Source organism: Streptomyces sp. NPDC042102, assembly GCF_055582305.1.
In genome coordinates this window covers 439,924-553,884 of record NZ_JBVJDL010000003.1, presented here as the reverse complement: position 1 = coordinate 553,884, position 113,961 = coordinate 439,924, and the positions used below count along the sequence as shown (strand labels likewise).

The window sequence follows — 113,961 nt, the reverse complement described above, 5'->3', positions numbered from 1 at the left end:
GTCGCGGAGAAGGCCGGCGGCCGTCCCCTGGCCGAGCAGTTCCAGGACCGGCTGTTCACGCCGTCCGGCCTGGAGGAGACGTCGCTGCCGGGCCCGCACGACCGGTCGCTGCCCACGCCCTTCTCGCACGGTTACATGTACGGCGGGACCTCGTACGCGCTGGTCGACCAGCCCTACCCGGCGTCCCTGACCAAGGCGGCCCGGGCGGGAAAGCTCGAGCCGACCGACTACACCCACCAGAACCCCTCCCACACGTATGCCGCGGGAGCAGGCATCTCCACCGCGGACGACCTCGCCGTATGGGTCAGGTCGCTGGTGAGGGGGAAGATCCTGAACCCCGTGGCGCAGCGGGAGTGGCTGCGCAGTCCGCAGGCGAAGGACCCGGCGGCGCCGGGCGGCCAGGCGTACGGCTACGGCATCGTCCACCAGCGCCTTGCCCCGAACGCCTCTCTCTACTTCCACGACGGTGAACTCCCGGGCTTCAGCTCCTTCATGGGCCACGACCCGGACAACGACGTCACCCTCGTCGTCTGGACGAACCTGACCCTGTCCCCCGAAGGCCGCACCACGGCCATAACGCTCGCGCCCACGGTCCTCAACCAGGTCTACAGCGGCCTGTCCATGCCGACGCCCTGACGCTGCGCCGCTCGCCGACTACCGTGGTGGCAGCGGCAGATCGGCGCGTGCTCACGGCCGGGGGAAGCACATGGCGAGGGCGACGAGGTGGCTGCTCTGCGGGCTGGGCATCGTGGGCGCGGCGGGCTGGGCGCTCGTACAGCTGCTGCTGCGGGGCGGGCAGAACCCGGGCGACGCGTCCTCCATCGTGTCGATGGTGCTCGCGGTCGTGGGTCTCGTCGTCGCGCTGGCCGGCTTGAGGGCGACCCTCAAAACCCTTCCGCAGCCGGAGGACGCGCTGAAGCACGCCCAGAGCGCCGCCGACACGCTGGCGCAGGAGATGCTCATTGCCGAGCGGACGCAGTTGCGCGCCTTGGTGGGCAAGGACGAGGAGCTGCTCGCGCTCACCTTCACCCGGCGCCCGCGTGACGAGCTCGCCGGCACCGGCCCGGAGCGTGGCCGGGTCGCGAGGAGCGGCCCTTCGGCGGGCCCCGGCCTTCCCGGGATCGCCGCGTACTACCGGGCCTGTTCGAAACCCCGCCTCGTCGTCACCGGCGCCCCCGGCGCGGGAAAGACCGTGCTGTCGGTGCGGTTGATCCTCGACCTTCTCGAACAACGCACGCCAAACGACCCGTTGCCCGTACGGGTGTCGCTGGCCGAATGGGACCTGACGGTTCCGTTCAAGGAACTGCTGGTCCAGCAGGTGATCCGGGCCGGTACGTCCGAGGAGCGGGCGCAATGGATCGTGGCGAACGGGCTCGTGCTGCCCGTCCTCGACGGCCTGGACGAGATGGACCCCGGCCTCGCCGACGCGAACGGCGCTCCCGTGTACGGGCCGGACGGGCAGCAGCTGCCGGACCCCGCGGCGCCGCGTGCCCTCGCCGCGCTGGAGGCGCTCAGCGACAACGTGGCGGGGGTCTCCACGTTCCCGCTGGTCCTGCTGTGCCGCACGGCCCACTACGACGCCCTGCCGCGGGCGAAGCGGCTGCGACACGCGGTCGGCGTCGACATCGACCCGCTCGGCCACGAGCACGTGGCGGCGCATCTGATGACCGTGTTCGAGGGCGAGGAGCGCTGGCGGAGGTTCGCCGACGGCCTGCCCGCGTCCGAGGTGCTGCGCCGGACCCTGGTGACGCCGTGGTGGCTCTTCCTCGTCAAGGCCGTCTACCACCGGCGCGGCGACCCTTCCGAACTCTTCACCCACACCACGGCGCAGGCGCTGGGGGACCACCTGCTCTCCCTGTTCATCCCGGCCGTCGTGGACCTCCACCCGCCACGGTACGACGCCGCGCGGGTCCGGGACTGGCTCGTGGTGATCGCCCGCCATCTGCGCGACGGACCCGGTGCCGGGGAACGCCGCGAACGCGTCGAACGCGTCGACATCCACCGGCCGCGGCTGTGGCCGATCGCGGGCGAGGACCTCGTACGCCGTGCGGACGCCGTGGCGGCCGCGCTCGTCTTCCTCGCTCTCACCCTGCCCCTGCTGCTCGTCAGGGACGGTACGGGGGCCTGGCTGTTCGGTGCCGCCGGGCTGGGTGCTGTGGTGGTGGCGTGGGAGGTCTCCCGGCAGGCGGGCGACTTCCCGCCGTGCGTACCGTGGGGGCGGGTGTTCTCGGGGGCGACGCTGACCCTGGCCATCGACACGCTGCCGGCGGGACTCGTACTCGGCGGGCTGGGCGCGCTGGCCGCCCTCCCCGTCGCGTGGCTCCTCGACGCGCTGGGCCTCGACTCGCTCGTCACGTCCCTGCCGGTTCTCGCCGTGTTCTGGTCGGTGCAGCTGGGCACGATGCTCGTGCACGGGGCGGGAATCACCCACACCTTCGGCGGCACGTACCCACCGGACGTCAATTCGGCCGTGCGGTGGCGCTACGTACTGAGGGGCGAGCTCCTCTTCGGGTGCGTCATGCTCCTCGCGGCCGTGCTCTCCATGGCGGCGGCCCGGTGGGTGATGTCCTTCTCGGACGTGCTGGTGCCCTCATCGGTGCCCATCCTGGACCTGCTGACCCTCGGCCTGATGGCCGCGGCCCTGTTCTGGGTGCCGGGATTCGGCGGCGGCCGGAGGTACCTGGTGTTCCTGTTGTGCGTGCGCGGCCGGCTCCCCCGCCGGCTCGGACCGTTCCTGCACTGGTCGCACGAGGCCGGCCTGCTGCGCACGTCCGGTGGCGCGTACCAGTTCCGGCACCGCGCGTTCCAGCAGTGGCTGGCGGCCGGCCGAACGTCGACCGGCTAGCAGGGCGGGCCTACTCGCAGCCGACGCCGTCCCCGTCCCGGTCGAGGTGGCGGCCGTAGCCCGGGTCGCCGCGGCGCACGGGGGCGGCGCCGGCCGCCCGGGCGGCCGTGCAGTTCTTGTAGGAGACGCTGTCGTCCCCACCGCCGCCACCACCGCCGCTCCCGCCGGTCGTGGACAGGGCGTACGAGGTGACCGTCACCGTGACGGTCGGCGCTGGCGCCGTGACGGTCACCGTCGCGGTCGCGGTCGCGGTGACGGTCGCCTTCGGAGCCACCGGCTCGGGAGTCACGGTGGCGGTGGCCGTCACGGTGACCGTGGGCGCGGGCTTGGCGTCCGCCTTCGGCGCGGACGACGAGCCGCAGCCGACGGCGAAGACCAGGAGCGCGGCGGATATGCACCCGTACCCGAGCACGACCGTGCGACGGGTGGGGCGGGACACGGACGGCAGGGCGGAAGGCATGCGGAAGTTCCCTTCGGCGGCGCGGAGATGCCCGGCTCGGGAGTGCGGTGTCACCGAGCGGGGGCGCCATCGTTCCACAGCCCCGCACGCCCCCACACGGGATTCCGCACATCAACCCCCCTGAGCCCCCCTGAACCCCCTCACCCGACGTCGTAGACGGTGACGGCGACCCCCCGCTCGCACAGCGCCCGCTCCACCAGGGGCCCCACCCGCGCCCACGTACCCCCCGCCAGACCGCACCCGATGCGCGGCATGTGGACGGACGCCCCCAGCTCCAGCGCGTGCCCGGCCAGCGCGTCGAGACACCGCTCCAGCGCCTCGTACCGGATCGGCGGCCCGCTGCTGCCGGTGCGTATGCCGTGCTGGCCCACCATGTTGGCCACCCACACGTCCGCCTGGACCCGCACCACTTGTACGGCGCCGAGCGCGAAGTCGTTCCCGCTGCGCCCCCGGTGCCAGGCCCGGTACGCGGCCTCCGGCTCGGACCAGCGCTTCGACAGCGCCAGCACGAAGCCCTTCCCCCACCCCCCGAGGTCGTTGCACACGTGCGCGATGATCTTCGGCCCTTTGGCCTGGGGACTCGTCGCGTCCCCCCGGATGACTCGCATCGGCTCCATATGTCTATCCTCCAACCTCCCACTGACATCCACTCCGAGGCAGAAGGCGGCGACGACCAGCCATGGCAACCGACCACCCCACCGACCGCTCGTTCCGGACGGCCGTCAGCATCGGGGTCAGCCTCGACGGTTACATCGCCCGTCCCGACGGCGACATCGAATGGCTCACCACGCGCGGCGCGCTGGCCGGCGACACGGGCTACCTGGAGTTCCTGGCGGGCATCGACACCGTCGCCCTGGGGCGCAAGGCCTACGAGAAGGTCCTGACCTTCGGTTTCTGGCCGTACGAGGGCAAGCGCGTCGCCGTCCTCAGCACCACCCTCGCCACCGGCGACGAGCGCGTCACGGTCCACCGCACGCTCGCGGACCTGCTGGCCCACCTGGCCGCCTCCGGCGCGGAGAGCGTCTACGTCGACGGTGGCCGGCTGATCCAGACCTTCGTGCGCGAGGGGCTGCTGGACGAACTCACCTTCACCACCGCCCCCGTACTGATCGGTTCCGGCATCCGCCCCTTCGGCGAGCTCGACGCCGATCTCGACCTGCGCCTCACCGCCGCGAAGGTGCTGGACGCCGGGTTCATGCAGACCACATACACCCTCACCGGCCGCTGAGCACACGGACTTTGATCAAGCCGACCCGCCCCGCCTAGCATGTGCACGCCATACGCCAGTTCCTGACGAAAGCGAGCCATGCGCATCCAGCGGATCCAGCGGGCCCTCGCCACCGCCGCCACCCTCACCGCCCTCGTCACGCTCACCGCGTGCGAGGACAAGGAGCCCGACGCCAGGCCGCTCACCACGCCCGCCGCCGCCCCCTCGCAACCGGCCGCGAGCGGCGCGGCCGCGGGGTCGGGCACGGACGGCATCACTTCCCTGGCCGACGCGCAGCGGTACGTCCAGCAGCAGCAGGTCTCGTGCGAGGACCTGAGCACGAACCCGAAGGACTCGCGCCTCCCCCTCACGGACCTCACGACGGTCGGGAAGTGGTCGGTGACCCAGCGCGGGGTGTGCAGCGACCGGGTCGAGCGCGGGGAGCTCATCTTCTACATGGCCTCGGACATGAAGGAGTTCCAGACTCGCTACAAGCAGCACGTCATGGACAAGATCGCGGCCGGCAACGGCACCTACGGCCAGACCAGCCGCGTCTTCGTCGGCAAGAACTTCGCCGTCACGCCGACCTCGACCAAGACGGCCCTGCTGCTGTCCAGGTCGGACCTGCGGATCCTGACCTGCAACCCGATGTCCCGGGTTCCCGAGGGCTACAAGCGGGAAGCCGCGCTGGTGGAGCACTGCGTCCTGAGCGACTTCGTCAACAGCTCGGACGGCTCCGGCAGCCCGAACTTCGAGCACCCGCAGAACCCCGACGCCTCCGAGAAGCCGGGCCAGCCGGCCCAGGGCAGCCTCGGCCTGCCCAAGGCGTCGAGCCTGACCGAGCTGAAGAAGCTCGTGCACCCGCACACCGTGGACTGCACGAACATGTCCACGGCCGCCGACGCGGTCGCGGTCAGCTCGATCGACTACGCCCCGGCCGTCGACGGCGCACCCAGCGCGTGGGGCATCAAGGACCGGGCGATCTGCGGCGACCTGGGCGGGGAGCGGCGCGCGCACAACCTGAACTGGCTGAGCACGGTCTCCGACATGAAGACGCTCCAGCAGAAGGCGAAGGCGGCGCAGCAGGAGGACCTGAAGGACGGCCGCCTGAAGGCCACGGTCAGCAAGCTCATGGTCGGCGAGAACATCGTGGTGGAGACCAACGACAAGTCGGTCCGCCACGGCCTCTACCAGCTCCAGTTCCTCTACCTGAACTGCGAACCGGGCTTCAAGGCCCCCTCGGGCTACCGCCTGGAGAAGTCCCAGGTCGACGGCTGCGTCCTGACGAACTACGAACGCTGACCCCGCAACGGCCCGCCTCCGCCCGCCCCTCACCCCGTACCGTGGACGCGTGACCACCACCGACCCCTGGAACCCCGCCGGTCCCGGCGTGCTGCGGTTGCCGTCCGGGCGGCTTGTGCGGGGGCGGGGGGTGCGGCGGGGGGTGCCCGACGGGCCCGTGCCCGGGTTCGGGCTGGTCCTGCTGGGGAAGGAGCCCGACCTCGGCGCGACGCCCTGGGAGGTGCGGTGGCTGCGCTGGCCGGACTTCCGGGTGCCCAGCGACCACCGGCAGGCGTACGCCGCCCTCCGCGAGGTCTGGGAGCGGGCCTCCGGTGAGCGGGTCGAGGTGGCCTGCGGCGGCGGGCGGGGGCGTACGGGCACCGCGCTGGCCTGCCTCGCCGTGCTCGACGGGGTGGCGCCCGAGCGGGCCGTGGCGTTCGTACGCCGGCACTACCACCCCCGCGCCGTCGAGACCCCCTGGCAGGCGCGGTACGTGCGGCGGTTCGGGGCTCCCGACGCCTCCGCGTGACGAGCGCAACATCCGCGCCGGGGCGCCCGTACGCCGCCCACGCATTCCGCAGGTCCGGGCCCACCTCCGCCCCCGTTTCCAAGGGCGGCCGCCGCCCCCACCCACCCGTCCCGTCAATCTGGACATTTCGGCACGGCCCCGATCGGCCGGAATGCCGAAGCGGGCGGGCCCCCGGCCCCGTAAGCTCCCGTCATGCAGGTGATCCAGTCAACGAAGCTCGCCAATGTCTGCTACGAGATCCGCGGCCCCGTCCTCGAAGAGGCCATGCGGCTCGAAGCGGCAGGTCATCGCATCCTCAAGCTCAACACCGGCAACCCCGCGGCCTTCGGCTTCGAGTGCCCGCCGGAGATCCTTGAGGACATGCTCCGCAACCTGGGCAACGCCCACGGCTACGGGGACGCGAAGGGGCTGCTGTCCGCACGCCGTGCGGTGATGCAGCACTACCAGACCAAGGGCATCGCACTGGACGTCGAGGACATCTACCTCGGCAACGGCGTCTCCGAGCTGATCCAGATGTCCATGCAGGCGCTCCTCGACGACGGCGACGAGGTGCTCGTCCCGGCGCCGGACTACCCGCTGTGGACCGCCTCCGTCTCGCTGGCCGGCGGCACCGCCGTGCACTACCGCTGCGACGAGCAGTCCGACTGGATGCCGGACCTCGCCGACATCGAGCGCAAGATCACCGACCGCACCAAGGCGCTGGTGATCATCAACCCGAACAACCCCACCGGCGCCGTCTACGACGACGACATGCTGCGCGGGCTGACGGACATCGCCCGCCGCCACAACCTGATCGTCTGCTCGGACGAGATCTACGACCGGATCCTGTACGACGGCGCCACGCACACCAACACCGCCGCGATCGCCCCGGACCTGCTGACCCTGACCTTCAACGGGCTGTCCAAGAACTACCGCGTGGCCGGCTACCGCGCGGGCTGGATGGCGGTCTGCGGGCCGAAGAAGAACGCCTCCTCCTACATCGAGGGGCTGACGATCCTGGCCAACATGCGGCTGTGCGCGAACATGCCCTCGCAGCACGCCGTGGCGACCGCGCTGGGCGGGCGGCAGTCGATCGAGGACCTGGTGCTGCCCGGCGGGCGGCTGCTGGAGCAGCGCGACACCGCGTACGACATCCTCACCGGGATCCCCGGCATCACCTGTGTGAAGCCGAAGGGCGCGCTGTACCTCTTCCCGCGCCTGGACCCGGCCGTCTACAAGATCAAGGACGACCGGCAGATGGTCCTGGACCTGCTGCGGGCCGAGAAGATCATGGTGGTGCACGGCACCGGCTTCAACTGGTCCGAGCCCGACCACTTCCGGATCGTGACCCTGCCCGCCGCCTCGGACCTGGCCGATGCCGTCACCCGGATCGGCAACTTCCTGGACGGCTACAGCCAGCCCTGATGCCGGCGCAGGGCCGCTCCAGCCGGGTTCAATCGGATACAGCTCAACTTTAGACCGGATCCAATGTAGGATGGTCTCCTGACGACGCAGGAGGCCATCCTCATGTACGAGCCGATCCGCACGAAGTCGGTCCACCGCATGGGCGGCGGCCGCGCCGACTACCCGCACCGCAGCCGCGGCGAGGAACTGGACATCCAGCTCGCCGGGCACCTCTCCGCCCTGCTCGCCGTGACCGACGAGCTGGGCCTGGAGGAGGCCGGCGGTCAGATCGCCGCCCAGGTGGCGCGGCTGCGCGGCGCGCAGCCCGTACGCCGTACCGTCCCGCAGGGCGCCGAAGCCGCGGCCCTGCACCGGCGCGCGCACGATCTCGCCGCCCGCGCCCTGGTGGTCGCCGCCTCGCGCGCCGACACCGCCGCCGCGATCCTCGCCGCCGAGCGCATGGACGCGCACACCGCCGCCCTCGACCTGGCCGGCGCCCACTGACGGCCCCGGTCCGAGGCCGCGGAGGCCTCGGACCGGGAGCCATCGCCCCCCATATCCACCCCATCCCCTCCTGCGTGAATACCCCTGTGACCCGTGCTCGCACGATGTGCGAACATCGCTCGTCGCACATCACCCTGGGGGGTTCATGCCAACGCCTTCGGCGTCGCCGAGACGTCCGCTTTCCACCGCTCTGACGGGCCTGCTCGCCGTCCTCGCCACCGTCCTCGCCACCCTGCTCCTGCCGGCGGGCACCGCCGCGGCCGCGCCGGTCGCCGAGGACTGCGTCGCCGTCACCGAGGGCCGGTACGCGGGAACGTTCGCCACCGCCGGGCAGACGCACTGCCTGGAGCTGCCGAGCCCGCAGGGCGCGCGGATCGCCGCCCTCACCTCGCGCGGCGGCGCGGGCGTCACCGTCCAGGCCGAGGTGGTCGACAAGAACGGCACCGCCCAGTGCACCGCCCTCCAGCTGCGCCGGGGCGGCTGCGCCCTGACCGGGACGGCTCCGTTCCGCGCCCTGGTGCGCGCCGCGGACGACTCCGCGACCGGCCCGTACGGCGTCCACTTCGTCCGCACGGACACGGCCGGCAACGGCTGCCAGGTGCTGCCCGCCGGAAGCTTCGCCGACGACGCGGCGGCCGTACGCCTGGAGACCGGGGCCGGTGTCTTCTCGCACTGCCTGAGCATCCCGGCCGACGCGCACTCCGGCGCCGAGCTCCTGCGGATCCGCTACGCGCTCCCGGACGACGACGAGCTGTGGCCGGACTACGAGATCAGCCTCGTCGACACCGACGGCAACGGGCCCGACTGCTACAGCCACCCCGCCCCCGGCCAGTCCCTGCGGACGGACGGTCTCACGAGCTGCTCCTTCACCGAGGGCAAGGCCTACACCGTGCTGCTCCAGGGCCAGGACGCCCCGCGCGTCCACACCCTGGACCGCCGCGACGTCACCGCCACGGCCAAGGGCTGCGCCGCCTCCGCCGCGACGGCGGTCGGCGCCCCGGCCGTGTCCGGCGCGTCCGGACAGAACGGCAGCCTGCGCTGCCACCGGATCACCACGGCCGCCGCCTCGGACCGGCTGATCCTCAACCCCCGGGACGCCCACGACACCACGCACCAGCTGGTCATGAGCGACAACGGCGGGATCGTCTGCCACCAGAAGACCCGGGAGTGCCCGGTCACCGGTTCCACCGGCTACCAGGTCGTCACCCAGGTCCCGGAGAACTGGACCCTGCCCGCCTCCTACAAGCTCGACGCCTGGCGGATCTCCACGGCGTCCGGTCCGGGGCCCGAGTGCGCACGGCCGGCCTCGGTCGCGTACGGGTACGGCCCGCTCACCGGCACGCTCTCCGAGGAGCGCACCGGCGTGTGCGCCGTCCTGCCGAGCGTCCGGGGTGACTCGTTCAAGGCCCAGATCACCGCCACGGACGGCGGGACGCACATCCCCGAGCCGGCCCTCTACAACGACACCGGCCGCAACCTCTGCACGGGTCACGCGTCCCCGTACAGCTGCCAGGCCGGCGACGGGGGCGTGTTCGCCCTCGCGCTGCCGGACGGCACGGACCGTACGGCGTACCGCGCCGCGCTCGTCTGCGACTACGCGCCCTGCGGCCCCGAGGACGTGAGCGTCGGGACGGTCACGCCGGCCACCGCGCAGAGCGGCTCGGTCGCCACCCTCACCGTGCAGGGCACGGCGCTGGGCATGAGCACCACCATCCAGCTGACCGGCGGTCCGGTGCCGCTGACCGCCACGACCGTCTCGGTCTCCGACGACGGCCGCACGCTGAAGGCCACCGTCGACCTGCGCACCGCCCCCGCCGGCACGTGGACCGTCGCCGTGTCCGCGCTCGGCCGCTCGTACCCCGGCGGCACGCTGACGGTGACGCCGGCCCCGGTCTCCGGCCTGGGGACGTACAAGCCGATCACGCCCACCCGCCTCATGGACACCCGAGAGGGCCTCGGCGCGCCGAAGGCCAAGGTGGCGGGCGGTACCAACGTCACCCTCCAGGTCACCGGTACGGCGGGCATCCCCGCCACCGGGGTCACGGCGGTCGTCCTCAACGTCACCGCCACCGACCCGACCACCGCCAGCCATGTCTCGGTCTACCCCAACGGCACCCCGCGCAGTACGGCGTCCAACCTCAACTTCACCGCCGGGCAGACCATCCCGAACCTGGTCGTGGTCCCGGTCGTGAACGGGAAGGTCAGCTTCTACAACAACGCGGGCGCGGTCGACCTGATCGCCGACGTCGCCGGCTACTACACCACCGACGGCACCGGTTCCACGTACAAGCCGATCACGCCCACCCGGCTGATGGACACCCGTGAGGGCCTCGGCGCGCCCAAGGCCAAGGTGGCAGGCGGCACCAACGTCACGCTCCAGGTCACGGGGAAGGCCGGGATCCCGGCGACCGGTGTCACGGCCGTGGTCCTGAACGTCACGGCCACCGAGCCGACGACCGCCAGCCACGTGTCGGTGTACCCGAACGGCACGGCCCGCACCACCGCGTCCAACCTCAACTTCACCGCCGGGCAGACGATCCCGAACCTCGTCATCGTCCCCGTCGTGAACGGGAAGGTCAGCTTCTACAACAACGCGGGCGCGGTCGACCTCATCGCGGACGTCGCCGGCTACTACACCACCGACGGCACCGGATCCGGCTACAAGCCGGTCGCCCCGACCCGCCTCATGGACACCCGCGAGGGCCTCGGCGCACCGAAGGCCAAGGTGGCGGGCGGTACCAACGTCACCCTCCAGGTGACCGGTACGGCGGGCATCCCGGCGTCGGGCGTCACGGCGGTCGTCCTCAACGTCACCGCCACCGACCCGACCACTGCCAGCCACGTGTCGGTCTACCCCAACGGCACCCCCCGCACCACCGCGTCCAACCTCAACTTCACCGCCGGGCAGACGATCCCGAACCTCGTCATCGTCCCCGTCGTGAACGGGAAGGTCAGCTTCTACAACAACGCGGGCGCGGTCGACCTCATCGCCGACATCGCCGGCTACTACACGTCGTAGCGCCGGAAGGCCCCCGCGTCCCACCCCTGTGCCCGGCCGGTCATCCGGCCGGGCACAGGGCTTTCAGCGCCCCCGGGACGCCGGGGCGGGGTCCGTCGTCGCGGCCGCGCACCACGGCACCAGGCCCGGCGTCCAGCGGGGCCAGGCGGGGCCGATCGCCTCGGTCTCGGCGACCTCGCCCGCGGGGACGGTCGGCAGTTCGACCAGGGTCTCGGTCACCGGGCCGCTCTCGCCCTGACGGAAGCTCACCCGCACGGCGCGCGCGCCCGGCCCGGTGCCGTCGCAGACCACCTCGACCCGGGCGAGCGCCCGGCGGGTTGCCGGATCGATTCGGCAACCCGTCACCGAGACCGAGGCGGCAGGCCGCGCAGCCTCCCGCGAGCCGCCGCTCGCCCACAAGTAGAGTCCCAGGGGACCGAACACCAGCAGTGCCGCGAGCGCCATCAGCGCCGCTACCCAGCCACGCACTTGCGTCATGCTCCCCATCATCCTCCGGCCTTCGAAGTGGGACGAGCTCGTCACCCGACGTTCACCCAACCCAGCGCGGAATGTGGGTTTCCGCGAGCACGCTGCACCCGTGAGACGCATACTCGGAATTGCCCTCGCGGTGGTGTTGCTCGGTGGTGTTCTCGCCATCCTGGCCATCAACCTGCTGAAGGGCGAAGGCACGGCAACGACGACCGTGCACGGTGTGATCGGGTCGGAGAAGGCAGCGTTCTTCGACGATCCCGAGGTGAAGAAGGCCCTTGCCGACAAGGACTTCACAGTGACGACGGAGACGTCCGGCTCCTGGGCGATGGACCAACTGCCCCTGGGGAAGTACGGCTTCGCGTTCCCCAGCAGCAGCGAACCGGCCGCCGAGATCGAGGCGAAGGTCGACCTGAAGGGCGCGCAGACGGCCAAGCCGTTCTACTCGCCGCTGGTCGTCATCGCCCGCGGCAACGCCGCGAAGGTGCTGGCCGACAACGGCCTGGCGAAGACGAACGGCAAGAACACCGGCACCCTGCTGATGGAGCCCTACCTCAAGGCCGTCTCCGAGGGCCGTACCTGGCAGCAGCTGCCGGGCTCGTCCTCGTACGCGGAGCTGGCCGGCACCGTGTTCATCCGCACCACCGACCCCACCACGTCCAACTCCGGCGCGCTGTTCCTCGCCGCGACCTCCAACGTCCAGAACAACAAGACGATCGTCTCCGACGACGCCGGAATCGAGCGCACCGCCCCGCTGATGCACAAGCTGATCAGCGTGCAGGGGTCGCTCGCGCAGAGCACCGACGACCCGTTCCGGGCGTTCATCAGCGGCGCCGGTGACCCGCTGATCCTGGCGTACGAGTCCCAGGTGGCATCGCTGCTGATGCAGAAGCAGGATCCGGGCGACATGGTGGTGCTCTACCCGGACACCACCGTCAACACGGAGCACACCTTCGTGCCGCTGAGCGAGCCGGCGAAGAAGCTCGGGACGCTGCTCGTCACCGACCCGAAGCTGCGCGAGCTGGCCATCAAGCACGGCTACCGCCCCAAGGACGGGCTGACCGAGTTCACCAAGGCCACCGAGACGCACGCCGGCTTCCTCAACCAGAAGCTCGCCGGCATCCGCCAGGTGAACACGCCCAACGTCAAGATCCTGATGGCACTCGCGCAGCGGGCCAAGGGCTAGGGGGAACGCACCACCATGACGCTGACACCTCCCGAGGACGCCCCGCTCGTCCTCAGCCCCCCGGAGCCCGTGGCTCCCGTCCGCAAGGAGCAGGCCGCCGGCCTGGTCCCGCTGCAGGACGGGGTGCGCGAGGAAATGGCCCGCCGGGCCGGGGAGTACGTGGGTTCGCTCGCCGGACTCGACGCCCGCTCCCCCGAGTTCACCACCCGCCTCGGCGAGATCGCCGGTCTCGGTTCCGCCGACATCCGCAGCGCCGCGCAGGCCTCCAACCGGATGCTGGACCGGGCCGTGCGCTCGCTGGGCTCCGAGGGCGGCGACGCGCAGGCGCGCGTGGCCGGGTCCCTGGTGGAGCTGCGCCGTACGGTCGAGGACCTCGACCCGCGGGAGTCGCCCGCCAAGGGGGCGCGCAAGCTGCTGGCGAAGCTGCCCGGCGGCAACCGGTTCCGCGACCACGTGGCGAAGTACGCCTCCTCGCAGGCCACGCTCAGCCGGATCGTGAGCGCGCTGCGCAGCGGCCAGGACGAGCTGCGCCGCGACAACGCCGCGCTGCACACCGAGCGGGCGCGGCTGTGGGAGACCATGGGCAAGCTCCAGGAGTACGCGGTGCTCACCGAGGCGCTGGACGCGGCCGTCGAGCAGCGCGTCGCGGACGCCGAGTACGCCGATCCGGCGCAGGCCGACGCCCTGCGCGCGGACGTGCTCTTCCCCGTCCGGCAGAAGCACCAGGACCTGCTGACCCAGCTCGCGGTGTGCGCGCAGGGATATCTGGCGATGGACGTCGTACGGCGCAACAACGACGAGCTGATCAAGGGCGTCGACCGGGCCGCGACCACGACCGTCTCGGCGCTGCGCATCGCGGTGATGCTGGCGTCGGCGCTGGACAACCAGCGCAAGGTGGTCGAGCAGGTCAACGCGCTGCGCGGGACGACCGAGGACCTGATCCGGGGCAACGCGGAGATGCTGTCCACGCAGAGCGGGGAGATCCAGCGGATCGCCGCCGACCCGGCGGTGGGCACCGAGACCCTGCGGACGGCGTTCGGGCAGATCTACAAGACGCTGGACGCGATCGACACGTACAAGGTGCAGGCGACGGAGTCGATGGCCGCCACCGTGGAGTCGCTGACCGGCGAACTCCGGGCGGCCTCGGCGTACCTGGCCCGCACGCGCACCTCCACGAGCCTGGAAGGCGGCACCCCGTGAGCCCTCGTTCCGCGCGTGTGCGCCGCCGGCTGGCGGCGGCCGTCGCGCTCGCCGCCACCCTGATGGGCGCGGCCGCCTGTACGTCGCCGTCCCCCGACGGGGACAAGCCCGAGGCGTCGAAGAGCGCGCCGTACAAGGAGGGCACCCTGCGGGTGCTGGCCTCCAGTGAGCTCGCCGACATGGACCAGGTGCTCGCCGACGCCAAGAAGGCCACCGGGGTGTCGGTGAACCTGACCTGGACGGGCACGCTGGACGCGGTCGAGCAGGTCGCCTCGGGCAAGGCCGACGGCAAGTACGACGCGATCTGGCTGTCGTCCAACGACTACCTGCGGCTGCGGCCGGAGGCGGCCGGGAAGCTGAGTTCGGAGACGCCGGTGATGTCCTCGCCGGTGGCGCTGGGCATCAAGCCCGAGGCACTGGCCCGGCTGGGCTGGAAGCCGGAGGAGGTCACCTGGTCGGCGGTGCACCAGGCCGTCGCCGGCGGGAAGCTGACGTACGGGATGACCGACCCGGTGCGCTCCAACTCCGGCTTCTCGGCGCTGGTCTCGGTGGCGTCGGGGCTGTCCGGCGCGCAGTCGGCGCTCACGGACGCGGACGTGAAGGCGGCGGGCCCGCGGCTGAAGGAGTTCTTCACCGGGCAGAAGCTGACCTCGGGTTCGTCGGGCTGGCTGGCGACCGCGTACACGCGGCGCGGTGACGTCGACGCGCTCGTCAACTACGAGTCCGTGCTGCTGTCGATGAACCGGGACGCGAAGACGAACCTGACGGTGGTCCGGCCGACGGACGGGGTGGTCACCGCGCACTACCCGCTGACGCTGCTGACCTCCGCGCCGCAGGGGGCCCGCGAGTCGGGCCGGGCGCTGACGGAGTACCTGCGCGGGGCCGGACCGCAGCAGGCGATCACCGACCGGACGTTCCGCCGCCCGGTGGTCCCCGGGGTGACCCCGGCGGCGGGGCTGGCCGCCGACAAGCGGCGCGAGCTGCCGTTCCCGGGCAGCCGTTCGGTCGCCGACGGGCTGCTGGCGTCGTACGAGAACGAGCTGCGCCGGCCCTCGCGCACGGTGTACGTCCTGGACACCTCGGGCTCGATGTCCGAGGAGGACCGGATCGGCCGGCTGAAGACGGCGCTGACGGACCTGACGGGTACGGGGAGTTCGGGCACCGGCGAGCGGTTCCGCGACCGCGAGGAGGTGACGCTGCTGCCGTTCGGTGACAAGGTGAAGAAGGTCCTCACGCACGTCGTCGAGCCGGGCAATCCGGGTCCGGCGCTGGACGCGATCCGCCGCGACGTGAAGTCCCTGGAGCCGGAAGGGGGCACGGCCGTGTACGGCAGCCTGAAGGCGGCGTACCAGCACCTGGGCAAGGGCGGCGCGGACGCGTTCACCTCGATCGTGCTGATGACGGACGGCAAGAGCGGCGACGACGCCAAGGAGTTCGACCGCTTCTACGCCGGCCTGCCCGACGAGCAGAAGAAGACCCCGGTGTTCGCGGTGCTGTTCGGGGACTCGGACCGCAAGGAACTCACCAAGATCACCGAACTGACCGGTGGCCGGCTCTTCGACGCCACCTCCGGCAACGGTTCGCTGGACGGGGCCTTCGAGGAGATCCGTGGCTACCAGTGACAGAGGCGGCGGTGGCGCGGTCCTGCGCTACCTGGAGTCGAAGAAGAACCTGGCCGGCTGCGCCGGCGGGGTCGCGGGCCTCGGCCTGACCGTGGCCGGGGTGGCGGGCCCGTTCTGGTGGCTGGTGGTGGCGGGGCTGTACGGCGCGGGCGCGCTGCTCGCCCCGCCGGACGTGCCCGTCCTGCCCGAGCCGGGCGTGGAGGAGCAACTGGGCGCGCTCCGTGACGACCTGGGCCGGTTCCAGGAGTACCTGGAGGCGGTGGAGTCGCTGCCGGCGGCGGCGTCGCAGAAGCTGGACCCCCTGATGGGCCTGTACGGCGCGCTGCTCGACCCCGGCTGGGCGCCGGAGGTGGTGGCCGCCGACCCGGAGGCGCTGCACGCGCTGTCGCGGGCGATCCGCCAGGACCTGCCCGAGTGCGTGGACACCTACCTGCGGACACGCTGGTGGAACCGGCTGCCGGGCGGCGGGGAGTCACCGGAGCAGCATCTGGAGCGGCAGCTGGCGGTCCTGCTGGAGGAGGCGGAGCGGCTGGCGGCGACCCTGCGCGAGGCGGAGGCCCGGCGGCAGGAGACTCACACCACCTACCTGGAGGACCGCGGCCGCTCCTGAGGAGCGGCGCCGCCCCGTACGTGAAAAGGCACCCGGCCCGTCCGGCCGTGAGCGGATGCTCGTGGCCGGACGGACCGGGTGTTGTGCGGTGGGCGCCGCTTGGTCGGGGGCTCCCACAGCGGTGGGCGCCGCTTGGTCGGGGGCTCCCACGTTCATCGGCCCTTGTTCAGGGCGTGCCCTTCCTCAGGGCGTGCCCTTCTTCAGGGCGTGTTCCGGCTCAGCCGAGGCGCTCGACGAGCGCGTGGTACTGGTCCCACAGCTCCTTGGGAGTGTGGTCGCCGTAGGTGTTCAGGTGCTCGGGGACCAGGGCGGCCTCCTCGCGCCAGACCTCCTTGTCGACGGTGAGCAGGAAGTCGAGGTCCTCGGCGGGGAGGTCCAGGCCGTCGAGGTCGAGGGAGTCCTTGGTCGGCAGGATGCCGATCGGGGTCTCGACGCCCTCGGCGGTGCCGTCGAGGCGGCCGACGATCCACTTGAGCACGCGGCTGTTCTCGCCGAAGCCGGGCCACACGAACTTGCCCGCGTCGTTCTTGCGGAACCAGTTCACGTAGTAGATCTTCGGAAGCTTGCTCTGGTCCTTGTCGGCGGCGACCTTGACCCAGTGGGCCATGTAGTCGCCCATGTTGTAGCCGCAGAACGGCAGCATGGCGAACGGGTCGCGGCGCAGCTCGCCGACCTTGCCCTCGGCGGCGGCGGTCTTCTCGGAGGCGATGTTCGAGCCGATGAAGACGCCGTGGTTCCAGTCGAAGGACTCGGTGACCAGCGGGACGGCGGAGGCGCGGCGGCCGCCGAAGAGGATCGCGGAGATCGGGACGCCCTTGGGGTCCTCCCACTCGGGGGCGATCGTCGGGCACTGGGCGGCCGGGACGGCGAAGCGGGCGTTGGGGTGGGCCGCCGGGGTCCCGCTCTGCGGGGTCCAGTCGTTGCCCTTCCAGTCGGTGAGGTGGGCGGGAGTCTCCTCCGTCATGCCCTCCCACCACACGTCGCCGTCGTCGGTGAGCGCGACGTTGGTGAAGACCGTGTTGGCGTACATCGTCTTCATGGCGTTGGCGTTGGTGTGCTCGCCGGTGCCGGGGGCGACGCCGAAGAAGCCGGCCTCGGGGTTGATCGCGTAGAGGCGGCCGTCCTCGCCGAAGCGCATCCAGGCGATGTCGTCGCCGATGGTCTCGACCGTCCAGCCGGAGATCGTGGGCTCCAGCATGGCGAGGTTGGTCTTGCCGCAGGCGGACGGGAAGGCGGCGGCGACGTAGCGGGGCGCGCCCTGCGGCGGGGTGAGCTTGAGGATCAGCATGTGCTCGGCCAGCCAGCCCTCGTCGCGGGCCATGACGGACGCGATGCGCAGGGCGTAGCACTTCTTGCCGAGCAGGGCGTTGCCGCCGTAGCCGGAGCCGAAGGACCAGATCTCGCGGGTCTCGGGGAAGTGCGAGATGTACTTGGTGGTGTTGCACGGCCACGGGACGTCGGCCTCGCCCTCGGCGAGCGGCGCGCCGAGGGTGTGGACGGCCTTGACGAAGAACCCGTCGGTGCCGAGCTCGTCCAGGACCGGCGCTCCCATGCGGGTCATGGTGCGCATCGCGACGGCGACGTACGCGGAGTCGGTGATCTCGACGCCGATCGCGGAGAGGTCGGAGCCGAGGGGGCCCATGCAGAAGGGGACGACGTACATCGTCCGGCCCTTCATGGAGCCGCGGAAGATGCCCTTCTCCCCCGCGAAGATCTCCTTCATCTCGGAAGGAGCCTTCCAGTGGTTGGTCGGGCCCGCGTCCTCTTCCTTCTCGGAGCAGATGAAGGTCCGGTCCTCGACGCGCGCGACGTCGGTCGGGTCGGAGGCGGCGTAGTACGAGTTCGGGCGCTTGACCGGGTCCAGCTTCGTGAAGGTGCCCTTGGCGACGAGCTCCTCGCACAGGCGCTCGTACTCGGCCTCGGAACCGTCGCACCAGACTATGGCGTCCGGCTCGGTCAGGGCAGCGATCTCCTCCACCCAGGCGATCAGGCCCGGGTGATTCGTCGGGACGGAAGTGGGAGCCGCGTTGTCGCGCGCCACGATTGCTCCTTGTTGAGGGGTTTGTTTGGTGTATGCCCCGTGGGGGCTGCGACCCGGACGCTACGCGCTCCGCTCATCCGGTGCCGACCGCACTCATCTGATCATCCGGTGCGTGTGCGCATATGTCCAGAGGGCCTCTCACGTGAGCATCGCCACTCGCGTCAATCTTCGGCAAAGCGAACAATCGGTAAATGTGCCCTCGGCGCGCTCCCGGAAACCTACGCGCGCGTAGGTAGCATGAGCGCCATGACTTCCGAAGCCGTTGACGCCCCGGCCGCCACGGTCGTCGGCAAGCCATTGATGCGCGGGTGGCTGCACGCCGGGATGTTCCCCGCCGTGCTCGTCGCGGGCCTGGCCCTGATGACCTTCACCGACTCGACGCGGGCGCGGGTCGCGTGCGCGGTGTACATCCTCACCGCGTGCCTGCTCTTCGGTATCAGCGCGATCTACCACCGGGGCACGTGGGGACCGCGCGGGGAGGCGGTGCTGCGCCGCCTCGACCACGCCAACATCTTCCTGATCATCGCGGGCACCTACACCCCGCTGACGGTCCTGCTCCTGCCCGATTCCACGGGCCGTACGCTCCTGTGGGCGGTCTGGCTCGCGGCCGCCGCCGGGATCGCGTTCCGGGTGTTCTGGGTCGGGGCGCCGCGCTGGCTGTACACGCCCTGCTACATCGCGATGGGCTGGGCGGCCGTCTTCTTCCTGCCCGACTTCATGCGCACCGGCGGGATCGCCGTCCTCGTCCTGGTGATCGTCGGCGGGCTGCTGTACAGCGCGGGAGGGGTCATCTACGGCATGAAGCGGCCCAACCCCTCACCGCGCTTCTTCGGTTTCCACGAGGTCTTCCACTCGCTGACCCTGGTCGCCTTCATCACCCACTTCGTGGGCATCTCGCTGGCGGCGTACCAGCACGCGTAACCGGCGGTCCCGGGCCCCGTCGTCAGCCGGCCCGGCCGCCGGGCTTCACCCGGCCGACCTTGTTCCCGATGAGCTCGGTGAACCACAGGGTGCCGTCGGGGCCCGGGGCGATGTGGAAGGGGCTGCGCCCCTCGGCGGAGCCCGGCAGCGGGTACTCGGTGATCACGCCGCGCGGGGTGATCCGCCCGATCCGGTCCAGGTTGGACTCCGCGAACCACAGGTTCCCGTCCCGGCCGGCCGTGATCCCGATGGGGCCGGCGTTGCGGGTGGGCAGCGGGAACCGGGTGACCGTTCCGTACCGCGTCATCCGTACGATCTCGTGGTCGAGCCCGCCGCCGTCGGTGAACCAGAGGTTCCCGTCCGGACCGGCCGTGATGTTGAACGGCGCGCCCTGGAGGTTCGGCAGCGCGAACTCGGTCACCCTCCCCTTCGGGGTGATCCGCCCGATCTTGTTCACGAAGGGCATCGTGAACCACAGGTTGCCGTCCGGGCCCGCCGTGATCCGGTACGGGAGGCTGTCGGGCGTCGGCAGCCGGAACTCGGTGACCTTGCCGCGCGGGGTGATCCGCCCGATGCTGTTGGACCCGTTCTCGGTGAACCACACGTTGCCGTCCGGCCCGCGCGTGATGCCGAACGGGAAGGCGTCCACGGTGGGCAGCCGGAACTCGGTGACCTTGCCCCGCGGGGTGATCCGCCCGATCCGGTTCAGGGAGGGCTCGCTGAACCACAGGTTGCCGTCGGCGCCCGCGGTGATGTCGTCGGGGAAGGCGTCCGGGGTCGGCAGCCGGAACTCGGTGACCTTACCGCGCGGGGTGATCCGGGCGACGCGGTTGACGCCGTTCTCGGTGAACCAGACGTTGCCGTCGGGCCCGGCGGCGATACCGAGCGGACCACTGCCGGCGGTGGGCGGGGTGAACTCGGTGATGCGTACGACGTCGCTCACGCCCGGCGTGGGGGCGGCGGGCGCGGGAACGGCCGGCGCGGGGACGGCCGGCGCGGGGACGCCCGGCGCGGGCGCGGCGGCGAGGACCGCCGAGCACAGCAGACCGCCGGCGAACAGCGCGGCCAGGCGGCGGCAACGGGGCAGGACACGGCGGCGCGCGGCGGCCGGGGCGGCGGTCTCGGGCATGGGCCCAGCGTAGGAGCGGGGCCACCCGGCACCCCGGCATGACGGGCCGTCAAACGGGTTCTCTTGACCCCGCCCCGCGGATGCCCCCCTGGGGTTCCCCGAGCCGGTCCCGGCGGCGGCTCCGATCGACACGGCCACCGGCCCGGAGCAGCATGGGAAGGAGCGGGGGCGGGGCGGGGGCGGGGGCCCGGCGCGCGGGAGATCCGGAAAGGGGGCACCCGAAGGGACATCCGATGGCGTCCATCGCGAAACGGACGAGAAGAATCCTCCGGCTCTGCGCAGGGGCCGGAATGGCCTGCGGTCTCGCGGCCGGCCTGACCGTGCCGGCGGCCGCCGTCGACAAACCCCCGGCTCCCACGATCGTACGGGTCTGGACGCAGGGGACGACCGCCTACGTCATGTTCAGGGACAACACCTCCGACGAGGAGGGCTTCTGGGTCGCCGTCTTCGAGAAGGACAATCCGAACAACGAGGCCGGCAAGGTGCGCAAGCTCTACCCGGGCACGCCCGGCGTGGGGCGGCAGGTCATCCGGACGCTGCCCGGCGTCAAGCCCGGCGTGGCGTACTGCGGGGCCGCGCAGGCGATCGTCCCCACGACGGACACCGCGTCGGGTCTGCCGACGCGCGCGTTCAGCAACTGGAGCCAGAACAGGTGCAGCACCGCCACCGACCCGGCCAATCCCGCCGGTGCGCCCACGAACGCCTCGCTGGGCACGTTCAACGGCGAGTTCGCTCCCCCGGTCAACACCAACCGGACCTACTGGGTGCCGTACTTCAGCTCCGGCGGGGACGCCAAGAACGCGGTGGTCGACGTCACCACCGAGGGATCGCTGTCGATCAGGAAGGCGCCGGAGAACACCACGTTCAGCGGCTTCCAGTGCACGCTGGGGGCACCCGGGGCCGACGGCAAGGTCAGGAGCTACCGCTGCACGGGCGGCACCCTCAAGGCCGCCGAGAGGAAGGAGCTCCCGGTCTTCGCCCACGTCGACACGGCGGGCCGGGGCATCATCCGCGCCACGCTGCGCGTGCCGGGCGACACGAACCCGACCGACAACAGCAGCCTCTACACCGTGATGGCCCCGTGAGGACCGGCCCGGGACGCCGCCGACGCGACGCCCCGGGCCGGTACGACTGGGCCTACTTGTCGCAGGCCACGCCGTTGCCGTCCGGGTCCAGGCGCAGCGGGTCGCTGCCGTTGACCTTCATCCGGGCCGGGTACTTGTGGGTGGCCAGCCAGTCGCAGCGGGCCTTGGTGGTCTTCTTGACCTCCGCCGGGAAGACCGTCGGCACGCACACGTTGGCCGTGCCGTAGTGCCGGTCGCAGCCCGCGACGCTCGGCGCCACGGGTACGGAGTCCCGCTTGCCGGGGTTGGCCTTGGGCGCCGGCAGCTTGTCCGCGAACTCGTGGACGTGGGCGGCCGGGGTCCGGGCGTCGGTGTTGGCCACGCTCAGCGCCGCCGCCGACGGCCCGCCCAGGTGCACCCACTGCGCGATCGAGGGGATGCCGTTCGCGTCGACCGCGAAGAGCATGTACCAGCCGGGCGGCGCCAGGTTGGGGTTGCTGGTGACGTTGAGGTCGACGGTGGTGTCGTCGACCACGGTCAGCGGCAGGTCCACGAACCGCTGGTTGGGGTCGGAGGAGTGGGTGACCGCCGCCGGACGGATCAGCTCCGCCTTGGCGACCGGCCGGTTCACGGTGATCCGCTGGGTGTCGCCGTACACCCACTGCGTGTCGATCACCGAGGTGATCTGCGGCCGCGGCCCCTTGAAGAGGTACGGCGGGGTGTAGATCGACACGGCGTGGTTGTACGTGCCGTTGCCCGGGTTGTCGCCGACCGACATGACGCGTCCGTCGGGCATCAGGAACGACGCCGAGTGGTAGGTGCGCGGGATCGGGTCGGTGGCCATGCCGGCCTGGTAGGTGTTGGTCACCGGGTCGAAGAGCGAGGCCTCGAAGACCGGGTCCGCCCGGTCGTGCAGCCCGCCGCCGGTCTCCAGCACCTTGCCGTCGGGCAGCAGCACCGCCGAGACGTACATCTTGCCCTCGGCGCCGGTCTGCGGCCGCTTGCCGGCGCCCTGGTCCACCAGGCCCAGCGGGATGTCGGGGCCGGCGACGTACGCGGGGCTCGGCTTCTTCAGGTCGATGATGTCGGTGAGGCGGTTCGCGGCCGGGTTGGTCTCGTTGTTGCCGCCGCCGATCGTCAGCACCCGCTGGTCCTGGGCGGGGGGCAGCAGCACGCTCGCCGACTCGTCGCGCTGGTCCTTGTTCCGCAGGCCCGGCACGTCGGTGATGGTGTTGGCGTCGTAGTCGTAGACGGAGGCGCCGGTGCCCGGGGTGCCGTTGCCGAAGGTGTGGCTGCCCGAGTAGAACAGCCGGCCGTCCTGCATCAGGATCATCGACGGGTACAGGCCCCAGTACGACCAGGTCTGGTTGACCTGGTTCATCGGCAGCCACTTGTGCTGCGCCGCCGAGAACTTCTCGGCGGTCACGTTGCCCGTGGAGTCCTCCTTCAGACCGCCGAAGGAGATCACGTCACCGTTGCCGAGGATGGTCGCCGACGGGTACCAGTGGCCGCCGTTCATGTCGTTCGTCTTCGTGTACGTCTCGGTCGCCGGGTCGAAGGTGTACGAGTCCTTCAGCCCCTGGTAGCCGATCGTGCCGTCGGCGGACGGGTAGCCCTTGTTGCCGCTCATCACCAGCACCCGGCCGTCGGAGAGCTGCACGTGGCCCGCGCAGAACATGTCGACGGGGGTGGGGATGGTCTTGAAGGAGCCGTTCGCCGGGTCGTAGACGGCGGAGGTGAAGGTGCCCGCGTTGAACTGGGCGATGTCGTTGCCCGAGCCGGCGATCAGCAGCACCTTCCCGTTCTTGAGGACCACCGCGTGCATGGAGCGCACCGGGTTCGCGGCCGGGATCACCTCCCACTTGCCCTTGGCGCACTCCTGCGGGGTGCCCGTGCAGGTGGGCGTCGGCGGGGCCGCGCCGACCTCCTCCATCGCGTAGTCGTCGGTGGTCAGGGTGCCCACGCCGTACACGGACAGGCCCCAGGCGATCTTGTCGGTGCCGGGCGGGACCGCCGGCGTACGCACCTCCGTACGCGCCCACGCCGCGCTGACCGGCGGGTTCTGCAGGTCGGTCCAGTAGGTCCAGGTGCCCGTGGCGGCCTCGCGGCGGAAGACGGTCACGGACACGTCGGGGGTGTCGGAGGTGTACCAGGCCGACAGGTCGTACTGCTTGCCCGGGGTGACCGTCGGCGCGCAGGCCGCGTTCTCGGTGACCAGCGCCTTGCGGTCGCCGTCCACGCGCCGGGTGAGCGAGACGCGCATCGCCTTGGTGCCCGAGTGGGCGCCGGCGACGGTCGCGAAGGTGAAGTCGTTGTCGCCCCAGCCGGACTTGGACCAGCAGGAGGGCATGTCGGAGCCGGGTGCGCCGGCGGTCTCGAAGCCGGGGTTGGTGAGCAGGTTGGGCGGTCCGGCACTGGCCTGCTGCGGTGCGGTGAGCAGCAGGCCCCCGGTCATCGCCCCGACGGCGAGCAGGGCGGCCCGCCGCCCTCCCCGGCGCCGGAGGGTACGTCGCATGGGATCTTCCTCTCTGTGCGGCTCGGCTGTACGGCGGCGTAACGGCTGGGCGGTACGGCTCGCTGGGCGGCTCAGCTTCTGGCGGCGGTGCGGCCCGGCGCCCGCGTCCCGGCCGTACGGGCGCCCTTGCGGGGCAGGTAGACCAGCGCCTCGGTGGCCGCGAACCGCAGGACGAAGGTGGTGACCAGCGCGAGCGCGGTCGCGGGCAGCACCGCCATGCCGAACCGGTCGACGAACACGGCGATCAGCGGGATCCGCAGCAGCAGGTCGGCGTTGGCGAGCAGGGCGAACCGCCCCAGCCGGTCCGCCCAGTGGCGGTGGCGGCGCCGGTCGCGGAAGAGCAGCGCCTCGATGAGGACGAAGTTCCACAGGACCCCGGCCTGGTTGGCGAGGATCTCGGCCGGCAGGTAGTGCATCCCGGCGCCCGTGAGCAGCCACAGCGCGGCCAGGTTCGGTACGAAGCCGGAGAGCCCGATCAGCCCGAAGCCGATCATCCGGGCCGGCCCGGTCGCGGTCCGCAGGGCCGCCAGGTGCGACAGGAACCGCAGGCCCTCCTTGGCCGTGGACTTCGACTCCCCGGCGAAGCGGTCCTGGAAGACGAACGGCACCTCGGCGACCTTGGCGGGGCGGCAGCGCACCGCGAGCTCCAGCAGGATCTTGTAGCCGAGCGGGCGCAGCGCCTCGGGGGTGATCACGGAGCGGCGCAGCGCGAAGAAGCCGCTCATCGGGTCGCTGATACCGCGCAGGGCGCGCGGGAAGAGCCCCTTGGTGAGCCAGGTGGCGCCGCGCGAGACGGCGATGCGGTAGCTGCCCGCCAGGCCGGCCCGGCTGCCGCCGCTGATGTAGCGGGAGGCGACGACGAGTTCGGCGCCGGTGCGCTCGCCCTCGCCGACGAGCTCGGGGACCAGCTGCGGCGGGTGCTGGAGGTCGGCGTCCATGACGACGACCCAGTCGGACGCGGCCCGCTTCACGCCTTCGACGACGGCTCCGCCGAGGCCGCCGACGGCCCGTTCACGGTGCAGGACCGCCACGGGGAAGGGACAGTCGGCGGCCGCCTTCTCGATGACCTCCGGGGTGTCGTCGGTGGAGTCGTCGACGAAGAGGACCTCGCAGGGCAGGTGGGCGGGGATGCTCGAGCGGAGCCGGTGCAGCAGCTCGCGGATGTTCCCGGACTCGTTGAAGGTGGGGATGATCAGCGTGATGCTGCCGTGCGCCGGGGGCTCGACGGCCTCCACGGCGGCCGCGACGCCGGCCTCGTCGAGGGCGGGGTCGGTCCGCAGGTCTTCGCTCATGGTCAGCTCCCGCTGTCGGGGTCGGTCCGGCGGATCTCGATGCGGTCCTCGCCGGTGCCGAAGACGGCGACCGGGGTCGAGTGCTCCAGAGCGGCCTTGACGGTGGGCAGGTCGGCGGCGTCCCGTCGCACGGTCGGCGAGGAGACGACGTAGTCGATGTCGCGCCAGCCGCGCGGCAGCGTCGCGGTGACGGCCGGGTCGAGGTCGGCCTTGTAGAACCAGATGGCGCCGGGGCCGGGCTCGAAGCCGTGGTGGACGGCGTCGAGCCACAGCGCGTCGTCGAGGAGCACGCGGGTGCTCGCGGGGTCGGCGACCTGGCTGCCGAGCCAGTCGGCGGCCTGCCGGTACGGGCCGTTGGCGTCGGCCGTCAGCGCGGTGCGGTTGCCCTCGTACCAGCGCGGCAGGACGTAGCCGGCGGCGGCCGTGGCGAGGACCGCGACCAGCACGTACCGGGTCCACACCAGGGCCCGGCCCTCGGTGCGGCCACGGCGCCGGCGCAGCACGGCGTGCGTGATGCTGGCGGCGCCGCCGGCGAGGACCAGGGCGAGGAAGGGCATCGCCTGGATGACGTACATCGCCGGGAGGTAGCCGGAGGGGCGCAGCGCGACCACGGCCAGGATGACGGCGGCGAGCGCGGGTCCGGCCAGCGCGCGGGCGGTGACCGACCAGCGGAAGGTGACCAGCAGCAGCGCGGCGCCGGCCAGGCCGCCCAGCGGCAGCACGGTGTCGTAGTAGAGCCAGGACTGGAAGACGCCGTGGGAGCCGGAGCCGGGGTCGAGGATGAAACCGGAACCGGGCCGGCCCATCTGGTACGTGATGCCGTCGATCAGGGAGACGTGGCCGGGGCCGGGGAACAGCTCACCGTTGAGGAGGGCGTACAGCGGGTAGGCGAACCCGATGAGCGCGCAGGCGGTGATGGCGCCCGTGACGGCGAACTTGCGGGTGTCGCGGTGGCTGTGCCGCCACATCGTCACCAGCAGCGCCGGCAGCACCACCAGCATCGTCTCCTTGGTCAGGACGGCGGTGGCGGCCGCCAGTCCCGCCGCGAAGTGGTGCCACAGGTGCCGGCGGGGCGAGGCGGCCAGGCAGAACGCCAGCAGCATCCACATCACGGCGAGGTTGTCGAGGAAGATCTCGCGCTGGAGGACGACGGACAGCGGCGACAGCCCGAACAGGCCGGTCGCCAGCCCGGCGGCCCAGCGCGGCAGCCACAGCCGGCGCGCCAGGACGTACAGCAGGACGGCGCTGGCGGCCGAGACCGCGAGCATCGAGAACCGCATCGGGGCGACCGTCATGGACTCGGGCACCAGCAGCGACGGCAGCCAGGTCAGGGCCGCGACCTGGATCCAGCCCAGCGGCGGGTGGTCGTACCAGTAGGTGTAGTGGGCCAGGCCCTCGCCCTGCTGGACCGCCCAGGCCTGCGCGAGGTAGGTGCCCTCGTCGTCGGAGAGGGCGGGGAAGCGGGTGATGTTCCAGCCCTGGACGAGCAGGATGGCGACGACCAGGACGGCGCACAGGATCAGGTCGGGCCGTGAGCTGCGGAACCGCACCAGGGCTCTGGCGGAGGCCGGTGCCGGGCCGGCGGAGCCGTGGCCGGGCAGCCGCCGGGCCGGGAGGTGCGCGGTCGCGGCGGATCCGGGCGCCTCGGTGGTCCCGGTGAGGGCTGACGGGGACTGGGACGGGGACGGGGACTGGGGATCAGTGGCCGTGGGCAGGGTGGCGGTCACTGGTGGATGTCCTCTCGGGTCTGCGGAGCCTCGGTGAGGTGTGCGCCGACGTGACTGGTCAGCTCCCATTCGTTACGGCCGCGCTGCTCGCGCCAGACGGCGCGGATCGCGGCGCCGGCGAGCATCACCTGGTAGAAGGGGCCGCCGATGATCAGCTTGAGGTAGTGCACGAAGCGGATGCGCAGGCCGTACTGGCGCCCGAAGTCGTGCAGGCCGACGATCTCGAAGACGAACGTCACCATCGCCGTGATCAGGGGGAGGAAGGTGATGATCGCGATACCGACGGGCACGTCGAGGAAGAGCGCGACGGCCACGTTCAGCGGGATGATCACCCCGCAGGCGGCCTGCATGAACGGGGTCATCAGCGTGTAGCGGGCCAGCCAGCGCTGGCCGCGGCCGGGCAGCTGCTTCCAGTCCTTCTTGCGGTAGACCTGGAGGAAGCCCTGGTTCCAGCGGGTGCGCTGCTTGAGCAGGCTGACCAGCGAGCCCGGGGTCTCCTCGCGGGTGACCATGTCCGAGTCGTAGGCGACGACGACCTTCTTGCCGACGGAGGAGAGCCGGACCCCGAGGTCGCAGTCCTCGGCCAGGCAGTTCTGGTCCCAGCCGCCGGCCTCGCGCAGCACCTCGGTGCGGACGAAGACGGTGTTGCCGCCGAGCGGGATGAACCCTTTCTCCGCGTGCAGGTGCAGCCGGGAGCGGAACCAGAAGAAGTACTCCAGGCAGTTGCGCAGGCTGTACCAGCTGGAGTGGAAGTTGATCAGCTGGACCCCGCCCTGGACGACGTCGGCGCCGGTGGCGCGGAAGGCGTGGTCGACGTGGGCGAGCAGCTCGGGATGGACCTGGTCCTCGGCGTCGAAGACCCCGACGATGTCGCCCCGGCAGTGCGGGAGCGCGGTGTTGAGCGCCTTCGGCTTGTTCTTGGTCTCGTGGTGGTCGACGACGACCCGTACCCGCTCGGGCGCGCGGGCGGCGGCGCGCTCGGCGACGGCGGCCGTCTCGGGGTCGTCGTGGCCGACGATCACGATGATCTCGTAGTCGCGGTGGCTGGATTCCAGCAGCCGCTCGATGGTGTGCTCCAGGACGGCCTGCTCGTGGCGGGCCGGCAGCAACAGCGAGAACGCCAGCCGGCCGCCGCCGTCGGGGCGGTCGAAGCGGGTCGAGGCCAGGGTCTCCGGCGTGCGCCAGGCATGCATCTGCCACCACAGCGTGAAGGCGGCCATCCAGAAGAGCGCCAGCGAAACGGCAGCGACGAACACAGAGATGTACAACAAGTCCCCCACAGGCATGCCGCGGCCCGGCACGGAGCGCGGCGACGTCTGAAACCCCCCGGAGACGCGCTGCGGGCCCCCCGGCCCGGCGCCTGCCTCCCCAGCACGCGCACCCCCCAGTGCGCGCGTTCTCGGTACGCGAAATCTTCCCGAACCCCGAGATTAGGCAGAGAACGTGAACCTCAGTCACCCGTCAGATAAAAAACGTGTTCCCCAACCGACCTTATCGCAACCGGAATTGACGCTACTCCTGGCCTTTCAGGCCTGAACCGTACCCAACTGCCCGGCCAACTCGACCAGATCTGTCGTAGGGCGCGCGCAGACGAAATGCCGGCACACATACGCCGTGGGCAGGTCGCGTACGAGCGTGCGCTCATGCAGCAGGGGGAACTCCGGTGCGCCCGCGTCTGCGGACGGAGCCCTTCCGACCGCCACCACGGCACCAGGAGCCGTCCCCAGCAACGCCGTCCGGTGCAGCGCGGCCGTCGCCGGGTCCTCCGGATGCCCCACGACCGCCACCTCGCGCGGCCCGTCGATCAGCGCCTCGGCGACGGCCAGCCCGTGCCCGATGAAGCGCGGGGCGCGCGGCCCCAGCGCGTGCACCACCCCGAGCGCCCGCTCGGCCGCGGTGCGGTGCGCCTGCGAGCCGGTGTGCGCGGCGTACGACAGCAGCGCGCCGGCGGCCGCCGTCCAGCCGGAGGGGGCGGCGCTGTCGGTGGGGTCCTGCGGCCGGCGGATCAGCTGCTCGGCGTCGTGCGCGGTGTCGTACAGCGTGCCGTCCGGCGCGGTGAACCGGTCGAGGATCAGATCGGTGAGGAGACCGGCGAACTCCAGCCACACCCCCTCGCCCGTGACCGCGGCCAGCGCCAGGAACCCCTCCGCCACGTCGCCGTAGTCCTCCAGCACCCCCGCGTTCGCGCCGGACCGGCCGTCCTTGCTGGTCCGGGCCAGCCGGGCGCGCCCGGCGGCGGCGTCGAAGTGGACGCGCACCAGCAGATCGGCGGCCTCGGTGGCCCGCTCGATCAGGTCGGGCCGCTCGAAGTACGCCCCGCACTCGGCGAGCGCGGCGATGGCCAGCCCGTTCCATGCCGCGACCACCTTGTCGTCGCGGCCCGGGGCGGGCCGCGAGGCGCGGGCCCGCAGCAGCCGCTCGCGGATGCCCGCGATCCGCGCGCCGTCGACGACCGGCCCCTCCTGGGGCAGCTGGAGCACGGACGCGCCGTGCTCGAAGGTGCCGTCCTCGGTCACCCCGAAGTACGCGGCGGCCAGCGCACCGTCCGCCTCGCCGAGGACCTCCCGCAGCTGCGCGGGCGTCCAGACGTAGTACGCGCCCTCGGCGTGCTCCCCGGTGGCCGGGTCCGCGGAGTCGGCGTCGAGCGCGGAGGCGAAGCCACCCTCACCGGTCCGCAGCTCACGCACCATGAAGTCGGCGGTCTCCAGCGCCACACGCCGCGCCAGATCGGACCCGGTGACCCGCCACAGGTGCGCGTACACCCGGCACAGCAGGGCGTTGTCGTAGAGCATCTTCTCGAAGTGCGGCACCACCCACTCCCGGTCCACGGCGTAGCGCGCGAAGCCGCCGCCCAGCTGGTCGTAGATGCCGCCGCGCGCCATCGCCTCGCAGGTGTCGGCCGCCATCTGCAGCGCGCCCTCGGACCCGGTGCGGGCGTGGTGGCGCAGCAGGAACTCGATCGCCATGGACGGCGGGAACTTCGGCGCCCCGCCGAAGCCGCCGTGGCGCTCGTCGTAGTCCCGGGTCAGGCCGAGCAGCGCCCCGGCCATGTCCTCCTCGCCGGGGGTCTGCGCCTTGCCGTAGTCCAGCTGCCGCCCGGACAGGTCCCGCACGATGCGCCCGGCGACCTCGGCCACCTCCTCGGGGCGGCCCGCCCAGGCGGTGTGCACCCCCTCGAGGACCTGCGCGAAGGACGGCATGCCGTGGCGCGGCTCGGGCGGGAAGTAGGTCCCGAAGTAGAACGGCTCCTGGTCCGGCGTCATGAACACGGACATGGGCCAGCCGCCCTGCCCCGTGGCGGCCTGGACGGCCTCCATGTAGACGGCGTCCACGTCGGGCCGCTCCTCGCGGTCCACCTTGACGGACACGAAGTGCTCGTTGAGGTAGGCGGCGGTCCCGGCGTCCTCGAAGGACTCGTGGGCCATGACGTGGCACCAGTGACAGGCGCTGTAGCCGACGCTCAGGAACACCGGCACACCGCGCCGGCGGGCCTCTTCGAACGCACCGGCCTCCCACGGCCACCAGTCGACCGGGTTGTCGGCGTGCTGAAGGAGGTACGGGGACGTGGCCTGCGCGAGTCGGTTGGACATGTTCCCATCCTTGCGCACCCGACTCCGCCCCGCCCATGCGCCACGGGAGCGGCGCACGATCGGGGCGGACGGTGAGCGCGTCGTCCGCGGAAGTGACCGACAGGACCTGGTCGTCCGCCGCTCTGCACCTGCCCGGCAGCTGTCCCGCGGCTGCCCGGGAGCGCGATCGGTGCGTCAACTACCTCTGATCCAGCTCAGATTCCTCGCGCTCGGGCGTGCCCCGGCGCACACTTGGGGACCCCGATCGGAGGAGGTTGCTGGTGCGGGACAGCCATCGGAGCGAGGCCGAGCAGGTGCTGGTGCGGGCCGTGGAGGAGGAGGCGCGGCGGCCCGGCGGGGGGATCGACAAGGCGGCGCTGCTGGCGCGCGGCCGGGAGGCGCTGGACGCGCTCGCCGCGAACGCCGCCGAGGAGTACGAGGCGTACGTGCGGGCGCTGGACGAGGCGGCGGCCGGGGAGCGGTCGCTGGGTGAATCGTTCCGGCGGGCGAACACCTCGACGGCTCTGCTCGTGACGGGTGTCGCGGCGGCTGCCGCCTTCGGGGCGGACCTCGCGCTGGGCGTCGCCTCGGGTACGGCGCTGGCGGCGGGCGCCGTGGTGGGCGTGGCCGGGGCGGCGGCCACGGTGGCGAAGGTGACCGCGGCACACGTACCGGCGGCGCACCGCAGGGCCGGGGCGCTGGGCCAGCCGGGCGGTCCGCAGCAGCTGCGGCTCCAGTGGCTGTCGGCGCTGGAGGTACGGGGGGTGCGGCCGTTCCTGGAGCAGCAGCGCCTTGTGGCGGCGGCGCGCACCGCGCGGCCGCCCGCTTCGGCGGGGGCGGCGGGGCCGCGGCTGCGCGGGTCGGACCGCAGCGCGCAGGCGCGCCGGCGGCACGCGCTGGAGCAGTCCTTCGGGCAGCTGCCGGAGCCCGACGGGCCGTTCGTGGGCCGCCGCGAGGAGCTGACGCGGATCGCGCAGTGGGTACGGGCGGCGCGCGCCAGCACGCGGACCCGGCCGGTGGTGGTGGTCCTGCACGGCGAGCCGGGGTCGGGCCGCACGGCGCTGGCGGTGCGCGCGGCGCACCAGGTGCGCGACCAGTTCCGCGGGGCGTGCGTGGTGGACCTGCGGGGCGGGTCGCCGGGCGGGCTCTCGCCACTGCCGACGCGCGAGGCGCTGCTGCACCTGCTGAACCGGCTGGGCGCACCGCGCGAGCAGCTGCTGTTCCGGGAGCGGTCGTCGCAGGAGCAGCAGGTGCGGCACCTGGGCGAGCTGTACCACCAGCATCTGCACGGGCTGCCGGTGACGGTGGTCCTGGACGACGCCTCGGACGCGGACCAGGTCCGGGCGCTGGTTCCGGAGCACTCGGACAGCCTGGTGCTGGTCACGGCGCGGGAGCCGCTGGAACTGCCGGCGGATCTGGCGGCGTGGGTGCACCACCTGCCGGTGGAGCGGCTGGGGGCGGCGGACGCGGCGGAGCTGGTACGGGCGGCGGCGGCCGGCGAACAGGGTGCGCAGGGATACCGGGATGGGGAGGGGGAAGGGACCGGGGTTCTGGTGACGGCGGGTGGCGGGCTGCCGCTGGCCCTGCGGATCCTGGCACCGCTGGGCGCGGGCACGGGGGACGACGGGGCCGGGGCCGCCGGGCCGCGGGCGCCGGAGCGGACCCTCGATCAGGCGCTGGGCCGGGCGTACGCGCGGCTGCCGGAGGAGCGGCGGCTGCTGCTGCGTCGGCTGCCGCTGGCCGGGCGGGCCTCGCTCGGCGTCGCGGCGGCGGCCGCGCTGGCCGACGTACCGCAGGCGGCGGCGCGGCGCGGGCTCGACGAGCTGTGCCGGGCCGGGCTGATCGACCGGGTGCGCGGGGAGCGGTACCGGATGCACGACGCGGTCCGCCGTTACGCGGCGGAGCGGCTGGCGGCCGACGAGGACCGGGCGGGGGCGGCGGCCGCGCACGAGCGGCTGATCCGTACGTACGCGCAGCTCGCGGACGCCGTGATCCGGATGGTCGACGGGAAGATGTCGACCCGCGCGCACCGGTTCGGCGGGCACGGCTTCAGCTCGCTCGACGCGGCGCTGCGCTGGCTGGAGGAGGAGTCGAGCTTCATCACGGCGGCGCTGCGGCACACCGAGGGCGTGGACCGGCGGGTGGTGCTGGACCTGCTGGGCGCGCTGTGCGACTTCTGTCTGCTGCGCGGCGACCTCTACCGGCTCGGTGAGATCGACGAGCTGGCGCGGGCCGTGGAGGGGGCGTCGGCAGAGTCCGGAACCGGGGCCGGGGGCGAGACCGGAAACGGCGCCGGGAACGGGGCCGGGGACGAAGGGGTGCTGGTGCGGTCGGTGCAGTGGCGTACGGGCATCGCGGCGCGCCAGCTGGGCGACCTGGACACGGCGCACACGACGCTGACGTCGGTGGTGGACCAGTACTTCGAGGCGCACCACGAGGCGGGGGCGGCGCGGGCCCTGGTGTCGCTGGGCATCACGCTGCACCACCAGGGGCAGCTGACGGAGGCGGCGGGGCGGATCCGGGAGGCGATCGCCCTCCAGGCGCCGCCGGAGCTGGCGGGTGACCGGGCGTGGGCGCTGCACGCGCTGGGCGCGGTGGAGCGGGACCTGTCACGGCTGTCGGAGGCGGCGGGCCTGCTGGAGCGGTCGCTGGTACTGCACCGCGAGAACGAGAGCGTGCACGGCGAGGCGTGGGCGCACTTCCAGCTGGGCCAGGTGTTCCTGCGGTCGGGCGACGTGGCGCGGGCGGAGGCGGAGCTGGGGCTGGCGCTGGAGCTGTACGGGCGGACGCGCGACGGCCGCGGCCAGGCGTGGGCGCTGACCCAGCTGGGGCGGGCGCGGGTGGTCGCCGGGGACGCGGCGCGGGGCCTGGAGCGGCTGCGCGAGGCGCTGGCGAGGCACCGGGAGGCGGAGGACGCGCGGGGCGAGGCGTGGACGCTGTACCACCTGGGCCAGGCGCTGGAGGAGTCCGGCGACCGGGATCCGGCGGTGCGGGAGCTGGAGCGGGCGCGGACGATGTTCTCGCGGATGCGGGACGGGTACGGGCTGGCGTGCGCCCGCCACCACTCGGGGCGGGTCACCCGGGACCAGCGGGCGGCGCTGACCGGGAACCTGCGCAACTCCGGCTTCGCGCGGCAGCTGCTGGTGGACGCGCGGGCGGACTTCCGGCGGATCGGGCTGGCGCACGGGGAGGGCTGGACCTGCCTGGAACTGGCGGTGATCGACGCGGGCAACGGGCGGGTGCCGGCGGCGGTGGCGCTGTGCGAGGAGGCGGGCCGGCTGTTCGCGTCGTACGACGACCGGCGGGGCGGCGACTGGGCCCGCTTCCTGCGCTGCACGCTGCTGCCGTACGCCGGGACGGCGGCGTCCGGGGCGGAGGTGTCCGAGGCGGCCGCCGCCGAGCTGGCGGCGCTGCGGACGGACCCCCACCCGTCGCGGGACCGCCGCCTGTCGGAATGCCTGGACGCGTTCGGCGTGCTCCTGTCACGGGGCACCGCCCCGGGCGAGGACTGGCCGGGCTGGCGCCTGTCCCTGATCCCGGACCGCCACTCCCGCGAAATCCTGGGCGTCCCGCCCCTGCCCGCGTAGCCCGCTCCGCAGGGGCCGCCCGCTCAGGGTCACCGGGGCCGGTGGCCCTGAGGGGGCGGCCGGAGCCGTCAGGCTCCGGCGGCGTCCGACGGCTTCGGGGACCCCGAGCCCGCGGCCGCGGCAGCCGGCTCGGGGGTCTCGTCGAAGTTCACGCGCCCCATGTGCCGGTTCATCGACTTCATCAGGGCCCACACCCCCACGGCCAGGGCCGCGAAGACGAGGAAGCCGAGGATGCCGGGCGTCACCTTGTTCTTGTCGAAGGTGTCGGCGGCCAGCGGAACGAGCTGGGTGATTGCTGCCTGCGTAGCGCTCATGCTTCCGTATTCTCCCGGATGCCCGCGAAGAGGTCGGACTCGGGGAGGGAAGTGTCGACGAGCGACTTCGCCAGCTCGTACTCCTCCGTCGGCCAGACCTCCTTCTGGATCTCCATCGGCACCCGGAACCAGCCCCCGTCGGGGTCGATCTGCGTGGCGTGCGCGATCAGCGCCTTGTCACGGATCTCGAAGAAGTCCGCGCAGGGCACGTGCGTGGTCAGCGTCCGCTCGGTGCGCTCGAACTCCTTCCAGCGCTCCAGCCACTCCCCGTACGGCGACTCCATGCCCCGGTCCAGCAGCGCCTCGTGCAGCGCGATCGTGCGCGGCTTGTTGAAGCCCTGGTTGTAGTAGAGCTTCTGCGGCTGGTACGCCGGTCCGAACTCCGCCTCCGGGTACTTCTCGGTGTCCGTCGCCCCGTCGAACGCCACCATCGTGATCTTGTGGGTCATGATGTGGTCGGGGTGCGGGTAGCCGCCGTTCTCGTCGTACGTCGTGATGACCTGCGGACGGAACGCGCGGATCTTCTTCACGAGCCGGCCGGCCGCCTCGTCGACGTCCTCCAGCGCGAAGCAGCCCTCGGGCAGCGGCGGCAGCGGGTCGCCCTCGGGCAGGCCGGAGTCGATGTACCCCAGCCATTCCTGCTCGACGCCGAGGATCTCGCGCGCCTCGTCCATCTCCTTGGCGCGGACCTCGTGGATGTGCTCCTCGATGTACTTGTCGCCCTGGAGCTTGGGATTGAGGATCGAGCCGCGCTCGCCGCCGGTGCAGGTCACCACCAGCACGGGCACCCCCTCGGACACGTACTTGGCCATGGTGGCCGCGCCCTTGCTCGACTCGTCGTCGGGGTGGGCGTGAACGGCCATCAGTCGAAGCTGCTCGGTCAAGACAGGATCCTCTGTGATTCGGCGCGATGGTCGGCTTCTATAGTGACCGAATCGGGGGGCGGAAAAATTCCGGGGTGGCACCAGCCCGGCCCCCAGACTCGAGGAGCGATCGATGAGCGCCGTACGCGAGGGACTGCCCGAGGGCCGTTACGGCCGGTCGGCGGACGAGCGCGCGGACCGCAAGCTCAAGATCGTCGGTTCGGTGCTGGGCGTCGCGCTGCTCGGCCTGGTCGGCTGGATCGGCTGGGACTACGTCGGCGGCCGGACGGTGAGCGCCGAGGTGATCAAGTTCGAGGTGGTCTCCGACTCCGAGGTGCAGGTCCACCTGGAGGTCCGCAAGGAGGCCGGCGTCACCGGGGTGTGCACGCTGAGCTCGCAGGACCGCTCGCACGACGAGGTCGGCCGCGCCGACTACACCTTCGACCAGAAGTCCCGGCGCGTGGACGAGCTGGTGGTCCTGAAGACCAAGGCCCGCGCGACGATGATCGAGCTGGTCGGCTGCCAGCCGGCTGGTGCGGCCCGCTGAGGGTGACTCCCGCGCAGCCTGCGGATCCCCCGGATCTCCCGGATCCCGCGCGGCTGATCGACGCCACCGACTGGGCGTCGCTGGACAGCGGCCACGGGCCCGACCCCGCGCTCCCCGGCGTGCTGCGCCGCCTCGCGGCGGGCGATCCCACCGCCCTGCCCGTCCTGGGAGGCCACCAGAACAGCGTCTACGAGACGACGGCGCCGCTGGCACTGTTCGTCGCCGCCCTGCTCTCCGCCCCCAGAGCAGCCGAGGCACTCCCCGGGGCCGGCGGCCCGCGCCTGGACCCGGCCCTGCGCCGCGCCCTGCTGGACGAGATCGCCGGGCTGGCGCGGGACGTGCTGGACCACGACGCCGAGGACCTGGCCACTCATCCCCCGGCCCGCGCCGCGCTGGCCGCCTTCCCCGCGCTGTACGCGGCGGTGCTGCCCCACCTGGACCACCCCGACCCGGCGGTCCGCGCGGCCGCGCTCGAGGCCCTGGTCCCGCTGCTGCGGGCGCCCGCCCTCGCCGACCGGGTGGTACCCACCGCCGCCCACGTCCTGGACCGCGCCCGGGGCCGCGCGCAGCGCTGCGCCGCCGCCCGCGCGCTCGGCGCCTGGGGCCAGGACCCCGGGGCCCTGCTGCACGACCCCGACCCGGCGGTCCGGGCGTACGCGGCGCTCGCGCCGGGCCGCGCCGGCGACCGGGCCGCCGTACGGATCCTGCTGGCCGCGCTGGCCGACCCGGACGCCGCCGAGGCGTGGCTGGGCGACCCGTGGTTCCCGCTGACCCTGCTGGAGGCGGCGCTGGCGGGCGCGGCGGACCTCGCGGAGGTCCTCCCCGCGGTGCTCGCGGTCCTGCCCCGGCTGCTGCCGCCCGCCGACGGCTTCTTCGCCCCGTGGTCCGGAACCCGCGGCCGGATCTCCCGCGCCCTGGGCGCCCGCGCCTTCCCCGACGGGATCCCGGCGGCCGGCGCGGGCGGCCTCACCCCGGCCCAGCGGACCCTGCTGCGCGCCGGGCTGGACCGGCTCGAAGACGCGGACACCGTCGCCGCCTGGCTGATGGGCGGGACCTCCTGGAGCGGCGCGCCCGGGGTCTGGAGCGGGCCGCCCGCGCAGGCCGCGCTGGCGGAGCTCGTGCATACGCATCTCTGACACAGTTCACACGTCTGGTCTCCTCCCCCTTTTCGGCCCGAATTGTTAGGCTCGTGGTTTCGCCCACTGACGGCGACCACGTAGTCCCCTGTACCGACGAGGAGCACCTGTGACCCAGACGAGCGAGAGCGTCACCTGGCTGACCCAGGAGGCGTACGACCAGCTCAAGGCCGAGCTGGAGTACCTGTCTGGTCCCGCACGCACGGAGATCGCCGCGAAGATCGCTGCCGCCCGTGAAGAAGGTGACCTGCGGGAGAACGGCGGTTACCACGCCGCCAAGGAGGAGCAGGGCAAGCAGGAGCTCCGCGTGCGCCAGCTGACGCAGCTCCTGGAGAACGCCAAGGTCGGCACCGCGCCCGCGTCCGACGGCGTCGTCGCGCCCGGCACCGTCGTGACCATCGCCTTCGACGGCGACCTGGACGACACCATGGAGTTCCTGCTGGCCTCGCGCGAGTACGCGTCCTCGGCCTTCGAGACCTACTCCCCCCAGTCCCCGCTGGGCACCGGAGTGATGGGCAAGCGGACGGGCGAGGACGCCGAGTACGAGCTGCCGAACGGCAAGAAGGCCTCGGTCAAGATCCTGGACGTCAAGCCCTTCACCGGCTGACCAGGCCCCGCAACCGACGCCAGAGCCCCCGCCGGACCGGTCCGGCGGGGGCTCCGCGCATGCCGGCGCCGTCCCGGCCGGGGAAATCCCGGTGCGGGCGGGGGCCCGCCCCTGGTTATCCTGCCTCGTCCTGATCACGCCAGGGAGGTCCCCCACCATGAGCAGCAGCACCAATTCGCCCTTCCCCGACCGGATCGAGCTCACGGGAGAGGGGCTGGTCCTGCGCGACTGGACGGAAGCGGACGTGGCCGCGATGCCGGACCTGTTCGACCACCCCGACATCGCGTACTGGACGCCGATCGTCTCCCCCTTCGACGACGCCGCGGCCCACACCCGCCTGGAGCGGGCCCGCACGGTGCGGGCGGAGGGCACGGCCATCCTGCTCGCCATCACCGTCGACGGCGGCGCCCCGCTGGGCGAGGCGATGCTCAGGCGCGCCCCCGAGGGCACGGAGATCGGCTACGCGGTCGGCCCGGCGCACCGCGGTCAGGGGCTGGCCGCGCGGGCGGTACGGCTGATGGCCGCGTACGCCTTCGAGGAGCTGGGCGCCGAGCAGGTGATCCTGGAGCTGGAGGCCGAGAACGCCGCCAGCGTCGCGGTGGCCACCAAGGCGGGCTTCCGGCTGCTCGACGTACCGCTGATCAAGGGGGAGGAGAAGGGCCGGCCCTTCGCCCTGCAGACGTGGGGCCTGGACCGCCCCTGACGACCGCCTCCTGACCGTCGCACCCCCGGCCCGCCGGACCCGTCACAAGGCGGGCCGGGCGGGCGCGGGGGCCGGGGTCAGGCGGTCGCCGAGCGGTACTTGCGGACCGCGAGAGTCCGGAAGACCACCACGATCAGGACCGACCACAGGACCGACGCCACCACCGGGTGCTGCATCGGCCAGGCGTCCGGGACCGGGTAGCCCGGCGGCAGGTTGCCGAAGAGCTCGCGGGCGGCCTGCACGGTGGCGCTGAAGGGGTTCCACTCCGCGATGGTCCGCAGGAACGTCGGCATGTTCTCGGCGGGGACGAAGGCGTTCGAGATGAACGTCAGCGGGAACAGCCAGATCAGCCCGCCCGAGGTCGCCGCCTCGGGCGTGCGCACCGACAGGCCGATCAGGGCGCCGATCCACGAGAACGCGTACCCCAGCAGGAGCAGCAGGGCGAACCCCGCCAGCACCTCGCCGGCGCTGGTGTGGGTGCGCCAGCCGACGATCAGGGCGACGACGGCGAGGACGACGAGGGTGAGCGTCGTCTGGACCAGGTCGGCCAGGGTCCGGCCGGTCAGGACCGCGCCGCGGGCCATCGGCAGCGAGCGGAACCGGTCGATCAGGCCCTTGTGCATGTCGTCCGCGATGCCCGCGCCGGCGCCGGCCGTGGCGAAGGTGACCGTCTGGGCGAAGATGCCGGCCATCAGGAACTCGCGGTAGGCGGCGGGCGAGGTGTTCCCGTCGAGGCTGATCGAGCCGCCGAAGACGTAGCTGAACAGCACGACGAACATCACCGGCTGGATCACACCGAAGATGATCATCTCGGGGATCCGGGACATCCGGATCAGGTTCCGATTGGCGATGACCAGGGAGTCGTTGACCGACCGCAGGATGCCGCCGCGCGGGAGCGGGGCCGCCGGGCCGGGCCCTGCCGGGGAGGCGGGAGGGGTGGCGGAGGTGGTGGTCACTTCCCGGCCTCCTTCTTCGGCGTCGCGCTTTTCGGCGTCGCGTTCCTCGGCGTCGCCCCGGTCCCGCCGGGATCCCCGTCCGCGTCCCCGTCCGGGTCCGCCAGGGCCGCCGCGTGCCCGGTCAGGGAGATGAACACGTCGTCCAGGGTGGGGCGGCGCAGGGCGATGTCGTCGATCTCGATGCCCCGGCCGTCCAGCTCCCGGATCACCTCGGCGAGCAGCTTGGCGCCGCCGGTCACCGGCACCGTCAGCTTGCGGGTGTGCTCCTCGACGGTGGTGCCGCCCTTGCCGAACGCCGCGAGCACCTCGCGCGCCGTCGTGATGTGCGCGCGCTCGTGCACGACGACCTCGACGCGCTCGCCGCCCGTCTGCGCCTTGAGCTGGTCCGACGTACCGCGCGCGATGACGCGGCCGTGGTCGACCACGCAGATGTCGTGCGCGAGGTGGTCGGCCTCCTCCAGGTACTGGGTGGTCAGCAGCAGCGTGGTGCCGCCGGCGACCAGCTCCTGGATGACGTCCCACAGCTGCTGCCGGTTGCGCGGGTCGAGACCGGTGGTCGGCTCGTCCATGAACATCACCGGCGGGCGCACGACCAGCGCGGCCGCGAGGTCGAGGCGGCGGCGCATGCCGCCGGAGTACGTCTTGGCGGTGCGGTCGGCGGCGTCGGCGAGGTTGAAGCGCTCCAGCAGTTCGACGGCGCGTGCCTTCGCCGCCCTGGCACTCATCTGGTAGAGCTGCCCGACCATCTGGAGGTTCTCACGGCCGGTCAGGTACTCGTCGACGGCCGCGAACTGGCCCGACAGACCTATCGAGCGGCGGACTTCGTCGGGATGCTCGAGGACGTCGATCCCGGCGACGACCGCACGGCCGCTGTCGGGCTGGAGGAGGGTGGTCAGGACGCGCACGGCCGTGGTCTTCCCGGCCCCGTTCGGACCCAGCAGGCCCAGGACGGTGCCTTCGGGAACGTCGAGGTCCACGCCGTCCAGTGCCCGTACATCGCCGAAGGTCTTCACCAGGCCTTCGGCATAAATGGCGCCTGGCATAGGGATTCTCCCAGTGTGATACGGGTGTTTCCTGCCCAAATCCTATGGTCGGCGCCCCGCCCGTGCTCGGCCGAACGGGGGAATCCGCACAAAGGGTCCCGCCCGGCCCGCCGTTGACCCCGCGGCCCGGCCGCGAGCGGTCAGTCCATGACCCGGTACCCCGCGCTGTGCAGCGCCCGCGCGACCTCGGTGCAGTGCTCCGGCCCCTTGGTCTCCAGATGCAGCTCCACCTCCACCTCCGTGAGCCCCAGCCGTGGATCGGTCCGTACGTGGCTCACGTCCAGCACGTTCGCGTCCACGACCGACAACACCCCCAGCAGCCCGGCCAGCGCCCCCGGCCGGTCGGCCACCCGCAGCCGCATCGACAGGAACCGCCCGGCCGCCGCCATGCCGTGCCGCAGCACGCGCTGGAGCAGCAGCGGGTCCACGTTGCCGCCGGACAGCACCGCCACCACCGGGCCCGCCCCGTACAGCTCCGGCTCGCTCAGCAGGGCCGCGACCGGGCTGCAGCCTGCCGGCTCGACGACGAGCTTGGCCCGCTCCAGGCACAGCAGCAGAGCGCTGGAGAGCGCGTCCTCGGAGACCGTACGGACGTCGTCGACGAGATCGGCGATGATGGCGAACGGGACGTCGCCGGGCCGCCCGACCTTGATGCCGTCCGCCATGGTCGCCGGCTCGTCGATGGCCACCGGGTGGCCCACCAGCAGCGAGGGCGGGTACGCCGCGGCGCCCGCCGCCTGTACGCCGATGATCCGTACGTCCGGGCGCAGCGCCTTGACCGCGACCGCGATCCCGGCGGCCAGCCCGCCGCCGCCGATGCCGACGACGATCGTGCGCACCTCTGGGCACTGCTCCAGGATCTCCAGGCCCACCGTGCCCTGGCCGGCGATGATGTCGCGGTGGTCGAAGGGGTGGATGAAGACCGCGCCGGTCTTCTCGGCGTACTCCTGCGCGGCGGCCAGCGTCTCGTCGACGACCTGACCGTGCAGCCTCACCTCGGCGCCGTACTCCTGGGTGGCGGAGACCTTCGGCAGCGGGGCGCCCACCGGCATGAAAACGGTGGAACGGACCCCCAGGAGCGAGGAGGCCAGCGCCACGCCCTGCGCGTGGTTGCCGGCGCTGGCGGCGACCACGCCGGCGGCGCGCTGCTCGGGCCGCAGGCCGGCGATCCGCACGTACGCGCCGCGCAGCTTGAAGGAACCGGTGCGCTGGAGGTTCTCGCACTTGAGGTGCACCGGCGCGCCGACCTGCGCGGACAGGTGCCGGCTGCCCTCCATCGGGGTCACCCGCGAGACGCCCGAGAGCATCTTCTGGGCGCCCCGCACGTCGTCGAGGATCACCTGGGGGACGGGGCGCGGCACACGGTAGGTCATGCCGCAAGTCTCGCAGCCGACGGGGGCGAGTTCTCGCCATACGGAATCGGTACGAGGAGGGCCGGACGCCGGCCGTACCAGTTGGCGCACGAGGCGTACGAGCCGCAGCGCAGCGGCGTACTCTGTCCCCCAACCCTGTCGGACCCACCCGAAGAGAGCCCACGGCCATGCCCTCCAACCCGGCCAATTCCGACCTCCTGCTCGACGCGCTCCAGCATCAGGTGGCGGTGTTCGCCCGCCGGGCCGAGCAGACGCGCCTGGGCGGAGTCGGCCAGGCCCGCAACTCGATGGACCGCGCCGCCTACCTGCTCCTGAACCGGCTGGATCTGGAAGGTCCGATGGGCGTCAAGGCGCTCGCGGGCGGTATGGGGATCGACTCCTCCACCGTCACCCGCCAGGTCGCGCCGCTGGTCGACACCGGCCTGGTCAAGCGCACCTCGCACCCCGAGGACGGGCGGGCGGTCGTGCTGGCGCTCTCGCCGCGGGGCCTGGCGAGGCTGGAGGAGGTGCGCTCGTCGCGGCGCGAGCTGATGGCGCGCGTGACCGAGGGCTGGACGGAGCAGGAGCGCGAATCCTTCACGGCGCTGCTGACCCGCTTCAACCTGTCGCTGTCGGACCTGATGGGCGCGGTCGCGGAGGCCGGTCCCAGCTCGTGAGCGGGGTGGCTCCCACCTCTTGACCCGGGTGGTGCGCAAGCCCGCAGTATGAGGCTGTGGACCAGCTCTACGGGGAGTTCGAGGCCTTCGTCGCGGGAGCGGCGGGGCGGCTGCTGCATGTCGCGACCCTGCTGACGGCGGAGCCGGAGGAGGACGGGAGTGCCGCCCGGCGGCTGCTGTCGGGCGCGCTGGCGCGCACGTACGCCGACTGGCGGCGGCTGCGCGGCGACGACCCGTACGCCGCCACGCGCGCGGAGCTGTGCGCGGCCTTCGCCCGGACGGCGTGGCGTCACCACCGCGGCCGTGGCGGGGTGTTGGCGGCGCTGGCGCCGCCGGAGCGGCTGGTGCTGGTGCTGCGCGTCTACGAGGGCGTGGCGGAGGAACAGACGGCGGCCCTGCTCGGGGTCCCGCCGGAGCGGGTCCGGGTGCTGCTCAACCGCGCGATGGCCGGCGTACGTCCGTCCGGGGCGGCGGCGTGAGCGGGGGCCCGGACGAGGGGACGAACGGCGCGGGCGCCGGTCGGGGGACGGGCCGCGGGCGCGGGACGGACCGGGAGGCCGAGGTACGGCGGCTGCTGGACGGCCGGCACCCGGCGGTCCCGGCGGGACTGGCGGCCGGCGCCGCCGCGCGCGGCACCCGGCTGCTGCGCCGCCGCCGAATCCTGCGCCGGCTGGCGTGGACCCTGCTGTTCGCGGCGGTCGTGGCGTTCGCGGTGTGGGCGGCGCTGGTCCAGCCCTGGGAGGTGCCGCCGAGCCGGATCGCCCCGCCGCTGGAGGGCTGGTAGCCGCCGGAGGGCGGGGGCGCCGGGCCCCGCCGGCGGCCACCGGCAGGGCCCGGCCGGCGGCCGGGCGCGCTACTGGCCGAGCGCCTGCGCCAGGTCCGCGATCAGGTCGTCCGCGGCCTCGATGCCCACCGACAGGCGGACCAGGTCGCCCGGGACCTCCAGCGCGGAACCGGCGACCGACGCGTGCGTCATCCGGCCCGGGTGCTCGATCAGGGACTCGACGCCGCCCAGGGACTCGCCGAGCGTGAAGAGCTTCGCGCGGTTGCAGACCTCGACCGCCGCCTCCTCGCCGCCCTGGACCTGGAAGGAGATCATGCCGCCGAAGTGCTTCATCTGCTTGGCGGCGATCTCGTGGCCCGGGTGCTCGGGCAGGCCCGGGTAGAGGACCTTGGTGACCTTCGGGTGCCGGGTCAGCATCTCCGCGACGCGGGTCGCGTTCTCGCTGTGCCGGTCCATGCGCACGGCCAGCGTCTTGATGCCGCGCAGCACGATCCAGGAGTCGAAGGGACCGGCGACCGCGCCCATCGCGTTCTGGTGGTACGCCAGTTCCTCGCCGAGCGCCGCGTCGGCCGTCACCAGCGCGCCGCCGACGACGTCGGAGTGGCCGCCCATGTACTTCGTCAGCGAGTGCACGACGACGTCCGCGCCGAGGGCGAGGGGCTGCTGGAGGTAGGGGGAGGCGAAGGTGTTGTCGACGACCAGCTTCACGCCCGCCGAGCGGGCGATCTCGGCGACGGCCGTGATGTCGGTGATGCCGAGCAGCGGGTTGGAGGGGGTCTCGACCCAGATCAGCTTGGTGTTGGGCTTCAGGGCCGCCCGCACCGAGGCCAGGTCGGAGGTGTCGGCGACGTCGAAGGAGACGCCCCAGCGCTGCACGACCTTGGCGAACAGGCGGAACGTGCCGCCGTACGCGTCGTTCGGGATCACCACGTGGTCGCCCGGGGCGAGCAGCGTGCGCAGCAGGCAGTCCTCGGCGGCGAGCCCGGACGCGAAGGCGAGGCCGCGCCGGCCGCCCTCCAGCGCCGCGAGGTTCTCCTCCAGGGCGGTGCGGGTCGGGTTGGCGCTGCGGCTGTACTCGTACCCGCCGCGCAGGCCGCCGACCCCGTCCTGCTTGTACGTCGAAACCTGGTAGATCGGGGGCACGACCGCGCCGGTCAGGGGGTCCGCCGTATTGCCCGCGTGGATCGCGCGGGTCTCGAAGCTCTGGTGCTCGTGGCTGTCGTCGCTCATGGGGCAGAGCCTAATCGCCGGGGAGGTAACGGGCCCCCTGTTGGCTCAGCGGCCCCTTCGTCTGGTTCGCTGGTCACATGGAGATTTTGTGGTTCCTGATCGCGATGGGCCTGCTGCTGGCCGCCCTCGCCCCGGTGATACGCCGTAGGCGCGGGGCCGTCCGCCTGGTCCCGGCCGGCAGCCCGGACGCCGCCGACCCCGAGAACTACGGTTTCGTGCGGCAGGAGCAGCTCGACATCCGGGTCCCCGGGCGGGACCAGGACCTGATGGACGCCCTCGGCAACGTACAGCGCAGCGGGCAGTGGCAGGCGGCCTCGCAGCTGCTGGCGGGCACCCCGCGCGAGGGCGAGCTGCGCTGGCAGCGCGTCCAGGCGTTCGCGGGCGCGGCCGCGCTGGAACTGGTGCAGTCGCCGGGCGTGGGCGCGCCCTGGCTGAAGGCGTGGCGCATGGACGCGCCCAAGGACGCGGGGGCCGCGCAGGTGTACGCCGAGCTGCTGGTGCAGCAGGCGTGGCGCAGCCCCTCCGGCGCGGCCTCGGCGGACTTCCGGATCATCCTGGAGGAGGCGCGCACGGCGAGCGGCGAGGCCGCGCTGCTGGCGCCGGGCGACCCGATCCCGTACATCACGCAGCTCGCGATCGCGCGCGGGCTGGCGTACCCGGAGGCGGAGTTCGACGCGCTGTGGGCCAAGGTCATCGACCGGGCGCCGGAGCACATGGGCGCGCACCTGGCGGCGCTGCACTACTGGTGCGAGAAGTGGCACGGCTCGCGCGACAAGGCGGACGCCTTCGCGCACGCGGCGGCGGCGCGCGCCCCGCAGGGCTCGCTGCTGGCGGCGCTGCCGCTGTTCGCGGTGTTCGAGCACCTGCCGGAGATCACCACCGTGCAGAGCTTCTTCCGCAGCGCGGTCATCACGCGCGCGGTCGAGGGCGCCCTGTACGCCGTCCACACGGCGCGCCAGGACGACCCGATGCTCGCCCACGTCCGGCACCTGCTGATCTTCTTCCTGGTCCAGAGCGAGCGCTGGGCGGAGGCGATGGAGCAGCTTCGGCACGTGGACGGTTACGTCGGCGCCCTGCCCTGGACCCACCAGCCGGACCCGGCGGAGGCGTACGCGGTCTTCCGCGCCCTGGCGGTCGCGGGCTACGAGGCGAACGGCGGCACGCCGGCCACGCTGCACGGGTAACCGGCGGGGCGTGGCGGACGCGGCGGGCGTGACGGAGCCTTACGGGCTGCCGGGGCCTACGGGGGCGCAGGCGACGTCCTGCGGCCGGGACGAACGGCGTCACGCCCGCCGCACCCCCACCCTTGGCCAATAAAGTTGCTGTAAGCGACATCCAGGCCGCATGATTCCGGCCGTGATCGTCACTCTCGTCATCGTCCTCGCCCTCCTGTGCGCCGCCCTGGCCTGGGCCTTCCGCAAGCGACCCGCCGACCTCGCCGCGGAGCGGTGGATACGGACGCGGTTCGACCCCGCCGCCCACGGACTCGTCCCCCGGGACCAGCTCGACCCCCGCCGGGCCGGGCCCGAGCCCGACGGGGCGCGCGAGGCCGAGTCGCGCAAGGCGGTCGACGCCGCCGGCGACGGGGACTGGCCGGCGGTCGCCGCGTACGTCGACGCGGCCGGGACCGACTGGGACGAGCGCTGGTCGCGGATCGAACTGCTCACGCAGATCGCCTGCCGTGACGACCGGTGGCTGACCGACTGGCGCACCGCCCGGCCCGAGGACGGCGACGCCGGCACCGTGTACGCGCTCATGCTGATCCATGAGGCCTGGGCCGTCCGCGGCTCCGCGTACGCGCACCAGGTGCCCGACGCGGACATGCGCCAGTTCCGCGCGATGCTGCCCGCCGCGATGGCCGCCGCCCAGCAGGCCGCCGACCGCGCCCCGCACGACCCGGGCCCCTGGGTCGCCATGATCATGGCCTCGCGCGCGATGTCGTACTCGCACAGCCAGTTCCGCGACCTGTGGCAGAACCTGACCGCCCGCGCCCCGCACCACGTCGCCGCCCACTGGCAGGCCCTGCAGTACTGGTGCGCCAAGTGGCACGGCTCCGACGAGCTGATGTTCGACTTCGCCGTGCGCGCCGTCACCCAGGCCCCGTCCGGCAGCCTGCTGCCGGGCGTCTACCTGGACGCCCTCTGCGAGGCCGGCAAGCGTGCCGGCCGCACCGGCGTGTCCGGCGCCCAGGCCCGGGCACGGCTGGAGGACGTCGCGCGCCGCCTGGACTCCGTGCCGCAGGACCACGAGGACCTGCCGCGCCTGCGCCACCTGCTCGCGCACCACCTCGTGCAGGCGGGCGCGCACGCGGCGGCGCTGGAGCAGTTCCGGCACCTGGGGCCGTACTGCGGCGCGGCGCCGTGGCGGGACGACGACGCGGGCCCCGTGGCCGCCTTCGACCGCGCCCGCGCCCTGGCGGCCCGCGGCAGCACCCGCGGCTAGAGGTCTCCGGCGGATCGGGAACGGATCAAGGACGGATCAGGGGCGGATCAGGGGCGGATCAGGGGCGGACCGGGGAATCCCGGTCCCCCCTCCGCCGTTGTCAGGTACCGAGGAGGCCAACCATGTTCACGTACCGCCGTACGCCCGAGCTCCCCACCCGCGAGCAGGCCCTGAAGGGCCGTCCGACCCCGATGTTCGAGGTGCCGTCGCGGCACACCGTCCTCGGCAACCCCCTGACCGGGCCCTACCCGGAGCACCTGGAGGTCGCGGACTTCGCCCTCGGCTGCTTCTGGGGTGCCGAGCGGAAGTTCTGGCAGGTCCCGGGCGTGTGGACGACCCTGGTGGGCTACCAGGGCGGTTTCACCGAGAACCCCACGTACGAGGAGGTGTGCTCCGGCATGACCGGGCACACGGAGGTCGTGCGGGTGGTCTTCGACCCCGCGCAGGTCTCGTACGACACGCTGCTGAAGCTGTTCTGGGAGTCCCACGACCCCACCCAGGGCTTCCGCCAGGGCAACGACGTGGGCACCCAGTACCGCTCGGCCGTCTACACCCACTCCCCGGCCCACCAGGCGGCCGCCGAGGCCTCGCGTGAGGCCTACCAGCAGGTCCTGACCGGCTCCGGCTACGGCCAGATCACCACGGCGATCCTCCCGGCCGACGCCACGGAGCGCCCCTTCTGGCCGGCCGAGGCGTACCACCAGCAGTACCTCGACAAGAACCCGGCCGGCTACTGCGGCATAGGCGGCACGGGCGTCTCCTGCCCGATCGGCGTCGCCCCGGCGCGCGGGGAGTGAGCGTCAGCGGCCCGGCTCACCGTCTTCCAGGTAGCCGGGCCGCCGTCCCGCCAGGACGTGAAGAGCCTGAGCGGCCCGGCGCCGGGTACGGGGCGGGAGCCGGATCAGTGCGTCTTCCGGGGTGAGGAACGCGCACTCCGACAGTTCGTGGTCCCCGGGGTGCAGGTCGGCACTCCGGTGCCGGTCGAGCGTGCCGCCGTCCCAGCGGAAGGGTGGTGGGGTCGTGAGCACCTGACTGATACGCGGCTGTCCGGACAAAGGCACGTTCGGGCACTTGGTCAGGGACGGGACCACGGCCCACCCGGGTGCCCGCGGTGCGCTGCGGGCGCTGGTCTTCTGAGGGCTCCAGGCGGTCGCCCTGGTGTGGATCGTGGACCTGCTCCTGTCCCACCGGGACCGCCCGCACCGCCCGCACCGCCCGCTCCTGCACGACCGGGCGGGCGGCACACGAGTGGTACGGGCACGGAGCAGCACTGCCTGGTGCGCCGAGTGCCGTGACCGGAAAGGTTCGCCGGCGCCTCGCTTTGACAGTCGTATGCGGCTGGAGAAGAGTGGAAATGAGGTGCGGGGGCGGGGGTGTACCCGGATCGGAGGTCAGCGATGACCGCTGCCGACCGTGGCCACGCTCTGGATCATGTGGTCGTGGTGATGTTCGAGAACCGGTCGTTCGACAACCTGCTCGGGCGGTTGTACGAGCCGGGCGAGGTCGCCGCCTTCGAGGGGGTCCTCGGGAAGGAGCTGTCGAATCCGATCCCGGACTGGGTGGAGGACCGCAACGGCCGGTGGACCGTCCCGTACGGGGTCGCGGAGACGATGGACACGCCGAACCCGGACCCGGGCGAGGAGTACCAACACGTCAACACCCAGCTCTTCGGCGTGATCGACCCCGAGAGCAACCGGGGGGTGCTGGCGGAGAACATGGCCGCCCCGTTCAACACGCCGCCGCCCGGGCGGGCGCCGACGATGGACGGGTTCGTCACCGACTACGTCAGCGCGTTCACCGCCGAGACGGGCCGTCGGCCGAAGTACCACGAGTACGCGCAGATCATGGCCGGCTACACGCCGGAGCAGATGCCGGTGCTGTCCGCTCTGGCCCGGGGTTTCGGCGCGTTCGACCACTGGTTCGCCGAGGTGCCCTCGCAGACCTTCACCAACCGCTCGTTCTTCCACGCCGCGAGCGCCTCGGGTTTCGTCGTCAACGCCCCGTACGCCACCTTCCCGCTGCAGAACACGGCCGAGACGGTCTTCGAGCGGCTGGAGGCCGCCGGTCTGACCTGGCGGGTGTACGTGGACGCGCCGAGCCCGCTGCCGTTCACCGGGCTGATCCACGCACCACGGCTGCGCGAGCGCTTCGCCACCCACTTCGTCACCACGGACCGCTTCCTGGAGGACGCCGCCGCCGGCAGCCTGCCCACCTACGCATTCGTCGAGCCCAACCTGTGGCACGGCCACAACGACATGCACCCGCCGGAATCCGCCCTGCTCCAGGGCATCCCCTTCGACATGCCGTCCTCCCTGCTGGGCGGCGAGGCGCTCCTGGCCAGGATCTACGACGCCGTCCGTACGTCGCGCTCACCGGAGGGTTCGAACGCGCTCAACACGCTGCTGATGGTCGTCTTCGACGAGCACGGCGGCACCTACGACCACGTCCCCCCGCCCGCCGCCGTCCCCCCGCAGCCCGGTGCGCCGCCCGGGCAGATGGGCTTCGCCTTCGACCGGCTCGGCGTCCGCCTGCCCGCCATCGCCGTCTCCGCCTGGCTTCCCGCCCGCACCGTCATCAACGGCGTGCACCATCACACCTCGGTCATCCGCACCCTCCGCGAACGCTGGAACCTCGGCCCGCCCCTGACCGCCCGCGACGCCGACGCACCCGACCTCGCCCCCGTCCTGAGCCTGGAGCGCCCACGCGACCCGCAGGACTGGCCGGAGGTCACCGCCCGGCCCGTCCCCGCCTTCGACCAGGACCTGGTCCCCCCGGACGCACCGCTCAACCCGCTGGCCACCGCCCTCTTCCACGGCTACCTCGCCCTCGCCGGGCGGCTGGGCGCCGCCGTCCCCGTGATCGACGAAAACGCGCCCTTGAAGGGCCGGGAGGCCATGGCGATCGTCCATGAGAGCGCACACACGCTCTTCCCCGGCCTGCGCCCGCCGGCCGGCTGATCACCGCTCGTGCGGAGACTCCCGACTCGGCGCCCTAGAACTTCAGCTGGTAGTACGTGGTCCCGCGTTCGCGTACGTAGCCCAGTGACTCGTTGACCGCGCGCATCGGGCCGTTCTCGTCGGCGACGGTGGTGGCGATCTCGCGCAGTGCGGGGTGCGAGCCGCGGACCCCGGCCAGCATGCGCGCCTTGACGGCGCGGCCCAGGCCCCGGCCCCGGTGGGCGGGGACGACCACGGTGTCGTACTGCAGGGCGCGGTGCGCGCCGGGGTGGGGGAGCATCAGCTCGGTGTACGCCGCCAGCTCGCCGTCGGGCGCGACGGCGGCGACGGTGAGCAGTTCGCCGCCGCGGTCGACGACGAGCTGCTGGACGGCGCGCAGACGCTCGACGTTCCAGGTGGGGACGATCTCCTCCATGTCGCCGGAGGGGGCGTCGTCCATGGCGTTGTGCGCGGCGGCGGACGCCTCGGCGTGGGCGTCGGGGACGGGGCCGGACCAGGTGGTGCAGGTGTAGCCGGCGGGAGCGGCCCAGCCTGCGTCGTCGGGCCCGGCCGGGCCCTTCGGCACCTCCTGGACGTACCAGCCCATCGGCAGGACGGGGGCGAAGCCCTGGGCGCGGGCGAAGGCCTCGCCGGGCCCGTCGTCGATCATCGCGCTGACGGTGGTACGGCCCTGGGCGAGGAGCTCGGCGCGGACCTCCTCCCACAGGGCGGTGGCCACACCGCGCCGCCGGGCGTGCGGGACGACGGTGAGGACGTCGATGAAGGCGGAGTGCCGGTTCTCCTCGTCGGTGAACAGCAGCAGCGCCGCGATCCCCTCGTCCCCGGCGGCCCACTGCACGGACCGGCCGCGGACGGAGGGCACACGCAAACGGCCGGCCACCTCCACCCGGGAGGGGGCCGGCCACAGCGGACGGTCGGCGGCCCGGCCGGCGTCCAGCACCGCCAGCCAGGCGTCGACCTCGGGGTCGGTGGGGGGTACGGAGAGCAGTGTGATGGTCATGCTCCGGACCCTACGGCCCGCGCCGGGCATCGGCGCGGGCCTTTTTCGGGGGCGTCAGACCGCCGAACCGGCCTTCCATTCGGCCCAGTTCATGTTCCAGCCGTTCAGGCCGTTGTCCGGCTTGATGGTCTTGTCCGGCGAGTTCGTCACCGTCACCACGTCACCGAGCAGCGAGTTGTCGTAGAACCACGCGGCCGGCTGGTTGGGGTCGCCGGCGCCCTTGACGTCGTTCAGGCCGACGCAGCCGTGGCTGGTGTTGGCCGATCCGAAGATCGAATCGGCGCCCCAGTAGTTGCCGTGGATGAAGGTGCCCGAGGTCGACAGCCGCATCGCGTGCGGGACGTCCTTGATGTCGTACTCGCCCTTGCCGTCGTTGTCCGTGAAGCCGACGGTGGCGCCGTTCATCCGGGTCTCCTTGAACTTCTCGGAGATCACCATCTGGCCGTTGTACGTCGGGTTCTCGGGCGAGCCCGCGGAGATCGGGATCGTCTTGATGACCTGGCCGTCGCGCGTGACGGTCATCTTCTTCGTCTTGGCGTCGACGGTGGAGACCTGCGAGCGGCCGATCTTGAAGGTGGCGGTGCGGTTCTGCACGCCCTGGACGCCGGGGGCGCCCTGGACGCCGTCCAGCTTCATGTTCAGCGTGACGGTGGAGTTCGCCGTCCAGTAGTTCTCGGGGCGGAAGTCCAGGCGCTGCTCGTTGAACCAGTGGCCGACGATCTCCTGGCCGCTGGTGGAGGTGACGGTGATCGCCGACTGGACGGCCTTCTTGTCCTTGATCGGCTTGCTGAAGTTGATCGACACCGGCATGCCCACGCCGACCGTGGAGCCGTCCTCGGGGGTGAAGGAGCCGATGAAGCTGTTCTCGGGCGAGATGGTGGTGAAGGAGGAGTTCTCGTGCGCCTCGCGGCCCGACTCGTCCTTGGCGGTGGCCGCCAGCGCGTACTTCGTGGAGCGCTTGAGCGCGGCGTCCGGCTTCCAGCTCTTGCCGTCGGCGGCTATCTTGCCGGCGACCGCGGCACCCTCGGAGGTCTTGAGCTCGACCTTGGTGAGCGTGCCGTCGCTGACCGCGACGGTGGCCGAGTCGTTGATGCCGACGTTGGTGGCGCCGTCCTTGGGCGTGACGGTGATACGGGCCTTGGAGGCGTCCTTGGCCGCGGCCGCGTCGACGTCCGCCTGGGACTTGCTGGCCTCGCCGCCCTTGGGCTTCTCCTCGTCGCCTCCCCCGCACGCCGAGAGCACCAGTACGCCGCCGAGCACGGCGGACACGGCCGTGAGGGCCCTCCTCCGCCGCCTGCTGTCCGTCCTCACACGCCACTCCATCGTTGCCGGAACCCCGAAACTCATCCCCGGGCAGGGGGCACCGCCCCCTGCCTGGTCCTGACAACGCGGAAACACCCCGGTTCGGTTCCACACCCGCTGCGGATGTGTGCCAGCCCACGGTCAGGCGCTGTCACTCTCTTCCTCGAACACCCCATCTTCCTCGTCCATGTCCCACTCCAGGGACTCGGGGTCGTATTCGACCGGTTCTGTACTCCACGACGCCTGCGCGAGTTCGACTCCGGGCACGTCGACGACCAGGTCGGTGGGGTCGATGAGGTAGGCGAGGGCCTCCGACTCGTCCTTGCGGACGGCCGCTTCGGCGTGGGCGCGCTCCTCGTCCGGCATGAACTCGTCGGCCTGGATGTGGTCGAGGGCGGCTCCGGTGAGTGCATCCGGATCCGGTACCTCCAGAACCAAATCCACCCGAAGCCGCACATAACGTGATGTCTCAGCTGTGTCCATACGACGGAGAGTAAGCCTGAAGGAACCCCTGACTTTCCCGCGACCCGCCCCTTTCATTAGCATCGGCCCACACGGCCAATTCGCTGCTGCCACAAGGGGGATCGAACCGTGTCCGCACGTCGACCACTGCTCACCGCCCTCGGGGCGACCACCCTGCTCGGCGCCCTCTGGTTCGTCCCCTCCGCCAATGCCACGGCGCCCGGTGACACACCGGGCGGCTCGGCGGCGCCCGTGAGCGCCAACGCGCCCGCGGGGACGGCGGACCCGGGGGCGGCCACCACCACGGCCACCACCACGTCCACCACGGACGAGACGCAGCTCACACTCGCCGCCACCGGTGGCGTGGACACCACGCCCTACGTCCTGGGCGGCACGATGTGCCTGGGGATCGGGGCCGCCTTCGTGGCGTTCTCCGCGCGCCGGGCCCGGGCCCTGTAGCGCTTTTCGGCCAACCTCGGGAGGCCGCGCGGACGAACGGCGGAGGGCCGCACCCGTGACCGGGTGCGGCCCTCCGCCGTGCGCCGCGCGTTTGCGCTGCCGTTTGCGTCCGTCAGGCGAGCGGCCCGGTGACCGGTTCCACGGCGGCGACGAGAGCACCCGTACGGATGAACGCGTCGGCGGCGGCCAGGTCAGGCGCGAGGAAACGATCCGGCCCGGGGCCCTCGACGCCGGCCGTGCGGGCGGCGTCGATGGCGGCCTGGCTGGCGGGCGCCGGGACCAGGCCGGTCCGCAGCTCGATCGCGCGGGTGGCGGCGTACAGCTCGATGGCGACGATCCGCGTCAGGTTGTCGATCGCGGTCCGCAGCTTGCGGGCCGCCGACCAGCCCATGGAGACGTGGTCCTCCTGCATGGCGGAGGACGGGATGGAGTCGGCGGAGGCCGGGACGGCGAGCCGCTTCATCTCGCTGACCAGGGCGGCCTGCGTGTACTGGGCGATCATCAGACCGGAGTCGACGCCGGCGTCGTCCGCGAGGAACGGCGGCAGGCCGTGGCTGCGGTTCTTGTCGAGCAGCCGGTCGGTGCGGCGCTCGGCGATGGAGCCGAGGTCGGCGGCGGCGATGGCCAGGAAGTCCAGGACGTACGCGACGGGCGCGCCGTGGAAGTTGCCGTTGGACTCCACCCGGCCGTCGGGCAGGACGACGGGGTTGTCGACGGCGGAGGCCAGCTCGCGCGAGGCGACGAGGGCGGCGTGCGCGAGGGTGTCGCGGCCGGCGCCGGCGACCTGCGGGGCGCAGCGCACGGAGTAGGCGTCCTGGACGCGCGGGGAGTCGTCCTGGTGGTGACCGGTGAGCCCCGAGCCCTTGAGGACGGCGGCCATGTTCGCGGCGGAGGCGCCCTGGCCGGGGTGCGGGCGGATGGCGTGCAGCTCGGGGGCGAGCACCTTCTCCGTACCGAGCAGCGCCTCCAGGGAGAGGGCGGCGGTGATGTCGGCGGAGGTGTAGAGCTTCTGGAGGTCGGCGATGGCCATGACCAGCATGCCGAGCATGCCGTCGGTGCCGTTGAGGAGGGCCAGGCCCTCCTTCTCGCGCAGCTCGACGGGGGCGATGCCGGCCTCGGCGAGCAGCTCGCCCGCGGGGCGGACGGTGCCGTCGGGACCCTCGGCGTCGCCTTCGCCCATCAGGGCGAGGGCGCAGTGCGAGAGCGGGGCGAGGTCGCCGGAGCAGCCCAGGGAGCCGTACTCGTGGACGACCGGGGTGATGCCCGCGTTCAGGACGTCCGCCATGGTCTGGGCGACCTCGGGGCGCACGCCCGTGTGGCCGGAGGCGACCGTCTTCAGCCGCAGGAACATCAGGGCCCGTACGACCTCCCGCTCGACGCGCGGGCCCATGCCGGCGGCGTGCGAGCGGACGATGTTGCGCTGGAGCTGGGCGCGCAGCTCGGGCGAGATGTGCCGGGTGGCCAGCGCGCCGAAGCCGGTGGACACCCCGTAGACGGGCTCGGGCTTGGCCGCGAGCGCCTCGACGATCTCACGGGCGCGGGCGAGCGCCGCCAGCGCCTCGGCGGACAACTCGACCCGTGCGTTGCCACGGGCCACGGCGATGACGTCCTCGGCGGTGGTACCGGACGTCCCCACCACGACAGTGTGCATATCCATATTCAGCACCCTACGGACTGAATCCCTTCATGTCACTAGGTGGCCGCGTGCCCGGTCCGTCACTCGGTCCATCACTCGGTCCGTCACTCGGTCCGTCACTCGGGCCGCCACCCAGTCCCTCACCCGGCCCGTCGCCCGGGCCGCCGCGGCCGCGGAAGCGGCGGCGCTCGCCGGTACCGGGCTGCGGGGCGTCGGCGAGCCGCATCACGGCGGTGTCCCGGCCCGCCACGACCGGCTTGCCCGAGCGCGCCGCCTTGGCCTTGTACTGGGCGGCGTCGGCCAGCCGGAACAGCCGCCGGGAGGACTTCACGGGCCCGATCGGGTCCCCGGTGGACGCGACGCCGCAGGCCACGCCCTCCCCCAGCTCCAGCTCGGCGGCCCGTACGCACAGCTCCTCGGTGACGCGCACCACCTCGTCGGCGGACGGGCCCACGCTGAGCAGGCAGAACTCGTCGCCGCCGAGCCGGGCGACGAGCGTGCCGGGCAGCATGGCCCCGCACAGGCTCAGCACGGAGCCGAACCGCTCCAGCAGCCGGTCGCCCATGGCGTGGCCCAGGGTGTCGTTGACGGCCTTGAGGCCGTTCAGGTCGCAGACGACGAGGCTCACGACGGCCTGCTCGCGCCGGTGCTCCTCCAGGGCCTCGTCCAGGCGTACGTCGACGGCGCGGCGGTTGGCGAGCCCGGTCAGCGGATCGGTGAACGCCAGCCGCCGGGCCTCCTCCAGGCGCTCGTTCTGCGCGAGGCCGGCGGCGACGACGGCGGCGAGGACGCCCGCGAACTCGGCGTCGTCCTCGTCGAAGTCCGGCAGCCCCTCGTCGCGGGCGACGTACAGCTCGCCCCAGGCCCGGCCGCTGAGCACGAGGGGCGCGACGACGCACGTACCGCGGCCGCGGCGGCGCAGGGTCTCGCCGCGGCGGCCGGGCCGGTCGTCGACGACGCTCTCCACCCAGGCGTGCGGCCCGCCGCCGCCGGCCCAGCGCTCGTGCAGGAACTCGGTGATCTCGGGGAAGTCGTGGACCGGGTACGACTCGTCGGCGGGGAACTCCGCCTCGCCCTCGCGCCGCTCGCCCTCGTTGACGAGCACCCGCAGCCGGCCGTGTTCCCGCTCCCAGGCGGAGATCGCGGCGAAGGACCCGTCCATGGCCAGCCGCGCCCCGCGCGCGGCGGCCCGCACACTGTCCCGCGGCGCCCGCGCCGCGGCCATGGCCTGCGCGAGCCCGACGACGGCCCGCAGCCGCCCATCCACTCCCATCACCCAAGGCTAGGCAGTTTTGTCCGATTCGGCGCCGCTGAACGCGGCATCCGACACCACCGGCCGCCCGCGGGCCCGGCAACCCGGCCGGCGGGCGGTGGGCGGCCCACCCGGCGGGGCCCGCCCGCCGGGGGTCCGGCCGGGCGGGTTACTCGCCCGGCCAGTTCGGGCGGCGCTTTTCGTTGAACGCCGCCACGCCCTCCGCGCGGTCGCCCGAGAACGCCACCGTGCGCCACGCCGCGTCCTCGATCTCCAGGCCCGCCGCCAGGTCCATGCCGTGACCCAGCCGCAGCGCCCGCTTCGCGGCCCGCAGGCCCACCGGGGAGTTGGCCGCCATCCGGGTGGCCAGCGCCAGTGCCTCCGTACGGTCGGTGCCCGCCGGGACCACCGAGTCGACCAGCCCCAGGGCCAGCGCCTCCGCGGCCTCCACCCGCCGCGCCGTGAAGATCAGCTCGGCCGCCCGGGCCGCGCCCACGCGCCGCGGCAGCAGCTGCGTACCGCCGCCGCCCGGGATCACGCCCACCGAGACCTCCGGCAGCCCCACGACCGCGCTCTCGTCCGCCACGATCACGTCGCACGCCAGCGCCAGCTCGAAGCCGCCGCCCAGGGCGAAGCCGTGCACCGCCGCGATCGTCGGCATCGGCAGCTCCAGCACGCCCCCGTACGCGCCCCGCGTGGTCGGCCGCTGCCGCACCAGCTCCGCGTCCGACATCGCGTTGCGCTCCTTGAGGTCGGCGCCCACGCAGAACGCCCGCTCGTGCGTCGAGGTCACCACCACGACCCGCGCCGAGGCGTCCGCCGACAGCGCCGCGCACGCCGCCCCGATCGACCGCGCCATCTGCGTGGAGACCGCATTCATCGCCTTCGGACGGTCCAGCGCGAGCTCCACGACCCCGTCGGCGAACCGCCGTACGGCGACGAACTCCCCGAAGCGCTCCTCCGGCCGCTCCGGCTCCGCGAACTGCACCGGCTGCTGCGGCTGCTGCGGCTGCTCCGACATGGCGACGAACCTCCCCGGTTAACGAACGTTACCCGGGGATCTTAGGCTCCCGCCGCGTCAGCAACCAGGGCTCCACGACCCCCAGCCCGCGCACCGGCCGCTGCCACATCGGCTGCAGCGCGAAACGGTGCGGCGCCGCGCCCTCCTCGGCCGCCTCCTCCTCCGCCTGCTTCTCCGACCGCGGCGCGTCCCCCGTGCGCACCAGCTCCTCCGCCAGTGCCCCGTCCACCAGCACCGCGTCCTTCGGCGCTATGGAGGTCAGCCGGCTCGCCAGGTTCACGGTCGTCCCGAAGACGTCGCCCATCCGGGTCGTCACCGTCCCGAACGCCATGCCCACCCGCAGCTCCGGCATGGTCGGATCCGCTTCCATCGTCTCGATCAGCCGCAGCGCGATCTCCGCCGCCGTCCGGGCGTCGTCCGCCGCGTACAGCACCTCGTCGCCCAGGGTCTTGATCAGCCGGCCGCCGTGCGCGGCCACCAGGTCCGCCGCCGTCGTCTCGAAGGCCTCGACCAGCTCGCCGAGCTCCTCCTCCTCCAGCCGCCTGGTCAGCCGGGTGAAACCCACCAGGTCCGCGAAGCCGACCGCGAGCCGCCGGTCGACCATCTCCTCGTCGTCGGCCGCCTGCACCACCCGGCCCGTCGCGGCCGCCAGCTGCCGCCGCCAGACGTAGACCAGGAACTCCTCCAGCTCCGGCAGCAGCAGCTCCACCAGCGGGTACGTGACCTCCGTGCGGGTCATCCCCGGCTCCGGCGGCTCCGTCAGCCCCTCCAGGAAGGAGTCGATCTGCCACTCCGCCAGCCGCGCCGTGGTCTGCCCCGTCGACCGGGCCACCTGCACGGCCATCGGCTCGCTCAGCAGCCCCGCCTCCACCAGACCCGCCAGCCGCCGCAGCGCCAGCACGTCCGCCTCCGTCAGCGCCCGGGCCTGGCCGATGTCGGCGAAGCCCATCGCCCGCCAGAAACGGGACGCCAGCTCCATCGAGACGCCGGCGCTGCGGGCCGCCTGGAACGGGGTGTAGCGGCGCTCGGCGCCCAGGATCAGCTGCTCCAGCCGGATGGCGAGCGGATCCGCCGTCGGGTGGGCCGTGTGGTCGACCTCGTGCAGGGGCGTGTGCTGGTCCCGCCCGATGGGCGTGCTCGGCCCTGAGGAGCCGGAGCCCCGGCCGTGAGCAGCCCCGGGGGACGTGTCGTCGACGGTCAAGGGCCGCCTCCTGTCCATTCCGTACGCACTGCCCTGCCGAACCGGGTGATCACCGGGATCATCCGCCGATCGCCTAAACCATACGGCAGGTGTGCCGTAGCTCACTCCCTGGTCCCCGGGCCGGGCCCGCGCCCCGGACCCGCGTCCGGGGCCGGACCCGCCCGCACACCCCTTCGGCCGCCTACCGCACCGGCCTCAGGTGGACGACGTCACCGGCCCCCACGGCCTCCCGCTCGCCCTCGGCCGTACGGACGACCAGACGCCCGTCGGAGTCCACGGCCTCCGCCGTGCCGGTCAGCTCGCGGCCGCCCGGCAGCTCGGCGCGGACGTGGCGGCCCAGGGTCGAGCAGCCGGCGGCGTACGTCTCCTGCAGCCCGCTGGAGGCCGGGTCGCCGCCGGCCTCCCGCCAGTCGGCGTACCACTGCTCCAGGGACCGCAGGACGGCCTTGAGCAGCGGCTCGCGGTCGGTGACCTTCGCCTGCGCCAGCAGCAGCGAGCCGGCCCCCGGGACCGGCAGCTCGTCCTCCGTGAGCGTGACGTTGAGTCCGATGCCGATGATCACCCCGTCCCCGGTGCGCTCCGCGAGGATCCCGCCGGCCTTGCGCTCCTCGCCGTCCACGGTGACCAGCAGGTCGTTGGGCCACTTGAGTGCGGTGTCGACGCCGGCCGCCCGGGAGAGCGCGCCGGCGGTGGCCACCCCGGCGAGCAGGGTCAGCCAGCCCCAGCGCTCCTGCGGCACGTCGGGACCGGGCCTGAGCAGCACGGAGAAGAACAGCCCCGACCGCGCCGGCGCCACCCAGCTGCGGTCCAGCCGCCCCCGCCCGGCGCTCTGCTCCTCGGCGACGAGCACGGCCCCCTCGGGCAGCTCCGCGGCCCGCGCGGTGAGGTCGGAATTGGTGGACCCGGTCGCCGCGACGACCTCGACCGAGGTCCACAGGCTGTCCGGGGTGACGAGTGCCCGCTGCAGGGCGGCGGCGTTCAGGGGCGGCCGGTCGAGACTCGACCAGCGCGCGGCGGAAGGTCCGGCTGAGGCATCTGATGGCATCGAATTTCCCTTGCGTGGAGACCCTGGCCGGCGGCCGGGAAGGCAGCGCACCATCGGACCGGAGCCCGCGGTGCGCGCCCCCCGCGTAACACGTCGTCCCGGTTTGTGTTCGGATCGTGACTGCCCCTAGCTTCCCCCACTGTGGGAAGTTCTTCGGTCAAGCGTGCGTTCAAGTTCCGCTTCTACCCGACCGATGCCCAGGTGGCGGAGCTGTCAGGGACGTTCGGCTGCGTGCGAAAGGTCTACAACCTGGCACTCGCCGCCCGCTCGGAGGCCCGGTCCCGCCAGCTGACACTGGCGAAGCTGGGTGCCCCGCTGAACGTCGTATGGTCCCGTCCACTGCCTCCGGACGCCATGCCTTCGACGGTCGTCGTCTCCCGTGACGCGGCCGGCCGCTGGTTCGTCTCGCTCTTGTGCGAGGACGTCCCCACCCCCCTGCCCGCGGCGACGGCGGCCGTGGGAATCGACCTGGGTCTGACGACGCTCGCGACCCTGTCGACGGGCGAGAAGGTGCCCAACCCGACGCCGGAACGCAAGGACCGGGTGCGCCTGGCCCGAGCTCAGCGATCACTGTCACGAAAGGAGAAGGGCAGCAGGAACCGAGCCAAGGCCCGGGCACGCGTCGCCCGAATCCACGCCCGGATCTCTGACCGGCGCAACGATCACCTGCACAAACTGACGACTCGACTCGTGCGCGAAAACCAAACGCTCGTGATCGAGGACCTGTACGTCCGCGGGCTGGTCAAGAACCGCGCTCTGGCTCGGGCCATCTCCGATGCCGCGTGGAGCGAATTCCGTCGCATGCTTGCCTACAAAGCTGCCTGGTACAGACGCGAGCTGATCATCGTCGACCGGTTCTTTCCCAGCACCCGGCTGTGCTCGGCCTGCGGGGCGCCCGCCGGAGCCATGCCCCTCAAGGTCCGGGAGTGGACCTGCGGGAGCTGCGGAACCCTGCATGACCGCGACGGCAACGCAGCGATCAATCTTCTGGCCGCCGGGTCGGCGGTCTCAGCCTGTGGAGCGGGTAGAGGACCCCGACGGGCGCGGCTGGGCCGCATGCCCGTCGGGGCGGCGCGCGGCGAAACAGGAAGGCCCGCCCGCGAGGGCGGGAACCCGCTCCCTAAGGGTGCCGGGCAGGCCAAGCAAGCCACAGTAGGTGTGTCAAACGCCGCACTGCCGAGCGACGTGGCCGCCGATACGCTACGCACCAGTAGCCAGCAGTAGTCAATCAATTGACCAGGCAGTTGACACCACGCAGGGAGCCGGGACCCCGATGTCACAACCCTCCGAGCCGATCGACATCCACACCACCGCGGGGAAGATCGCGGATCTGCAGCGACGCATCGACGAGGCCACGCACGCCGGGTCCGCACGCGCGGTGGAGAAGCAGCACGCCAAGGGCAAGCTGACGGCCCGTGAGCGGATCGCGCTGCTGCTGGACGAGGGCTCGTTCGTCGAGCTGGACGAGTTCGCCCGGCACCGTTCGACCAACTTCGGGCTGGAGAAGACCCGCCCCTACGGTGACGGCGTCGTCACCGGGTACGGGACCGTCGACGGGCGTCCGGTGGCCGTCTTCTCGCAGGACTTCACCGTCTTCGGCGGGGCCCTCGGCGAGGTCTACGGGCAGAAGATCATGAAGGTCATGGACTTCGCCCTGAAGACCGGCTGCCCCCTCATCGGCATCAACGACTCCGGCGGCGCCCGGATCCAGGAAGGGGTCAGCGCGCTGGGGATGTACGGCGAGATCTTCCGCCGCAACGTCCACGCCTCCGGCGTGATCCCGCAGATCAGCCTGGTCGTCGGCCCCTGTGCGGGCGGTGCGGTGTACTCCCCCGCCATCACCGACTTCACGGTCATGGTCGACCAGACCTCGCACATGTTCATCACCGGTCCGGACGTCATCAAGACCGTCACCGGCGAGGACGTCGGCTTCGAGGAGCTGGGCGGCGCCCGCACCCACAACAGCACCTCCGGGGTCGCCCACCACATGGCGGGCGACGAGAAGGACGCCATCGAGTACGTCAAGTCGCTCCTGTCGTACCTGCCCTCGAACAACCTCTCGGAGCCGCCCGCCTTCCCCGAGGAGGCGGACACCGAGGTCAGCGACGCCGACCGCGAGCTCGACGTGCTGATCCCGGACAGCGCCAACCAGCCGTACGACATGCACGCCGTGATCGAGCACGTGCTGGACGAGGGCGAGTTCCTGGAGACCCAGTCGCTGTTCGCGCCGAACATCGTCACCGGCTTCGGCCGGGTCGAGGGCCACCCGGTCGGCATCGTCGCCAACCAGCCCATGCAGTTCGCCGGCTGCCTGGACATCAACGCCTCCGAGAAGGCCGCCCGGTTCGTCCGTACGTGCGACGCTTTCAACATCCCGGTGCTGACGTTCGTCGACGTGCCGGGCTTCCTGCCGGGCACCGACCAGGAGTACAACGGAATCATCCGGCGCGGCGCCAAGCTGATCTACGCGTACGCCGAGGCCACCGTCCCCCTGATCACCGTCATCACCCGCAAGGCCTTCGGCGGCGCGTACGACGTCATGGGCTCCAAGCACCTGGGCGCGGACCTCAACCTCGCCTGGCCGACCGCGCAGATCGCCGTCATGGGCGCGCAGGGCGCGGTGAACATCCTGCACCGGCGCGTGCTGGCCGAGGCGGAGGCCGCCGGGGACGCCGAGGCGACCCGCGCGCGGCTGATCACCGAGTACGAGGACACGCTGCTCAACCCGTACACCGCGGCCGAGCGCGGCTACATCGACGCGGTGAGCATGCCGTCGGAGACCCGGGCGCACATCGTCAAGGGCCTGCGGCAGCTGCGAACCAAGCGGGAGGCGCTGCCGCCGAAGAAGCACGGCAACATCCCCCTCTAGTCCCTGTCAGGAGGACGCTGTGGTGATCAAGGTCGTCAAGGGCAACCCGACCCCGGAGGAGCTGGCCGCCGCACTGGCGGTGGTCCAGGCGCGCGCGGCGGCGCTGGCGTCGGCGCCGTCGGGCGCGGCTCGGGTGGCGGACGCGTGGGCGGATCCGGCCCAGGTGGCGCGGCGCCGGCTGCCGCACCCGGGGCCGGCGGCGTGGGGCCGTACGTACTGGCCGGCGTAAGTCGACGCGGGACCGGGACCCGTCCGGGACGAGGACCGGGTGGCGCCTGAGTACCCGTACTCAGGCGCCACCGGCGTCTTCGGGGCCAGGATCGGAGCATGCTCTGGTCCGACCCGAAGAACGAGCCGCCGAAGGACATGCGCGACGCGCAGTCCATGTTCCGGCGGATGATCGTCGTGCTCGCGCTCGCGATGCTCGTCGTGGTGTACGTCCTGGGCGTGGGCGGCATCAGATAGGGCTTCCGGCGGCCCCTACGATGGCGGGCATGACTGCCGAACCGCGTGCCCTGGTCCTCGCCTCCGCCTCCCCCGCCCGGCTGAACCTGCTGCGCCAGGCCGGGCTGTCGCCGCACGTGATCGTCAGCGGCTTCGACGAGGACGCGCTGAGCGCGGACACCCCGTCCGAGCTGGCGCTCGCGCTGGCGGAGGCCAAGGCGGGCGTGGTGGCGGGCCTGCCGGAGGCCGCCGGGGCGCTGGTGATCGGCTGCGACTCGGTGCTGGAGCTGGACGGCGAGGCGCTGGGCAAGCCGGCCGACGCCGAGGAGGCCACGGCCCGCTGGAAGTCGATGCGCGGGCGGGCCGGCGTCCTGCGGACCGGGCACTGCGTGATCGACACCGCGAACGGGCGTCAGGTCTCGGCGACGGCGTCCACGACGGTGCGGTTCGGCGAGGTGACGGACGCGGAGATCGCCGCGTACGTGGCGAGCGGCGAGCCGCTGCACGTGGCGGGCGCGTTCACGCTGGACGGCCTGTCGGCGCCGTTCATCGACGGGATCGACGGGTGCGCGGGCAACGTCATCGGGCTGTCGATGCCGCTGCTGCGCTCGCTGCTGGGCGAACTGGACGTGCCGGTCACGGACTTGTGGGCGTGACCGAGGCCCCCGGCAGGGGGCCGGGCGCCGGCCCAGCCGCCGGCCCCGGGCCCGGCTGCAGCCCCGGCCCCGGCTCGCGCTTCGGGTAGAGCGTCAGGACGAGCACCAGCAGGCACAGGATCACCATCAGGGCGGCGAACGCGCCCCAGCCGACCAGGGCGGCCACCACGGCCCCCAGGAAGCCGTGGGTGACCGCCGCGGCGATCAGGACGACGCGGGCGAGGCGGGCGGGCGCGCGGTCGCGGACGGCGGCGACGACGAGCAGGACGGCGCACAGCGTCAGGAAGCCGCCCATGCCGGCACCCAGGACATAGGTCGCCGTGGACATGACATCCGGATCGCTGCCCGCGATCGACATCGACTGGTTCGCGGTCGTCGCGCCCAGCACGACGTGGACGACCACGAGCACCGCCGCCTCGGCGACGAGCACGGCCGCGGCCACCCCGGCCACGATTCTGCGCAGCACGACAGCCCCACCCCTCCACACAAGCGTGTTCGACGTGACGCCACGGAGGCTACTAACGGGTAATCCAGGGGACAAGGGGTGCGACACGGGGCTCCGCAGCGGTTCTGGGGTCGCCGCCCGGGGACGGTAGGGCAAAGAATGGATGGACCGTTCGTAGGGACTCCACAAAGATTCGGCGCGGCCCGATGTTCCGGCAGACAGAGACCTTGGCCACACGACGGGGTTACTGTGCAGTCGGGGAACCCCCTGACCTGGGGCGCCACAAGGGTTTTCGAGGCTTGAACGAGCCTCGAATCACGCTCTGTGTGGGCAAGCTCACCTCTGGAGACGGGTCGAAAGGCCGTGTCGGCTGTCCCTAAACTCAGCTTGTTTCAAGGAGGGAGCCATCGTGCGCAAGGTGCTCATCGCCAACCGTGGCGAAATCGCTGTCCGCGTTGCCCGGGCCTGCCGGGACGCAGGGATCGCGAGCGTCGCCGTCTACGCCGATCCGGACCGGGACGCTCTTCATGTCCGCGCGGCAGACGAAGCTTTCGCGTTGGGCGGTGACACCCCGGCAGCCAGCTACCTCGACATCGCGAAGGTCCTTCAGGCCGCCGCCGATTCCGGCGCCGACGCCATCCACCCCGGATACGGCTTCCTCTCGGAGAACGCCGACTTCGCGCAGGCCGTCCTCGACGCGGGCCTGACCTGGATCGGCCCGCCGCCGCAGGCCATCCGTGACCTCGGTGACAAGGTCGCCGCCCGGCACATCGCCCAGCGCGCCGGTGCGCCGCTGGTCGCCGGCACCCCGGACCCGGTCTCGGGCGCCGACGAGGTCGTCGCGTTCGCCCAGGAGCACGGTCTGCCGATCGCGATCAAGGCCGCCTTCGGCGGCGGCGGCCGCGGCCTGAAGGTCGCCCGCACCCTGGAGGAGGTCCCGGAGCTGTACGAGTCGGCGGTCCGCGAGGCCGTCGCCGCGTTCGGCCGCGGCGAGTGCTTCGTCGAGCGCTACCTCGACAAGCCCCGCCACGTGGAGACCCAGTGCCTGGCCGACTCCCACGGCAACGTGGTCGTCGTCTCCACCCGTGACTGCTCCCTCCAGCGCCGGCACCAGAAGCTGGTCGAGGAGGCCCCGGCGCCGTTCCTCTCCGCCGAGCAGAACAAGCAGCTGTACGCCGCCTCGAAGGCCATCCTGAAGGAGGCCGGCTACGTCGGCGCCGGCACGGTGGAGTTCCTCGTCGGCATGGACGGCACCATCTCCTTCCTCGAGGTCAACACCCGCCTCCAGGTCGAGCACCCGGTCACCGAGGAGGTCACCGGCATCGACCTCGTACGGGAGATGTTCCGCATCGCCGACGGCGAGGCCCTCGGCTACGGCGACCCGGAGCTGCGCGGGCACTCCTTCGAGTTCCGCATCAACGGTGAGGACCCGGGCCGGGGCTTCCTGCCCGCCCCCGGCACCGTGACCGTCTTCAACCCGCCCACCGGTCCGGGCGTGCGCCTGGACGCGGGCGTGGAGTCCGGCTCCGTGATCGGCCCCGCCTGGGACTCGCTCCTGGCCAAGCTGATCGTCACCGGCGCCACCCGCCAGCAGGCCCTGCAGCGCGCCGCCCGCGCGCTGGCCGAGTTCAACGTCGAGGGCATGGCCACCGCCATCCCCTTCCACCGCGCGGTCGTCGCCGACCACGCGTTCGCCCCCGCCGACGGCAACCCGTTCACGGTCCACACCCGCTGGATCGAGACCGAGTTCGTCAACGAGATCCCGGCGTTCGCGGCCCCCGCGGCCGAGGAGACCGAGGACGAGCCGGGCCGCGAGACGGTCGTCGTCGAGGTCGGCGGCAAGCGCCTCGAGGTCTCCCTGCCGTCCTCGCTGGGCATGACGCTGGCCCGGACCGCCGCCGCGGGCGGGGCCAAGCCCAAGCGCCGCGTCGCCAAGAAGTCCGGCCCGGCCGCCTCCGGCGACACCCTCGCCTCGCCGATGCAGGGCACCATCGTCAAGGTCGCGGTGGAGGAGGGCCAGGAGGTCGCCGAGGGCGACCTGGTCGTCGTCCTGGAGGCCATGAAGATGGAGCAGCCCCTCAACGCCCACCGCTCGGGCACCGTCGTGGGCCTGACCGCCCAGGTCGGCGGCTCGGTGACGTCGGGCGCGACGATCTGCGAGATCAAGGACTGACCTCGCACCGCACGGCATGAGGAAGCCCCCGCCCGGGATCGGGCGGGGGCTTCGTCGTACATCACTCAGCTGCGGCTCGTGGCACTACCAGGTGCCGGGTGCCGCCTCCCAGCTCGGCTTCGGAGGCAGGAAGCCGCCGTCGGGCCGGGACAGGAAGGTGTTGGTCGTGCTCCGGCCGTCGCCGTGGTCGTACATGATGGCGATGTCGTCGCGGCCGTCCTTGTCGGCGTCACCGGAGACCGGCAGCCCGGCCAGGGACGAGTTCCAGACCCCTTCCGGAGTGCTCCAGCTCTGGAAGTCCTCGTTCAGCCCGCCGTCCGCCTTGCCGGTCAGCGTGAACAGGGCCGCGCGGTCGTTGTCGTAACGGAACATGACCGCCAGGTCGGCGCGGCCGTCGGCGTTGTAGTCGCCTGCGGTGATCTTGCTGCGCCCGAAGTCCCAGTTGCCCGGCGAACGGGTCCAGGAGGCCACCGGGGCGGCGAAACCGCCGTCGGGCTTGCCGAGCAGCGTGTACGCGGTCACCGTGCCGTAGCCGAAGCCGTACATCGCGATGATGTCGTCGCGGCCGTCGCCGTTGACGTCGCCGGACACCTGCTTGGACTCGTTCCAGTACCAGCCGCCCTGGGTGGACCGCCAGCTCGGGGACGAGTAGTTGAAGGTGCCGTCCGGCTTCGACAGGAAGGTGTGGGCACCGGTCGAGCCGCCGTGGTCGTAGAAGAACGCCACGTCGTCACGGCGGTCACCGTTGAAGTCACCGGCGACGAGCTTGGCCTTCTTCGCGTCCCACCAGCCGGCACCGGTGTGGGCGCTGCGCGGAAGGGGCGTGAACGTGCCGTCGGCGTTGCCCAGGAAGGTGAACATGCCGTTGGAACCGTCGTCGTAGCCGTACAGCGCGGCGAGGTCGGCACGGCCGTCGCCGTTGAAGTCGCCCGCCACCCACTGGGAGTGGGCGTAGGAGAAGTTCCAGGCGCCGCTGTTGTGGGCGAGGGCCGGGGCCGCGTACCCGCCGTCGGCCTTGGCGGTCTGGACGTAGAGCGCGGTGTCGTGGCTGCCGTGGTCGTAGACGGTGGCCAGGTCGGAACGGCCGTCGCCGTTGAAGTCACCCGCGAGCTCGGTGCGCTGGTCGGCGGTCCGGTCGGTGAAGTTGTGCTCGACGCTCACACCGGTCCAGCGGTTGTGCCGGATGTACCCCTTCTGGAAGTCCTCGCGGGGGCCGCCGTAGACGTCGTACTCGTCGGACTTCGGGTAGCCCAGCCAGCTCTTCTCGGCGCCGAGCTCGAGCCACTTCTTGCGGATCGTGCCCCGGACCGACCAGGCGCCGCCGTTCTTGGGGATCCAGTGGATGGACGCGGTGTCGGAGGTCTCCTTGGAGCGGCGGAAGGTGTTGTAGCGGCCCACACCGTCGGAGTGCCCGGTCTCGTCGGAGGTCGGGTAGCCGAGCAGGCCGCCCGGCCCGCCGGTCTCCAGGTACTTCTTGTAGATGCCGCCGTACGTCGACCAGGCGCCGAACTCGGGCGACCAGTAGATGGCGCCGTTGCCGGTCGAACCGGCGAACGTGGAGAACCGGCCCGCCTCGTCGAAGGTCTTGTCCTCGTCGGAGGTCGGGTAGCCCAGGACGCCCTTCTCGGCGCCCAGGCTCATCCACTTGTCGCGGATGCCGTTGATGAGCATCCAGGCACCGGTGCTCGGGTGCCAGTAGATGGACGCGTTGTCGGCGCCGAGGCCATTGCCCCGCAGGTGCACGAAGCGGCCGCCGTCGGCGGTGTCCGTGACGTTGCCCGAGGGCTTGCCGAAGTCCGCGACCCCGCCCTTGGCCTTGAACTTGGCCAGGATGGGCCCGCACAGCTTGTGCTTGGCCGTCGCCGAGACCGCCGAGGGGATCTCCTCGCAGGTGGTCCACGGGGTGCCGCTGACGGCGATCTGACGGGCGGGACCGAAGACCGAGCCGCTGGTCAGCGGGCGGCCCTGGAACTCGTGGATCACACCGTTGTTGTCACGCGACCACAGGTCGGGGAAGCCGTCCTGCTCGAAGTCGCCCACGCTGGTCAGGTGCGGCCAGGCGGTGCCGGTGAAGCCGGAGCCGATGTCGGTCTTGCGGACGCCTGCGTCCGCGTAGACGGTCAGGTCGATGGCCAGCGGCGCCGCGGTGTCGGTGGTCTTGCGGCTGGCGTACTGGTGGATCTTGCCGGTGGTCTTGGCGCGGGCCCAGATCTCGGGGAAGCCGTCGCCGTTGAGGTCGCCGGGGGCGGCCAGGGTCATGTCCTGCCAGTCGGCGTTGCCGAGCAGGTACGGGCCTCCGTTCACGTTGAGCTCGCCGGTCGTGCTACCGGTGTAGAGCCAGAGCTCGCCGCCCGCCTTGACGAGCAGGTCGGGGGCGTCGTTCTCGTCGACCTTGCCGTTGGCGTCGTCGTCGTCGATGCTGCTGATCGCCAGGACCTGGTCGGCCTGGTCCCACTTGCGCTGCGCGTCGTCATAGACCTGCAGCTCCAGGCGGGTGGAGTCGGCGGGCAGCAGGTCGCCGTCGCCGGCGCCGGAGTAGACGTAGATGTTCTTCTTGTTGGGCTCCCCGGGCACCGGGCGCAGGACGAGGAGGTCCTCGTAGAAGTCGCTGTCCCAGCTGCCCCACTGGGTCAGCGAGATGGCGTTGGCGAAGTTGTCCTTGTCGGGCTTGCCGACCTTGCGGGGCTCGCCGAAGGCGCCGTTGCCGCGGCCGGGGACCGTCCACAGCTGGCTGTCGCCCGGGCCCACGCTCCAGATGTCGGTCGCACCGTCACCGTTGGTGTCGCCGTGCTTGTCGCGCGTGGGCTGGCGCTTGGCGGTGTAGCGGTAGGCCTTCGCGTTGGACCGGTTGCCCGCCGCGTCCATGCTCCAGACGATGAGGCCGTGCGGGCCCGCCGCCAACGGGGTGTACTTGATCGTCGCGGTACGGCCGGGGCCGGTCGCGTCCACGGTACGGACGGTCGGGTCGGTCAGCGTGTGCCACTGGTACCGGGTGATGTCGGTGTCCGCGCCGGGGTCGAAAGTGAAGGTGCCCTCGGTGCGCGCGAGGCCGGGGGTCGCCCCGGGCTTGTCGTCCGGGGGGAACTGGGCCGACTGCACTCCGGGCACCGAGCCGGGACGGGAGCGGTCGATGTCGAACACGCACTGGCCCGCCCAGGGGCCCGTGCCGCCGGCGTCGTCGACGCCGCGCACGTCCCACCGGTAGGAGCTTCCGGTGAGCTCGGAGGCCGGGATCCGCAGCATGGCGGCGTTGCCGCTGACGACCGGGACCTTCGGGGCCTTCAGCGTGCCGTAGTCGTCGGCCTTCCAGTAGTGGAACTCGGCCTTGAGGCCGTTGTTCTCGGCGTCGCCGACCCAGGCGCGCAGCACGACCTCGTCGGCCGTGCCCATGTAGCCGCCCTCGCACTTGACGTACGGCTCCGACCAGCGGTCGTTGATGGGGTACGGCGGGGTGTTGTACTCGGTGGAGATGCGGACGCTGTCCGGGTTCATCCTGCGCCAGGACACGTCGACGGTGTCATTGACGGACTTCAGGCCCATGGTCCAGGCGGGCCAGCCCCAGCGGGCGGCGTCCGCGACCGCGGAGGTCACGTTCAGCTCGACGAGGTCACCGTCGTTCGAACAGTTGCGGCCGCCGTAGGACTGGCTGGAGGAGTCGACCATCCGCTTCCAGGCCGGCTGATTGTTCCAGCTGGTCCTGTCGTTGATGCCGTCCGTGTCCCAGACCTGGATCTCGCCGGACTTGCAGATGTGGGAGCCCGCGTACCGCTGCTGGATGCGCAGCGTGGCGCCGATGATCTGCTTGCCCCTCAGTTCCCCCATACCGACCTGGAAGAACGTCTTGGCGCAGACGACGGCGTTGCCGTAGTCCCGGTCCTTGGCGCAGCCGACCCGGGCGTCCTTGCTGAGGGTGCCGCCGTTCCAGTACGGCGTGCTCGCGGAGCCCGGGATGCCGTTGTGCTTGTAGGCGACCGCCCAGGCCGACTTCCAGTCGTCGCGCGTCCACGCGGGGTCGATGACCACCGGGAACGCGGTGTCGGCCGCGGTGAGCAGCTTGCGGTCCGGGGTGAGGGTCAGCTTGTCGTTCTTCAGTTCCACGCCGAGGTCGGCCTGGCGGGTACCGAGCGCGATGCCGTCGACGGCGGGTACCGGGTCGGTCCCCGGGGTGGTAGCGGCCGGGGCCGCCTCCGTGGCGCCCGCGGACTTCGCCGCCGGCGCGCCCGCGGACTTCGCCCCGGTGGCCGGAGCGGCGGGAGCCGCCTGTGCTGCGGGGGCCTGCTGCTCGGCGCCCGAGTCCCACATCTGCGGCCGGGCCGAGCTGAACAGCGTCTGGCCTGCCGGGTCCACGGCGCGCAGTTCGCCGTTCGCCTCCTTGCGGACGGTGAGGCCGTTGCCCGTGAGGCCGAACGTGAGGGACGAGAGCGCCGGGTCGGCCGCGGCCTCGCGGTTCTTGACCACGAGCTGGTGCGAGAACCCGATGGCGTCCGCCGTGACCCGCAGGTCCACGCCCTTGATGACCTCGGCGTAGGTGGCGGTGTTCCCGTCCAGGGCCGGGGCGGGCAGCGGCTTGGGCCAGGTCAGGACGACGTCGCGGCCGTCCTTGCGCATGGTGACCAGCGGAGCGTTGCCGCCGCCGGAGAAGGTGAGGTCGACGCCGGCCGCCTTGGGGGCCACCCGGCCGTCCTTGAGCTTGGTCAGGCCCGTGTCGAGCGGGACCAGCTTGCCGTCGCGGCGGACACGCGTCGGCAACAGCGATTTCTCGGAGGTGAAGGTCCCGTTCGGGTTGGCCCAGATCTCCTCGTTCTCACTGCGCTGCGCGGTGACCTCGACGCGCTTGCCGGTGCGCTTGGCGTCGGCGGACGCCGTGGCCGCCGCGTCCGCCTTGGCGGCCGTGGGCGCGGGCTTGGCGGACTTCGCGGCGGAGCCGGCGGGGTCCGCCGCAGCGGCGGCGGGTATCGCGCCGACCAGGGTGGCGACCAGCGCGGTCGCCAGGATGAGTACGGGTGCCCTGCGGGAGGGCCGCCCCGCGACGCGGGGTCGCGTCGGGAAGGGTCTCACTGACTGAGTCCTCGGTGTCGGTTCCGGCGGCACCCCCGGGGGGACCGGCCGGAAAGCATCGGTCGAACGGCGCGTCGATGGCCGGTTTTCAGCCACGCGACAAAAATCACCACCGTTCGATTGATTTGTAGCAGCCGAACGGACTCGCGACCGAACTTAACCCCCTCCTTCAGGCGCCCGAACGGGGATCGCGCGAGCCCCTTTATCACACCCCAAACCGGAATACATAATTCCGAATTATCCCTTCCGGTTAGCCCCCTCACCTGCACAAACGGAGGGAGGAGCTACCGCGACGAAACCACCCCCTTCTTTCCTGATTTCCCGATCACGGCTGTAAGTTCGGCGGGATTGCCCATTACCGCGGAAACCTGTGAACCGCGGAACAGGAACGGGAGTGTTCGATTTTGATACGACCCCGGGCGCACGCCATGCGTGCGCCTTTGAGACGTGTCTGGCGGTGGCCCGTACCGGTGCTCGCCGTCGTCATGATGACCACGGGGCTGACCGCGATCGACGCGGCAGCGGCCTCCGGGCCCGCACTGCCCGGCAAGCAGAAGCTGACCAAGGTCAGCGGCGCGAACGTCAAGGGCAAGCCCGCACCGGGCCCCGCCGAGTCGCAGAAGAAGGCGTGGAAGGGCGCCCCGGCCATCGCATGGCCCACGCCGGGATCGGCTGAAGTCAGCCTCCCGAACGCCCCGGCGGCACCGGCCGCCCGGCTGAAATCGGCTGACGGCCAGGCCGCCGCCGCGCCCGCCGCCCGGGACGCCGGCTCCGCCCCCGCCGGCCGGCCGGTCAAGGCCGGCAGCCTCCCGGTGTCGGTCACCGCGGTCGCCCCGCCGGCCCCCCCTGCCCCCGCGGCCGCGAAGCGGTCCGCGGACGGCTCGGCCCCGGCCGCGGCCCCGGCCGCGGACGCCGCGCCGCCGGCCGCCCCCGCCGACGTCAAGCTGAACGTCGCCCTGCACGACCGGGCCGTCGCCCAGCGCGCGGGTCTCGCCAACAGCGTGCTCGTGTCCGTGGACCGGACGGACACGGCCCCCGCGGCCGCTCCCGTCTCGGTGGAGCTGGACTACAACGCCTTCAAGAACGCGTACGGCGGCAGCTGGGGCTCCCGTCTGACCTTCTCGGCGATCCCCACCTGTGCGCTGACCACCCCGGAGCGCCCCGAGTGCCAGGGCAGCACCCCGGTCAGCACCCGCAACGACGCGAAGACCGGCAAGCTGGTCGCCACCTTCGACGCGCCGGCGAAGGCCGCGCCCGTCAAGCCGGTGGGCAAGTCGTTCCTGAGCGCCCCGGCGGCAGCCGGCCTCGCCGCCCCGGCCTCGGCCGGGATGACGCTGGCCGCCTCCCCCGGAGCGAGCGGCGCGAACGGCACGTACAAGGCCACCTCGCTCAGCGCCTCGGGCTCCTGGCAGGCCGGCGGCTCCGCGGGTGACTTCTCGTGGTCCTACCCGCTGGACATCCCCGCCTCCCTGGGCGGTCCGAGCCCGTCGCTGTCGCTGGGCTACTCCAGCGCGCAGATCGACGGCCGTACGAACGCCTCCCAGCAGCAGACCTCCTGGGTCGGCGACGGCTGGGACCTGGCCTCGAACTTCATCGAGCGGGGCTACGTCCCGTGCAGCCAGGACAAGCGCAAGGACTCCGGGTACAACAACCCGAAGGACGACACCGGCGACCTGTGCCACGGCGCGCCCATGGTCACCATGTCCCTCAACGGCGGCTCCACCCAGCTCGTCCTGGACGACACGACCAAGAAGTGGCGTCCGGCCAAGGACGACGGTTCCCGCGTCGAGCTGCTCCAGGGCGCCGACAACGGGGACAAGGAGGGCGACCACTGGCGGTTCACCAACCCGCAGGGCATCCAGTTCTACTTCGGTCTGAACAAGGTCCCGGGCTGGACGGACGGCAAGCCGCTCACCAACTCGGCCTGGAACGTCCCGGTCTACGCCAACCACCCCGGTGAGCCCTGCTACAAGTCGACGTTCGCCGACGCGGTCTGCAACCAGACCTACCGGTGGAACCTCGACTACGTCGTGGACCCGCGCGGCAACGCGATGACCTACTGGTACCAGAAGGAGGTCAACCACTACGGGTCGAACTACAAGATCGCCGGCGGTTCGACCGCCCGGTCGTACGACCGGTCCGGCTGGCTGGACCACGTCTCCTACGGTCTGCGCAGCGACAACCTGTTCGCCCCGGCCCCGGCCCAGGTGAACTTCACCGTCGCCGAGCGCTGCCTGACGTCCAAGGACTTCGACTGCGACCCGGCGAAGCTCAAGCCGGAGGTGGACTGGAACATCGCCAAGATGTGGCCGGACACCCCGGGCGACCAGCTGTGCGCCGCGGGCGAGGAGTGCAAGGGCCGGTTCACCCCGACCTTCTTCTCCCGCAAGCGTCTGACCGAGGTCAGCACCTTCGTCTGGAACGGCTCGGCGCACAAGCCGGTCGACACCTGGAAGCTGGTCCAGGACTTCCCGATGACCGGTGACGGCACGGACTACCCGCTGTGGCTGTCCGAGATCCGGCACGTCGGCAAGAACGGCACGCAGATCGAGCTCCCGCCGGTGAAGTTCCGCGGCACGCAGCTCGACAACCGCGTCGACGGCCTGGGTGACGGCAAGCCGCCGTACAAGCGCTACCGCGTCAACGTCATCGACACCGAGACCGGTTCGACGATCCACGCGAACTACGCGCCCACCGAGTGCCGGGCCGCCGATCCGCGCGTGATCCCGGCCTCGCCGGAGAACAACACCCTGCGCTGCTACCCGGTCATCTCCGAACTCCCGGACCCGAACGACCCCAAGCGCGAGAACAAGATCTACTCCACCGACTGGTTCCACAAGCACATCGTGGACTGGGTCCGGGAGGAGGACCGCAACGGCAACTCGCCGCCGCGGGTCAGCACGTACGAGTTCGTCGGCAAGCCCGCCTGGGCCTACGACGACGAGACCGAGATGATGCGCCCCAAGACCCGCACGTGGTCGCAGTGGCGCGGCTACGAGCGGGTCAAGACGTACATCGGTGAGGCCCCCGACAAGCGCTCCATGACGGAGACGCTCTTCTTCCGCGGCCTGGACGGCGACCGTGCCGGCCCGTCCGGCGGCAGGAAGTCGGTCAAGGTCAAGGACTCCGAGGGCATCGAGCTCGACGACCACCGTCTCTTCGCGGGCCAGACCCGCGAGGTCCTGGCCTACAACGGCGAGGGCGGAGCGCTCGAGGCGGCCACGACGTACACCCCGTGGCTGCACGGCCCGACGGCGACGCGCCTGCGCAAGGGCGAGACGGCCGAGGAGGACATCGAGCCGCAGCAGGCCTTCGTCCAGCAGACGACGAACGTCGGCTCCCGCATCCTGCTCTCCGACAACCGCGGCTGGCGCCGTACGGCGATGGAGACCAAGTACGACAACCGCGGCTTCGCGCAGTGGGTGTCGAACAAGGGCGACGTCGCGGACCCGTCCGACGACAGCTGCACCCGTTACGAGTACGACTCGGACGAGACGCGCTGGATCATCGCCCGCCAGAAGCGGGTGGAGACGGTCGCCAAGGCGTGTGACGCCACCGTGGCGCGCCCGGCGGACGTGACGTCGGACATCAAGATGTCCTACGACGCGGCCGGCAACGTCAAGCAGACCGAGTCCCTCACGGGCTACAACGGCAGCACGCCGCAGTACCAGGTCGACGGCAGCGCAACGTTCGACGCGTACGGCCGCCCGAAGACCACGACCGACGTCTTCGGCAAGGTCACCAAGCTGGACTACACCCCCGCGGCGGGCCAGATCACCACCAAGGTGGTCACGACCAACCACGCGGGTCACACCCAGACCACGGAGACCGACCAGGGCCGCGGCTCGATCCTGGCGAAGCAGGACACCAACGGCCGCCGCCAGGTGATGGAGTACGACGCCCTCGGGCGCCTGTCGAAGGTCTGGTCCCCGGACCGCGACCCGAACAGCAAGTCGCCGGACGGCATCTTCAGCTACGACGTCCGCACCGACGGGCCGGTGGTCATCACCAACAAGGCCCTGCTGGACGACGGCACGTACCGCACCAGCTACGACATCTACGACAGCAGCCTGCGGATCCGCCAGACCCAGATGGAGGCCCTCGGCGAGGGCCGTGTCATCACGGACACCTTCTACAACAGCCTGGGCCGGCTCTGGAAGACCAACGGCGCGTACTACGCGGCCGGCGCGGCCTCGGGCACGCAGTTCGCCCCGAAGGACAACCAGGTCCCGTCCTCGACGGTGACCGAGTACGACGGCTCGGGCCGTTCGGTCGCGCAGATCTCGCGGAAGCTGGGCGAGGAGACCTCCCGGACGACCACGTCGTACGGCGGCGACAACATCACCGTCGACCCGCCGAAGGGCGAGACCCCGACCCGGGCCTTCCTGGACGGCGTGGGCCGCAAGACGGAGCTCCGCTTCTTCAAGTCGGACTCCCCGACGGGTGCGTACGACACCACGCGCTACACCTACAACCAGAGCGGATTGCTGGAGTCGGTCGTCAACCAGGCGGGCGACAAGTGGGCGTTCGAGTACGACATCCGGGGCCGCGTGACCAAGCAGTCGGACCCTGACAAGGGATCGGCCAAGACCGTCTACGGTAAGGGCGACCGGGTCGAGTCGGTCACGGACGCCCGTGGCAAGGTCGTGGCTCCCGAGTACGACGCACTCGGCCGTGTGATCGCCACGCACGAGGGTTCGGTCACGGGTCCGAAGCTGACGTCGACCACGTACGACACCCTGCCGGGTGCCATCGGCCTGCCGGTGGCGATGACGCGTTACGTGGACGGCAAGGCGTACACCCAGGAGGTCACCGGGTACGACACCGAGTACCGTCCGACCGGGACCAAGGTGACGATCCCGTCGTCGGAAGGTGCCCTCGGAGGGACGTACTCCTTCAGCAGCGGGTACCGGCCGAACACCGGCCTCACCAACTGGAACCAGCAGCCGGCCGTGGCCGGTCTGCCCGCCGAGCGCACCACGATCCAGTACAACCACTTCGAGCTGCCCACGGTCATGGGCATCCAGGGCAAGACGTTCGTCGGCAAGGTCGACTACTCGCCCATGGGCGACGTCCTGCGCACCGAGTCGGGCCCGGCCCTCTCCCAGGTCTACACGACGAACTTCTTCGACGAGCAGACGCGCCGTCTGACCAGGACGGTCAACAGCCAGGAGCGGTCGCCGGTCACGATCAACGACACGTCGTACGAGTACGACGCCGTCGGCAACATCCTCAAGGTCAGCGACAAGGAGTCGGCGACCGCGGTTCCGGACGTGCAGTGCTTCGCGTACGACTACATGCGCCGGATGAACGAGGCCTGGACCGCGACGGACGACTGCGCGGCCCAGCCGAACGCGTCCGGCCCCGGCTCCAAGCCGCAGGTCGGCGGGGTGAACCCGTACTGGAGCTCGTACAGCTTCGACGCGGCGGGCAACCGCACCAAGGAGGTCCAGCACTCTCCCACCGGTGACTTCACCAAGGACGTCACCCGTACCTACACCTACGGCACTCCCGGCCAGGCCGGAGCCAACGGGCTGAAGAAGGTCGACACCACCGGTCCGGGCGGTTCGCGCACCGAGTCGTACACCTACGACGCGGCGGGCAACACCAGGACCCGGACCATTCAGGGCGACACCCAGACCCTGGACTGGAACGAGTCCGGTCAGCTGGAAAAGGTCACCAAGGGCACGGACACCACGTCCTTCGTGTACGACGCCGGCGGCAACCGCCTGATCAAGCGGGACGCGACCGGCACCACGCTGTACCTGCCCGGCACCGAGGTGAAGCTGACCGCTGCGGGCAAGCTGGAGGGCACGCGTTACTACGCCCACCCGGCCGGCCCGGTGATGGTCAAGACCGTCAAGGACGGCGTGACCTCCACGTCGTACCTGATGACCGACAAGAACGGCACGGCGACCACCTCGGTGGAGGCCTCGACCGGGGCTGTCACCCGCCGGAAGTTCACGCCGTACGGCGAAGTGCGCGGCGCGACCCCGTCGGTGTGGCCGGGCAAGAAGGGCTTCGTCGGTGGAGACATCGACGAGTCCATCGGTACCGTCCACCTGGGCGCCCGCGAGTACGACCCGGCGACCGGCCGGTTCCTCTCGGTCGACCCGATCATCGACTACAACGAGCCCAAGCAGCAGAACCCGTACGCCTACGCGAACAACTCGCCGGTGACGTTCAGCGACCCCAGTGGTCTGTCGATCGCACCCCCCGTGATGCCGATCAAGGACTTCACGGACGCGGAAGCAGCTTGGGCCCGCATGATCCAGGGCAAGAGCGCCTTGGACATCGCGCTCGAAGTCGCGGTCGGCATCCTGAAGGACGTCTCGGGCTACAACGACATCCGTGACTGCCTGAGCGGTTCATGGGGTGCTTGTGCGGGCTTGGCCCTCGACGCGGCGCTTCCCTTCGCGGGCCGCGCGAAGCGGATCCTGAAGGCCCTGGACCGGGCTTGGGAAGCCTTCAACAGTTGGTCACAAAAGCTGGCGCTGGCACGGGACATCCTGGCTCGCGTCCAACGCTACGAGCAGGCCATGGCGAAGTACGCCGAGGACCTCGCCGAGTGGAAGCGCCAGATGGAGGAGGCGGCCGAGCGCGCGAGAAAACTGGAGGAGGAAGCCGCAGCGGCGCGCAAGGCCGCCCAGGAGGCAGCAGCCGCAGCCGCCAAGAGGGCCGACGAGGCCAAGGCGACGGCGGCCAGGCAGGGCAAGGCCTCGGCGCAGAAGGCCAAGAAGGCCGACGGTGACGGCAAGTCGTCCAAGTCCGCCGAGACGAGGAAGGCTGACAGTCCCCGCAAGGGTGGCAACACGACGAAGCCGTCCGCCTGCGAGAACAGCTTCATACCGGGTACTCGCGTCCTGATGGCCGACGGCTCGACGAAGCCGATCGAAGAGGTCGAGATCGGCGACGAAGTCGTGTCCACGGATGCGGAAGCCGGTGCGACCGAAGCGCAGCCGGTGGTCGGGCACCTCGTCAGTGGCGGCCAGAAGGATCTGGCTGAGATCACGATCGACACCGACGGCCTCGCCGGCAACGCCACCGAGAAGATCACGGCCACCGGAAACCACCCGTTCTGGTCGGCAGCGCTGGACCAGTGGATGGACGCCACCGATCTGAAGGCGGGCGACTGGCTCCGCACCTCGTCGGGCACCTGGGTCCAGGTCGTCGAGGTCAGGCGCTGGAGCCAGCAGAAGACGGTGTTCAACCTGACCGTCGCGGGCCTCCACACCTACTACGTGGTGGCCGGACAGCAGGGCGCACTCGTCCACAACTGCCCCGCAGGCGGAGACAGTCCGAGCCCGAAGGTCCCGAGCGTCGCGCAGCTGACCGAGCAGGCCCGGAACGCGGCCGTCGCCGTGGCGGAGAAGCACGGCACCACGCTCACCGAGCTGGGGCGCGGACCGCGCCACAAGACCGGCGAGCACGAGGGCTCCAACCTGTGGGACAACGGGCCGGACAGCCTTCTGTTCGCGACTCCCAAGTACCTGAAGAAGGTGAACGATTCCACGTTCACCCGGGACGACATCAAGGTGTTCTACGAGTACTTCGATGCGATCGTCCAGGCGAACGACTACCGTGCTGCACGCGGCGCGGGCAGACCGAACCCCAGCGCCGCGCATCGGCGAGACCTTCTCGGTTTCTACCTGGAGAACATGAAGTAGAAATGATCAGATTCGATGTAGTCGCTGAAGGACCGGAGCCTTTGGTGATCCAGTTCGAGCCGGCCGCGAATGAGGTCGTGCTGGCCCCGGGAGACCGCATCACCATCGAGTGGCCGAACTGGAACGGCCGGACGCCCGGCACGTTCCTCCACCGTCCGGACCGGTTGATCATCGGAGAGCCGGGCATGACGTCCGGCTGGACCAGGGTGTGGAACTCGGCAGGAGAGGAAATCACCTACTAGCGCGCCCTTCAGGACGGCCCGCCGGACTCCCGGCGGGCCGTTCTGGCTTTGCTGCTGCCGCCGCATGTCCGCCGCCCGAGCCACGCCGAGCCGGCGATCGTGATCACATGACATGATCGGCGGATGGACGATGGATTGTCCGATCCGCGTGCACTCGCCGCCGAAGTCGACTGGTCCCGCCTGTCGCACGCCTTCGGGCCGGCCGCGCCCGAGACGCCGGGCAAGCTGGCCGGTCTCGTGTCCGGGGATGCCCGCGCGGTGACGGCCGCCCTTGGCCACCTCTGGGACGATCTGCTTCACCAAGGGTCCCTCTGCTCCGCAACACCGGCCGCCGCGCTGTGCGTTGCCACGGTTCTCGGAGATCCTCGCGGCAGGCACTCCCTGACCCGCTCCCATCGCAGCCGCCTGCTGGCATGGCTGGCGGAGGTGGCTTTCGTCGTCACTGTCCGATGGGAGCGGCAGCTCCAGGAATGGGCCGGTTCTTCCGCGACGGGGGCCCGACATCCGCTCGTCGGCGACGTACGGGCGATTCGCCCCGCCCTCTTCCGGGGCGTGCTTCCCTGGGTTTCCGATCCCGACCCGGCCGTGACGGAGGCCGCGCTGCTCGCCGCCGTGCACCTTCTGGACGCGCCGGAGCTCACGTCCTACCGCGACGCACTGGCCCCGCAGGTGCGGAACGTGCTGGCCGCGAGCTCCGTCCACGGCCACCGGGCTGCGGCCATTGCGGCGCTCGAGGCCTGGGGCGAGGAGGTGGGGTCGCTGAGAGACCCGGACGCGCCGGCCGAAGACACCGGCGACGCCGCAGACGCGTTCTGGAGCGCCGACAGGGGTCCGCTCGACGAGCCGCCCTTCTAGGGGGCGGCGCGGCCGGGCCCGAGGGCCCGGCCTGCGGCGTCTGCCGATCGGCTACCGCCGCCGCATGTCCGCCACCCTCGCCCGTTCCCGGTCGCCCGGGTCGACCAGCGCCGACGCGCTGCGGAGTTGGGCCGTCGGGCCGCCGCGGCGCTGGACCGGGAGGGGGGAGTCGCGGCGGGGGCGGCGCGGGGGGATGCCGTCCACCGAGCCGCCCGGGACCGCAGAGCCCGCCACCGTGATCTGGACCCCCTGGTCCGCCAGGGCCTGGAGCTCCGTGGCGGCCCGGTCGTCGTGGGCCGGGGGCTCGTCCGTCACCAGGCGGGTGATCACGTCCGTGGGCACCGTCTGGAACATGGTGTCCGTCCCCAGCTTGGTGTGGTCCGCCAGGACCACCACCTCCGCCGCCGCCTGGACCAGCGCCCGGTCCACACTCGCGCTCAGCATGTTGGACGTGGACAGGCCCCGCTCCGCCGTCAGGCCGCTGCCCGACAGGAAGGCGCGGGAGACCCGCAGGCCCTGGAGGGACTGTTCCGCGCCACTGCCGACCAGGGCGTAGTTCGAGCCGCGCAGGGTGCCGCCGGTCATGACGACCTCCACCCGGTTGGCGTGGGCGAGGGCCTGGGCGACCAGGAGGGAGTTGGTCACGACGGTCAGGCCGGGCACCCGGGCGAGCCGGCGGGCCAGCTCCTGGGTCGTGGTGCCCGCGCCGACGACGACGGCCTCGCCCTCTTCGACCAGGCCGGCCGCGACATCGGCGATGGCGGTCTTCTCCGCCGTCGCGAGGTGGGACTTTTGCGGGAAGCCGGATTCACGGGTGAACCCGCCCGGCAGCACCGCACCGCCGTGCCGGCGGTCGAGGAGTCCTTCTGCCTCCAGCGCCCGCACGTCCCGCCGTACGGTCACTTCGGAGGTCTGGACGACGCGGGCGAGCTCACGGAGCGACACGGCCCCGTTGGCGCGCACCATTTCGAGAATCAACTGGCGACGTTCTGCAGCGAACACGAAACAGACGGTAACGCAAGCAGTCCATTCCTTTCAGGCCCTTGCCTCAAAAGGAAGAAGTTGGACGCACCGCATGTCCGTGTGTGGTATGGGTCACGACACCACCGCCACCACGGCAACACCTCGTGACGGAACTTCAAACTCCGGTTGCACAGGCCGAGTTCAAGTGCCTACCCTCATTGCGCAAGCGCAACACCAGGCTCCACAACCTCGTTCGCACAACCGTTGGTCCGATGCGTCCGACCCCGCGGGTCCACCCACGCGTCCACCAACGGTCCACCTCTCGAAGCACTGTTCGTCAGGAGCTCGCGCTCCTGGTCCGAAGGCGAGCGGGGTTTCCCGGGGGCGTCCGCCGGCTGTCGAGCCGACCCACTGGATCGCCCGAGCGCCGCCACGGCCCTCTGGCGCAGACGTGCAGGCAGTCCGGCCCTCTTTCCAGCTCCACCGGCCTCCTGCGTCGAGCCCTCACCGGCTCCGAGGAGGTAGGTCGTGACGTTCCGTGCGTTCTGTGACGAGTCGATGCGCGCCCGTGCGGGCACCCCGGGCAACCCGGCCGGCCCGGGCATCTTCATGATGGCCGCCGTGGTCCTGCCCGGTGCCGGGGCGGAGGCGCTGCACACCGCGATGGCCGCCTTACGCCTGCCCGGCCAGCGCAAGGTCCACTGGCGCGACGAGAGCCGCAGGCGGCGCCGGCAGCTGGTCGACGGCCTGGTCCGCAGCCGCGCGCAGGTCGTGAAGGCCGCGGAGGCCGCGGAGGTCGCAGCGGTTCCGGCGAGCGCGGTGGGATCGGCGGGCGTCCCGACGGGCATCCCGGCAGGCGTCCCGCCGGACGCGGAGATCGTCGTCGCCACCTGCTGCGGCATGGACCCCGCCCGCCAGGAACGCGCGCGCCGCCACGCCCTTCAGCGGCTGCTGCCCGAACTGGCCGCCCGTGACGTGACCCTGGCCGTCTTCGAGTCCCGGGGGCCCCAGCGGGACGGCGCCGACATCGCGAGTCTCCACGGGCTGCGCCGCGCCGGTGTGCTGCCGTCCGGCCTGCGCATCGCGTACGAGAAGGGAGACGCCGAGCACGCGCTCGGCGCGGCGGACATCGCCGTCGGTGCCTTCGGAGCGGCCGCGGACGGCGACGGATCGCACTGGACCACGCTCGCCCAGCAGACGAAGACCACCGTCCTCGGCTGCGCCGGCTGCGACGCCTCGCACGGCCCCGCGAACCCCCTCTGAACAGCGCGAAGGCCAGGTGTCCGTCGTCCGGCGGATGACCTGGCCCCACTTCCGGGCCCTCCTGGGCCCGGCCCCTCCACTCTGCATTCCCCCAGGTACCCGGTCAAGCGGAAGGCATAGCCCAGATGGATGAGAAGGACACGGGCCGCGAGGTCGACGAGCAGGAGTACCGCGACCGCCTCCAGGTCGCCGGTGAGCGCATCGCGGGCCTGTCGGTCAGGGACCGCAGGTCGGTGGAGGCCGCCGCCGCCCGGCTGGTGGACGAGTCCCCGTACGCGGACGGCGACATAGTCCACTCGCTCGAATCGGCGGCGGACCTGCTGTCCGCCGTGGTCGATCCCCGCGGTGTCCGCCCCACCCAGATCAGGAAGCAGCGGGTCCGGGGCAGCCGGCTGCTGTATCTGCTGCGCGCCACCGTCTGGACCCCCCTGCTGCTCGTCGACGCGACCAACGGCCGTTTCGTCGTCGGCCAGACCTACCTCTCGGACCCGCTGGCGGGGAAGAAGGGTCTGGCCAAACTCGCCCTGCCCGCCCCCGAGTCGGCCACCGACACACCCTCGCTGATCTACCGGGGCGCCCGCCAGACGGTGGCGACCGCGCTGGACGCGAACGCGGATTACGTACGCAAGAACAACAACTGGGTCGACGACATCGCCGCCAACGGCGTGATCATGCCGCTGCTGGCGGGGCACGTGGAGTACCGGTTCACCGACGGCACCCCCCGGCCCGCCGTCGGCGTCGTCGACGGGACCTCGCGGACCGCCTCGGCACACCAGCTGCTGGACCTGAGCGAGTCCGCGATCCTCGCGACGGACCCCGCCGAGCAGCGCCGCTGGATCACCCGGACGCTCTCCCGGCTCGGCCGCGAGACCGCCGGCCTGCAGCAGGACCCGGCCGTCCGGCCCGACGCGCTCGTCCGGATCGAGGCCGAGCTGAACGCCCTGACGGCGGAGGCCGACCTGATCGTCGGCTGGGGCTGGGACACGGGCGCCACCCCGCAACAGCGCGCGCACCGGGCGAGCTACTCCAGCACCCTGAACCTCGCCCTCGGGGCGCAGAACATCGAACCGAAGGCGTTCTCCGACGAGGCGCAGAAGACCCTGCTCGCCGAGCGCACCGTGAACACCCTGGCCGACCTGGGGCTGATCGACGGTGACGAGCTCGTCTTCGCCCTCGGCCGGGAGGACCTGACCCAGGTGGCCGGCAAGCTCGGCCTCAGCCACCACCGCGACGAACGGTGCGCCTGGCTGATCCGGCTGATGACCAGTGACGATCCGAAGCTGCGCCGGGCCGTCAACGAGGTGCTCGGGTTCCGGTCGTTCTCGGCGAAGAGCCGTTCGCCGTACGCCATCGAGCTGGCCCTGCGGTCCTTCTCCGGGCACGACCCGCAGTTGCTGGACCGGGCCCGCAACGCCGCGGTCAACGCGCTGTGGTCCAAGTCGGGCGGGTCGTGGACGGTCACGCCGCGGCCGGACGCGGCGGCCCTGGACGAGCTGGAGGCCGAGGCGCTGGCCGAGGTGCGGGACGGCGGTCCCGGGCGGCGCTGCCACGAGGTCGCGGCGCGCGCCGTGGTGCCCGTGCTCGCCCTGGGCGGTCTGGGCGTGGACCGGGGCTCCGCCTCCTACCGCGGCCACGTCTCGGCGGTCCTCGACAAGATGATCACCAACGAGTGGGGCATCCGGCAGCTGATGGCGGCCGTGCGGGCCTCCAGGGACGACCTGCCCTTCCCCCGGCTGGACGAGCACGGCCGCGAGATCCCGACGGACGTGCTGCTCAACACGCCCTCGCACAACAACGAGTGGCTGCGCGAGCGCGTGCTCATGAAGTCCGTCGACACGCCGGTGAGCCAGGCCGAGGGGCCGGAGCAGCGGCTGTTCCGGGCCCTGCGGGACGCCCGCGCCGCGCTCGACGCGTACTGCGAGCTGATGGATCCGCCGTACCAGTCCCTGGACGGCGCCGACTGGCGCGAGGGCCTCGCCCACGCCGGCGCGCTCGCCAAGAAGCTGGGGCTGTACGTCGTCACCGAGGAGTGAGTGGGCAGGCCGCCGCCCGGGTGGTCCGGCCGGCCCGCCCGGCCGGTCGGGCCGCCCCCCGTTACGCCTCGCCCGCCGCCTTGCGGGTGTGGAGCTGGCGGGCCACCTCGGCGATCGAGCCCGACAGGGACGGGTACACCGTGAAGGCGTTGGCGATCTGCTCGACCGTCAGGTTGTTGTCGACCGCGATCGAGATCGGGTGGATCAGTTCGCTCGCGCGCGGCGAGACGACCACGCCACCGACGACGATGCCCGTGCCCGGGCGGCAGAACAGCTTCACGAAGCCGTCCCGGATGCCCTGCATCTTGGCGCGCGGGTTGCGCAGCAGCGGCAGCTTGACGACGCGGGCGTCGATCTTGCCGGCGTCGACGTCGGCCTGGGTGTAGCCGACGGTCGCGATCTCGGGGTCGGTGAAGACGTTCGAGGAGACCGTCTTGAGGTTGAGCGGGGTCACCGCGTCACCGAGGAAGTGGTACATCGCGATCCGGCCCTGCATGGCCGCGACGGAGGCCAGCGCGAAGATGCCGGTGACGTCGCCGGCGGCGTACACGCCGGGTGCGGAGGTGCGCGAGACCTTGTCCGTCCAGATGTGGCCGGACTCCTTCAGGCGGACTCCGGACTCCTCCAGGTTCATGTTCTTGGTGTTCGGGATCGCGCCGACCGCCATCAGGCAGTGCGTGCCGGTGATGACCCGGCCGTCGGAGAGGGTGACCTCGACCCGGTCGCCGACCCGCTTGGCGGACTCGGCGCGCGAGCGGCCGATGACGTTCATGCCGCGGCGGCGGAAGACGTCCTCCAGGACGGCGGCGGCGTCCGGGTCCTCGCCGGGCAGCACGCGGTCGCGGGAGGAGACGAGGGTGACGCGCGAGCCGAGGGCCTGGTACGCGCCGGCGAACTCGGCGCCGGTGACGCCGGAACCCACCACGATCAGCTCCTCGGGGAGCTCGTCGAGGTCGTAGACCTGGGTCCAGTTCAGGATCCGCTCGCCGTCGGGCTGGGCGTCGGGGATCTCGCGGGGGGTGCCGCCGGTCGCGATCAGGACGGCGTCGGCGGTGAGGATCGTCTCCGTGCCGTCGGCGGCGGTGACGATCACGTCGCGGGTGCCGTCGATCCCCTGCGGGCCGCCGAGCTTGCCGCGGCCGCGCAGGACGCGGGCGCCGGCGCGGGTGACGGAGGCGGTGATGTCGTGGCTCTGGGCCAGCGCGAGCCGCTTGACACGCCGGTTGACCTTGCCGAGGTCGACGCCGACGACGCGGGCGGCCTGCTCCAGGTGCGGGGTGTCGTCGGCGACGATGATGCCGAGCTCTTCGTACGACGAATCGAAGTTCGTCATCACCTCGGCGGTCGCGATGAGGGTCTTGGACGGTACGCAGTCGGTCAGGACCGAGGCCCCGCCCAGACCGTCGCAGTCGACGACGGTCACCTCCGCGCCGAGCTGGGCCCCTACGAGCGCCGCCTCATACCCGCCGGGTCCGCCGCCGATGATCACGATCCGGGTCACGAAAACTCCGCCTCACGTCTACCCGGCCGGCTGCCGCCCCGGCCGGGGATTGCCGGGGGGTCTCCCCGGGGGATGCATTCCGTGCCCCATTGTCCCGCACGCTTCAAGGTGCTTCTCCCCCGGTCCGCCAACCGGGGCGGTGCCCGGCCGCCGCCGGGTCCGCCGTCCCCGCCGGGCCCGGCCCCACGGCCGCCCCACCGCCGTCCCGCGACCGCCCGGTATCCGCCGCGGCATCGGCCGCTACATCGGCCCGACAGCCCTGCGACATGCGTGCGACGGCCCGTCCGGCGGCCGGGCACACCTCCACCCGTGCCCCTCCCGTACCCTCGACCTCATGTCGCTCTACGCCGCGTACGCCGGCAACCTCGACCCGCGGCTGATGACGCGCCGCGCCCCGCATTCCCCGCTGCGCGGCACGGGGTGGCTCCAGGACTGGCGGCTGACGTTCGGCGGGGAACAGATGGGCTGGGAGGGCGCGCTCGCCACGATCGTGGAAGCGCCGCGCCACCAGGTCTTCGTCGCGCTGTACGACATCGCGCCGCTGGACGAGGACTCGATGGACCGCTGGGAAGGCGTCGGGCTCGACATCTACCGCCGCATGCGGGTCCGCGTGCAGACCCTCGACGGCGAGGAGGCGGCGTGGGTGTACGTCCTGAACGGCTACGAGGGCGGCCTGCCCTCGGCCCGCTACCTGGGTGAGATCGCCGACGCGGCCGAATCGGCGGGGGCGCCGCACGACTACGTGATGGAACTGCGCAAACGACCCTGCTGACCTCCGGCGGCGCGGCTACCCGGGAGCCGCTGCCCCACGGCCGGGACGGACCGGCACGCTGCCGGCCACCCGTCCGCGGGGCCTCCGGCGGCGCCTCAAACGCCGGCGAGGCTACTCGGGAGCCACTGCTTGACGGCCAGAGGGGAACGGCACTCTGCCGCCCGCGCCTCCGTGGGGCCCCACCGGCGCACAGCCGGCCCCCTGCCGTGAGCACCCCGGCCGCAAGGCCACCCCGGCGCCCGGGCCACGGCCGGTCGAGGTCCGGGGCCCAGGGGCCGTACCGGCCCCGGGGTCGAGGACCGGCCGAGGACCGGCCGAGGCCCAGTACGGGGCCCGCCCAGGCCCGGTCGGATCCTGGCCGGCGCCCGGCTCGACACCCACCCGGAGCCGGGTCGAGCCCCGGGCGGGGGCTCGGGCAGAGAGCCCACCCGGGGCCGGGGACATCCCGCCCAGGCCCGGGTACGAGGTCCACCCAAGGCCCGGCCCGGCACGGCAACCGCCCGGAGCCCGGCACGAAGCCGCACCTGAGAGCCGGGACGGAACCCCAGGCCCGGCACGGAACCCGCCCGAGACCCGGCACGGAACCCACCCGGGGCCCGGTACGAAGCCGCGCCCGGGGCCCGGAGCAGGACCCGCCCGGGGCCCGGCGCAGGGGCCCACCCCAGGCCCGGCACGGGGTCCGCCCGAGACACGGCACAGGGCCCGCCCACCCGGGGGCCCGGCACGCGGCCCGCCCGAGGCCCGGACGCGGCCCCGCCCGAGACCCGGCACGGAGCCAACCCGAGACCCGGCACGGGATCCACCCGAAACCGGCACCGAGCCCACCCGGCCCGGCACGGGATCCATCCCGAGACCCGGCACGGGCCCTCCGAGGCCCAGCACGAGGCCACTCGAGACCCGGCACGGGCCCCCCGGGGTCCAGCACGAGGCCGCCCGAGGCCCGGTTACGAAGCCGCGCCCGGGGCCCGGGCACAGGGCCCGCCCGGGGCCCGGCGCAGGGGCCCGCCCGGGGCCCGGCGCAGGGGCCCGCCCCGGGCACGGCACGGGGCCCGCACGGGCCCCGTCCCCGGTCCCCGCCCCGCCGGGAGGCCGCAAATCGTCGGAAACGACAAGGCAACGATCCGAACACCGTGAGCTGTGCCATCTACGCGCGTAGGCCAGAACGAGCTACCCTCGTCCGCGTGAACGCATCTGTTACCGACCCCCACGCCGCCGCCGACGCCGCGGCCGCGCGTCTGCGTGAGCTCACCGGCGCCGAGACCCACGATGTCGCCCTCGTCATGGGCTCCGGCTGGGCGCCCGCCGCCGAGGCGCTCGGCACGCCCGAGGCCGAGTTCTCCGTCACCGAGCTGCCCGGATTCCCCCCGCCCGCCGTCGAGGGCCACGGCGGCAAGATCCGCTCGTACAAGATCGGCGACAAGCGCGCGCTGCTCTTCCTCGGCCGGACCCACTACTACGAGGGCCGCGGCGTCGCCGCCGTCGCCCACGGTGTGCGCACCGCCGTCGCCGCCGGCTGCAAGACCATCGTCCTGACCAACGGCTGCGGTGGTCTGCGCGAGGGCATGCGCCCCGGCCAGCCGGTCCTGATCAGCGACCACCTCAACCTCACCGCTGCCTCGCCGATCATCGGCGCGAACTTCGTGGACCTGACCGACCTGTACTCGCCGCGCCTGCGCGCGATGTGCAAGGAGATCGACCCCACCCTCGAAGAGGGCGTCTACGTCCAGTTCCCCGGCCCGCACTACGAGACCCCGGCCGAGATCAACATGATCCGCGTCATGGGCGCCGACCTGGTCGGCATGTCCACCGTGCTGGAGGCCATCGCCGCCCGTGAGGCCGGCGCCGAGGTGCTGGGCATCTCCCTCGTGACCAACCTGGCCGCCGGCATCTCCGGCGAGCCGCTCAACCACGAGGAAGTGCTGCAGGCCGGCCGCGACTCGGCCGCCCGCATGGGCGAGCTGCTCACCCAGGTCCTCGCCCGGATCTGAGCCGGACGAGGCGAAGCCCCGCAGCACGCGGCCCCGCGGGGCCGGGCCGGACGGGGCTCAGCCGCACGGAGCGAAGTCGCGACGACGTACGAGGAAGAGGCGGAAGAAGTTGCAGGAGCAGGACGACCTGATCGGCCGGGCGCAGGCCTGGCTGGCGGAGGACCCGGACCCGGAGACGGCCGGTGAGCTGGCACGGCTCATCGAGTCGGGCGACACGGCGGAGCTCGCGGACCGGTTCTCCGGCACGCTGCAGTTCGGCACCGCCGGACTGCGCGGCGAGCTCGGCGCGGGCCCGATGCGGATGAACCGCGCCGTGGTCATCCGCGCCGCGGCGGGCCTGGCGGCCTACCTCAAGGCGCAGGGCCACGCGGGCGGGCTCGTGGTCATCGGCTACGACGCGCGCTACAAGTCGGCGGACTTCGCCCGGGACACCGCGGCCGTGATGACCGGCGCGGGCCTGCGCGCCGCCGTCCTGCCCCGACCGCTTCCGACGCCGGTCCTCGCGTACGCGATAAGGCACCTGGGTGCCGTCGCCGGCGTCGAGGTGACCGCGAGCCACAACCCGCCCCGGGACAACGGCTACAAGGTCTACCTCGGCGACGGCTCCCAGATCGTCTCCCCGGCGGACACCGAGATCGCGGCGCAGATCGCGCGGATCGGTGCGCTGGCGGAGGTGCCCCGGCCCTCGGAGGGCTGGGAGGCCCTCGGTGACGAGGTGCTGGAGGCCTACCTGGCGCGTACGGACGCGGTCCTGACCCCCGGGTCCCCGCGCGGTGTGCGGACCGTCTACACGGCCATGCACGGCGTCGGCAAGGACGTCGTCCTGGCGGCCTTCGCCCGGCACGGCTTCCCGGAGCCGGTGCTCGTGGCCGAGCAGGCGGAGCCGGACCCGGCGTTCCCGACGGTGGCCTTCCCCAACCCGGAGGAGCCGGGCGCGATGGACCTGGCCTTCGCGAAGGCCGCCGAGGCCGGCCCCGACATCGTGATCGCCAACGACCCGGACGCCGACCGCTGCGCGGTGGCCGTCCCCACCGCCGACGGCTGGCGGATGCTGCGCGGCGACGAGGTCGGCGCGCTGCTCGCCGCCCACCTGGTGCGCAAGGGCGCCCGGGGCGTCTTCGCGGAGTCGATCGTCTCGTCCTCGCTGCTGGGCCGGATCGCGGAGGCGGCCGGTGTGGGCTACGAGGAGACCCTCACGGGCTTCAAGTGGATCGCCCGGGTCGAGGGCCTGCGGTACGGCTACGAGGAGGCGCTGGGCTACTGCGTCGACCCCGAAGGCGTCCGCGACAAGGACGGCGTCACGGCCGCCCTGCTGGTGGCCGAGCTGGCCTCGGAGCTGAAGGAGCAGGGCCGTACGCTGACGGACCTGCTGGACGACCTGGCGCTGGAGCACGGCCTGCACGCCACCGACCAGCTGTCGGTGCGCGTCTCGGACCTGTCGGTGATCGCCTCGGCGATGGCCGCGCTGCGCGCCGAGCCGCCGGCGTCGCTGGCCGGCCTGCGGGTGGTGTCCGCCGAGGACCTGACGCGGGGCACGGAGGCGCTCCCGCCGACGGACGGCCTGCGCTACTACCTCGACGGCGCCTACAAGGCCCGCGTGATCGTCCGCCCCTCGGGCACCGAGCCCAAGCTCAAGTGCTACCTGGAGGTCGTGGTCCCGGTCGGCGGCGCCGCCGACCTGGCCCCGGCCCGCACCCGCGGCCAGGAAGTCCTGGACGCGATCAAGAAGGACCTCGCGGCGGCCGCGGGCATCTAGCCCCGCCACGCACCGCCACGCCCGACGGGCCCCGGACCTCAACGGTCCGGGGCCCGTCGCCGTCTGCGTGTCCCCTGCCCCCGTGGCCCCGCCTACCCCACAGGGTGTACGGCCCCCACCACTCTCGTGGTAGGTCGAGTTCAACCCGTGGTGGGGCGAGCGGAGGCGGGCGCGGGGCATAGCTTTCCCTTCGACCGAACTACCTGACCAGGGGGAAAGCCATGGCTTTCGGAAAGTTGGGCAAGAAGTCGGCCGTCACGGCCGCCGTCGCGGGCGCGATGGTCCTCGCACTGCCGTCCGTCGCCCACGCCGCGTGGGAGGGCGGCCGGCACTCCGGCTCGCTGCGGGACGGGTGCGGGAGCGCCACCGGCACCTACCACTGGGAGTACGTCGGCGAGGCCCAGGGCCGCCCGCTGTTCAACACCCGGTGGGACATCACCCCGTACGACTCCTGCGGCAACGACGGCCGCGCCGTCGGGATCTACGCCAAGTACTGGAAGTGGGACGGCTCGAAGTGGGTCGACAGGACCCGGACCTACAACGCCCAGCTGAAGAACACCGACAAGGGCTACAACGTGCGTGACGTCCAGCTCTTCGTCTGCAAGGTCGGCGACGGCAACTCCTGCGTGCCGCTGCATCGCTAGGCCGTGTGTCTTGCGGATCAGGCCGGGCCTGATCCGCAGGACACAGCCTGGGCCGTCGCCCGGAGGGCCGCGGACAGGGCGGGGACGGAGTCAGCCGAGGCGTACACCGTCCTGGCGTCCACCACCCCTGCCGCACCCAGGTCGAGGCGGACGGGCGGATCGAGCCGGATGGCCAGGTTCAGCGAGTCGCTCACGGAGCAGGCCACCGCGTCCGGTTCCCCCGGCACGGCCCGCGGGCCCTTGCCGTCGACGGTCCGGATGACCGGAGCGACGGACCGGACCGCCGAGCGCGGCAGCTCCACGTCCCCGAGGAAGGCGGTACGCAGGACCAGCCGGTCCGCGTCCACCTCGTGGGGGTGCCGCAGCAGCGCGGCCACCAGGGCGAGCCCGCCCAGGATCAACAGGGCCTCGAGCGTCACGTGCACCGGCCGGACGGCCGGCGGCAGCATCGAGGACAGCAGGAACCCTGTCACGACCTCCATGCCGACCAGGGGCAGCACCAGCTGCCGCAGCCCGGCCGAGTGCCGCAGCCCCGGCACCGCCGGCCGCCGCAGCACCACCGCCGCCAGCGACCGGGCCAGCACCCCCACAACGCCGGTTCTGGTCGGCTTCGCCGTCACCGTTCCCGTCACGTGTCCCACCTCGGTCACGGCACCGCCCCCGTCCACAGATTCGCTGGTCAACTCCTCCCAGGATCAGACAGGTTCAAGCCGGAGCAAAGTGACAAATGTCAGCGTTCCGGCAGCGCGCCGGCGGCCTCGGCCGCGGCTCCGGCCCCGGCCGGCACCCATGAGCGGCCCGGGACGTCCCCGACCCCCCGACGTCCCGGGCACCGGCCCGCTCACCGGGCCGTCGTCGGGCCGGTCTCGTGGACCACGCGGTAGGTCGGGGCGCCCGTCATACGGGGTTCCGCGGTGCCCGACAGGCCCGCCAGCGCGGCCTCGATGGCCGCCAGGCGGCCCGCGGTGTCGGAGGTGTCGACGAAGTTGCGGTAGGCCGCCTCGTTCTCCCACGTCACCACGTTGTACACGCGGGTGCCGTCCGTACTGGTGTGGAAGCGGGCCGAGACGAAGCCGGGGTAGAAGCTCACCCAGCGCTCCTGGAGCGGCGCGAAGGCCGCCACGAGCTCGGCCTGGGTGCCCGGACCGTCGACTGTGTAGTCGATGATTGAGACGAACTCCGTCTCCGTGCCGCCGCCCGCATTCGTGCTCGTGTTCGTGTTCGTTTCCATGCCGGGATCATGAATCCTCGACCTCGCTTGAGGTCAAGGGGACTTCGTGGCCCCGGGGCTCGGGCTCGGGGCCGCGCTCGTGCGGACGATCTCGCCCAGCGTCGACGCCGACTCCGGGCGGGAGCGCACCGCCTCCGTGCACTCGAACGCCCGCGGCGGGTCCGGGTCCGGGCCGCCCAGGACCACCGGGCCCGCGCCCGCCGAGACCGCCTCGCTCTCCGCCAGCGTGCAGACGATCTGCGCCAGCGCGACCGGCGGCAGGTCCTCGGGCCGGCGGCTCAGCCGCAGGGTGCCCACCGGGTCACCGGCGCGCGGCGGGGCCACGGTCAGGGCCGGCACGCCCGTACTGAAGCCCGCGTCCCGCTCGTCGCCCGACGGCGCCTTCTCCAGGGCCTCCAGCAGCGCCTGCGCGACCAGTACCACCGGTTCCTTCGACGCCCGCTTCTCCGGTACGGGAACCACCCGGTCCACGCCCACCAGCTGCGAGCCGCAGATCAGCTCCACCGTCGCCCGGAATCCCTGCACCCCGGCCGGCGACGCCTGCGCCGGGGTGTCGCAGGAGACCCGCGACGGGGCCGCGCCCACGTCCACCGGCACCGTCGTCGCCCGGATCCCGCACCCGGACAGCACCAGCATCGCCAGCAGCCCCGCCGGCGCCAGGGCGCTACGCGTCCACGCCGTCACCGGCGATCACCTTCCCCACGTCCACCGGCAGCCGCAGCGTGAACAGCGCGCCGCCGCCCTCCGGACCCGGCGCGTTCTCGGCGGTGATGTCGCCCCCGTGAATGTGCGCGTTCTCCATCGCGATCGAGAGCCCCAGTCCGCTGCCGTCCGAACGCGGCCGCGAGGCGCTCGCCTTGTAGAAGCGGTCGAAGACGTGCGGCAGCACATCGGCCGGGATGCCGGGGCCGTTGTCCTTGACCGCGATGACCAGCCAGTCGTCCGCCACCCGCACCGACACCCGCACCGGCGAGCCGCCGTGCTTGAGGGCGTTGCCGATGAGGTTGGCCAGGATCACGTCGAGCCGGCGCGGGTCCAGGCGCGCCACGATGCCGCGGTCCGCGTCCAGTTCCACCGCGTCCAGCCAGGCCCGGGCGTCGATGCAGGCGGTGACCTGGTCGGCCACGTCGACGTCGTCGAGCACCAGACGGGCCGTGCCCGCGTCGAAGCGGGTGACCTCCATCAGGTTCTCCACCAGGTTGTTCAGCCTCCGCGTCTCGCTGACCACGAGCTCCACCGCCGGTGCGATCATCGGATCGAGGCCGTCGACCTCCTCCTCCAGCACTTCGGTCACGGCTGTCAGCGCGGTCAGCGGCGTGCGCAGTTCGTGCGACATGTCCGCGACGAAGCGCCGGCTGGACTCCTCGCGCGCGCTCATGTCGGCGACCTTCTTCTCCAGCGCCTCCGCCGTCTTGTTGAAGGTGTGCGAGAGGTCGGCCAGTTCGTCCGTACCGGAGACGTCGAGCCGGGTGTCCAGCTCGCCCTCCCCCAGCCGCCGGGCCGCGTCGCCGAGCCGCTGGATGGGCTTGAGGACCGTACGGGCGGCGGCCTGCGCGAGCAGCGCCGAGCCGAGCAGGGCCAGCAGGGTGGCGATGAACAGCGACCAGCCCAGCGCGTTGAGGTCGTCGCGCTCCTGCGCGAGCGACTTGTACATGTAGCCGGTCGGCCCGCCGCCCACGATCCGGGTCCCGCCCACCAGGTACGGGTTGCCCTTGGGCGTCGTGCGCTGCCAGTACATGTGGTACTCGGAGCTGCTGGCCGACGTCGCCTTCGGCTTGTCGTTGACCGCGTGCTGGAGCGTCCCGGGGACGTCGCCCAGCGAGAAGGTGTCGGGGCCGGCGGTCCCGAACACCTTGCGGCCGTCCTTGCGCTCGTGCACGAGCAGCACGCTGTAGCCGGGCGCGCTGCCGGCCATCAGCTCGGCGGTGCGCTGGAGTTCCTCCGGGGTCGGCTCGGCCGGCAGGGCGGCCGCACGGTTCTGCATCTCCTGGCGGAAGTCGCCGAGGGCCGCGTCCTGGGTACGGGTGAGCACGGCCTCCCGGTTGAGCCAGTAGGCGATACCGGAGGCCGATACGGCGGCCGTGAGCGCGACCAGCCCGAACACGACGATGAGCCGCAGCCGCAGGCTGGTCCAGCGCCGGCCCGCGAGCAGCGCGCGGATCACTGCGGGGAGTCCAGGCGATAGCCGACGCCGCGCACGGTCCGGATCAGGGTGGGCGAGGACGGCACGTCCTCGACCTTGGCGCGCAGCCGCTGCACGCAGGCGTCCACCAGGCGGGAGTCGCCGAGGTAGTCGTGCTCCCACACCAGCCGCAGCAACTGCTGGCGCGAGAGGGCCTGGCCGGGCCGGCGGCTCAGTTCGAGCAGCAGCCGCAGCTCGGTCGGCGTGAGCTGGAGGTCCTCGCCGTTCTTGGTGACCGTCATGGCGGCGCGGTCGATGACCAGGGACCCGAACATGGCGGAGTCGCTGGCCTCGCGCTCGCCGCGGCGCAGCACGGCCCGGATACGGGCGTCCAGCACCCGGCCCTGGACGGGCTTGACGACGTAGTCGTCGGCGCCGGACTCCAGGCCGACGACGACATCGATGTCGTCGTTGCGGGCGGTCAGCAGGATGATCGGCAGCTGGTCGGTGCGCCGGATCCGCCGGCACACCTCGAAGCCGTCGATCCCGGGCAGCATGACGTCGAGCACGATCAGATCCGGCCGCTGCTCGCGCAGCAGTTTCAGGCCGTCCTCGCCCGTCGCCGCGGTGGCCACACGGTGACCCTGGCGGGACAGGGAGAGTTCGAGGGCCGTGCGGATGGCGTCGTCGTCCTCGATCAGCAACAGGAAAGGCACCCGCTCATTCTGTCCCATCGGCCGATCGGAGTTCGACCGCCGGGAGCCAACCGTTTTCCGGCCGTCCCACGGCCGCTGTGACAGGGCTGTGACAGTCGGCGGACACCCCGGTTAAGTCGGCCGGGCAATCTTTTGAGCAACGGACCGAAGCTTCACTCCACGACGGGGGGCGCGAGATGAACACGCTGCACAGCACCACCACCAGCGCGGTTGTCACGCGGCTGCACGATGTGAACCGCCGGGCAGGTGTCCGTAACGCACCGGTCGCCCGTCCGCGGCCGGCACATGTCGTAGCCATTGACGCCAAGACGTACGAGACGGTTCCGCAGCCGCGGGACCAGAAGCCGACGTCGGCGTCGGAGGCGGAGTTCACGGCGTACGTGCAGGAGCGCCGCGCCGCGCTCTACGCGACCGCCTTCCACCTCACCGGTGACCGGCACGAGGCCGAGGACCTGCTGCAGAGCGCGCTGTTCTCGACGTACCGCGCCTGGGACCGGATCAGCGACAAGGCGGCCGTCGGCGGCTACCTGCGTCGCACCATGACCAACCTGCACATCAGCGCGTGGCGCCGCCGCAAGCTGAACGAGTACCCGACCGAGGAGCTGCCGGAGACGGTGGGCGAGTCGGACGAGATGCGCGGCACGGAGCTGCGCGCGGTGCTGTGGCAGGCGCTGGCCCGGCTGCCCGAGCCGCAGCGCACGATGCTGGTCCTGCGCTACTACGAGGGCCGTACGGACCCGGAGATCGCGGACATCCTCGGCATCAGCGTCGGCACGGTGAAGTCGAGCATCTGGCGCTCGCTGCGCCGGCTGCGCGACGACGACGCGCTGAGCTTCGGTCGTGACGAGACGGAGTCCTTCGAGGAGCTCGTCGCCTAGGAGACCACTGGCCAGGGGGGCCGTCCTGCGGGGGTGGGGCGGCGGCCATGGGGGGAGGAAGCGGGATCGGTCGGCCGGGGGTCCGACTGGTCCCGCTTCTTCACGTCCGCCCCTGGAGCCGGCGCGCCCGGCTCCAGGGGCGTGCCGTGTTCCAGGGGCGTGCTGCGTTCCGGGGCCTGTCCGGCGGATCGGGGTCGCGGATCAGGATCGGACGGGCCGGCCGGACGCTACGCGGCCTGCGGGGCGCGGTGCCGGCCGGCGGCAGCGGCGGCGAGGCGGCCGAGGGCTTCGTCGCGGCCGCAAGGGTGCGCGCCGAGGGCGACGTGCCGTGCGACGATGCCGCGTTCGGCGCGCATCAGGCGCCAGCCCCGTCGCAGCAGGAAGCCGACGGACTTGCGTCCCTCGCGCAGGTCCCGCGCCAGCCGGCGGCGGAAGGTGGTGGCCGGCCGGCCGCGCAGGCAGATGGCGTCGGCGAGCAGGCCCAGTTCCTGGCAGCGGGCCGCGATGTCGGCCGCGAAGATGCCCTCGGCGATGAACAGCGGCGTCCGCGAGATGTCGAGGGTCTCCGCACCGGCGCGGGAACTCGTGGAGATGTCGTACACCGGCACCTGGGTACGGCCCGAGGCGCACAGTTCGGCGACCGCCGCGACGGCGGTGTCCGCGTCCCAGGACAGCGGCGAGTCCCAGTCGATGTCCGAGCTGCCGTCGACCAGCGGGAGGGTCGGGTCGTCGCCCTCCTTGTAGAAGTCGTCGAGGCGCAGCACGGGCAGGCCCGACCGGGCGGCCAGCGAGGATTTTCCGGAGCCCGACGGACCGGTCAGCAGGACGACGCGGGTCGGCAGAGGGGAGGAACAGCTCACGGGACACCAGTGTGAACCATTCCCCCGCGCAGGGGATCCTCCTGATGGCCAGTTGGCATCGATTGGTATCAGGATCACACCCTCCACTACGCTGCGTGCGCACGCGACTACGACCTCAGGTGGATCCCATGGCACGTCACGCAGCACAGCCCTCCGCGCAATCCCCCGCCCAGCCGGCCCCGTCGGCGTCCGTCCTGCGCCGCGCGGCGGGTGTCGTCACCGTGGCCGGAGCGGCCCTGGCCGTGGCGGCCGGAGTCGCGCAGGCGGGCGAGATCTCGGTGCCGCACGCCCTGGCCGGGGTCACCGGCCCGATCGCGAACCTCCAGGTGAACCCGCTGGCCAACACCGGGGTGGACCCGCTGGACAACGGAGTGGGCACCCAGGTCGCCGACTTCCCGCGGGTCGGCACGGACATGCTCACCGGCAGCGTCACGAGCGGCTCGAAGGTGGGCGAACTGCCCGCCAACGCCGTGGGCTCGCTGCTCGCGCCGCTGAGCTCCCGGCAGTAGGCCGGAAATCGACCGCCAGGGCCCCGGGGCCCGCGGGTACGCGAAGGCCCCGGCAGCGCGGGGGTACCTCCCAAGCGTGGCTGGGAGATCGCTGCCGGGGCCGGTCTCGTGGGGATTCCCCTCGTACCGGGACCGCTAGTACGAGGATCCGCCCGAGCCCAGCGAACCCGTGGGGTGCCAGACCGTCTTGGTCTCCAGGAACGCCGTCATGCGGTGCGTGCCCGGGTCGGCGCTCCAGTCGTCCACAGGCTGTGGACGCAGGACGCGCTTGAGGTTGTCGGCCGCCGCGATCTCCAGCTCCTTGGCCAGGGCCACGTCGGCACCCGCCAGGTCGATCGCGTTGACGTCCTGGTGGGACGCCAGGTGCGGGCCCATCTCCGCGGCCTTGCCGGAGAGGATGTTGACCACGCCGCCGGGCAGGTCGGAGGTGGCCAGCACCTCGCCCAGGGAGAGGGCGGGGAGCGGGGACTTCTCGCTGGCGATCACGACGGCCGTGTTGCCGGTCGCGATGACCGGGGCGATCACCGAGACCAGGCCCAGGAACGAGGAGTCCTGCGGGGCGACGACGGTGACGACACCGGTCGGCTCCGGGGTGGAGAGGTTGAAGTACGGGCCCGCGACCGGGTTGGCCCCGCCCACGATCTGGCCGATCTTGTCGGTCCAGCCCGCGTACCAGACCCAGCGGTCGATGGCCGCGTCCACGACCGCCGCCGCCTTCGACTTCGACAGGCCCTCGGCCTCGCCGACCTCGCGGACGAACTGCTCCCGGCGGCCCTCCAGCATCTCGGCGATGCGGTAGAGGATCTGCCCGCGGTTGTAGGCGGTCGCGCCCGACCAGCCGCCGAACGCCTTGCGCGCCGCGACGACCGCGTCACGGGCGTCCTTGCGGGAGGACAGCGGGACGTTCGCCAGCCACTTGCCCTTCGAGTCGCTCACCTCGTACACCCGGCCGCTCTCGGAGCGGGGGAACTTGCCCCCGACGTACAGCTTGTAGGTCTTGAAGACGCTCAGACGAGTCGACTCAGACATCGAGGTAGCCCTCCAGGCCGTGACGGCCGCCTTCGCGGCCGAAGCCCGACTCCTTGTAACCGCCGAACGGCGAGCTCGGGTCGAACTTGTTGAACGTGTTGGCCCACACCACACCGGCGCGGAGCTTGTTCGCGACCGCGAGGATGCGCGAACCCTTCTCCGTCCAGATGCCGGCGGACAGGCCGTACTGGCTGTTGTTGGCCTTGGCGACGGCCTCGTCGGGCGTACGGAAGGTCAGCACCGACAGGACCGGGCCGAAGATCTCGTCGCGGGCGACGGTGTGCGCCTGGGTGACGTTCGTGAAGAGCGTCGGGGCGAACCAGTAGCCGGCCGACGGCAGCTCGCAGACCGGGGACCAGCGCTCGGCGCCCTCGGCCTCGCCGGTCGCCGCGAGGGCGGTGATCCGGGCGAGCTGCTCGGCGGAGTTGATCGCGCCGATGTCGGTGTTCTTGTCCAGCGGGTCGCCCAGGCGCAGCGTGGACAGGCGGCGCTTGAGGGAGTCCAGCAGCTCGTCGTGGATCGACTCCTGGACCAGCAGGCGCGAACCCGCGCAGCAGACCTGGCCCTGGTTGAAGAAGATACCGCCCACGATGCCCTCGACGGCCTGGTCGATGGGGGCGTCGTCGAAGACGATGTTGGCGCCCTTGCCGCCCAGCTCCAGGGTGACCTTCTTGTCCGTACCGGCGACCTGGCGGGCGATGGCCTTGCCGACCGCGGTCGAGCCGGTGAAGGCGACCTTGTTGACGTCCGGGTGCTCGACGAGGGCCGCGCCCGCGTCGCCGTACCCGGGGAGGATGTTCACGACGCCCTTGGGCAGGCCCGCCTGGCGGCAGATGTCCGCGAAGAACAGGGCGGAGAGCGGGGTCGTCTCGGCCGGCTTCAGCACGACGGTGTTGCCGGTCGCCAGCGCCGGGGCGATCTTCCACGCCAGCATCAGCAGCGGGAAGTTCCACGGGATGACCTGGCCGGCCACGCCGAGGGGGCGGGGGTTCGCGCCGTAACCCGCGTGGTCGAGCTTGTCGGCCCAGCCCGCGTAGTAGAAGAAGTGCGCGGCGACGAGCGGGAGGTCCGCGTCGCGGGTCTCCTTGATCGGCTTGCCGTTGTCCAGGGTCTCCAGGACGGCCAGCTCGCGGCTGCGCTCCTGGATGATCCGGGCGATGCGGAAGAGGTACTTGGCGCGCTCGGAACCGGGCAGCGCGGACCACTTCTCGAAGGCCCTGCGGGCGGCCTTGACGGCACGGTCGACGTCGGCCGCGCCCGCCTGGGCGATCTCGGAGAGGACCTCCTCGGAGGACGGCGAGACGGTCTTGAAGACCTTGCCGTCGGCGGCCTCGGTGAACTCACCGTCGATGAAGAGGCCGTAGGAGGGGGCGATGTCGACGACCGAGCGGGACTCGGGAGCCGGTGCGTACTCGAAAAGGGATGCCATGGAGATCAGTCCACCGTCACGTAGTCGGGACCGGAGTAACGCCCGGTGCTCAGCTTCTGGCGCTGCATGAGCAGGTCGTTCAGCAGGCTGGAGGCGCCGAACCGGAACCACTCGTTGGTCAGCCAGTCCTCGCCCACGGTCTCGTTCACCAGGACCAGGAACTTGATCGCGTCCTTGGTCGTGCGGATGCCGCCGGCCGGCTTCACACCGATCTGGATTCCAGTCTGCGCCTTGAAGTCGCGGACGGCCTCGAGCATGAGCAGGGTGTTCGCGGGGGTGGCGTTGACCCCGACCTTGCCGGTGGAGGTCTTGATGAAGTCGGCGCCCGCGAGCATGCCGATCCAGGAGGCGCGGCGGATGTTGTCGTAGGTCGACAGCTCGCCGGTCTCGAAGATGACCTTGAGGCGGGCGGCCGTGCCGTCCTCGCGGACGCAGGCCTCCTTGATCGCCTTGATCAGCTCGTAGGTCTCCAGGTAGCGGCCCGCGAGGAAGGCGCCGCGGTCGATGACCATGTCGATCTCGTCGGCCCCCGCGGCGACGGCGTCGCGGGTGTCGGCCAGCTTGACCGGCAGGGCGGCGCGGCCCGCCGGGAAGGCGGTGGCGACGGAGGCGATCTTGACGTCGGCGCCGTTCAGGGCGGCCTTCGCGGTGGCCACCATGTCGGGGTAGACGCAGACCGCGGCGGTCATCGGGGTGGTGCGGTCGGTCGGGTCGGGATGGACGGCCTTGGCGGCGAGCGCCCGGACCTTGCCCGGGGTGTCCGCGCCTTCCAGCGTCGTCAGGTCGATCATCGAGATGGCCAGGTCGATGGCGTACGCCTTGGCCGTCGTCTTGATCGAACGGGTGCCGAGGGCGGCCGCGCGGGCCTCCAGGCCGACGGCGTCTACGCCCGGCAGCCCGTGCAGGAACCGGCGCAGCGCGCTGTCGGACGTCGTCACGTCAGCGAATGCGGTGAGGGTGGTGGGCATGGTCACCAGATGAGCATATCTACGCGCGTAGCGACCTGTCACCCCCCTCACCGGATCCCGTGCCCTTCGCGACCTTGATCCCTTGCGCGGGGCGGGCCCGGGCCGTGCGCGAGGCGGTCTTGATCGCCGGGCGACCGGGGCCTGGGCGCGTGCGCGCGGCGGGCTCGGTCACGGGGCGGCCACGGCTCGGAACCGGTGCCGCGCGGCGGGCTCGATCACCGGGCGGCCGGGGCCCGGGCGCGTGCGCGCGGCGGGCTCGGTCACCCGGCGACCGGGACCCGGAGCCGGTGCCCATCGCGTCGCCGGGACGGCGTGAGGCAGAATCGGCCGCATGACGAGCCAGCCCCCGCAGCCCTCCGACGAACCGGTCTACGCCGACCGGGTCTACCGCTCCCCCATGGGCATCCTCAGCGGTGTGATGCTGCTGGCGCTCATCGTGTGGGTGTGCGGGGACGCGGTGCTCCGCGGCGACGGCAACGCGCCCTGGTACGGGGTGGCGGCGACGCTGTTCCTGGTGCCGCTGGTGGTGGCCTTCACCCTGCGGCCCGCGGTGTTCTCCAACGACCACCGGCTGCGCATCCGCAACCCCTTCCGCACCATCGAGCTGCCCTGGGGCACCGTCGACGCGGTGCGCGCCGGGTACACCTCCGAGGTCCTGGCCGGTGGCGCGAAGTACCAGATGTGGTCGATCCCGGTCAGCCTGCGCGACCGCAAGCGGGCCAACAAGAAGACGCTGCGCGAGAAGGGCGGCGCGGGCGAGGTCGTGCGCTCCGGCACCGACCAGATCGTCAACGACCTCCAGGAGCTGGCCGAGCGCAGCGCGTCGCTGCCGGCCGCGCAGGGCAGCATCAGCGTGCGCTGGTCGTACGAGATCATCGCCCCGGCCGTCGCCGGTGCGATCCTGCTCCTGGTACTCCTCGTCACACGCTGACGACAGGCGGAACCGCTGCCACCGGGCGCGGCGTCCTCGCAGGTGTGCAGCGTCATGAGGGCGGCGACCGTGCCGCCATACACCTCCGGCTCCGGCTCCTGGGCACCGTCCTGCTCCTCGCCCACCTCGCGCTCGTCGGCTGGGTGACCCTGCGGCCCCTGGACGTGCCGTGGGCGGCCGCCGCCAATCTGGTGCCGCTGGAGGGGATCAGGGCGGATCTCGCGTACGGGCCGCTGGAGGCCGCCCGGCGGCTCGGCGGGTCCCTGGTGCTGCTGGCCCCGGTCGGCGTTCTGCTGCCGCTGGCGGGCGGGCGGCTCGCGCCCACGCCGCTGGCGGCCTGGGCCTCCCTGGTCCGGACGACCACGGCCGGGGCGCTGATCGCGCTCGTGATCGAGATGCTGCAGACCGCCGTGCCCGGGCAGGTCGTCGACGTGGACCACGTCCTGCTCAACACGGTCGGCGTGGCCCTGGCGCACCTGGCCGTCGTACCGGCCCTGCGGGCGCGCGTACGCCGTACCCGGGCCGAGGCCGCCGAGGCCGGCGTGCGCGAAAAGGCCGCCGCGCAGGCCCGGCGGCAGGGGTCCCGGGAAGGGACTCAGGGTCCGACCCCGAGAATTGCCAGGGTCGGGCTCGGCCTGCGGACCGACGTTCTTTCCGCTATCCACCGGGAGTATTGAGGCATAGGGAAAAGTCGGAGCGACGAAGCGTCGCGATCTGCGAAGGAGAAACCATGAGTGCCATGGTGCGCCCCCGTGACGGACGGATGATCGGCGGAGTGTGCGCCGGCCTCGCACGGCGATTCGGAATGGCCCCGTGGACGATGCGGGCCATATTCCTGGCGTCCTGCCTGCTGCCCGGTCCGCAGTTCCTCATCTACATAGCGCTGTGGGTGCTGCTGCCGAACGAGCGCGCGGACTACAGCGCCAAGACCGCCTGGTAACCCACCCGGTCAGCCGGACACGGTCACTCGGTCCTCCGGTCCCGGTCTCCCGGTCACGGCCACCTTGGCCACCCCGGTCATGCCGCCCGGCCCTCCGGCCGCCCGGCGGGGATACCCGGCGGGCGCCCGTCTCAGCCGGTTCCGGCCGCCGCCCCGCGTACCTTCTCCAGCTGCTTGTCCGCCACCTCGTGCGGGACTTCGGCCTTCGCCGGACCGCCCGCCACGTTGAGCGCCATCAGCCGGACGACCGTGGCCCCCTGGCGTACGACGACCAGGTGGACCAGGGCCGAGACGCCCTCGGCGGAGGCGGTCGTGGTCCAGCTGACGCTCTCGTCGCCGTTCGTGGGGTAGGCGACCGCCTTGACGTCGCGGTAGGCGCCGGTGTGCTTCTCGACGGTGGCGGTGAAGCCCGCACCGCAGGCGGCGACGGCTTGCCCCAGGCGGGAGAGCAGCCGCTTGGCGTCGGCCTCGCTGTAGGAGCTGACGGACGCGGAGACGGCGAGGCCGACCTGCTTCTGGGAGCCCACGCCCCGGTTGACGGTCTCGCGCGCGGCCGGGTCGGGCTTGTCGCCCATGGCGTCGGCCAGCGGCTGGCAGGCCTTCTTGTCGGCCTGCGGCTGACCGTTCGGTGCGCTCGGGTTCTTGCCCTGGGCGGAGATCTGGTAGCCGGCGAGATCGCCCTGTTCCAGGGCGGCCTTCTCCAGCGCGCTGCCGCTGCGGGGTGCGGCGGAGGCCGCGGGGGCACCCGGGGCCGCGACAGCGGACCCCTTGGGGTCGGGGCTCGTGGCGGGGGCCGCGCCGCCGCTCGTGCCGCCCGAGCCGCAGCCGGTGGCCGCCAGCAGCAGGGCGGGCAGGAGCGCGGCGGTCGACACCCGTGTACGGGTGGACCGTGTGCGGGCGGAGCGAGGTGCCGCGGCCGTGGCCACCGCGGCGCGCGTCCCCGTGCCCGGCGTGTTCTCGCGCGTTGCCGCGCGTGCCTTCATCCGCATGGCTGCGACCTCGTACCCCGTGCGTCGGCGGGCGGGTGGTGGTGTGCGTGGCGCGGCGTACGACGCGGCGCACACCCGGTCGTCAGGGTGTGCGCCACGAGCGCGCCCGTACGTCTGCGCTGTGGGGCGGTGGTTCAGCCACCGACCGGCAGGTTGCTGAGCGGCAGGCCGCCGAGCAGGCCGGTGGCCTGGCCGACCACCTGACCCGGGTCGCTCGCCGAGGTCGAGTGCCCCTCCGCGCCGGCGGCCTGCTCCTGGCCGGTGAGCGACTTGGTGACGTCCTGCAGCGGGAGGCCCTGGGCGGCGCCGGTCACGGTGCCGAGCGCCTCGGCGGGGCCGATCTCCGGGACGGCGGCCGAGGCGGTGCCGGCGGCGGCCGCAGCGAGGGCGGCACCGACGACGGCGACACCGAGGGACTTGGCAGCTGACTGCTTCATGAAGAGTCCTTGCGACGGGGAATGGAGCGGCTCCGCAAATTAGCCACTCGAAACACCGGCCCGCAAACGTCATCCGATACGAGAAAGCGCCCGGGGGGACGGATCCCCGGGCGCCTTCTTTTGTCATGCCTCGGCTCAGGCCGAGACAGATCCGCTGGTCGAAGCGGTCTGCCGGAACAGCCACTCCGACTTCAGTTCCGCGTAGCCCGGCTTGATCACGTCGTTGATCATGGCGAGTCGTTCATCGAAAGGAATGAACGCGGACTTCATCGCATTGACGGTGAACCACTGCATGTCGTCGAGCGAATAGCCGAACGTGTCGACCAGGTGCTCGAACTCGCGGGTCATGCTGGTGCCGCTCATCAGCCTGTTGTCCGTGTTGACGGTGAGGCGGAAGTGCAGCTTGCGCAGCAGACCGATGGGGTGCTCGGCGTACGAGGCGGCGGCGCCCGTCTGCAGGTTCGAGGTCGGGCACATCTCCAGCGGGATGCGCTTGTCCCGCACGTAGCTCGCCAGGCGGCCCAGCGTGACGCTGCCGTCCTCGGCGACCTCGATGTCGTCGATGATCTTCACACCGTGGCCGAGCCGGTCGGCGCCGCACCACTGCAGGGCCTGCCAGATCGACGGCAGGCCGAAGGCCTCGCCCGCGTGGATGGTGAAGTGGTTGTTCTCGCGCTTGAGGTACTCGAAGGCGTCGAGGTGGCGGGTGGGAGGGAACCCGGCCTCGGCGCCGGCGATGTCGAAGCCGACCACGCCGTTGTCGCGGTAGCGGTTGGCCAGCTCGGCGATCTCCAGCGCGCGGGCGGCGTGGCGCATCGCGGTCAGCAGGGCGCCGACGCGGATGCGGTGGCCGCCCGCCTTCGCGCGGCGCTCGCCCTCGCGGAAGCCGTCGTTGACGGCCTCGACGACCTCTTCGAGGGTCAGGCCCGCCTCGAGGTGCTGCTCGGGGGCGTAGCGGATCTCGGCGTAGACGACACCGTCCTCGGCGAGGTCCTCGGCGCACTCGGCGGCGACCCGGAAGAGGGCCTCCTTGGTCTGCATGACGGCGCAGGTGTGCGCGAACGTCTCCAGGTAGCGCGGGAGGGAACCGGAGTCGGCGGCGTCGCGGAACCAGATGCCGAGCTTGTCGGCGTCGGTCTCGGGAAGCCTGTCGTAACCGACCGCGTCGGCCAGTTCGATGATGGTCCCGGGACGCAGTCCGCCGTCGAGGTGGTCGTGCAGCAGCACCTTCGGGGAACGGCGGATCTGTTCCGGGGTGGGCAGGTTGGGGGTCTCGCTCGTCATCCGGGCACTCTACTCCTACGCGCGTAGAGCGACAGGCCGCCGACAGGGGTCGATACGTAACAGTGACCGTGCGGACGGGTGGCGTACACCTCGGCGTCTGAGACTGTTCCGCCATGGCTACGCATGCGCCGCCGGCGCGCGGGGCCCGCCTGGGGCGGGCGGCCGGCGCGAACGGCACGAGCTCGACGGTCAGTGGTGTGGTGCTCCTGCTTCCCGGAGCGTCCCGGTGGGTCTCCGGTCCGGTGCGGCCGCTGGTACGGGCGCTGGCCCGGGCCGGCGGGCCGCAGGGCCTGGTCACGCACACCGTGCGGCACGGGGAGCGGCCCCGCCCGGAGGCGGCGCGGTGGGCGGCGGACGAGGTGGTCCGCCGGTACGGGGACGTGCCGGTGTGCCTGGCCGGGTACGGGGCGGGCGGCCACGCGGCGCTGACGGCGGCCGGGCACGACGCCGTCAACTCGGTACTGGCGCTGTCCCCTTGTCTGCCGGGGACGGCGGCCGGGGTCTCCCCCGAACCGGTGAAGCAGCTCACCGGACGGCACGTGCTGATCGTGCACGGCACCAACGACGAGCGCAGCGACCCGGAGTTGTCGTACCGGCTGGCGGCGCGCGCGAAGAAGGCGAATCGTTCCACGTGCCGGTTCGAGGTGCACTCGGACGGACACGGGCTGCGCGAACACCAGGACGAAGTGGTGGCGCTGGCCGTCGACTTCGTGCTCGGTTCGGTGTGCTCGGCGCGCTACTCCCGCCCGGTGGCGGACGCGCTCGCGGCGCCGCCGCCGCTGGGTCTGCGGATGCCCCTGGCCTCGGGTTTCGGCCGGTCCCTGCGGGGCTGACCGGCGTACAGTGGGAGACGGACTCGGGGCTGTTCTCTCAACCGGAGGCGGCTGCCATGGCCGGACTGGTGACCAGGAACTTCGAGGCCGCGGACGAGACCCGTCCCTTCGCGGACGGCAAGGGCCGGCTGGATCTGCTCCACACCGACGGCGGCGCGGTGGGCCGCGCGGTCTTCGAGCCCGGCTGGCGGTGGACGCAGCACGTGAAGCCGCTGGCGGGCACGGACACCTGCCAGGCCGCGCACACGGGGTACGTGGTGAGCGGCCGGATGGCCATCGTGATGGACGACGGCGAGCAGGGCGAGGCGAACCCGGGCGACTTCATCCAGGTGACCCCGGGCCACGACGCGTGGGTCATCGGCGACGAGCCGTGCGTGGTGCTGGACTGGACGGGCTTCGCGGACTACGCGAAAGGGGAATCGGGCTGATCGCGAACTCCGCCCCCGGAGCCGGTCGGATTCCAAGCTCTGAGCGAACACCGCCCTCGGAGCCGGCGGTTTCCCACGCTCTGAGCGAACTCCATACCGGCCGCCCTCGACGTCCACAATGATCGTGCTACGGTCCGAAGCATGACGATCGGAAATACGTTCCGGGATTGACGGGCGCCGGTCGGTAAAAGGAAGTCCGGCAGTTTCACCATGGGAAATGACCATGGGAACAACAGGGGGGTTCCATGCTTGCCCAGACCGATTATCAGCTACCGGAATCGGGCCCTGCGACACCGCGCATGGACCAGGCGGGTGGACCGTCCTGGGGCATGGGCGACCAGGTGTTCGGCAGTCTGCTCCAGCACCGGATCGTCTTCCTCGGCCAGCCGGTCGACGACGAGATCGCCAACCGCATCACGGCCCAACTGCTGATGCTGGCGGCGCAGTCGGAGGAGGACATCTACCTCTACATCAACTCCCCCGGCGGCTCGGTGACCGCCGGCATGGCCGTGTACGACACGATGCAGCTCATCAGGAACGACGTCGTCACCATCGCCATGGGATTCTGCGCGTCCATGGGCCAGTTCCTGCTCACCTCGGGAACTCCCGGAAAGCGTTTCGCGCTGCCGCACGCGAAGATCCTGATGCACCAGCCGTCCGCCGGCATTTCCGGGTCGGCCAGCGACATCCGCATTCATGTGCGGCAGCTGGTCAAGACGAAACAGGAAATGGCGGAACTCATCGCCCTGCACTCCGGAAACGACGTCGAGCGGATCACCCGGGATTCCGACCGCGACCATTGGTTCTCCGCTCAGGAGGCCAAGGATTACGGCCTCATCGACGACGTGATCCGGTCCACCCCGGCCATGCCGGGCGGCGGCGGATTCGCCACGCGCTGATCCCGTGCCACCCCGTCCACCTTCGGATGTCCGCAGCGTACGGAGGCCCACACCCATGCCCATACCCACGCCCCTGCCCCCGCGCGGCTACGCGCCCCGGGCCCGCCACGTCGTGCCCCACTTCACCGAGCGCACCGCGTACGGCGTGCGGGAGTACGACCCTTACGCGAAGCTCTTCGAGGAGCGGATCGTCATCCTCGGCTCCGAGATCGACGACGTCTCGGCGAACGACGTCATGGCGCAGCTGATGTGCCTGGAGGCGGCCGACCCGGACCGCGACATCTCCCTCTACATCAACTCCCCCGGCGGATCCCTCACTTCACTGATGGCCGTCTACGACACCATGCAGTACGTCAGGCCGGACATCCAGACCGTCTGCGTGGGCCAGGCCACCTCCGCCGCCTCGGTCGTCCTCGCCGCCGGGACCAGGGGCAAACGCATCGCCCTGCCCAACTCCCGGGTCCTGATGCACCAGCCGGCCACCGGCGGCACCCAGGGGCAGGTCTCCGACCTGGAGATCCAGGCCCGGGAGATCGAGCGGCTGCGGGACCGGGTCGAGGCGATCCTGGCCGAGCACACCGGCCGCGACCGCCGCACGATCCGCGAGGACCTGGACCGCGACAAGATCCTCACCGCCCAGGAGGCGCTGGAGTACGGGATCGTGGACCAGGTGATCGTCCCGCGCGGGAGGGCCGGTCAGGGGCAGCAGCCTGGATGACCGCCTCCCCCGCCGGTGACCGCACCGGCCCCGGCGGGTCCGGCCGTACCGCCCCCTCACGGTCGGACGGCCCCCGGGGCGTCCGGCGCGTCGCCGTCCACTGTGCCCGCCCGGCCTGCGCCCGCAGCGGCGGGAATGGGGTCGTCTTGCCGCCTTGCGGGAACCCGAGGGGTTTACGAAACGGTGCAGGCCGGGACCAATGAGGACATGGCGGGTGATGATCGCGAGCTGAGTGCCGCCGCCCGGCGGCTGTACGCGTACGCCGCCGAGCGGCACGCGTTCTGCACGGGCGAGGCCACCGCCGTACTGGGCGCCCGGGCCGCGGCGGCGATCACCGAGCTCGCGGCCGCGCACCTGCTCCAGCGCGCCCCGGACGGCGGCGAGGACCGCTGGAGCGCGGTGCCGCCCCGGGCGGCGGCCGCGCGCGCCCTGGCACCCCTGACGCTGCGGGTGCTCGAGGCCCACGACGAGATGGACCGGCTGCGCGAGCGAATGGAGGCGCTGGTCCCGGCGTACGAGGCGGGCGCCGCCCAGCGCGTGGTGAGCGGCTCGGGCCGGCTGGAGCTGGTCACCGACCTGGGCGCCGTACGCGCACTGATCGCGGAGCTGGCGGCCTCGTGCGAACGGGAGCTGCTCGCCTCGCAGCCCGGCGGCCGCCACCCGGAGGAGGCCCTGGAGGAGGCGATCGGCCGGGACGAGGCCCTGCTGGCACGCGGGGTGCGGATGCGGACGATCTACCAGCACACGGCCCGCTATTCACGCCCGACCGTCGCCTACGTCGAACGGGTGACGGCCCTGGGCGCCCAGGTGCGCACCCTCGGCGACGCCCTGATGCGCATGCTGGTCTTCGACCGGCACACCGGCCTGATGCCGGTCCCCGGGCGGCCGGGCGCGGCCCTGGTGGTGCGCGAGCCGAACGTCGTGCACTTCATGGCCGAGTCCTTCGAGCGCTCGTGGGTGAGCGCGCAGCCGTTCCCGGTGACGGTCAGCCCGGACCAGGCCCGCTCCCTCTCGGACGAACTGCGGCGGACGATCGTGCGCCTGCTGTCGGAGGGCCTGGAGGACAAGGTGATCGCCCGCCGTCTGGGCATGTCGGAACGCACCTGCCAGCGCCACATCGCGGAGACGATGCGCGCGGTGGGCGCGAAGTCCCGTTTCCAGGCGGGCTATTTGCTCGCCGCGCACGTCCAGCCGGTCACAGATCCGGAATGAGGCGGCCGCGGCGGGAGAGCAGGAAGCGTTTGAAGGCGGCCACCGGCGGGGTGTCCGGGTGGCCGTCGAGCCAGGCCACGCCGATCTCGCGGACCGCCCGGGGGGCCGTCACCGTCAGTTCGACCACCCCTGGGCGGGGGACCGCCGGCGGGGGCAGGAGGGCGACGCCGAAGCCGGCCGCGACCAGGCCGCGCAGGGTCTCGGCCTCCTCGCCCTCGAAGGCGACGCGCGGCGTGAAGCCCGCCTCGGCGCACAGGTCGTCGGTGATACGGCGCAGCCCGTAGCCCGGCTCCAGGGTGACGAAGGTTTCCTCGGCCGCCTCGGCCAGGCGGATGCGTTTGCGGGAGGCGAGCCGGTGGTCCTCCGGGACCACCAGGCGCAGCCGCTGTTCGTCGAGGCGGCGGGCCACCAGGTCGGGGGCGTCGGGGAGCGGTGAGGTCAGGCAGAGGTCGAGCTCGCCGGCGCGCAGCCGCTCCAGCATCGCCTCGCCGTAGTTCTGGACCAGGGCGAAGCGGACCCTGGGGTGGTCGGCGCGGAAGGCGCGGATGAGGCCGGGGACGGTCTCGGGGCCGAGGGTGTGCAGGAAGCCGAAGGCGACCTTGCCGGTGGTGGGGTCGGCGTCGTCCTGGACGGACGTGGCCGCGCGGGCGATCTCGGCGAGCGCGCGCTCGGCGGAGGCCCGGAAGGTGTGGCCGGCCGTGGTGAGGGCGAGCGAGCGGCCGCGGCGGGCGAAGAGGACCACGCCGAGGTCGGCCTCCAGTCGGGCGATGGCGCGGGAGAGCGTGGACTGCGGAATCCCCAGCTCGTGGGCGGCCCGGGTGACGTGCTCGTGGCGGGCGACCGTGACGAAGTAGGTGAGGCGCGGGGCGAGCATGGTTGTCACGCCCATGTCTTCTTCGTAACGGTTCATTGACATCCACCTCTGTGAGCTGTGCTTATGCAGGACTGGATTGATTCTCCTTCTTCTGTGCATTGGACGCATGAAAAAGAGGGGTCTAGTTTCGAAGACATGCCTCCCGTTCATACCGGGGCACCCACCACCCCGGGTGCCTCTGCCGCGCAGTTCCCGGATTCCGCCACGGACGCCGGCCGGCTCTCCCCCGGCCGCCCCGGCTACCGCCGGATGACCTTCGCCCTGTTCGCCGCCGGTCTGGCGACGTTCGCGCTCCTCTACTCCACCCAGGCGCTGCTGCCCGCCCTCTCGACGAGCTTCGGGGTGACGGCCGGTCAGGCCAGCTGGACGGTGTCCGCCGCGACCGGGGCGCTCGCCCTGTTCGTCCTGCCGCTCAGCGCGCTGTCGGAGCGGTTCGGCCGGACCCGGATGATGACGGTCTCGCTCGTCCTCGCGGTGGCGCTCGGCCTGCTGGTGCCGTTCGCGCCGAACGTGGAGTGGCTGGTGGCGCTGCGCGCCGTGCAGGGCGCGGCGCTCGCCGGCGTCCCGGCGTCCGCGATGGCCTACCTGGCGGAGGAGGTCCGGCCCAAGGCGCTGGTCGCGGCGATCGGGCTGTTCGTCGCGGGCAACTCCATCGGCGGGATGAGCGGGCGCATGGTCACCGGCTGGGCCGCCGAGATGTGGGGCTGGCGGGCCGGGCTGGCCACCGTGGGCGCGCTGGCGCTGCTGTGCACCGTGGCCTTCCTGGTGCTGCTGCCGCGCGCCCGGTTCTTCACGCCGGCGAGCCTGCGGCCGCGGGCGGTGGGCCGGACCGTCGCGGGCCATCTGCGCGACCCGCTGCTGCTGCGGCTGTACGGGGTCGGGGCGCTGTTCATGACGGTGTTCGGCGCGGTCTACACGGTGATCGGCTACCGGTTGGTGGACGACTTCTCGCTGGGACAGGGCGTGATCGGGTCGGTGTTCCTGGTCTACCTGGTGGGTACGGTCTCCTCGGCCGCCGCGGGTCAGCTGGTGGCCCGTACGGGGCGGCGCGGCGCGCTGTACCTGGCGGTGACCACCACCGCGCTGGGCCTGCTGCTCTCGCTGGGCGATGCGCTGGTGGCGATCGTGGCCGGACTGGTGCTGATCACCGCGGGGTTCTTCGCGGGGCACGCGGTGGCCTCGTCGGCGGTCAGCCGTACGGCGAAGAGCGGCCGGGCGCAGGCGTCCGCGCTCTACCAGTCGGCGTACTACCTCGGTTCCAGCGCCGGCGGCACGCTGGGCGCCCTCGCCTACCACGCGGGCGGCTGGCCGGCGACGGTGGCGTTCGCGCTGGTGGCCGTCCTGGGCGTCGTCTCGATCACGCTCTGCGGCACCCGGGCCGCCCGCGCGGAGCGGGCCGCCACGGCGCGCACCCTGCTCGGCGCCCGCTGAGCACCTCGCCCGGCGACCGCCGGACTCCCCCTCCAGGCTCGTGAATGCGCACTGCGCATTCACGAGCCTTGGCGTCCCTTCTCCCGCGCCCGCCCGCCGGGCCAAGGTGCTCGTGTGAAGCGATATCCGTGAGTTACGCGGGGAGAGCGGGAGGGCAGTCATGAAAGGCACGGCGCAAGCCACCGCCGGTATTGACGAGTTGCGCGCGCGGCTGGACCGGATCGACGAGCGGCTTCTCGGGGAAGTGCGGGCACGGATCGAGATCTGTGTGGAGATCGCCCGCGTGAAGAAGGCCCAGGACATCCCGATGATGCAGCCGCACCGCATCGGGCTGGTCCAGGAGCGGGCCGCGGCGTTCGGCGCGGAGCACGGGATCGACCTCGGCTTCCTGCGCCGGCTCTACGATCTCATGATCGAGGAGACGTGCCGGGTCGAGGACCTCGAAATGGCGGCCGCGTCATGAGGACCCTGCTGATCGACAACCACGACTCGTTCACCTACAACCTCTACCAGCTGCTCGGGGAGGTGAACGGCCGCCCTCCGGTGGTCGTCACCAACGAGACCGACTGGTCCTCGCTGGACATGGCGGACTACGACGCCGTCGTCGTCTCCCCCGGACCGGGCCGGCCCGAGCGCGAGCGGGACTTCGGCATCAGCCGCCGCGCCATCCTGGAGAGCGGCCTGCCGGTCCTCGGGGTGTGCCTGGGCCACCAGGGCATCTGCCACCTCTTCGGCGGCGAGGTCGCGCACGCGCCGCTGCCGATGCACGGCCGGATCTCCTCGATCACGCACGACGGCAGCGAACTCTTCGCCGGGATCCCCTCGCCCTACGACGTGGTGCGCTACCACTCGCTCGCCGCGATCCGGCTGCCCGAGGAGCTGGAGCCGACCGCCTGGACCGCCGACGGCGTCGTCATGGCGGTACGGCACCGCAGCCTGCCGGTGTGGGGGGTGCAGTTCCACCCCGAGTCCATCAGCAGCGAGTACGGCCGGGAGCTGCTCGCCAACTTCCGCGACCAGGCTCTCGCGTACGCCGCCGCCCGGCCCGCGGCCACGCCTGCGCACGCCGCGGCCGGCGCCGCGCGCGCCCCGTACCGCGTCCACGTGGAGCGGCTGCCGCTGCTGCCCGACACCGAGCGGGTCTACCGGGAGCTGTTCGCGGGCAACGCGCACGGGTTCTGGCTCGACAGCAGCAGCGTGATCGACGGCCTGTCGCGGTTCTCGTTCATGGGCGACGGCACCGGCCCGCTCTCGGAGTACGTGACCTACCAGGTGCTGGAGCGCACGGTGCGCGTGCAGCGGCCCGGCGGCGGCGACGAGCTCGTGGCGCAGAGCGTGTTCACGTACCTGGAGGAGCAGGTGAAGGAGCGGGCGGTGCCCGTTCCCGAGGGGCTGCCCTTCGACTTCAACCTCGGGTACGTGGGGTACCTCGGCTACGAGCTGAAGGCCGACAGCGGCGGCCGGGAGGCGCACAAGGCCGACACCCCGGACGCGGCCCTGCTGTTCGCCGACCGGATGGTGGCCTTCGACCACGCCGAGGGCGTCACGTACCTGCTCGCACTGTCCGAGGACCGGGCGGGCGGCGACCTCGGCGCCCGCGGCTGGCTGGACCGTACGGCGGCCCGGCTGCGCGCCCTCGGCTCCGCCGCGGCCCCGCGCCCGGCGGCCGGTCCCCGGGGCCTGGCCACCACCGGGATGACCGACCCGGCGCTCGCCGGCCTGGTCCACATGCGTCACGACCGGGCGGGCTACCTGGCCCGGATCGCCGAGATCCACCAGGAGATCCACGACGGCGAGAGCTACGAGGTCTGCCTGACCAACCAGGTCGCCCTGAAGACCCGGATCGACCCGCTGGAGACGTTCGCCGAGCTGCGCCGGATCAGCCCCGTCCCGTACGGCGCGCTGCTGGACTTCCCCGGGGTCGCGGTCCTCAGCGCCTCCCCGGAGCGCTTCATGACGGTCGGCACCGACCGCACCGCCGAGTCCAAGCCCATCAAGGGCACCCGGCCGCGCGGCGCGACGGCGGCCGAGGACGAGGCGCTGAAGGCGGACCTGCTCGGCAACGAGAAGGACCGCGCCGAGAACCTGATGATCGTGGACCTGATCCGCAACGACCTCAACGTCGTCTCCGAGGTCGGCTCGGTGCATGTGCCGCGGCTCTTCGACGTCGAGACGTACGCGCCGGTGCACCAGCTGGTGTCCACCATCCGCGGCACCCTGCGCGAGGGCGAGTCGGCGGTCTCGGCGGTCCGGGCGGCCTTCCCCGGCGGATCGATGACGGGCGCCCCGAAGGTCCGCACCATGGAGATCATCGACCGGCTGGAGGAGGGCGCCCGCGGGGTGTACTCGGGCTCGCTGGGCTGGTTCTCGTTGGGCGGCGCGGCCGACCTGAACATCGTCATCCGCACCCTGGTCGCCACCGAGGACCGGGTCACCTTCGGGGTCGGGGGTGCGGTGATCGCGCTCTCCGACCCGGACGAGGAGTTCGAGGAGACGGTGGTCAAGTCCCGGGCCATGGTGCAGGCGGTGCTGGGCACCGCGCTCCGGCAGGGCGCGGCCGCGGGCTCCGCCCCGGGCGCGGGAGCTGCCACTGGTTCGCGGAGCGCGGCGTGAGCGGCGGCATCCGCCGGGCGGTGATCGTCGGCGGCCAGGGCGCGGTCGGCCGGCTGTTCACCGAGAAGCTCCAGGGCAGCGGCGTACAGATCTGTGTCGTGGACCCGGCCGGTGCCGGAGCCCCGGCACCGGGCGGCGCCCGCAGCATCCACG

The 113,961-nt window shown here is 72.2% G+C and carries 97 protein-coding genes (2 of these 97 cut by a window edge); 56 read left to right on the top strand and 41 right to left on the bottom strand.

Going from position 1 to position 113,961, the window contains the following annotated elements:
* Positions 1-636: the end of a serine hydrolase domain-containing protein gene (locus ACZ6KO_RS15790; RefSeq protein ID WP_469304540.1), read on the top strand. 645 nt of this gene lie to the left of the window's left edge; the window shows 636 of its 1,281 coding nt (coding positions 646-1,281); its start codon lies off the left edge, out of view; its stop codon occupies positions 634-636.
* A gap of 70 nt (positions 637-706) precedes the next feature.
* Positions 707-2,845 (top strand): hypothetical protein, encoded by a 2,139-nt coding sequence (locus ACZ6KO_RS15785; protein ID WP_469304539.1) that lies wholly within the window; start codon positions 707-709, stop codon positions 2,843-2,845.
* Positions 2,846-2,855: 10 nt separating this feature from the next.
* Here ACZ6KO_RS15785 and ACZ6KO_RS15780 read toward each other — a convergent pair whose 3' ends face one another.
* Positions 2,856-3,305 (bottom strand): excalibur calcium-binding domain-containing protein, encoded by a 450-nt coding sequence (locus ACZ6KO_RS15780; protein ID WP_469304538.1) that lies wholly within the window; start codon positions 3,303-3,305, stop codon positions 2,856-2,858.
* A 140-nt stretch (positions 3,306-3,445) separates the two neighbouring features.
* On the bottom strand, positions 3,446-3,922 hold the full coding sequence (locus tag ACZ6KO_RS15775; RefSeq protein ID WP_469304537.1) for a macro domain-containing protein: 477 nt from the start codon (positions 3,920-3,922) through the stop codon (positions 3,446-3,448).
* A gap of 62 nt (positions 3,923-3,984) precedes the next feature.
* Between ACZ6KO_RS15775 and ACZ6KO_RS15770 the strand changes: the two genes are divergently transcribed.
* The 6 genes from ACZ6KO_RS15770 (at position 3,985) to ACZ6KO_RS15745 (ending at position 11,228) form a co-directional block, all read left to right on the top strand.
* Entirely contained in the window at positions 3,985-4,533 is a 549-nt protein-coding gene (locus ACZ6KO_RS15770) for a dihydrofolate reductase family protein (RefSeq protein WP_469304536.1), read from the top strand.
* A gap of 78 nt (positions 4,534-4,611) precedes the next feature.
* Positions 4,612-5,814, top strand: coding sequence for a hypothetical protein (locus ACZ6KO_RS15765; protein WP_469304535.1), 1,203 nt, complete (start codon positions 4,612-4,614; stop codon positions 5,812-5,814).
* Between the two features lie 49 nt (positions 5,815-5,863).
* Positions 5,864-6,322 (top strand): protein-tyrosine phosphatase family protein, encoded by a 459-nt coding sequence (locus ACZ6KO_RS15760; RefSeq protein ID WP_469304534.1) that lies wholly within the window; start codon positions 5,864-5,866, stop codon positions 6,320-6,322.
* A 192-nt stretch (positions 6,323-6,514) separates the two neighbouring features.
* Positions 6,515-7,726, top strand: coding sequence for a pyridoxal phosphate-dependent aminotransferase (locus ACZ6KO_RS15755; protein WP_469304533.1), 1,212 nt, complete (start codon positions 6,515-6,517; stop codon positions 7,724-7,726).
* 102 nt (positions 7,727-7,828) lie between these two features.
* Positions 7,829-8,209 (top strand): SCO4983 family protein, encoded by a 381-nt coding sequence (locus ACZ6KO_RS15750; RefSeq protein WP_469304532.1) that lies wholly within the window; start codon positions 7,829-7,831, stop codon positions 8,207-8,209.
* A 145-nt stretch (positions 8,210-8,354) separates the two neighbouring features.
* Entirely contained in the window at positions 8,355-11,228 is a 2,874-nt protein-coding gene (locus ACZ6KO_RS15745; protein ID WP_469304531.1) for a hypothetical protein, read from the top strand.
* A 63-nt stretch (positions 11,229-11,291) separates the two neighbouring features.
* On the opposite strand, the gene ACZ6KO_RS15740 is transcribed toward ACZ6KO_RS15745, so the two are convergent.
* Positions 11,292-11,705, bottom strand: a complete 414-nt coding sequence (locus tag ACZ6KO_RS15740; protein WP_469304530.1) for a hypothetical protein — start codon at positions 11,703-11,705, stop codon at positions 11,292-11,294.
* A gap of 100 nt (positions 11,706-11,805) precedes the next feature.
* Here ACZ6KO_RS15740 and ACZ6KO_RS15735 point away from each other — a divergent pair, with 100 nt between their 5' ends.
* The 4 genes from ACZ6KO_RS15735 (at position 11,806) to ACZ6KO_RS15720 (ending at position 16,314) form a co-directional block, all read left to right on the top strand.
* Positions 11,806-12,882: a hypothetical protein gene (locus ACZ6KO_RS15735; protein ID WP_469304529.1), complete on the top strand. Its 1,077-nt coding sequence runs from the start codon at positions 11,806-11,808 to the stop codon at positions 12,880-12,882.
* 15 nt (positions 12,883-12,897) lie between these two features.
* The gene (locus tag ACZ6KO_RS15730; protein WP_469304528.1) at positions 12,898-14,082 is read left to right on the top strand and encodes a toxic anion resistance protein; all 1,185 of its coding nucleotides are present in this window, start codon (positions 12,898-12,900) and stop codon (positions 14,080-14,082) included.
* 62 nt (positions 14,083-14,144) lie between these two features.
* Positions 14,145-15,704, top strand: a complete 1,560-nt coding sequence (locus tag ACZ6KO_RS15725) for a substrate-binding and vWA domain-containing protein (protein WP_469304981.1) — start codon at positions 14,145-14,147, stop codon at positions 15,702-15,704.
* On the top strand, positions 15,691-16,314 hold the full coding sequence (locus tag ACZ6KO_RS15720; RefSeq protein WP_469304527.1) for a hypothetical protein: 624 nt from the start codon (positions 15,691-15,693) through the stop codon (positions 16,312-16,314). The genes ACZ6KO_RS15725 and ACZ6KO_RS15720 overlap by 14 nt, the downstream gene beginning before the upstream one ends.
* Positions 16,315-16,531: 217 nt before the next feature.
* Here ACZ6KO_RS15720 and ACZ6KO_RS15715 read toward each other — a convergent pair whose 3' ends face one another.
* Entirely contained in the window at positions 16,532-18,355 is a 1,824-nt protein-coding gene (locus tag ACZ6KO_RS15715) for a phosphoenolpyruvate carboxykinase (GTP) (RefSeq protein ID WP_469304526.1), read from the bottom strand.
* A gap of 237 nt (positions 18,356-18,592) precedes the next feature.
* Between ACZ6KO_RS15715 and trhA the strand changes: the two genes are divergently transcribed.
* Positions 18,593-19,276 (top strand): PAQR family membrane homeostasis protein TrhA, encoded by a 684-nt coding sequence (trhA, locus tag ACZ6KO_RS15710; RefSeq protein WP_469304525.1) that lies wholly within the window; start codon positions 18,593-18,595, stop codon positions 19,274-19,276.
* A gap of 22 nt (positions 19,277-19,298) precedes the next feature.
* On the opposite strand, the gene ACZ6KO_RS15705 is transcribed toward trhA, so the two are convergent.
* Positions 19,299-20,405, bottom strand: coding sequence for a Vgb family protein (locus tag ACZ6KO_RS15705; RefSeq protein ID WP_469304524.1), 1,107 nt, complete (start codon positions 20,403-20,405; stop codon positions 19,299-19,301).
* A gap of 290 nt (positions 20,406-20,695) precedes the next feature.
* On the opposite strand from ACZ6KO_RS15705, the gene ACZ6KO_RS15700 reads away from it, so the two are divergent.
* The gene (locus tag ACZ6KO_RS15700; RefSeq protein ID WP_469304523.1) at positions 20,696-21,490 is read left to right on the top strand and encodes a hypothetical protein; all 795 of its coding nucleotides are present in this window, start codon (positions 20,696-20,698) and stop codon (positions 21,488-21,490) included.
* Positions 21,491-21,542: 52 nt separating this feature from the next.
* Here ACZ6KO_RS15700 and ACZ6KO_RS15695 read toward each other — a convergent pair whose 3' ends face one another.
* The 5 genes from ACZ6KO_RS15695 to ACZ6KO_RS15675 all read right to left on the bottom strand — a co-directional run bounded on the left by ACZ6KO_RS15695 (position 21,543) and on the right by ACZ6KO_RS15675 (position 30,593).
* Positions 21,543-23,984 (bottom strand): galactose oxidase-like domain-containing protein, encoded by a 2,442-nt coding sequence (locus tag ACZ6KO_RS15695; protein ID WP_469304522.1) that lies wholly within the window; start codon positions 23,982-23,984, stop codon positions 21,543-21,545.
* A gap of 71 nt (positions 23,985-24,055) precedes the next feature.
* Positions 24,056-25,276: a glycosyltransferase gene (locus tag ACZ6KO_RS15690; protein ID WP_469304521.1), complete on the bottom strand. Its 1,221-nt coding sequence runs from the start codon at positions 25,274-25,276 to the stop codon at positions 24,056-24,058.
* 2 nt (positions 25,277-25,278) lie between these two features.
* Positions 25,279-27,003, bottom strand: coding sequence for an ArnT family glycosyltransferase (locus ACZ6KO_RS15685; RefSeq protein WP_469304520.1), 1,725 nt, complete (start codon positions 27,001-27,003; stop codon positions 25,279-25,281).
* Positions 27,000-28,289: a glycosyltransferase gene (locus ACZ6KO_RS15680; protein ID WP_469304519.1), complete on the bottom strand. Its 1,290-nt coding sequence runs from the start codon at positions 28,287-28,289 to the stop codon at positions 27,000-27,002. The genes ACZ6KO_RS15685 and ACZ6KO_RS15680 overlap by 4 nt, the downstream gene beginning before the upstream one ends.
* Before the next feature lie 240 nt (positions 28,290-28,529).
* Entirely contained in the window at positions 28,530-30,593 is a 2,064-nt protein-coding gene (locus ACZ6KO_RS15675; RefSeq protein ID WP_469304518.1) for a thioredoxin domain-containing protein, read from the bottom strand.
* A 260-nt stretch (positions 30,594-30,853) separates the two neighbouring features.
* Here ACZ6KO_RS15675 and ACZ6KO_RS15670 point away from each other — a divergent pair, with 260 nt between their 5' ends.
* Entirely contained in the window at positions 30,854-34,159 is a 3,306-nt protein-coding gene (locus tag ACZ6KO_RS15670; RefSeq protein WP_469304517.1) for a tetratricopeptide repeat protein, read from the top strand.
* A 68-nt stretch (positions 34,160-34,227) separates the two neighbouring features.
* Here the strand turns inward: ACZ6KO_RS15670 and ACZ6KO_RS15665 are convergent, their stop codons facing one another.
* Positions 34,228-34,473 (bottom strand): hypothetical protein, encoded by a 246-nt coding sequence (locus ACZ6KO_RS15665; RefSeq protein WP_469304516.1) that lies wholly within the window; start codon positions 34,471-34,473, stop codon positions 34,228-34,230.
* Positions 34,470-35,357, bottom strand: a complete 888-nt coding sequence (mca, locus tag ACZ6KO_RS15660) for a mycothiol conjugate amidase Mca (protein WP_469304515.1) — start codon at positions 35,355-35,357, stop codon at positions 34,470-34,472. Before mca ends, ACZ6KO_RS15665 begins: the two co-directional genes overlap by 4 nt.
* A 112-nt stretch (positions 35,358-35,469) precedes the next feature.
* On the opposite strand from mca, the gene ACZ6KO_RS15655 reads away from it, so the two are divergent.
* From ACZ6KO_RS15655 to ACZ6KO_RS15640, 4 genes are all read left to right on the top strand, one after another.
* Complete coding sequence (locus ACZ6KO_RS15655) at positions 35,470-35,883, top strand: DUF4307 domain-containing protein (protein ID WP_469304514.1); 414 nt, start codon at positions 35,470-35,472, stop codon at positions 35,881-35,883.
* Between the two features lie 2 nt (positions 35,884-35,885).
* Positions 35,886-37,019: a hypothetical protein gene (locus tag ACZ6KO_RS15650; protein ID WP_469304513.1), complete on the top strand. Its 1,134-nt coding sequence runs from the start codon at positions 35,886-35,888 to the stop codon at positions 37,017-37,019.
* A 109-nt stretch (positions 37,020-37,128) separates the two neighbouring features.
* Complete coding sequence (greA, locus tag ACZ6KO_RS15645; RefSeq protein WP_401453907.1) at positions 37,129-37,626, top strand: transcription elongation factor GreA; 498 nt, start codon at positions 37,129-37,131, stop codon at positions 37,624-37,626.
* 157 nt (positions 37,627-37,783) lie between these two features.
* Positions 37,784-38,329 (top strand): GNAT family N-acetyltransferase, encoded by a 546-nt coding sequence (locus ACZ6KO_RS15640; RefSeq protein ID WP_469304512.1) that lies wholly within the window; start codon positions 37,784-37,786, stop codon positions 38,327-38,329.
* Between the two features lie 77 nt (positions 38,330-38,406).
* Here ACZ6KO_RS15640 and ACZ6KO_RS15635 read toward each other — a convergent pair whose 3' ends face one another.
* The 3 genes from ACZ6KO_RS15635 to ilvA all read right to left on the bottom strand — a co-directional run bounded on the left by ACZ6KO_RS15635 (position 38,407) and on the right by ilvA (position 41,701).
* A complete protein-coding gene (locus tag ACZ6KO_RS15635; RefSeq protein WP_469304511.1) occupies positions 38,407-39,285 on the bottom strand; it encodes an ABC transporter permease in 879 nt (292 codons plus the stop codon).
* A complete protein-coding gene (locus ACZ6KO_RS15630) occupies positions 39,282-40,328 on the bottom strand; it encodes an ATP-binding cassette domain-containing protein (protein WP_469304510.1) in 1,047 nt (348 codons plus the stop codon). Before ACZ6KO_RS15630 ends, ACZ6KO_RS15635 begins: the two co-directional genes overlap by 4 nt.
* 140 nt (positions 40,329-40,468) lie before the next feature.
* A complete protein-coding gene (ilvA, locus tag ACZ6KO_RS15625; protein WP_469304509.1) occupies positions 40,469-41,701 on the bottom strand; it encodes a threonine ammonia-lyase in 1,233 nt (410 codons plus the stop codon).
* A 167-nt stretch (positions 41,702-41,868) separates the two neighbouring features.
* On the opposite strand from ilvA, the gene ACZ6KO_RS15620 reads away from it, so the two are divergent.
* The 3 genes from ACZ6KO_RS15620 to ACZ6KO_RS15610 are packed head-to-tail and all read left to right on the top strand — an operon-like array spanning position 41,869 to position 43,141.
* Positions 41,869-42,357, top strand: coding sequence for a MarR family winged helix-turn-helix transcriptional regulator (locus ACZ6KO_RS15620; protein WP_401453904.1), 489 nt, complete (start codon positions 41,869-41,871; stop codon positions 42,355-42,357).
* Between the two features lie 56 nt (positions 42,358-42,413).
* On the top strand, positions 42,414-42,836 hold the full coding sequence (locus ACZ6KO_RS15615; protein WP_469304508.1) for a sigma factor-like helix-turn-helix DNA-binding protein: 423 nt from the start codon (positions 42,414-42,416) through the stop codon (positions 42,834-42,836).
* On the top strand, positions 42,833-43,141 hold the full coding sequence (locus ACZ6KO_RS15610; protein ID WP_469304507.1) for a hypothetical protein: 309 nt from the start codon (positions 42,833-42,835) through the stop codon (positions 43,139-43,141). Before ACZ6KO_RS15615 ends, ACZ6KO_RS15610 begins: the two co-directional genes overlap by 4 nt.
* Before the next feature lie 69 nt (positions 43,142-43,210).
* Here ACZ6KO_RS15610 and ACZ6KO_RS15605 read toward each other — a convergent pair whose 3' ends face one another.
* Positions 43,211-44,371: a cystathionine gamma-synthase gene (locus ACZ6KO_RS15605; RefSeq protein WP_469304506.1), complete on the bottom strand. Its 1,161-nt coding sequence runs from the start codon at positions 44,369-44,371 to the stop codon at positions 43,211-43,213.
* Positions 44,372-44,448: 77 nt separating this feature from the next.
* Between ACZ6KO_RS15605 and ACZ6KO_RS15600 the strand changes: the two genes are divergently transcribed.
* The 4 genes from ACZ6KO_RS15600 (at position 44,449) to ACZ6KO_RS15585 (ending at position 49,770) form a co-directional block, all read left to right on the top strand.
* The gene (locus tag ACZ6KO_RS15600) at positions 44,449-45,555 is read left to right on the top strand and encodes a hypothetical protein (protein WP_469304505.1); all 1,107 of its coding nucleotides are present in this window, start codon (positions 44,449-44,451) and stop codon (positions 45,553-45,555) included.
* A gap of 172 nt (positions 45,556-45,727) precedes the next feature.
* Positions 45,728-46,813, top strand: coding sequence for a DUF4034 domain-containing protein (locus ACZ6KO_RS15595; protein ID WP_469304504.1), 1,086 nt, complete (start codon positions 45,728-45,730; stop codon positions 46,811-46,813).
* A gap of 122 nt (positions 46,814-46,935) precedes the next feature.
* A complete protein-coding gene (msrA, locus tag ACZ6KO_RS15590; protein WP_469304503.1) occupies positions 46,936-47,610 on the top strand; it encodes a peptide-methionine (S)-S-oxide reductase MsrA in 675 nt (224 codons plus the stop codon).
* A gap of 642 nt (positions 47,611-48,252) precedes the next feature.
* The gene (locus ACZ6KO_RS15585) at positions 48,253-49,770 is read left to right on the top strand and encodes an alkaline phosphatase family protein (RefSeq protein WP_469304502.1); all 1,518 of its coding nucleotides are present in this window, start codon (positions 48,253-48,255) and stop codon (positions 49,768-49,770) included.
* 34 nt (positions 49,771-49,804) lie between these two features.
* On the opposite strand, the gene ACZ6KO_RS15580 is transcribed toward ACZ6KO_RS15585, so the two are convergent.
* The 3 genes from ACZ6KO_RS15580 to ACZ6KO_RS15570 form a co-directional block, all read right to left on the bottom strand.
* The gene (locus ACZ6KO_RS15580) at positions 49,805-50,770 is read right to left on the bottom strand and encodes a GNAT family N-acetyltransferase (RefSeq protein WP_469304501.1); all 966 of its coding nucleotides are present in this window, start codon (positions 50,768-50,770) and stop codon (positions 49,805-49,807) included.
* Between the two features lie 54 nt (positions 50,771-50,824).
* A complete protein-coding gene (locus ACZ6KO_RS15575; protein ID WP_469304500.1) occupies positions 50,825-52,093 on the bottom strand; it encodes a L,D-transpeptidase in 1,269 nt (422 codons plus the stop codon).
* Positions 52,094-52,213: 120 nt separating this feature from the next.
* Positions 52,214-52,516 (bottom strand): hypothetical protein, encoded by a 303-nt coding sequence (locus ACZ6KO_RS15570; protein WP_469304499.1) that lies wholly within the window; start codon positions 52,514-52,516, stop codon positions 52,214-52,216.
* 147 nt (positions 52,517-52,663) lie between these two features.
* Between ACZ6KO_RS15570 and ACZ6KO_RS15565 the strand changes: the two genes are divergently transcribed.
* The gene (locus tag ACZ6KO_RS15565; protein WP_469304498.1) at positions 52,664-52,993 is read left to right on the top strand and encodes a hypothetical protein; all 330 of its coding nucleotides are present in this window, start codon (positions 52,664-52,666) and stop codon (positions 52,991-52,993) included.
* A gap of 112 nt (positions 52,994-53,105) precedes the next feature.
* Here ACZ6KO_RS15565 and hutH read toward each other — a convergent pair whose 3' ends face one another.
* The 5 genes from hutH to ACZ6KO_RS15540 all read right to left on the bottom strand — a co-directional run bounded on the left by hutH (position 53,106) and on the right by ACZ6KO_RS15540 (position 59,148).
* Positions 53,106-54,644, bottom strand: coding sequence for a histidine ammonia-lyase (gene hutH, locus ACZ6KO_RS15560; protein WP_469304980.1), 1,539 nt, complete (start codon positions 54,642-54,644; stop codon positions 53,106-53,108).
* Between the two features lie 16 nt (positions 54,645-54,660).
* On the bottom strand, positions 54,661-55,902 hold the full coding sequence (locus tag ACZ6KO_RS15555) for a GGDEF domain-containing protein (protein ID WP_469304497.1): 1,242 nt from the start codon (positions 55,900-55,902) through the stop codon (positions 54,661-54,663).
* Between the two features lie 148 nt (positions 55,903-56,050).
* Entirely contained in the window at positions 56,051-56,902 is an 852-nt protein-coding gene (locus ACZ6KO_RS15550) for an enoyl-CoA hydratase-related protein (RefSeq protein WP_469304496.1), read from the bottom strand.
* A gap of 28 nt (positions 56,903-56,930) precedes the next feature.
* A complete protein-coding gene (locus ACZ6KO_RS15545; protein ID WP_469304495.1) occupies positions 56,931-58,103 on the bottom strand; it encodes an adenylate/guanylate cyclase domain-containing protein in 1,173 nt (390 codons plus the stop codon).
* Positions 58,104-58,284: 181 nt separating this feature from the next.
* On the bottom strand, positions 58,285-59,148 hold the full coding sequence (locus ACZ6KO_RS15540) for a biotin--[acetyl-CoA-carboxylase] ligase (RefSeq protein ID WP_469304494.1): 864 nt from the start codon (positions 59,146-59,148) through the stop codon (positions 58,285-58,287).
* Between the two features lie 141 nt (positions 59,149-59,289).
* Here ACZ6KO_RS15540 and ACZ6KO_RS15535 point away from each other — a divergent pair, with 141 nt between their 5' ends.
* From ACZ6KO_RS15535 to ACZ6KO_RS15515, 5 genes are all read left to right on the top strand, one after another.
* On the top strand, positions 59,290-60,372 hold the full coding sequence (locus ACZ6KO_RS15535) for an RNA-guided endonuclease InsQ/TnpB family protein (RefSeq protein ID WP_469304493.1): 1,083 nt from the start codon (positions 59,290-59,292) through the stop codon (positions 60,370-60,372).
* 49 nt (positions 60,373-60,421) lie between these two features.
* Positions 60,422-62,017 (top strand): acyl-CoA carboxylase subunit beta, encoded by a 1,596-nt coding sequence (locus tag ACZ6KO_RS15530; protein ID WP_469304492.1) that lies wholly within the window; start codon positions 60,422-60,424, stop codon positions 62,015-62,017.
* A 19-nt stretch (positions 62,018-62,036) separates the two neighbouring features.
* Positions 62,037-62,246 carry an acyl-CoA carboxylase epsilon subunit gene (locus ACZ6KO_RS15525; protein WP_469304491.1) on the top strand — a complete coding sequence of 70 codons (210 nt, stop codon included), beginning with the start codon at positions 62,037-62,039 and terminating at the stop codon, positions 62,244-62,246.
* A gap of 98 nt (positions 62,247-62,344) precedes the next feature.
* The gene (mmpB, locus tag ACZ6KO_RS15520) at positions 62,345-62,482 is read left to right on the top strand and encodes a morphogenic membrane protein MmpB (RefSeq protein ID WP_469304490.1); all 138 of its coding nucleotides are present in this window, start codon (positions 62,345-62,347) and stop codon (positions 62,480-62,482) included.
* A gap of 20 nt (positions 62,483-62,502) precedes the next feature.
* Complete coding sequence (locus tag ACZ6KO_RS15515; RefSeq protein WP_469304489.1) at positions 62,503-63,117, top strand: nucleoside triphosphate pyrophosphatase; 615 nt, start codon at positions 62,503-62,505, stop codon at positions 63,115-63,117.
* Here ACZ6KO_RS15515 and ACZ6KO_RS15510 read toward each other — a convergent pair.
* Positions 63,098-63,583 carry a hypothetical protein gene (locus ACZ6KO_RS15510; protein WP_469304488.1) on the bottom strand — a complete coding sequence of 162 codons (486 nt, stop codon included), beginning with the start codon at positions 63,581-63,583 and terminating at the stop codon, positions 63,098-63,100. The two genes, ACZ6KO_RS15515 and ACZ6KO_RS15510, sit on opposite strands and share 20 nt — an antisense overlap.
* A gap of 388 nt (positions 63,584-63,971) precedes the next feature.
* Here ACZ6KO_RS15510 and ACZ6KO_RS15505 point away from each other — a divergent pair, with 388 nt between their 5' ends.
* Positions 63,972-65,735, top strand: coding sequence for an acetyl/propionyl/methylcrotonyl-CoA carboxylase subunit alpha (locus ACZ6KO_RS15505; RefSeq protein ID WP_469304487.1), 1,764 nt, complete (start codon positions 63,972-63,974; stop codon positions 65,733-65,735).
* An 84-nt stretch (positions 65,736-65,819) separates the two neighbouring features.
* Here ACZ6KO_RS15505 and ACZ6KO_RS15500 read toward each other — a convergent pair whose 3' ends face one another.
* Positions 65,820-70,793, bottom strand: a complete 4,974-nt coding sequence (locus tag ACZ6KO_RS15500; RefSeq protein ID WP_469304486.1) for an FG-GAP-like repeat-containing protein — start codon at positions 70,791-70,793, stop codon at positions 65,820-65,822.
* Between the two features lie 440 nt (positions 70,794-71,233).
* Here ACZ6KO_RS15500 and ACZ6KO_RS15495 point away from each other — a divergent pair, with 440 nt between their 5' ends.
* The 3 genes from ACZ6KO_RS15495 (at position 71,234) to ACZ6KO_RS15485 (ending at position 79,557) form a co-directional block, all read left to right on the top strand.
* Positions 71,234-78,460: a polymorphic toxin-type HINT domain-containing protein gene (locus ACZ6KO_RS15495; RefSeq protein WP_469304485.1), complete on the top strand. Its 7,227-nt coding sequence runs from the start codon at positions 71,234-71,236 to the stop codon at positions 78,458-78,460.
* A 44-nt stretch (positions 78,461-78,504) separates the two neighbouring features.
* Positions 78,505-78,702 carry a hypothetical protein gene (locus tag ACZ6KO_RS15490; protein ID WP_469304484.1) on the top strand — a complete coding sequence of 66 codons (198 nt, stop codon included), beginning with the start codon at positions 78,505-78,507 and terminating at the stop codon, positions 78,700-78,702.
* A gap of 123 nt (positions 78,703-78,825) precedes the next feature.
* Positions 78,826-79,557 carry a hypothetical protein gene (locus ACZ6KO_RS15485; protein ID WP_469304483.1) on the top strand — a complete coding sequence of 244 codons (732 nt, stop codon included), beginning with the start codon at positions 78,826-78,828 and terminating at the stop codon, positions 79,555-79,557.
* 51 nt (positions 79,558-79,608) lie between these two features.
* Here the strand turns inward: ACZ6KO_RS15485 and ACZ6KO_RS15480 are convergent, their stop codons facing one another.
* Positions 79,609-80,559: a DeoR/GlpR family DNA-binding transcription regulator gene (locus ACZ6KO_RS15480; protein ID WP_469304482.1), complete on the bottom strand. Its 951-nt coding sequence runs from the start codon at positions 80,557-80,559 to the stop codon at positions 79,609-79,611.
* A gap of 489 nt (positions 80,560-81,048) precedes the next feature.
* Here ACZ6KO_RS15480 and ACZ6KO_RS15475 point away from each other — a divergent pair, with 489 nt between their 5' ends.
* Both ACZ6KO_RS15475 and ACZ6KO_RS15470 read left to right on the top strand, forming a co-directional pair.
* Positions 81,049-81,783 carry a hypothetical protein gene (locus ACZ6KO_RS15475; protein WP_469304481.1) on the top strand — a complete coding sequence of 245 codons (735 nt, stop codon included), beginning with the start codon at positions 81,049-81,051 and terminating at the stop codon, positions 81,781-81,783.
* 125 nt (positions 81,784-81,908) lie between these two features.
* Entirely contained in the window at positions 81,909-83,816 is a 1,908-nt protein-coding gene (locus tag ACZ6KO_RS15470; protein ID WP_469304480.1) for a hypothetical protein, read from the top strand.
* Between the two features lie 61 nt (positions 83,817-83,877).
* Here ACZ6KO_RS15470 and ACZ6KO_RS15465 read toward each other — a convergent pair whose 3' ends face one another.
* On the bottom strand, positions 83,878-85,317 hold the full coding sequence (locus ACZ6KO_RS15465; RefSeq protein ID WP_469304479.1) for an NAD(P)H-quinone dehydrogenase: 1,440 nt from the start codon (positions 85,315-85,317) through the stop codon (positions 83,878-83,880).
* A 334-nt stretch (positions 85,318-85,651) separates the two neighbouring features.
* Between ACZ6KO_RS15465 and ACZ6KO_RS15460 the strand changes: the two genes are divergently transcribed.
* From ACZ6KO_RS15460 to ACZ6KO_RS15445, 4 genes are all read left to right on the top strand, one after another.
* Positions 85,652-86,089, top strand: coding sequence for a gamma-glutamylcyclotransferase family protein (locus ACZ6KO_RS15460; RefSeq protein ID WP_401454834.1), 438 nt, complete (start codon positions 85,652-85,654; stop codon positions 86,087-86,089).
* Positions 86,090-87,270: 1,181 nt separating this feature from the next.
* Complete coding sequence (locus ACZ6KO_RS15455; RefSeq protein WP_401454837.1) at positions 87,271-88,077, top strand: purine-nucleoside phosphorylase; 807 nt, start codon at positions 87,271-87,273, stop codon at positions 88,075-88,077.
* 109 nt (positions 88,078-88,186) lie between these two features.
* Positions 88,187-89,833 (top strand): phospho-sugar mutase, encoded by a 1,647-nt coding sequence (locus ACZ6KO_RS15450; protein ID WP_469304478.1) that lies wholly within the window; start codon positions 88,187-88,189, stop codon positions 89,831-89,833.
* Positions 89,834-90,054: 221 nt separating this feature from the next.
* Positions 90,055-90,477, top strand: a complete 423-nt coding sequence (locus ACZ6KO_RS15445) for a hypothetical protein (protein WP_469304477.1) — start codon at positions 90,055-90,057, stop codon at positions 90,475-90,477.
* Positions 90,478-90,494: 17 nt separating this feature from the next.
* Here the strand turns inward: ACZ6KO_RS15445 and ACZ6KO_RS15440 are convergent, their stop codons facing one another.
* From ACZ6KO_RS15440 to afsQ1, 5 genes are all read right to left on the bottom strand, one after another.
* The gene (locus ACZ6KO_RS15440) at positions 90,495-91,160 is read right to left on the bottom strand and encodes a hypothetical protein (RefSeq protein ID WP_469304476.1); all 666 of its coding nucleotides are present in this window, start codon (positions 91,158-91,160) and stop codon (positions 90,495-90,497) included.
* Positions 91,161-91,318: 158 nt separating this feature from the next.
* Positions 91,319-91,708, bottom strand: a complete 390-nt coding sequence (locus ACZ6KO_RS15435; RefSeq protein WP_469304475.1) for an antibiotic biosynthesis monooxygenase family protein — start codon at positions 91,706-91,708, stop codon at positions 91,319-91,321.
* A 33-nt stretch (positions 91,709-91,741) separates the two neighbouring features.
* Positions 91,742-92,392 carry a hypothetical protein gene (locus ACZ6KO_RS15430; RefSeq protein ID WP_469304474.1) on the bottom strand — a complete coding sequence of 217 codons (651 nt, stop codon included), beginning with the start codon at positions 92,390-92,392 and terminating at the stop codon, positions 91,742-91,744.
* Positions 92,373-93,872 carry a sensor histidine kinase gene (locus tag ACZ6KO_RS15425; RefSeq protein ID WP_401454846.1) on the bottom strand — a complete coding sequence of 500 codons (1,500 nt, stop codon included), beginning with the start codon at positions 93,870-93,872 and terminating at the stop codon, positions 92,373-92,375. Before ACZ6KO_RS15425 ends, ACZ6KO_RS15430 begins: the two co-directional genes overlap by 20 nt.
* Positions 93,869-94,546 (bottom strand): two-component system response regulator AfsQ1, encoded by a 678-nt coding sequence (gene afsQ1, locus ACZ6KO_RS15420; protein ID WP_469304473.1) that lies wholly within the window; start codon positions 94,544-94,546, stop codon positions 93,869-93,871. Before afsQ1 ends, ACZ6KO_RS15425 begins: the two co-directional genes overlap by 4 nt.
* Before the next feature lie 176 nt (positions 94,547-94,722).
* Between afsQ1 and ACZ6KO_RS15415 the strand changes: the two genes are divergently transcribed.
* A complete protein-coding gene (locus tag ACZ6KO_RS15415) occupies positions 94,723-95,424 on the top strand; it encodes a SigE family RNA polymerase sigma factor (RefSeq protein ID WP_469304472.1) in 702 nt (233 codons plus the stop codon).
* Between the two features lie 227 nt (positions 95,425-95,651).
* On the opposite strand, the gene ACZ6KO_RS15410 is transcribed toward ACZ6KO_RS15415, so the two are convergent.
* Positions 95,652-96,284, bottom strand: coding sequence for a uridine kinase family protein (locus ACZ6KO_RS15410; RefSeq protein WP_469304471.1), 633 nt, complete (start codon positions 96,282-96,284; stop codon positions 95,652-95,654).
* Between the two features lie 128 nt (positions 96,285-96,412).
* Here ACZ6KO_RS15410 and ACZ6KO_RS15405 point away from each other — a divergent pair, with 128 nt between their 5' ends.
* On the top strand, positions 96,413-96,793 hold the full coding sequence (locus tag ACZ6KO_RS15405; protein ID WP_469304470.1) for a hypothetical protein: 381 nt from the start codon (positions 96,413-96,415) through the stop codon (positions 96,791-96,793).
* A 135-nt stretch (positions 96,794-96,928) separates the two neighbouring features.
* On the opposite strand, the gene ACZ6KO_RS15400 is transcribed toward ACZ6KO_RS15405, so the two are convergent.
* From ACZ6KO_RS15400 to deoC, 3 genes are read right to left on the bottom strand one after another with little or no spacing between them, the layout of a single operon-like run.
* On the bottom strand, positions 96,929-97,822 hold the full coding sequence (locus tag ACZ6KO_RS15400; RefSeq protein WP_469304469.1) for an aldehyde dehydrogenase family protein: 894 nt from the start codon (positions 97,820-97,822) through the stop codon (positions 96,929-96,931).
* Positions 97,815-99,251: an aldehyde dehydrogenase family protein gene (locus ACZ6KO_RS15395; protein ID WP_469304468.1), complete on the bottom strand. Its 1,437-nt coding sequence runs from the start codon at positions 99,249-99,251 to the stop codon at positions 97,815-97,817. The genes ACZ6KO_RS15400 and ACZ6KO_RS15395 overlap by 8 nt, the downstream gene beginning before the upstream one ends.
* Positions 99,252-99,256: 5 nt before the next feature.
* Positions 99,257-100,219 carry a deoxyribose-phosphate aldolase gene (gene deoC / locus ACZ6KO_RS15390; protein ID WP_401455010.1) on the bottom strand — a complete coding sequence of 321 codons (963 nt, stop codon included), beginning with the start codon at positions 100,217-100,219 and terminating at the stop codon, positions 99,257-99,259.
* A gap of 331 nt (positions 100,220-100,550) precedes the next feature.
* On the opposite strand from deoC, the gene ACZ6KO_RS15385 reads away from it, so the two are divergent.
* The 3 genes from ACZ6KO_RS15385 to ACZ6KO_RS15375 are packed head-to-tail and all read left to right on the top strand — an operon-like array spanning position 100,551 to position 102,090.
* Positions 100,551-101,150: a PH domain-containing protein gene (locus ACZ6KO_RS15385; protein ID WP_469304467.1), complete on the top strand. Its 600-nt coding sequence runs from the start codon at positions 100,551-100,553 to the stop codon at positions 101,148-101,150.
* A 44-nt stretch (positions 101,151-101,194) separates the two neighbouring features.
* Positions 101,195-101,827, top strand: a complete 633-nt coding sequence (locus ACZ6KO_RS15380; RefSeq protein ID WP_469304466.1) for a VanZ family protein — start codon at positions 101,195-101,197, stop codon at positions 101,825-101,827.
* A gap of 53 nt (positions 101,828-101,880) precedes the next feature.
* A complete protein-coding gene (locus tag ACZ6KO_RS15375) occupies positions 101,881-102,090 on the top strand; it encodes a PspC domain-containing protein (protein ID WP_469304465.1) in 210 nt (69 codons plus the stop codon).
* Positions 102,091-102,221: 131 nt separating this feature from the next.
* Here ACZ6KO_RS15375 and ACZ6KO_RS15370 read toward each other — a convergent pair whose 3' ends face one another.
* The 3 genes from ACZ6KO_RS15370 to ACZ6KO_RS15360 all read right to left on the bottom strand — a co-directional run bounded on the left by ACZ6KO_RS15370 (position 102,222) and on the right by ACZ6KO_RS15360 (position 104,800).
* On the bottom strand, positions 102,222-102,962 hold the full coding sequence (locus tag ACZ6KO_RS15370) for a hypothetical protein (protein ID WP_469304464.1): 741 nt from the start codon (positions 102,960-102,962) through the stop codon (positions 102,222-102,224).
* A 251-nt stretch (positions 102,963-103,213) separates the two neighbouring features.
* Complete coding sequence (locus ACZ6KO_RS15365; protein WP_401454869.1) at positions 103,214-103,516, bottom strand: hypothetical protein; 303 nt, start codon at positions 103,514-103,516, stop codon at positions 103,214-103,216.
* Positions 103,517-103,651: 135 nt separating this feature from the next.
* Positions 103,652-104,800 (bottom strand): adenosine deaminase, encoded by a 1,149-nt coding sequence (locus ACZ6KO_RS15360; RefSeq protein WP_469304463.1) that lies wholly within the window; start codon positions 104,798-104,800, stop codon positions 103,652-103,654.
* A 113-nt stretch (positions 104,801-104,913) separates the two neighbouring features.
* Here ACZ6KO_RS15360 and ACZ6KO_RS15355 point away from each other — a divergent pair, with 113 nt between their 5' ends.
* The 5 genes from ACZ6KO_RS15355 (at position 104,914) to ACZ6KO_RS15335 (ending at position 108,890) form a co-directional block, all read left to right on the top strand.
* Entirely contained in the window at positions 104,914-105,633 is a 720-nt protein-coding gene (locus ACZ6KO_RS15355; RefSeq protein ID WP_469304462.1) for an alpha/beta hydrolase, read from the top strand.
* A gap of 56 nt (positions 105,634-105,689) precedes the next feature.
* Positions 105,690-106,061: a cupin domain-containing protein gene (locus ACZ6KO_RS15350; RefSeq protein WP_469304461.1), complete on the top strand. Its 372-nt coding sequence runs from the start codon at positions 105,690-105,692 to the stop codon at positions 106,059-106,061.
* Between the two features lie 299 nt (positions 106,062-106,360).
* Positions 106,361-106,960, top strand: a complete 600-nt coding sequence (locus ACZ6KO_RS15345; protein WP_469304979.1) for an ATP-dependent Clp protease proteolytic subunit — start codon at positions 106,361-106,363, stop codon at positions 106,958-106,960.
* Positions 106,961-107,015: 55 nt separating this feature from the next.
* Positions 107,016-107,678 carry an ATP-dependent Clp protease proteolytic subunit gene (locus tag ACZ6KO_RS15340; protein WP_469304460.1) on the top strand — a complete coding sequence of 221 codons (663 nt, stop codon included), beginning with the start codon at positions 107,016-107,018 and terminating at the stop codon, positions 107,676-107,678.
* Positions 107,679-107,885: 207 nt separating this feature from the next.
* A complete protein-coding gene (locus ACZ6KO_RS15335; protein ID WP_469304459.1) occupies positions 107,886-108,890 on the top strand; it encodes a LuxR C-terminal-related transcriptional regulator in 1,005 nt (334 codons plus the stop codon).
* Here the strand turns inward: ACZ6KO_RS15335 and ACZ6KO_RS15330 are convergent.
* On the bottom strand, positions 108,874-109,800 hold the full coding sequence (locus ACZ6KO_RS15330) for a LysR family transcriptional regulator (RefSeq protein WP_469304458.1): 927 nt from the start codon (positions 109,798-109,800) through the stop codon (positions 108,874-108,876). The two genes, ACZ6KO_RS15335 and ACZ6KO_RS15330, sit on opposite strands and share 17 nt — an antisense overlap.
* A gap of 99 nt (positions 109,801-109,899) precedes the next feature.
* Here ACZ6KO_RS15330 and ACZ6KO_RS15325 point away from each other — a divergent pair, with 99 nt between their 5' ends.
* The 4 genes from ACZ6KO_RS15325 to ACZ6KO_RS15310 form a co-directional block, all read left to right on the top strand.
* A complete protein-coding gene (locus tag ACZ6KO_RS15325; protein ID WP_469304457.1) occupies positions 109,900-111,195 on the top strand; it encodes an MFS transporter in 1,296 nt (431 codons plus the stop codon).
* A 160-nt stretch (positions 111,196-111,355) separates the two neighbouring features.
* A complete protein-coding gene (locus tag ACZ6KO_RS15320) occupies positions 111,356-111,658 on the top strand; it encodes a chorismate mutase family protein (protein ID WP_469304456.1) in 303 nt (100 codons plus the stop codon).
* A complete protein-coding gene (gene pabB, locus ACZ6KO_RS15315; RefSeq protein ID WP_469304455.1) occupies positions 111,655-113,808 on the top strand; it encodes an aminodeoxychorismate synthase component I in 2,154 nt (717 codons plus the stop codon). Before ACZ6KO_RS15320 ends, pabB begins: the two co-directional genes overlap by 4 nt.
* A protein-coding gene (locus tag ACZ6KO_RS15310; RefSeq protein WP_469304454.1) for a prephenate dehydrogenase/arogenate dehydrogenase family protein crosses the window boundary here: on the top strand, positions 113,805-113,961 show its 5' portion. It continues 737 nt past the right edge of the window; only the first 157 of its 894 coding nucleotides appear in the window; its start codon is at positions 113,805-113,807; the stop codon falls past the right edge of the window. Before pabB ends, ACZ6KO_RS15310 begins: the two co-directional genes overlap by 4 nt.

What these genes read in the sequence shown, in the direction of transcription:
- ACZ6KO_RS15785 (WP_469304539.1), top strand. Translation starts at nt 707, where the DNA reads ATGGCGAGGGCGACGAGGTGGCTGCTCTGCGGGCTGGGCATCGTGGGC.
- ACZ6KO_RS15780 (WP_469304538.1), bottom strand. Translation starts at nt 3,305, where the DNA reads ATGCCTTCCGCCCTGCCGTCCGTGTCCCGCCCCACCCGTCGCACGGTC.
- ACZ6KO_RS15775 (WP_469304537.1), bottom strand. Translation starts at nt 3,922, where the DNA reads ATGGAGCCGATGCGAGTCATCCGGGGGGACGCGACGAGTCCCCAGGCC.
- ACZ6KO_RS15770 (WP_469304536.1), top strand. Translation starts at nt 3,985, where the DNA reads ATGGCAACCGACCACCCCACCGACCGCTCGTTCCGGACGGCCGTCAGC.
- ACZ6KO_RS15765 (WP_469304535.1), top strand. Translation starts at nt 4,612, where the DNA reads ATGCGCATCCAGCGGATCCAGCGGGCCCTCGCCACCGCCGCCACCCTC.
- ACZ6KO_RS15755 (WP_469304533.1), top strand. Translation starts at nt 6,515, where the DNA reads ATGCAGGTGATCCAGTCAACGAAGCTCGCCAATGTCTGCTACGAGATC.
- ACZ6KO_RS15750 (WP_469304532.1), top strand. Translation starts at nt 7,829, where the DNA reads ATGTACGAGCCGATCCGCACGAAGTCGGTCCACCGCATGGGCGGCGGC.
- ACZ6KO_RS15745 (WP_469304531.1), top strand. Translation starts at nt 8,355, where the DNA reads ATGCCAACGCCTTCGGCGTCGCCGAGACGTCCGCTTTCCACCGCTCTG.
- ACZ6KO_RS15740 (WP_469304530.1), bottom strand. Translation starts at nt 11,705, where the DNA reads ATGACGCAAGTGCGTGGCTGGGTAGCGGCGCTGATGGCGCTCGCGGCA.
- ACZ6KO_RS15730 (WP_469304528.1), top strand. Translation starts at nt 12,898, where the DNA reads ATGACGCTGACACCTCCCGAGGACGCCCCGCTCGTCCTCAGCCCCCCG.
- ACZ6KO_RS15725 (WP_469304981.1), top strand. Translation starts at nt 14,145, where the DNA reads ATGGGCGCGGCCGCCTGTACGTCGCCGTCCCCCGACGGGGACAAGCCC.
- trhA (WP_469304525.1), top strand. Translation starts at nt 18,593, where the DNA reads ATGAGCGCCATGACTTCCGAAGCCGTTGACGCCCCGGCCGCCACGGTC.
- ACZ6KO_RS15705 (WP_469304524.1), bottom strand. Translation starts at nt 20,405, where the DNA reads ATGCCCGAGACCGCCGCCCCGGCCGCCGCGCGCCGCCGTGTCCTGCCC.
- ACZ6KO_RS15700 (WP_469304523.1), top strand. Translation starts at nt 20,696, where the DNA reads ATGGCCTGCGGTCTCGCGGCCGGCCTGACCGTGCCGGCGGCCGCCGTC.
- ACZ6KO_RS15695 (WP_469304522.1), bottom strand. Translation starts at nt 23,984, where the DNA reads ATGCGACGTACCCTCCGGCGCCGGGGAGGGCGGCGGGCCGCCCTGCTC.
- ACZ6KO_RS15690 (WP_469304521.1), bottom strand. Translation starts at nt 25,276, where the DNA reads ATGAGCGAAGACCTGCGGACCGACCCCGCCCTCGACGAGGCCGGCGTC.
- ACZ6KO_RS15680 (WP_469304519.1), bottom strand. Translation starts at nt 28,289, where the DNA reads ATGCCTGTGGGGGACTTGTTGTACATCTCTGTGTTCGTCGCTGCCGTT.
- ACZ6KO_RS15675 (WP_469304518.1), bottom strand. Translation starts at nt 30,593, where the DNA reads ATGTCCAACCGACTCGCGCAGGCCACGTCCCCGTACCTCCTTCAGCAC.
- ACZ6KO_RS15665 (WP_469304516.1), bottom strand. Translation starts at nt 34,473, where the DNA reads ATGAGCGCTACGCAGGCAGCAATCACCCAGCTCGTTCCGCTGGCCGCC.
- ACZ6KO_RS15655 (WP_469304514.1), top strand. Translation starts at nt 35,470, where the DNA reads ATGAGCGCCGTACGCGAGGGACTGCCCGAGGGCCGTTACGGCCGGTCG.
- ACZ6KO_RS15640 (WP_469304512.1), top strand. Translation starts at nt 37,784, where the DNA reads ATGAGCAGCAGCACCAATTCGCCCTTCCCCGACCGGATCGAGCTCACG.
- ACZ6KO_RS15630 (WP_469304510.1), bottom strand. Translation starts at nt 40,328, where the DNA reads ATGCCAGGCGCCATTTATGCCGAAGGCCTGGTGAAGACCTTCGGCGAT.
- ilvA (WP_469304509.1), bottom strand. Translation starts at nt 41,701, where the DNA reads ATGACCTACCGTGTGCCGCGCCCCGTCCCCCAGGTGATCCTCGACGAC.
- ACZ6KO_RS15620 (WP_401453904.1), top strand. Translation starts at nt 41,869, where the DNA reads ATGCCCTCCAACCCGGCCAATTCCGACCTCCTGCTCGACGCGCTCCAG.
- ACZ6KO_RS15605 (WP_469304506.1), bottom strand. Translation starts at nt 44,371, where the DNA reads ATGAGCGACGACAGCCACGAGCACCAGAGCTTCGAGACCCGCGCGATC.
- ACZ6KO_RS15600 (WP_469304505.1), top strand. Translation starts at nt 44,449, where the DNA reads ATGGAGATTTTGTGGTTCCTGATCGCGATGGGCCTGCTGCTGGCCGCC.
- msrA (WP_469304503.1), top strand. Translation starts at nt 46,936, where the DNA reads ATGTTCACGTACCGCCGTACGCCCGAGCTCCCCACCCGCGAGCAGGCC.
- ACZ6KO_RS15580 (WP_469304501.1), bottom strand. Translation starts at nt 50,770, where the DNA reads ATGACCATCACACTGCTCTCCGTACCCCCCACCGACCCCGAGGTCGAC.
- ACZ6KO_RS15575 (WP_469304500.1), bottom strand. Translation starts at nt 52,093, where the DNA reads ATGGAGTGGCGTGTGAGGACGGACAGCAGGCGGCGGAGGAGGGCCCTC.
- hutH (WP_469304980.1), bottom strand. Translation starts at nt 54,644, where the DNA reads ATGCACACTGTCGTGGTGGGGACGTCCGGTACCACCGCCGAGGACGTC.
- ACZ6KO_RS15555 (WP_469304497.1), bottom strand. Translation starts at nt 55,902, where the DNA reads ATGGGAGTGGATGGGCGGCTGCGGGCCGTCGTCGGGCTCGCGCAGGCC.
- ACZ6KO_RS15550 (WP_469304496.1), bottom strand. Translation starts at nt 56,902, where the DNA reads ATGTCGGAGCAGCCGCAGCAGCCGCAGCAGCCGGTGCAGTTCGCGGAG.
- ACZ6KO_RS15540 (WP_469304494.1), bottom strand. Translation starts at nt 59,148, where the DNA reads ATGCCATCAGATGCCTCAGCCGGACCTTCCGCCGCGCGCTGGTCGAGT.
- ACZ6KO_RS15530 (WP_469304492.1), top strand. Translation starts at nt 60,422, where the DNA reads ATGTCACAACCCTCCGAGCCGATCGACATCCACACCACCGCGGGGAAG.
- mmpB (WP_469304490.1), top strand. Translation starts at nt 62,345, where the DNA reads ATGCTCTGGTCCGACCCGAAGAACGAGCCGCCGAAGGACATGCGCGAC.
- ACZ6KO_RS15515 (WP_469304489.1), top strand. Translation starts at nt 62,503, where the DNA reads ATGGCGGGCATGACTGCCGAACCGCGTGCCCTGGTCCTCGCCTCCGCC.
- ACZ6KO_RS15485 (WP_469304483.1), top strand. Translation starts at nt 78,826, where the DNA reads ATGGACGATGGATTGTCCGATCCGCGTGCACTCGCCGCCGAAGTCGAC.
- ACZ6KO_RS15470 (WP_469304480.1), top strand. Translation starts at nt 81,909, where the DNA reads ATGGATGAGAAGGACACGGGCCGCGAGGTCGACGAGCAGGAGTACCGC.
- ACZ6KO_RS15460 (WP_401454834.1), top strand. Translation starts at nt 85,652, where the DNA reads ATGTCGCTCTACGCCGCGTACGCCGGCAACCTCGACCCGCGGCTGATG.
- ACZ6KO_RS15445 (WP_469304477.1), top strand. Translation starts at nt 90,055, where the DNA reads ATGGCTTTCGGAAAGTTGGGCAAGAAGTCGGCCGTCACGGCCGCCGTC.
- ACZ6KO_RS15435 (WP_469304475.1), bottom strand. Translation starts at nt 91,708, where the DNA reads ATGGAAACGAACACGAACACGAGCACGAATGCGGGCGGCGGCACGGAG.
- ACZ6KO_RS15415 (WP_469304472.1), top strand. Translation starts at nt 94,723, where the DNA reads ATGAACACGCTGCACAGCACCACCACCAGCGCGGTTGTCACGCGGCTG.
- ACZ6KO_RS15405 (WP_469304470.1), top strand. Translation starts at nt 96,413, where the DNA reads ATGGCACGTCACGCAGCACAGCCCTCCGCGCAATCCCCCGCCCAGCCG.
- ACZ6KO_RS15400 (WP_469304469.1), bottom strand. Translation starts at nt 97,822, where the DNA reads ATGTCTGAGTCGACTCGTCTGAGCGTCTTCAAGACCTACAAGCTGTAC.
- ACZ6KO_RS15395 (WP_469304468.1), bottom strand. Translation starts at nt 99,251, where the DNA reads ATGGCATCCCTTTTCGAGTACGCACCGGCTCCCGAGTCCCGCTCGGTC.
- deoC (WP_401455010.1), bottom strand. Translation starts at nt 100,219, where the DNA reads ATGCCCACCACCCTCACCGCATTCGCTGACGTGACGACGTCCGACAGC.
- ACZ6KO_RS15385 (WP_469304467.1), top strand. Translation starts at nt 100,551, where the DNA reads ATGACGAGCCAGCCCCCGCAGCCCTCCGACGAACCGGTCTACGCCGAC.
- ACZ6KO_RS15375 (WP_469304465.1), top strand. Translation starts at nt 101,881, where the DNA reads ATGAGTGCCATGGTGCGCCCCCGTGACGGACGGATGATCGGCGGAGTG.
- ACZ6KO_RS15365 (WP_401454869.1), bottom strand. Translation starts at nt 103,516, where the DNA reads ATGAAGCAGTCAGCTGCCAAGTCCCTCGGTGTCGCCGTCGTCGGTGCC.
- ACZ6KO_RS15360 (WP_469304463.1), bottom strand. Translation starts at nt 104,800, where the DNA reads ATGACGAGCGAGACCCCCAACCTGCCCACCCCGGAACAGATCCGCCGT.
- ACZ6KO_RS15355 (WP_469304462.1), top strand. Translation starts at nt 104,914, where the DNA reads ATGGCTACGCATGCGCCGCCGGCGCGCGGGGCCCGCCTGGGGCGGGCG.
- ACZ6KO_RS15350 (WP_469304461.1), top strand. Translation starts at nt 105,690, where the DNA reads ATGGCCGGACTGGTGACCAGGAACTTCGAGGCCGCGGACGAGACCCGT.
- ACZ6KO_RS15345 (WP_469304979.1), top strand. Translation starts at nt 106,361, where the DNA reads ATGGACCAGGCGGGTGGACCGTCCTGGGGCATGGGCGACCAGGTGTTC.
- ACZ6KO_RS15340 (WP_469304460.1), top strand. Translation starts at nt 107,016, where the DNA reads ATGCCCATACCCACGCCCCTGCCCCCGCGCGGCTACGCGCCCCGGGCC.
- ACZ6KO_RS15335 (WP_469304459.1), top strand. Translation starts at nt 107,886, where the DNA reads ATGGCGGGTGATGATCGCGAGCTGAGTGCCGCCGCCCGGCGGCTGTAC.
- ACZ6KO_RS15330 (WP_469304458.1), bottom strand. Translation starts at nt 109,800, where the DNA reads ATGAACCGTTACGAAGAAGACATGGGCGTGACAACCATGCTCGCCCCG.
- ACZ6KO_RS15325 (WP_469304457.1), top strand. Translation starts at nt 109,900, where the DNA reads ATGCCTCCCGTTCATACCGGGGCACCCACCACCCCGGGTGCCTCTGCC.
- ACZ6KO_RS15320 (WP_469304456.1), top strand. Translation starts at nt 111,356, where the DNA reads ATGAAAGGCACGGCGCAAGCCACCGCCGGTATTGACGAGTTGCGCGCG.
- pabB (WP_469304455.1), top strand. Translation starts at nt 111,655, where the DNA reads ATGAGGACCCTGCTGATCGACAACCACGACTCGTTCACCTACAACCTC.